A 115,343-nucleotide genomic window follows, 5' to 3' on the forward strand; every position below is an offset into this window, starting at 1 on the left:
GAGTCAAAAGTCACGTCTTTAAAATGCGCCGGCAATTCCTTCACAGCCAAATCTCTCCAAAACCACCTGTATTCCGTCCTTTATCTCTTCCCTTGAAAAGTCAGCATTTTCCAAGTCATCATCACTTAAATAATTGAGCTGTTCATAAAACAGCAGAGCCGCTTTCAGCTCCTCCATATTATTTTCATCTAAATTTTCATACAGAAAATTTTCTGCATCATTTATCTTATATTCCTTTGTCAATCCCATAAGCTTTTTATATAATTCATTGGCAGCTTCATTTTCCAACACTATCGTATCGTCAACGTTATCAATATGAAACATAAGCTTTAAAACCGTTTTCACCAGCTCATGTATCATCTTCATCACATAGTCTTCTTTAAACATGTTTGCCTCCTAATTTTCAAAATATAAAATTCTTGCTCATTATATCACACAATATTATTTTTTACTATAAATAATAAATATTGTAAGAAAGTGTCTTGCATAGCAAAGTCAAGACCACCGGCTTAGCCGGTGGCTTGCTCTGACCCTGTAAGGGTCTATTCCCTGCTTGCGCCCGGAGGCGCCTGATGGTTTTGCCAACCGCACTTCCTTCTCAGGCAGCCCTAAAGGGCCTTTTTTATTGCCTCCTTACTCCTGCAAGCTCCTTGAGCCTTTCATTATAGCTTTATTCCCTAGCTTCCCTTTCAGGGACTACTTCTTGCTTTTTTGTACTGGCTCACCCGTGAACGGGTCTATATATTCATTCAATGTCATTTGATCCGATTCATGATCTTCTTTCAATTGATTTGCAATATATTCTTGTATCTTCTTTGTATTTTTTCCTACCGTATCTACATAATATCCTCTACACCAAAAATGGCGATTTCCATACTTATATTTTAGATTAGCATGTCTTTCAAATATCATCAGTGAACTTTTTCCTTTTAGATATCCCATTATTTCAGACACACTATATTTGGGTGGTATTCTAACTAACATGTGAATATGATCCACACAACATTCTGCTTCCATTATCTCTATTCCTTTACGCTTACATAATGTACTTAATATTTGAGCAATATCTGCTTTAATTTTTCCATATACTATCTGTCTTCTGTATTTTGGTGCAAATACCAAATGATACTTGCATTCCCATTTAGTATGGGCTAAACTATTCATATCCATTTTGGATACCTCCTATGTCTTTTTTGTGGTTGGCTAAACCCGCAATTATTATAACATAGGAGGTTTTTTGCTTGAAGCTAAAGCAAAACCGTGGGACCACCGGCATAGCCGGAGGTTTATTTTTTCTGTTTATACAAAAATAGCCAAGTCCCTCTTTACTGAGGGACTTGGCCTTTTTATTAAATATTATTCAGCACTATCATAAAGCTTTACAAGTCTTGTCAAATGTTCAAACTTATTTGCTGCCTGTTTTTCAGCCTGATCGAACAATACCTGTGCTCTCTCCGGATTCTGCTTCATCAAAGAGCTGTAACGAACTTCGTTTGCCAAGAATTCCTGGTAGCTTGTCGTTGGAGCCTTGCTGTCAAGCATGAACGGATTCTTTCCTTCTGCCTTTAATCTTGGGTCAAAACGGAATAAGTTCCAATAGCCTGAAGTTACTGCCTTCTTCTCCTCAGTCTGTGCTGCTGTCATACCACCCTTGATACCGTGGTTGATACATGGAGCATAAGCGATGATAATGGATGGTCCATTGTAGCTTTCAGCCTCGTTCATTGCTTTGATACACTGGTTCATATCAGCGCCCTGTGAAATCTGTGCTACATATACATAGCCGTAGCTCATAGCAATCTGTGCAAGATCTTTCTTTCCAACAGCCTTTCCGCCTGCCGCAAACTGTGCGACTGCTCCAAGAGGAGTTGCTTTAGAAGACTGTCCGCCTGTATTGGAATATACCTCTGTATCAAATACCAAGATATTTACATCCTGTCCGCTTGCAATAACATGGTCTAAGCCGCCGAAGCCGATATCATAAGCCCAGCCGTCACCACCGAAGATCCACTGGGATTTCTTGGAGACGAAGTCTTTCTTGGATAAGATTTCCTTCGCTGCTTCGCTTCCTTCTTTTTCAAGTGCACTGATTAACTCAGCCGTTGCTACTGCATTTTCTGCACCTAACTCAAAGGTATCTACATATTTTTTAGCAGCTTCCGCTAACACAGCATCCTTGGTATCTGCTCCTAATGCTTCAATCTTGCTTCTCAAGCTCTTTCTCAATGCTATCTGAGCCAGCTTCATACCGTAACCAAACTCAGCGTTATCCTCAAATAATGAGTTTGACCAAGCCGGTCCACAGCCATCCTTATTTACTGTGTAAGGTGTTGACGGTGAAGAGTTACCCCAGATAGAAGAACAGCCTGTTGCATTTGAAATGTACATTCTGTCTCCGAATAACTGAGTTACCAGCTTCGCATAAGGTGTCTCACCACAGCCTGCACAAGCTCCTGAGAACTCAAGCAACGGCTGCTTGAACTGGCTTCCCTTTACAGTAGTAGGTTTGAATTTATCAATAACCTCCTGCTTCGTGCCAACTTCCAATGCATATTTTGCCATTTCCTGCTCATGAACCTGAGTTTCAAGCGGGTTCATAACAAGTGCCTTTTCACCCTTCTTGCCCGGACATACATTTGCACAAGAACCACAGCCTGTACAATCCAATGCGGATACGGTGATTGCAAATTTAAATGTATCCATTCCTGTCATCGGTAACATCTTCATATCCTTAGGAGCATTTGCTGCTTCTTCCTCTGTCATTGCTACCGGTCTGATAACAGCGTGAGGGCAAACATAGGAACAGAAGTTACACTGAATACAGTTTTCTGGCTTCCATGTAGGAACGTCAATTGCGATACCGCGTTTTTCGTATGCGGATGTTCCGGATGGTGTTGAACCGTCAACATAATCTACAAAAGCTGAAACAGGGAGAGAATTTCCGTCAACCTTATTTACTTTTGCCTGAATTGTCTTAACAAAATCAACTACTTCTTTTCTTCCTTCAACCTTTACATCATCAGAATCGTTATCCTTTGCATCAGCCCATGATGCCGGGATTTCAATCTTTACAACTTCCTCTGCACCGCGCTCGATTGCCTGATAGTTCATGTTAACAATCGCATCACCTTTTTTGCCGTAGGAATATTTTGCTGCTGCTTTCATATATCCAATCGCATCCTCAACCGGAATAATCTGAGCCAGTTTAAAGAATGCAGACTGAAGAATTGTATTGATACGTCCGCCAAGTCCGATTTCCTTACCTAACTTAATACCATCGATTGTGTAGAAATTAATATTATGCTGTGCAAGATATCTTTTTGCATGAGCAGGAATTTCCGTCTCAAGCTCTTCTGGAGTCCAGCTACAGTTCAAAAGGAATGTTCCACCGTCTTTCAAATCCTCTACCATGTTAAATTTATGAATATAAGAAGGATTATGACATGCTACAAAGTTAGCCTTATTTACTAAATAAGTAGAACGAATCGGCTCTGTTCCAAATCTTAAATGAGATACCGTAACACCGCCTGATTTCTTTGAATCATAGTCAAAATATGCCTGTGCATACTGATCTGTGTTATCACCGATAATCTTAATGGAGTTCTTATTTGCACCTACTGTACCGTCAGCGCCTAAGCCCCAGAACTTACAGCTCTTAATTTTATCGCTTGAGGAATCAAAGCTGTTATCCACTGTCAGGGACAGATTTGTCACATCATCCACGATACCGATTGTGAAGCTTTCTTTTTCATTGTTATCATAAACAGCTTTAATTTGAGCAGGAGTTGTGTCCTTTGAGCCCAAGCCGTATCTTCCCTTAAATACAGGAATATCTTTGAATTTTGTATTTCTTAACGCTGCCACAACATCTAAGTATAATGGCTCACCGATTGCACCCGGCTCTTTTGTTCTGTCTAATACGCTGATTTTCTTAACAGTATCAGGAATTGTAGCCAAGAAGTGCTCTGTGCTGAACGGTCTGTAAAGTCTTACTTTGATAACGCCGACTTTTTGTCCTGCTGCAACCAAAGTGTCAATTGTCTCTTCGATTGTCTCACAAACAGATCCCATCGCAATGATAACATGCTCTGCATCTTTCGGTCCGTAATAATTGAACAAACCATAGTCTGTACCAATTTTTGCATTTACTTTTGCCATATATTCTTCAACAACTGCAGGCAGTTTGTTGTAATATTCGTTAGCAGCTTCCTTTGCCTGGAAGAAAACATCAGGGTTCTGAGCAGAACCTCTATGGCAAGGATGATTCGGATTAAGTGCATGAGCTCTGAATGCATCGATTGCATCATAATCAACCATTTCAGCTAAATCCTTATAATCCCAGACTTCAATTTTTTGTAATTCATGGGAAGTTCTAAATCCATCGAAGAAATTTAAGAATGGCACTTTTCCCTTTAAAGCCGCACAATAAGCAACCGGACTTAAATCCATCGTTTCCTGAACACTTGAAGAAGCAAGCATTGCGAAACCGGTTTGTCTACATGCATATACGTCGGAATGGTCTCCGAAGATAGATAACGCATGAGTTGCAAGCGCTCTTGCAGATACGTTAATTACACATGGAAGTAATTCACCTGCAATCTTGTACATATTTGGAACCATTAATAATAATCCCTGTGAAGCAGTAAAGGTAGTCGTTAAAGCTCCTGCTGCCAATGAGCCGTGGATGGCTCCTGCTGCACCTGCTTCAGATTGCATTTCCTGTACCAGAACCTGCTCGCCGAAAATATTTTTCAGACCATCATTTGACCAACGATCGACTAATTCTGCCATCGTTGATGATGGAGTGATTGGATATATCGCTGCAACGTCAGAATATGCATATGACACATGAGCCGCGGCTGTATTTCCGTCCATTGTTTTCATTTTTCTGTTCATCATGAATCCTCCTTGTATTGGTCACTTCATATATAATTTTATACCCAAACCCAATTATTGTAAAGTAATTTTACTATAGTATTTACTAATAGCTACGATTTCAGACAGAATTTCAGATAAAATATTGTTTTTTTGTCAAAATTGTATTTATTTAAGTACAATTTGAACAATAAACTTATCAAAGCAATTTTCTGTGGTATAAACAAGAGACTGCCGGGGGAAGCTCGCTTACCCCGGCAGTCTCTTGTCTTGGAATATGTGCGAAACACCTTTTGAAGCCCGCAACACCCCTACATTCTATTTTGATATTACCTTTGTATAATTGAAAAATACATGTCCCTGAATACTCTCGTATTCATTTTCGTTGTATACGCTGAAGAAGTTCGTCGTATTCGCGTAAGATTTTGCCCAGAAATTTTTCCATTTAAAATCAGAACGCTTAAAACTTGATACGCTGTTTTGCTTCTTGCTCACATCATTTAAAATAATCTTTGCTGCATTTTTGCACTCTGTTGACACTAAATTAGGATTATTTAAATATTTCGTCAAAACACCCGTTCTTGCAGGTTCAAACTGATTATATTGATAAATCACTTCTTTGTATCCCAGATTACTTGTCAATCGATTTGCAATAACATAGCCTACCGCAAGCTGTCCCTTGTAAACCTTAACATTGGAACCATTGATGCTGCCAACGAGAGGATAGTCTTTTTCTCCTCCTGCCTCACAGTAAATGATTGCTGCCAAGAGCTGTTCCTCACTTACCTTCGGATCCGTTTTATATTGCGCATGCATTTTTACGCCGTTTACGTATAGATCACTTGCACAAACACCATTTTTATCAAAGGTATAAGATATGCCGCCAATTGTTTTTGTTGTGTTTTTAACCATTTTACCGTTTGAACCAAAATAATATTTCAAACCGTTGATGGTCTGCCAACCGGTCTTCATCACGCCGGTTGAATCAAAATAATATGTACTTTTACTGATGGTCTGGAAACCGGTCTTCATGACACCTTTACTATTAAAATAGTAAGTCTTTCCGCTTATCTTTTGGAAACCGGTCTGCATCGCGCCTTTTTTATTAAAATAATAGGTTTTTTTGCCTATTTTTTGGAAGCCGGTCTGCATCACGCCTGTGCTGTCAAAATAATAAGATTTTCCGCTTATCTTTTGGATGCCAGTCTGCATCACACCTTTTTTGCTGAAATAATAGGTTTTGCCGCTTACCTTCTTTAAGCCGGTCTGCATTACTCCCTTACTGCTAAAGTAATACGTCTTCTTACCTATTTTTTTCAAGCCCGTCTGCATCACTCCTGTGCTGTCAAAATAATATTTTTTGCTGTTAATCGTCTGCCAGCCGGTCTTCATTCGACCCTTGCTGTCAAAATAATGATATTTTCCGCTTACTTTTTTTAAGCCGGTCTGCATTACTCCCTTGCTGCTAAAGTAATATGTCTTCTTGCCTATTTTTTTCAAGCCGGTCTGCATCACTCCGGTACTGTCAAAATAATACTTTTTATCTTTAATTGTCTGCCAGCCGGTCTTCATAACACCCTTGCCGTCAAAATAATAATATTTTCCGCTTACCTTTTTTAAGCCGGTCTGCATAGCACCTTTGCCGTTAAAATAATACGTCTTTTTTCCTATTTTAACCAGCCCGGTCTGCATCACTCCGCTATTGTCGAAATAGTAGGTTTTGTCATCAATGGTCTGCCAGCCAATCTGCATGATACCCTTGCTGTTAAAATAATACGTCTTTTGTTCAACCACCTGCCAGCCTTTTTGCTTCACACCATTTATATAATAGTATGTTTTCCCGTTTTTCGTCGTAAATACCGTGGTTGGTGCTGTTTGCTCTGTCGTCTGTCCATCTGTCGTCTCACCCGTAGCTTGTACAGGCAGCGCGGTAAAAATCACCAGTGAACAAAGCAAAAGCAGAAGCGTCTTCAGTACTTTTTTCATCCTCAGCTCTCCTCTTTGTTTATTATTTTTCTTAAAAATGCCCTATGTTATAACTATAACATATCTGACCGAAAATTCAACCTTACGATTTCATTTGTCAGCCTTTTTTGTTCTAAAATAAATATTACAGTCTTTTTATGGAAATTATGTGTAAATCATATTATAATTATTTAGATGAATTACAAAATACAACGGGGAGGACACTATGAATAATCTATTTCACAAACCACTTTTTAAGAAACTAATCACCTTGTTATTACTACTCTGCCTTATCGGCGAAGCCGTCATGGTACCAAATCTGTCATCCGTACATGCAGCATCCCTTTCTGAGGCCTCTGATATTTCTGAAAATACGAATTCTTTTGATACCTTAGAGCCATCCGCAGATGATTCTGATTTAAGTTCTGTGCCGGGCACCGGCCTAAACGAGGATAGCCCTTCTCTTACAGAGGAAAATTCCTCCAGCATCACCACCGAAGAAGACAATGCTTCCCTTTCCGACAAAACCGATGCAAGCATTTCTGATACAGATGAAATCCCTGCCATCTCTGATGCCAACGATAGCTCTATCAAAGAAACAGAGGATCAGGCGCTTGAGATTGATGAGGAAACATTCCCAGATGCTATCTTTCGCACTTATGTAACAGAGCATTTTGATATTGACGATAATAACCGATTGTCCGCAAATGAAATTGCACAGGTGGAAAGTCTTGATGTTTCCTATCTCGGAATCAAAGACCTGACAGGGCTTGAATATTTTACCGGCATACTTTATTTATACTGTGCGGGAAATAAGCTCGAAACACTTTCTGTTGATACTTTGACAAGCCTGACAGTTCTTGACTGCTCCTACAATTATCTGACCACTTTAGATCTAAGCAAGTGTACTGCTCTTCTTTCCTTCGAATGCAAGAATAATGCTCTGGCTATTTCTGTTGATGAAGATAATTCTTTTGATTTATCAGCTTTGAAGGATTTTAACCTTGACCTAACTTCTGACTGGTCTGAAAACACAGCAATCGAAGGGAGTACTCTGACCGTTTCTGATACAGACTCCCCTGTCTTAATTACATATCGTTATGCGGTAAGTGCACCGCTCCTTGAGGATGCTTATGTTGATTTTACGCTTGTCTCCTCTGCTGAAATTTCTGACGGCATTGAGATTAATGCAACAAATTTTCCCGACTCTTCGTTTTTGGAATATGTCAGGGAAAGCTTTGACTCGGATGGAGATTCTGTTTTAACACCGGAAGAAGTAAACAGCATTACTTATCTTTACATGCCTCAAAAAAACATTTCGGACCTAAGCGGAATTACTTATTTTCAAAATTTAGTCTATTTAAATTTTGAGGATAATGCCGTTCACACTGCTGATTTAAACTCATTAGTGTTACTGAGAGGGATATATTCCAACAATAATGAATTAGAACAGCTTTCCTGTGAGCAGCTCACTAACCTCACAGAGCTTTATTGCAGCAACAATAAGCTCTATAGCTTGAATTTGAGCGGCTGTATCTCTCTTGCTGTGCTTGAGTGTTCTGACAATGTTTACGAAGTTGAAGCAAGCGGCAATGCCCTTGATTTATCCGCCCTCCCGCTTTTAGATTTATCCAAAACAAGCGACTGGTCTAACGGCACCCTTACCTTGGAAAACACGTTAACTCTGGAAGAAAACACAGAAGAAACCTCCATAACCTACAGCTATCTAAATGAGGCCCCCAATGAGGCTTTACAGGCGGTTACTTTTACCTTGGAAATCACTCCGTCTTCCGACGAAGCAGAAGTTACGCAAGATACCCAAACTCAGGGGAATACCGCTCCCGAAGTTGTTCCTGCCCAAACCTCCGCAAACATTCCTGTCACTTATACAATCTCCTTTAACAGTGACGGGGGAAGCAGTGTTTCCTCACAAACGGTTTCCTCAGGCATCGCTGCAACCTCTCCCAAAGCGCCTTCCAAGTCAGGTTACTTATTTGATAACTGGTATTACGGCAATACGCCATATAATTTTAACACTCCGGTCTCGTCTGATTTAACGCTGACAGCCCGCTGGACCAAGGTAGCTCCTGCAAAACCGACAATTAAGAGTTTAAAGAATTCATCTAAGTCAAAGATGAAAATCACTTTAAAATCCGTAAAAAATATTGCAGGTTACGAAGTGTCCTACAGTACCAACAAAAACGCAAAAACAAAAGCAATTGTTGTTGAAACGGCTAAGACCTCATTTACTGCCGGCAGTCTTGTCAAGGGCAAGACTTATTATGTAAGGGTGCGCAGCTATGCTTTTGATTCGACCGGAAATAAAGTATACAGCAATTATAGTAAAATAAAAAAACTGACAATTAAAAAGGGGCTGTCTGAAGCAAAGGCGACCAGTACATCCGCCACGATAAAAAGCGTCAAGATATCCGGCACAAGCAATGTAAAAATATCAGCGAAAACAAAAGACATAATTAAGAGTAAGGATAACTATTACTACCTGTTTTCCCTTCCTTCCTACACAAAAAAGGTTGCCAAAAATGCAACTCCCCTTGGAAAGGTCGTAAAAAGTACTTCCTTTAACTTTACGACTCCGCTCAATCTCAACGCATCAAACAGCTTGCTCCACTCTAAGTTTGTTATTGCGGTTAAGGTAAGCTCCGGCTATCAGATTATAAGCAAAGGAAAATATATTACAAATCCTCAAAATGTTGCCAATTTTACCTACTCTTTTCCGAAGGCATCCACCAAAAAGGGGCTGCAGATTAATGCCGATATGTTAAATGACGTAAAAGACTTAGGCGTTAAAAATTCAGCTTTTAATATACCGATTGATATGATTATTGCAGCACCGGGCGAAAACAATTATCGCTCCGGTATCGACTACGAATACAACGGAAAAACCTACTGGTTTCGAAAAGGTATGGTCGCTGCCTACGATTCCCTGTTTCGTCAATTGGAGAATCAAGATATTGTTGTGACCGCCATTGTTTTACTTGGCTGGCGAGATGATTTGACCTACCTGATTACCCCTTCGGGCAGAGAAAAGGGGCATAATTACTATGCCTTTAACACTTCATCCAAAGCGGCAAGGGAACAGTTGGAAGCAACCTTCGCATTTCTTGGCGAGCGTTATGCAACCGATGACGGAAACGGAAAAGTGGTAAACTGGATTATTGGAAATGAAGTAAACAGCTTTGATGCATGGAATTATGCAGGCACAAGCAACCTGTCAAAGTATACGCAGATATATGTTGATTCCTATCGCCTCGCTTACACCGCTATCAAAAGCAAGTACAGTAATGCCAGATTGTACGTTTCTTTGGACCAGTGCTGGAATATAAGCAATTCATCTACCTTTAGCGCAAAGGAATTTCTGGCAAAGTTTGATTCTCTTTTAAGCGAGTCCGGAGATATCAGCTGGAACCTTGCATACCACGCTTATCCTTCTCCTTTAACGGACCCTCGGTTCTGGAGAAATGCAAACGGCTTATCAAACAATAATGAGAATTCACCTGTGATTTCCATTTACAACATTTCCGTACTGTCCAAATATATCAAGAAGCATTACGGTAAAAATACAAGAATTATTTTATCGGAGCAGGGCTTTACCTCTGCCTCCCCATACGGTGAAAAGACACAGGCTGCCGCAATGGCATATGCATACTACCTTGCTGAATTCGACTCAATGATTGACGCTTTTATTCTCTCTCGCCACGTCGACAATGTCGTTGAAACCAGAGACGGTTTGAATCTTGGTCTATGGACCAACAGACCGGGCTGGGTTGAGGAGGCATATACAAAAAAATATGCATGGTCCGTATACAAATATATGGACACCCCAAGCTCTGCAAGCGTAACAAAATTTGCACTCAAAATAATCGGTAAAAGCAGTTGGAAAAAAATAATTCCAAATTATAAGGCAAGCAAATTCAAATCCATGCCTAGTGCAAATTAAGTTTTTCTAAAAGGCTGTAACCGTGCATATAAAACGAGCTGTCGCATTTTAACTGCGACAGCTCGTTTTTTACATACTAAGAAATTCCTATGATATTAAAAATATTATGGGCGCAGAGTGTGAACTTTGCTCACACTTTTTAATTTAGTACCAGCAGCCGGTCGACTACCCGAGGGAGTACATCCTCCACCGCTTCATGTATCACATAATCCGCCAGCTTATCCGTATAATGCTTTTCCTTGGTAATTAAAATCAGATTATCACCATTATAATACTGCAAAAACTTTTCTGCTAAAAGTACGTTGATATTACACCCAAGCACAAGCAAGGTGTCTGCATTGCCAATTGCGGTCGCTGCCTCCGTGATAGCCGAATTGGCTATCATTTCCCCAATCAAGGTAACACCGGGACGTATGGTCGCATTACAGCGCTCACAGAGAGGAACCTTTCTGCTGTTTTTGATAAACTCCACCGGATATTTTTTGTGGCATCTTGGACAGGTATTATCGGTAATCGTCCCCAGCATATTTACTACCTTCCTGCAGCCTACCTCCTCCAGTGCACCGTGTACGCTTCTTGTAACCGTACATTTCAGCTTTCCCATATCCTCCAGCTTTGCCAGAGCCTCAAAGCTTTTATTCGGTATGATATCCAACTGCAACATACTATCTTTGTAATATTTGTAAAACAGTTCTGTCCTTGTGTGAAAAAACGTAGAGCTAAATAACTCTTCCGGAGAATATCCATAGCTCATTTCTATTTCATAAGCTTCTTCATCTTCCCTAAAGTTTCTATACCCGTTTTCTTTATACATTCCCAGTCCACACATGCAGACAAGATTACTGCTGCTTCGAATCAAGTTTTCCAATACTTCATAAGACATAAAGCCCCTCCTATCTTTTGTATTACAAAGCAAATCATTATTTTAATACTATTTATTATAGCATATATTTCTTGGAACTTTTCTTTTCAAGAAAGTTTTAATTCTTTTATTATCATTTTTACTTTTATTTTTATTATTTGTGTCAACAAGTACAAACATGGCTACATATTATTAAGTGTAATCAAATTATTGGAGGAAATTAAATGAGTGATTTAGCTGCAACAAACTGCGGATGTAATGACAACAGCGGATGTGGTTCCATTATCTGGATTATCCTACTGCTTTGTCTCTGCGGCGGAAATGGTCTAGGAGGAGGCTTTGGTAATGATGGATGCGGCGGTAATGATAGCTGTCTCTTAATTATCATCTTACTTCTTTGCTGTTCCGGTAATGGCAACAGCGGCTGTGGACGTTCTTTCTGCTAAGTTCCATAATTTCTGATAAAAATGCATTCCGTTCTGGAATGCATTTTTATTGTCAGGACTTTCTCCCTCTATTTAAATTATTACCTCTTGCTCTGCTTTTTCTTTCTTCCATAACTATTCTTTGCCTTTCCATCTTTTTTATGCATTCCTCATCTACTTCATAGATGGTATTTTCTTCAATGACGATCTTATTACCCATCTTGCTTGCCTCCGTTATCATTTTGCTTACGATATAATATATGATTTATTTCTCATTCCTGTCATATTATCCTTTTTATTAGAATATGATTTTTTAGAACCTATTTTAAAAGGGGAGGACAACATATGGCAAATGAAAACACCGGAGCAAGAACAATATTTGACAGTGCGACCCAGTCTCACCAGTTAGAAATTATAAAGGCAGCTATCCCTTACATCAATAATTCTGGACAGCGTGCCATGTCTGTATTCGTAAAAGCTTCTGAGCTGGCGGAAACCGTGTCTCTATTTCAACGACCAGATGCCGGTATCGGCATCACTGCTCAAAGTGAAGGCAGTAAAAACCCAATGGATATGTTAAATGACATCAAAGCTGTCTGCACAGGTAAGGAACAGGAAACCGTTAATATGATTATTAATTATTTCAATGCATTCCAATTATACCGTACCTATCATCGGGATTTTGGCGGCGACAATGTATCACAGCCAAATTCAGGCAATGCATTCCAAAGTATGAAGGAGCTTTTGACACCAGATCAGCAGAAAATGTTTGAAACCTATTCACTTATGTTTAATTCAAAATAATTGGAGGAAAAAATGGACTCAAATCAATGGATGAACAATGATGCCTTTAAAAATATCGATGCACAGAAAATGATGATGCTGCAACAGCTCATGACGCAGGCAAACGGTAAAGGAATGAACGAAATGCTGCCATTTCTCATGGCAGCATCCAGACAATCAAATTCAAACGGTTTAAATTTCACAAAAGAAGAAACACAACTAATCATCGAAGTTCTGAAAAAAGATATGTCACAAGCCGAGCAAGAACGACTTGCAAAAATACTGCCGCTTCTTAACTTCTGATAAATCAGCCTCCAATCTGAACCCTTAAGCCTGTTTTTTCTGCCTCTTCTTTCAGAATCTGCATGCGCTCATTGGTTGGAGGCTCTATATTTTTCAACTCATAATTTCGATCCAAGCCCTCATATTTGTCACTGCCAAGTCTATGATAAGGAAGCAAATGCAGCTCCTCCACTCCCGGCAAAACCTTCGCGTACTCCGCTATTGCCCTTATCTCCTTCGCTGTATCATTAAACGTAGGCACCACCGGCACTCTTATAATCAAATGCTGATCGCTCATCGCAATTCTCATCGCATTTTCCAAAATATGCTTATTCGGCTGCGTGGTAAACTCTTTATGTTTCTCCGTATCCAAATGCTTGATATCCATCAAAAATAAATCAAGATACGGCAGTAATTTCTCAATTTCCTCAAATTCTACAATCGCTGTTGACTCTATGGCTGTATGAAGCCCCCTATCCTTTGCAGCTCGCAAAAGTGCCGCTGAAAATTCCGGCTGTAACAGGCATTCTCCACCTGACAGAGTAAGACCTCCGCCTGAACGGCTGTAGTAATGCGCATCTCGCATTACCTCCTCAAGCACCTCTTCCACCGTTACATCACGCCCAATCAGCTTATCCTGACCCTTCACCTTCATCGTCTCTGCCTCAAAGCTCTGCGACTCAGGATTGCAGCACCATTTACAGCGCAGGGCGCAGCCCTTTAGAAATACAATCGTTCTGATTCCGGGACCATCGTGAATGGAATATCGTTGGATATCAAATATTCTGCCCTTTATCTTTAAATAATCCTGTTGCATAGTTCCTCCAATTAAAAGCCCTGTGTGGTCCGGTTGATGATATCGTCCTGCAAGGACCTTGAAAGTGTCGTAAACAGCGCACTGTATCCCGCAACACGGACTACCAGATTTTTATAATTTTCAGGGTGTGCCTGCGCATCTAAGAGCGTTTCACGGCTCACCACATTAAACTGCATATGCATTCCCTTTTCATCGAAAAATGCTCTTATAAATGAAACAAAGTTTTGAAGTCCCTTTGTCCCGCTAAGTGCTGACGGATGGAACTTTTGATTGAACAATGTTCCGTTTGACGCGATAAAATGGTCAAGCTTTGCAACGGAATTAGCTGCCGCTGTCGGACCCTTTACATCTCTTCCCGCTGCCGGTCCTACACCGTCTGCGATTGGGGTATTTGCCAGTCGTCCATCCGGTGTCGCCCCCGTCTGCGCCCCAAGCGGAACGTTTGCGGATACCGGATATAAACCAGCCTGATACTGTCCACCGCGAGGGTTTTTATAATTCTCAAGCGGCTTTGTATAGGTGTATGCAACATCTCTTGCAAACAAATCCACTTCCTCCACGTCATTTCCATATTTCGGAAGCTCCTCAATCCATGCAAGAAGCGTATCATATTTTTTCTTCGCTTCCTCCGAAACATTGCCGGCAATTACCATCTTATAGATATCGGCAATCTGCTCCTCGTTCACGTTCTGTCCTGCCTTAATAAGTTCCTCTGCAACCTTCTCTGTAATAAATGCAGCCTTATCCTTTGGCATACCCTTTCCAAAGTTATCCTCAATCGCTTTCTTAAACTCTGTAAGCGTCAGTTTTTTCTCCTCAAATACCAGCTTCTTGATTGCCCATAGAGAATCCGTCATATTTGCAATTCCAAATCCCTGTGGTCCGGTGAAATTATAAATAGCTCCACCCTCCTGCAAAGACTTTCCTCTTCTGATACAATCCTCTACCATACTGGACTGAAACGGGAGCGGGCATCTCTGTGCATGGGCTAAATCAATCGCATTGTCTGCATTTACCATAAGCCCGATAAAATACTTCATCTGCTCCTTGTACGCCGTATAAAATTCTTCAAACGTCTTCATCTCTGCAACATCGCCTGTCTGCAGACCGATCTTTTCTCCGTTGTCATAGCCGTTGAAAAATACCATCTCCAGAGGTCTCAGCATATTAAAGAAAGCAGCGTCATGCCAGCCGTCTGTTTTACCTGCCTTCTGCGGCTCCACACAGCCGATAATATTGTACGTTCTCGCATCTTTCAGTGAAACACCACGATTTACGAGTGCGGGGATAATAACCTCATCATTGTAATAAGCCGGAAGTCCGATACCTGTACGGGTGAGCGTCGCTGCCTTTATCATAAATTCATCCGGTGTTCCATTCCACACACGCACAGACAAGGACGGTGCCGGAAGATTCACATGCATGGAAGCCTCAATGCACATAAAGGATAAATCATTGGTAACGTCATTACCTTCTTCGTCCTGACCGCCTGCAATCAGATTCTGGAAAAGGCTGTAGCCCGCAAAGCCCTCCGCAGAGCCTGCGTCACGCACTTTGTTTAAGTCATTTAACTTAACCCAGATGCAGTCCATCAGCTCCTGCGCGAACTCTCTCGTAATTTTGCCTTCCTCGATATCCTTCTTGTAAAAAGGATACATATATTGGTCAAAGCGTCCCGGCGAAATGGAATGTCCGCTTGATTCAACCTGAAGCAAAAGCTGAACAAACCAAAAAGACTGACATGCCTCATAAAAGCTTGTTGCCCCATATTCCGGTACGTTTGCACAGTTTTGTGCAATTGTAATCAGTTCTCTTTTTCTCGTTTTATCCGGGCACTCCTGTGCCATATCAATTGCAAGCTGTGCATATCGCTGCGCATATTTGATTGCAGCCTTGCAGCTCATGATGACAGCTTCCAAAAATCTCGCACGTTTTCCGTAATCGCCATCTCCTACATGAAGCTTGTTCAGTGCCTCCTGCGCCTCGGCTATGATTCCTCTGTAGCCAATTGCCAACACTTTTTCATACTGCACGGTCAGATGTCCGATTCCGTTGTAAAAATAGTTGCCCGTCGTAAATATATTGTGCTCTATCGCCATGAGCGTTTCTTTTTCCATATAGGAAGTTGCAAGCTCGCTTGTTGTCTTTCCCTTCCAGTAACGATATACCTCATGAAGGTCCTGCTTCGTCTCCTCTGAAATATAAAATGGGTCTGCACTTCTTGTCTCCACCGTATCAAATTCCTGTTCCAGCCACTCATAGGAATACTCTGGAAATACCTGACAGCCTCTTGCCGCTTTGCTGTTGCTTCCCACTATCAGCTCGTCCGGTCTTATTGTGATAGGAAGCTCCTCGCAAATAGCGAGAAAAGCCTTTGCGCGCCTTATTATAATCGGCTCACTCTCTGTCTCTTTATAAATCCTTGTAAGGATTATCGCTCTATCTGCCTCAATTTCCGGAAGCTTGGCATATAAATGCTCAATCAGCTTTGGGATTCTTGAACTTTTTTCAATTTCTGATTCATTATATTTTAGCATATCCACCGGCTCCTTTTTACTCTATTGCTTTTATTATATAAAATTCCATTCATAATGTCAACAAAACCACGTTAAAAAACAAAAAGAAACAACACTTTGAAATGTTGTTTCTTTTTGTTTTTGTAAAAAATATAACTTACTGAAATACCCCCATAAAACCGCATGCAATAACAATGGCACCGAGTATAATTCGATAAACTCCAAATGCGGTGAAATCGTGCTTCTTGATATATCCTACCAAAAATTTGATTGCCCAAACGGATACAACAAATGCCGTAACCATGCCAAGAAGCAACGCGACTGCCTCCGTTGCGGAAAAATCAAAACCAAATTTCAATATTTTGATAAAGCTTGCCCCAAACATAACCGGGATTGCTAAATAGAAGGTAAACTCCGTTGCTACCGCCCTTGAGGTTCCAAGCAAAAGTGCTCCGAGAATCGTAGCTCCTGATCTTGAAGTTCCCGGAATAAGTGCAAGCACCTGAAACACTCCGATAATCAATGCTGTCTGATAGGTAACCTCAGACAATCCGATTATTTTAGGTGTTCTCCCTTTGTTCCATTTCTCAATCACAATGAATAAAATACCATAGATAATCAGGGTCATGGAAACCGTCTGATAATTGTAAAACAGTTCATCCAGCTTGTCATCGAATAAAATTCCAATGACCGCTGCCGGTGCACAGGATACAACAATTTTAAACCACAGATTCATAATATCCCAATTAACCCGAACTTCCCCTTCCTCTTTTTTCAAAGGGAATAATTTATTCCAAAACAGGATGACTACCGCCATAATCGCCCCTAGCTGAATTACAACAAAAAACATTTCCTTAAACTCCGGTGTCATATTCATCTGTATAAATTCATCCACTAAAATCATATGTCCGGTACTGCTGATTGGAAGCCATTCTGTAATTCCTTCCACGATTCCAAGTATAATTACCTTGATAATTTCAATAAAATCCATTTTTTTGCTCCTTTTTAGTCAAATTGTGAATCATATAGCTGTCTGTAAAAGCCTCTTTTCTCCATCAAATCCACATGGTTTCCCTGTTCGATAATGTCGCCGTCCTTTACCACAAGAATCTGATCGGCGTTTCGAATGGTAGAGAGACGGTGGGCAATAATAAAACAGGTCTTGTTTTTCATCAGCTTCGCCATCGCATCCTGAATCATTATTTCGGTACGAGTGTCCACGTTGGAGGTTGCCTCATCCAAAATCAAAATATTTGCTTCCAAAAGCATCGCCCTTGCAATTGTAAGCATCTGCTTTTGCCCTTTGGATATATTCGTTCCCTCGTCTGTCAAAATTGTATCATACCCTTTTGGCAGTGACATAATATAATTATGTATATTGGCTGCCTTTGCCGCTTTGATTACTTCCTCTCTTGCCGCTTTTTCATTTCCATAACGAATATTATCATAAATCGTTCCGTGAAACAACCATGTATCCTGCAAAACCATCGCATAAGAACGTCTCAGACTGCTTCTTGTCACGTCATGAATATCTTTCCCGTCAATGGTAATTTCGCCGCCGTTCACATCATAAAACCGCATCAGCAGATTAATCAGTGTGGTCTTTCCTGCCCCTGTAGGGCCGACGATAGCAACTGTTTTGCCCTCTCCGGCACAAAGCGTTAAGTCATGAAAAATCATCTTGTCATCCGTGTAGCCAAATGAAACATTTCTAAGCTCCACTCTTCCCTCTATGCCGTCAATCGGCTTTGCGTCGCTTCTGTCCTCCGGCTCCGGTGCCTCGTCGATAATCTGAAATACCCGTTCTGCCGCTGCCAGTGAGGACTGAAATTCACTTATAATATTTGCCGCTTCATTAATCGGTCCGGAAAACTTTCTGGAATAAAGAATAAAGGAAGAGATACTTCCCAAATTCATACTGCCAAGCAGATAAAAAATCGCCCCAATCACACTGACCAATGTCATAGAGAGGTTGTTGATGCCGTTTACAAGTGGACCCACGATAGACGACTGATAATCAGCCTCATAGTAAGCGTCTACCGCCGCCTTATTTTTCTCGGCAAACTTGTCTGTCGTATTTTTTTCCTGATTATATGCCTTCAATGTCTTAAGCCCTGTCGTCATCTCTTCCGCAAAGCCGTTTAGCTCCCCCATTCTGGCGGAACGCTTCCGAAACAGCGGTCTCGTGACACCGGTGAGCTTCCTTGTTACAAGAATTGAAAGTGGAACGGTAAATAAAAATATAACAACCAGGCTAGGTGATATGACAATCATCATAAGAAAGGAGCCCACCACCATAATAACACTTGAGCAAATTGTCACCAAGTCAGAAGACAAAGATGTATTTACCGTGTCAATATCATAAGAAATCTTACTGATAATATCACCCGTCGGATGAACATCAAAGTAGGACACCGGCACACCCATCAGGCTGTCAAATACATCCTTTCGAAGCTGATAGGATACCTCCTTTCCGATTTGCAGCATAATAAGCGTCAGAAGGTAGGATAAAAGGGAGGAGGCGGTAAAGGTAATCACCATCATAATAACGTAATACAATACCTTTGAAAAATCAACCGCACCCTTTCCCGGCTCAATATAGTTAATCGCATAGCCCGACAGCATGGGAGAAAAAAGTGCCAGTATATTTCCTCCGATTCCCAGCAAAATTGCTAAGGTTAAAAGCCCTTTTGATTTCAGCAGGTATTGAAGCAGTCTCTTTAATGTATGTTTTCTTTTGCTATTCATTTTCATACCCTCCCATCTGTGAGGAATATATCTCTTTATAAATGGAGCAATCCCGTAATAGCTCCTCATGTACGCCATAGCCCGCCATCCTGCCGTCCTGCAGCACAAGGATATGGTCTGCAAAGCGAATAGAACTTATTCTCTGTGCAATGAGTATCGTTGTCGTATCTTTGAAATTCTCTCGAATTTCCTTTCTGAGTGCGGCATCCGTCTTGTAATCCAAGGCACTTGAGGAATCATCCAATATGAGAATTTCGGGCTTTCCTGCCAAAGCTCTTGCAATAAGTACTCTCTGCTTCTGCCCTCCGGAGAGATTTGCGCCCTTTATGCTAACCGACCCCTCAAAGCCGTCTTCCTTATCCTCAATAAATTCCTTGGCTCTGGCATATTCTGCCGCTCTAAGAAGGTCGGAGTTTTCAATTTCACGCCCAATTCGAATATTTTCGTAGATGGACTCATTAAACAGGATATCATTTTGAAATACAATACCAAACCTTTTTCTCAGTTCCTGCAATTCCATTGATTTAATGTTTTCTCCGTCAATGCATATTGTTCCCTGATTCACATCGTAAAACCGCATGAGAAGATTGATAATCGCCGTCTTTCCTGAGCCTGTGGCACCAATGATACCAAGCGTCTCTCCTCTTTTCAAAGAAAAACTGATATCTTCAAGCGTCCGCGTCATATTTTCATAAGCAAAAGATACCCTGTCAAATTCAACATGGTATTCACTGTTTTCCTTTGGCACCTCCTCCTTTACCAGCTCGTCTTCCATATTTAGAATTTCGGTGATACGATTGGCGGATGCCTCTGCCTTTGAGTAGGTAACAAATATCCTGGAAATAAACAGAATTGCATTTAAAATTAATGTAACATAGGTCATAAAAGCAATGATTTTACCCGGTGTGCTAAACCCTGTGTTGACCCGATATGCTCCTGCCAGCAAGACGAGAACCATACCGACATTCAAAAAAAGGTTCATGGATGGATTTAAAATTCCCATCGTCATGCCTGCCTGCTGTTCTTTTTTAACAACCTCTTCGTTTGCAACGCTAAATCTTGTCTTCTCGTATTCTGTCTTAGACAATGCCTTAATTACCCTGATACCGGCACTGTCCTCCCTTACAACCTGAACAAAACGATCAATTTTTCTCTGTAGCTCACGATACATCGGCATTGCCCTTTTATACACCTGTATAATAACCAAGACAATCAACGGCAATACACTCAGCATGACAAGCGTAAGGACAGGATCCAAAGTCAGCGTCAATGCCACACCACCCACAAACATAATTGGTGCTCTGATGCCAAGTCTTTGTCCCATCCCTATCAAACTGTGTACATTGTATGTATCGGTCGTAAGCCTTGCTATGATGGAGGGAAGTGTTACGGTATCAATCTGTGAATTTGATAAATACGCTACTTTTTTAAATAAATCGTTTCGTATCGTCTCCGTAACATCTCTCGCTACTTTCGATGCCCTCCTGTTTGCACTGATATTTAACGCTGCTGCCCCTATTGTACAGATAAGCATAATAACTCCGAACACAAGTATTTTAGATATACTCTTCTGCGGGATTACATAATCAATCATATAGGATAAAACCCACGGCAGTGCCAGCTCAAAGTTTGTTGCAGTTATCTTAATAATAAGCCCTATCAGCATAATTTTATAATACGGTCTGATATACTTTAGTAAGTTTTTCATAAATAATTCCTCTGTTTCCTATGTCCCTAATTTTGCGTCGAATTATTTTGCGTTGTACTGCCAGGGGCACTATTCTGAGTTGTACCATCCTGTGTTGTACCATTTTGTGTGTTACCGTCCTGCGTGGTTGTATCAGTCTGAGGTGTCGTCTCCGTATCGGAAGTCACAGTGTAATTTTCCGTTCCTGGCAGCTCGTATACATACACACCCACGCCTCGTGAAATACCTTCATATATTTTCTGCGCAACGGCAGGCGGCAAATTGATACAGCCATGAGAGCCGCTTCTTAGATAAATATCCTTACCAAAACTGCTGCGCCAAGGGGCATCATGCATTCCGATATTTCCGTTAAAAGGCATCCAGTAGGATACCGGTGTTTCATAGTCTTCGCCTACCAGCGTTGCATCCCTTTGTTTATATTGGATTGGGTAGGTTCCAACCGGAGTTCCATAATTCTTCATGAGGTTTCCGGATACGAAATCCGATTCTACAACGAGTGCCCCATCCTTGTAAAAAAATAAATGCTGTGCAGTCAGATTAATCTCCACATAGGTATCGCCGACATCATCTTTTCCATACTGGCTTGCGGTTTGGAAATAAACAGGCTCCTTAACGCCCTGCATCCCCTCCTTAATTGCCGCCGCAAGCTCTGTAACCTCGCTTGTACGGTCGAGCCACCAGCCGTAATCTCCACCGGATATCTCAATTGTTTTACCATAGGAGGTCTTTAAAGAGCGCACCTGACCAAAGGTGTTATAGGTTTTACCTATATAGTCTACAAATTCCTTCACCTTTGTTTCATCCAATGTAACGTTATAATTCTCGTCCACTGTAATCCATTCATGTATTCTGTCTGCATCTACCACTTCTTTATCCGAATCAAATTCGTATGTAATATTTGCTTTCAGCAGCTGATTCATTGCCTCAACTGTGCTGTTTAGCACCTCCGCATCAACCTCGGCAGCCTCTTTATAAGCTCCCTCCTTCTCAATGGAAACCTCCTCATCCAGAGACATTATTTTTTCTTTCAGTATCTCGTAAAACTCATCTTTTTTCACTACATTTCCCGGCACTGCTTCCGCTACATGATATCCGCCGTTCTCGTACTCCGAAATATGTGCTGCCTGTGGTTCTATTGTATTCTCTTCATTGAAGCACTCCAAATAATTATAAAAGCTTTCCAATAAATCTTCATCATATTGTAACATCGTTCCGATTTCATAGTCGTGATTTGTAAAAATTCCGATTGGCCATAGAAAACCGTTTTGTTTTTCCTTTAGTCTCTCAAGTCCGCCGTCAAAATAAATCTCGAGATTAATATCACTTCCCTTGATTTGTTCGGTCTTATCGTCTCGTTCTTTGATTGTCAGGGTATACTCTCTCACCTGAGTGGAAATTACATCTTTTGCCTTCTCCACCGCCATATTAGAGCAAAGTACTCCGTTAATGGTAGTTCCCGGATAAAATTTCCACGTATAAAAGAGAGAAAACGCCACATAAATCAGAACAACAGAAACACCCGTAACAATTCCTGCATTTCTCTGAAGTATCCTTGTCCTTTTTGCTGTTTTTCGTTTACGTCTTTTTTTGTCCATGCTATTTAACCTGCCTACTATAAATATATGTTATTTTTTATTATATGAATTGCTTGGCAATTCATGCTATATCCCATTTAGGGTTATAATGTCTACCGACATTATATGGAATTGCTCTGCAATTCATGCTGTATCCCATCCGGGGTTATAATGTCTACCGACATTATAACATATGTCAAAACCTAATTTAACCCCAATCAAAATATTATTCGTTGGTATATTGCTGTTATTTTTGGTATTTCTTTGCTATCACTGATGTTCTCTGCTGTTTCCTCAATTCTTAAAGATTTCTTAAGGCTGTTCGGATGTATATAATAAAGCTGAGAGAATGTGCGAAGCACATTCTCTCAATTCCTAACCTAAATTTCACTTATCTTAAACTTTCCAATCTCCTCATATAAATGTCTTGCTACTTCCTCTGATTTTTCTATTTCCTGCGTTACAACTGATGACTTATTCATTACATCGCCGGAACGTGCTGCAATATCTGTTGTTCCTGTCGCCACTTCCTGTGATGCAATTCCGATGTCCTCAATTGATTTTAGTACACCCTCGATGGAGGCAAGTAACTCCTCTGATGTGGCACTAAAATCCGTGACAAGCTCATCTACAAAGCTGGCATCCTTGCTATAGGAATCAGATACATAATCAAACATATCAAACGCTGTCGTTACGTCATTTGCCACAAAATCGAGCAGCTTAACTGAATCATTTGCCAGTCTGTCAACCGAGGCGGTAACTCCTGTCGTCACTTCCTGAATTCTGCCAACCGCACTTCTGGACTGCTCTGCCAAGGAACCAATCTCACCGGCAACAACCGCAAAGCCCTTGCCCGCTTCCCCTGCTCTTGCCGCCTCAATAGACGCATTTAACGCCAGCAAATTAGTTTGCTGAGTAATACTCATAATAGACTGTGAGAGCACCTCAATCTGCTCTACAACCTTGATTTCTTCCAATGCAGCCTCCAGGCTTCCTCTGATTTCACTTTCAATTCTTTGGGTTGTCTGTCGTTTTTCTACTGTATCATTTTTTGCTTTTTCTGCTCTTTTGAATATATCCACCACATGGGAGGCACCTTCACTGGATTTTTCTGCGATACTTCTTGTTGCCATATCAATTTCGTGTGACATAGCAGCAATCTGTTCTGTGGAAGCTGCCGTCGCTTCGGTGCTTGCTGCAAGCTCCTCGGTTGTTGCTGAAATTCCTTCAATCTCACCATTTAACTCGGACATGTTTACTTTTACATCCGATACCACATGATTTATCGTTCCGGCCTCACTTTTTACCTGCCCAATTAAGGTTCCGATTTGTTCCTTCATACGAAGCATCTCAACTGACAAAACACCAAACTCATCTCTTCTTGATAAAATCTTATCCGGCAGTCCCTCTGTAAAATCTCCGCCAGCCAAGACCTTTATGTAGTTTACTGATACCTTCAGCGCACCAAGAATACTTCTTGTAATTAAAATTGAGACCGCGACAAGTCCACCTAGACAAAGGGCACTTATTATCAGCGTAAGGGTAATCTTATTGTTCATCTCCTTCTGTACTACCAGAGATTCCTCCTGAACTGCTGTATTAATATAATCGGTATAATTTCCGGTTCCGATTACCCAGCCATATGGCTCGTATGCCTTACTATATGACCTTTTAGGGAACGGTTCTGTTCCTCCTGATTTAGGGAACATATAATCCGTATAGCCTCCTCCGTCTTGCCCTACCTTTATAATATTCTTAATCATCTCATAGCCGTTTGCATCCTTTGTTTCAAGACGGTTCGTTCCCTCTACATCGCCGCCCAGAAGCACCACGTTTGTTCCGTCATACTGATCAATCCAGAAATATCCTGCCTCACCATATGAAAGCCCGCGAATCAAATCTGCTGCAAGCTTCTTGGCTTCCTCCGTGGTGTATTCACCATTTTCTGCTTTTTGATTAATTGCATCAATCAAGGAAATCGCATTATCTACCTGATCCTTGATATTCTTGTCATAATCGGTCCTGATTGTTGTATCCAAATTGTTAAGTGCCTGATTTCCGATCGAATACATATTGTTAATACTTGATACAGATAAAAGTACAATAACGACTCCTGCCAATACACAAAGCAACAACATTTTTGTTCTCATCTTTAAATTATTCATCTTTTGTCCTCCTGCGCTTTCTAAAAGCTTCTCAATTTATCGCTTCCATCATCAACCGTTTTTTTGATTGATTTGATAACGACATAATATCCGTAGTCCTCGCTCACCTTAACGTAGACTCTGTCATTTACCTTGCGCCCCTGTATTGCTTTTCCAAGAGGAGAATCAATACTGATTAAGCCCGCCAGAGAGTTTCCCCTGACAGTGGTAATCAGCTTGTATGTCTCCACTTCGTCCTCCTCCTCAAAATATACTTCTATCGTATTATTAATTCCCACCTCGTCTTCCTTCGAATCATCCGATATGATTTTTGCCGTCTTAATCATCTTTTCCAAATATCTAATTCTGCTTTCGTTGCTGTTCTTGTCCTTTTTTGCCGCATGGTATTCAAAGTTTTCACTTAAATCACCGTGTGCTCTAGCCTCTTTTACTGCCTCCAGTGCCTCCTTTCGGACTACCAGCTTCCTGTGTTCAATCTCCTCCTGCATCCGTTTAATATCACCTTGGGTCAATTCGTCGTACATAGGTTTCCTTCTTTCATCTCTGCTTCTCAAAACCACTCTATTTTTAATTCTTTTGTTCTATCTTTATTATATTGATATATCGGTATTTTGTCAAAAAAAATGTACCCCAAAAGCTTACTTAACAGAAAGCCTCAGGGTACATTTTGTATCATAAGAAAATATTCAATTATTTTACTGTCTTAGAAGAATATTCTACATCGTTGATAATAACAGGGTCGTCACTCTCTACAATTGCAATATAGGTCTTTCCTGTATTTAACTCAACTTCATTGCCGTTATCATCATAGTATTTGGTAGGCTCATAATCAGAAGTTTTCTTCCAATTTACGTGAATCGCCTTGCCTTCTGTGATGAAATAACCGTCATACTGGTCATCAATACAGCCAAATGCAAGATATCCCTTTGCATCTCTTGTCTCATGATAAGTAAACTGTACAATTACATTCTCAAATTTAAGCTGCTCGCCTGTTGCACCATCTTTCTGTGCAGAACCGTACAGTGTCTTGTAATAAATTCCTTCTGTTGCATTGTATTCCAATGCAGACTGTGTATATGGGAACGCAGGTGTTAAGTCAACACTTGTTGCCTCTAACACGCCATTTGCGCCTTCCAATGTATTCGGCTCATCCTCTTTTGCAAAAGTAAAATGATCCTCTTCAAAATACTCATCTCTGTGCTCCACAGAGTATTCAAGTGAATTCACATACTCTAAAAGTTTTGCACCTGATGTGTATGCATTATGTGGCGCCTGCTTATCCGTTGTACGGTAAAACGCTCCCGCTCCCGGTGCTGCTGTCGTGTCGTTTACCGCACATCCTGTTATATTGTCAACATCTGATCTGGAAACAATATCTGCCAGATAATACGGTCCGCCAAAATGTACTAAAATAGAATCCCATTCCAGTGCCCAGTAAACATAATAGTCACGGCTGCTTCGAACATTTCCAAGCTGATTCATATTCTGCCAGTCTTCGATAATTGCCATCTGACGTGACATATTACCCTCTTCCATACATTCATATAAAATTCCTGCCTCACCGATACCATATTGCGGTTGAGCTGATTTGTCAGTTGGAAGCATAATGGCAATCGGACGAGAATTTGCAACTGCTTCGTCCACAATTTCGTTTGTTAATGCACTTCTCTTCTTCCCTTCCGGTAATACCTCTTCCTGTGGCTCTTCTACCACCGGCTCTGCTGGCTCTTCCTCAACTTCCTGTACCGGCGTTTCTACTGCTACCGGCTCTACTGGCTCTTCCGTTTTCTTTGAGCCGCATCCGGAAAACATTAAAGTTGCGGTCAGTGCTGCCAAAAAGACTATGTGTAGTTTCTTCATACTTTTCTCTCTTTCTCAATCGTATTCCAGTCTATATCTCGATAAACTGCTATGAAATTTTGAAAACAAGCATTGTTAAATACTGATTAACACCCTTATCTAAAAGATACTATGCCAATACTCATTTTATAAAATAATACCAAAACCATTTAGATATTTCAATATTTTTTATACATTTTCTATTTTCGTAAGATTTTCTTAAAATAAATTTATAACAATATTTACGATACGGCCCGGGACATAAATCTCCTTCACAATCGTACCTGTCAGCTTATCCGCAATCTCTTCCTTCGCCTTTGCAATTACGCTTTCCTTCGCCTCATCCTTGCTGATTGTGACTGTTCCCTTTGTCTTTCCGTTAATCTGAACTGCAATTTCTACCGTGTCTTCCACTGTCTTTGCCTCATCATATTCCGGCCAGGTTGCCTGATAAACTTTACCCGCAAAGCCAAGCATCTCCCACAACTCCTCCGTCATATGAGGTGCAACCGGATTTAGCAGCGCAATCAATGTCTTAAACTCATCCTTTGTCACCTGATTCTTCTTGTAAAAATCGTTAATCAGCGCCATCATCGCCGCAATAGCGGTATTGTATTTGAGACTCTCAAAATCAAGGCTTACCTTCTTAATTGTCTGATGCATTTTGGTTTCCATAACAGAGGAATAACCTTCTTCCTCCGTCACCATATCCTGAAGTTTCCACACTCTGTCAAGGAAACGACGACAGCCCTTTACTCCGTCTTCCGACCAGGAAGCGCTCAAATCAAACGCGCCGATAAACATTTCATAGGTACGCAGGGTGTCTGCACCGTATTCGTTAACGATATCATCCGGATTTACCACGTTTCCGCGGGATTTTGACATCTTTTCTCCGTTTTCTCCCAAAATCATACCGTGGGAAGTTCTCTTCTGGTATGGCTCTGAAGTCGGCACTACCTTGTTATCATACAGGAATTTATGCCAGAAACGAGAATATAATAAATGCAAGGTTGTATGCTCCATACCGCCATTGTACCAGTCAACAGGAAGCCAGTAATCCAGTGCCTCCTTGCTTGCCAGTGCTTCGTTGTTGTGAGGATCTGTATACCTTAAGAAGTACCAGGAGGAACCTGCCCACTGAGGCATTGTATCTGTCTCTCTCTGAGCCGTTCCGCCGCAGCATGGGCATGTTGTACTCACCCAGTCTGTCATTGCTGCAATCGGAGATTCTCCGTTATCTGTCGGCATATAGCTGTCAACCTCCGGAAGCTCTAAAGGAAGCTCACTCTCATCAAGAGGAACATAGCCGCATTTTTCACATTTCACAATTGGAATCGGCTCTCCCCAGTATCTTTGTCTGGAAAATACCCAGTCTCTCAGCTTGAAATTAACCTTTTTCTCGCCAATGCCTTTTTCACTTAGGAATTCAATCATTTTCTTCTTTGCATCGGCAACCTCCAAGCCATTTAAGAAATCGGAGTTTACCAAAATTCCTGTTGCAACATTTGTGAACGCTTCTTTTTGCACATCACCGCCGCTTACTACTTCAATAATCGGAAGGTCAAATTTCTTTGCAAATTCCCAGTCTCTCTCATCGTGAGCCGGAACTGCCATGATAGCTCCTGTTCCGTAGGTCATCAATACATAATCTGAAATCCAGATAGGAATCTCTTTTCCGTTGGCAGGATTAATTGCAGTCAAACCATCCAAAACAACACCGGTCTTTTCTTTTGCAAGCTCTGCACGCTCAAAATCAGACTTTTTGGATGCCATCTCTCTGTATTCTTCAATGGCAGCCCAGTTTTTCAAATCTGCCTTATACTTATCGATAATCGGATGTTCCGGTGATACTACCATATAGGTAGCACCGAATAAGGTGTCCGGTCTTGTCGTGTAGATTCTAAGCTTTTCCTCTTTGTCTTTTACAACAAAGTCAACCTCTGCACCCTCTGATTTTCCGATCCAGTTTTTCTGTGAAACCTTTACCTTTTCAACATAGTCAACGGAATCCAAGCCTTCAATCAACTTATCCGCATATTCTGTAATCTTCAGCATCCACTGACTTTTCACCTTGCGCACTACCTCGGAACCGCAGCGCTCGCACACGCCGTTTACCACCTCTTCGTTTGCAAGTCCCACTTTACAGGAGGTACACCAGTTAATCGGCATCTCTGTCTTATATGCCAAACCTGCCTTGAAAAGCTTTAAGAAAATCCACTGTGTCCATTTATAGTAATTCGGATCGGTTGTGTTAATCTCTCTGTCCCAGTCAAAAGAATATCCCAGTGAATGAAGCTGTTCCTTAAATCTCTGCACATTATTGCGTGTTACAATTTTCGGATGAATTTTATTCTGAATTGCATAATTTTCAGTCGGAAGACCAAACGCATCCCAACCCATCGGATACAGCACGTTATAGCCCTGCATTCTCCTCTTTCTTGCTACGATATCAAGTGCCGTGTATGGTCTTGGATGTCCTACATGAAGCCCCTGTCCTGACGGATACGGAAACTCCACCAATGCATAATATTTTGGCTTGGAATAGTCGTTTGCAACTGCAAATGCCTTTTCATCATCCCAAACCTTCTGCCATTTTTTCTCCACAATCTTGTGATTATAAACTTCTGACATGATAATTCTCCTCTCAAATTTCCTTTGATATAATAAAAGAATGTGCTTTACACATTCTTTGCGCCCGAGCGGGCTGCAAAGCAGCCACTTCCTCCTTGCGAGGTGCGCATAATGTTTTTATGATTAGAAAATTTCGAAAAGATTTCCTAATCATATAAAAAATCCCTCTCATCTCAATATAGAGACGAAAGGGAATATTCGCGGTACCACTCTAATTCATTTTGCCAATGCAAAATGCACTCTATTTCTATAACGGGAAATCCCGCCTCAATCTACTGATTTCAATCAAGGAACTCCGAGGCGAGTTGGGAGCTTTTAGGTACTATCTCACACCGGCCGATAGTTCTCTGTAACCTTATTTCTCTTAATACTCCTCATCACAGTCTGTATCCATACAATACTCATATTTTATCATATGGAAAAGATTTGTCAAGCCCATTTCTTGCTTCACTCATCACTGCTTTTTCTTTTTTAAATCTTCCATCATTTTTCGGATGCCGCCTCGTCTTTCTTCCGTCTCTTCATTGTTCACGATAAAAAAGCCGTTTTCCAGTATCAGACAGTCTCCATCTTTCGCTTCTATCGGAAGTTTGTATCTTGGGATATTAATGACCTTATCCTCCTGTATACAGACCGCAAACTTCCCTTCAAATCTATCAATTACTAATTTCATTTCTGCCTCCCTGCAAATAGACTACTCTTATAAGAATACACAATTTTTTGTCTTTTGTAAATTGAAAAAAAGTACCAGTTTCTACAGGGAATTGAAAAAAATGCGCTTTTTTTACAAACTTCGATACAACCAACCCTTCCTTTATTGCTCCTCCTCATTTGTCGCTTTCACAAATTCCATAAGCTTTTCATATGCCTTTTGGGATTCAATGATTTCTGCTGCCATCTCAACACCTTCTTTCAAGGTGATACCATCAATTCCAAGATAAAGGCACATACCTGCGTTCATCAGTACAACATCTCGCTTTGGACCGGTTTCCTTTCCAAGCAAAATATGTTCTGTTATCTTCGCATTTTCTTCCGGTGTACCGCCGATTAATTCAGATAATTCACAGGATTTCAGACCAAAGTCCTCCGGCTTAATCGTATAGTCGGTTATTTTTCCTTCTCTGATTTCATAAACCATTGTCTCACCCGTTAGAGTAATCTCGTCCAAACCATCCTTTCCGCATACTACCACACCTCTTGTCACGCCAAGATTGGACAGTACCTGCGCCAACGGCTCTGCCAGTTTCGGATCATACACACCTAATAGCTGCATCGTTGCCGCTGCCGGATTGGAGAGCGGTCCCAAAATATTAAATACAGTTCGAATTCCTACTTCCTTTCTCACAGGAGCCGCATATTTCATGGACGAATGATATACCGGTGCAAACATAAAACAGATGCCGATTTTATTCAAAATCTCCTCATTTTGTCCCGGCGTGAGCATCAAATTTACGCCCAGCTTTTCAAGCACATCCGCTGCACCGCTTTTGCTTGACACGCTCCGGTTTCCATGCTTTGCAACCGGAACCTTCCCCGCTGCAACAACAAACGCGCTCGTTGTCGAGATGTTAAACGTCCCTACCTCGTCTCCTCCGGTGCCCACAATATCGATTACCTCTCTCTGCGGCTGAATTTTAATCCCTTTCTCCCGCATCACGGTAGCAAATGCCGTAATCTCATCAATGGTTTCTCCCTGCATTCTAAGACTCGTCAGAAAGGACCCCATCTGCGCCTGTGTGGCGGTTCCGTCCATCATTTCTTCCATAACTTTTTTTGCTTCCTCATAGGTTAAGTCATTGCCGTTAATCAGTTTGTAAATCGCTTCTTTTATCATAGTTTGGCTCCTTTACTAAAAATTTTTGAGGAATAAGAAAGCATGAGTTTACTCACACTTTGCACCCGTGTGGGTTGCAAAGCAACTACTTCCTATCAGCATGGTGCGCATAATATTTTTATATGATTAAGAAATTTCGAAGAAAATTCCTATCATATAAAAAAAGCTCTCATCCCTATATATAAATATAGGGACAAAAGCTTAACTTCTGCGGTACCACCCAGTTTGATGTTAAAAACATCCACTCATTTATGCACTATCATGCATTCCTCGTTGTTAACGGATAAGGCTCCCGTCAGCGTCTACTCCCAAACGGTTTCAAGCTGCCCTCACAAGTCCATTCGCTATATTGCTAATACTGTCTCACACCAACCAACAGCTCTCTGAAAATAACATAATATAACTACTACTCTTGTTCTACGGTTTAAAACTTTACTTTGCTACAGTATATTCCTCTTCGGATATTTTGTCAATAGTTTTATTAGTCAAACAATGGAGTGGATAAATATCTCTCTCCTGTATCCGGAAGAATGGCAACAATGGTCTTTCCTTTGTTTTCCGGTTTCTTCGCCAACTGAACTGCTGCCCAGAGAGCTGCTCCGGAGGAGATTCCTACTAAGATACCTTCTTTAAATCCAATCTGTCTTGCAGTTGCGAATGCATCATCATTTTCAACTGTTATTATTTCGTCATATATACTTGTATTTAATACCTTTGGCACAAAACCTGCTCCAATTCCCTGAATCTTATGAGGTCCCGGTGTTCCTTTGCTTAAAACAGGTGAGCTTGCAGGCTCAACTGCCACTACCTTCACATTAGGATTCTGGCTCTTTAAATATTCCCCTGCGCCTGTAACCGTTCCGCCTGTACCGACACCTGATACCAATATATCTACTTTACCGTCTGTATCATTCCAGATTTCCGGTCCTGTTGTCTCTAAATGTGTCTTAGGATTTGCTTCGTTGATGAACTGTCCTAAAATAATTGCGTCTGGAATTTCTTTTGCAAGTTCATCTGCTTTTGCAATCGCGCCTGACATTCCCTTTGCACCTTCTGTCAACACAATTTCCGCACCATAGCCTTTTAAGAGCTTTCTTCTCTCAACGCTCATGGTCTCAGGCATTACAAAGATTGCTTTATAGCCTCTTGCTGCTGCAATGGAAGCAAGACCGATACCGGTATTTCCGCTTGTAGGCTCGATGATGGTGCTGCCTTCTTTAAGTAAGCCCTTTTCCTCTGCATCCTCAATCATTGCCTTTGCAATTCTGTCCTTTACGCTTCCTGCCGGATTAAAGTATTCAAGCTTTGCAACAATCTTCGCTTCTAAACCTTCTTCTGCTTCAATCTGATTTAATTCTACTAACGGTGTTCTTCCAACTAATTCTGTAATATTGCTATAAATATTTGCCATAATAAAATCCTCCTGTTATCCTCTTTTATGATTCGCTTTTATTTTCATACTTAATCAGTATGAATACTATGTTTTATTTATACATCATATTCCATAAGATGTCAATAGATATTTTAAAATTTTTATAAGTTTTCATTTTATTCACATTCTGCCCCATTTTGCATATATTAAAACAACATATTTCTTTAATAGAAGGTGATAGTTTGGCTATCCGTATCTTTATTGACCAAGGTCACAATCCAGTCGGCTACCATAATAGTGGCGCCGAGGGAAACGGTATTTATGAATCGGATATTAACTATATGGTGGGACGTTACCTTGCCGATTTACTGACGGCAGATCCCAGATTCGAAGTGCGTACCTCTAGAAACTCTCCGACAGAGGTACTCGGAACAGATAATTTAAGCAGCTTGACAGAAAGAGTCACTATGGCAAATGAGTGGCCGGCTAATTATTTTATCAGCATCCATACAAACGCAAGCGAGAATCCTAACCAAAATGGTTCAGAAGTATATGTCGCTTCCCAATACAGTGAAGCTTACTGGCTCGGCGACGCAGTTTTGCGTGAAATTGTAAGAAGACTTGGCATGCAGAATAATGGTGTTCTTCTAAATCCAAGTCTCTTTGTTTTGCGCCGGACAAATATGCCATCCATTTTGGTAGAGCTTGGATATATCACGAATTCATCCGATGCCTGGAAGCTTGCCAATCAGCAGTACGCGTTTGCGTACGCTATTTATAGCGGGCTGCTCAACTATTTTGGGCTGAGTCCTCTTTAAATCGTATATTAAAACGATTCAGACAGGAATTTCCTATGATACAAAACAAGGGACGTACCTCATATAGTACGTCCCTTTACTCACTTTTATTATTTATAACATGGAATAAGCAGCATTTCTTATTTTTCTTATCAATGCCGGATTCGTATAGCCGCCTCGCTGCAGCATCATAACAATCGTAAAATCCTCAGCCGGATTCACCGTCATATACGGTCCGCTCCAGCCATCCCAGCCAAATTCACCAACAGAGCCGAGACTCTCTGCCTCTTTTGCCTCCTGATACACTCGCATAAAATTACCGTAGCCATATCCAATTGAGGTATCAAAGCCCACATATTCAAGCTGCTCTTCGGTCAGGTGGTTCTTCTGAAACATCTCAGCTGACTTTCTTCCGAGTATTCTTTCATTTCCTAAAGTACCGTTATTCACAAGCATCTGAACAAACTGATTATAATCTGCAAGCGTCGAGACAATCCCCGCCCCTGCTGATTCAAAGCTCGGGCTCTCCAAGCACTTTGTGAGACAAAGATGTCTTTCCTCATCAATCACCAGCTTGCCGCCCTCATATTTGTAGAGCTGGGAAAAACGATCCTGCTTTCCTTTTTCCACAAAAAAGCCTGTATCTCTCATTCCCAATGGCTCAAAAATTTCCTCTTTATAAAACTCAGACAACTGCTTACCGGAGGTTTCCTCAATGACCGCTCCCATCACGTCAACACTAAGCCCATATCTCCATCGTTTTCCCGGTTGAAATGCCAGCGGCTGCTTCGCAATCATTTTACATAACTGCCTTGTTGAGATACGCTCACCCGAAACGAGCCTGCTTTCCACATCGTCAAACAGCTTCTGCATACAGATTCCAGCTTCATCTACATCCGGATATACAATGCCGGACGTCATACACAGCAAATCCTTAATTAAAATCTGGCGGTTTGCCTGCATCATATTTCCGTTTCGTATCACCGTCATATCCTTAAATTCCGGAAGGTATTCAGATACCGGTGCCAATATATCGATTAATCCTCTCTCCACCTGTATCATGGCAGCTACGGCTGCAATCGGCTTACTCATGGAATAAATTCGAAAAATGGTATCCTCCGACACCGGCTTTTCATTTTCTATATCTGCGTACCCAAGACAGGTGTGTATCACCTTTTCCCCTTTATGGATAACACTGATTCCGGCACCCGCAAGCTGCCCTTCTTTGATTTCTTTGTTTAAAATATTTTCAATGGATTGTCTAGCATACTGCGTTTTCCTGTCCATCGTTATGTCTCCTATTTCGTCAAATGCTGTCTATTATTTTAATACGATTGAATATGCCTCGTCTCCTAAAATTGACTTTAAGGAGAGCGTTGATACATTATTATTATATTCCTGCGGAATCTCGATCAGTAAAATAGCGTCCTGTGTAGAATTCGCTCCTATTTCGGTATACAGTACTGACAAATCGTTATTCAGCATAGAGTCATACACATCAACATATTCCGCTCCGTTTATGGAAACTCTCAGCCTTGGAGCAAGGGATGCTATGTCACACACCTGCGTCTCTTCTGTCATATTTGTAACCTTAAAATTTAAAATTAAAAACAAATCATCATTGTTTGCTTGAGCTGTGTTTCCCCTGTCAATGTTCATATACTTTTTGCCAAAGAGTGCTCCCTCATATGTAATCTGAAAGTCCTCCTGCTTAAACAACTCGGCAATACTCGCCGCCTCCTGCGTTATCTCGGGCTCCGAAAGCTCAGCTTCCCCAACTGCTTCTTCGCCTTCCGCTGTGGCTTCACCGTCGCTTACATTCTGCACGGCTGCTTCCCCCTGTTTATCCTGCGGCAAATTAACCTGCTCCTCTGCATCAGACATTACTTCCTCTGTTGCTTCTTCCGTCTCTTCTGTCGAAACAGCCACAAGTTTTCTGCTGTAATTTTTGTCGTACTGCAAGGTAACATGCGCCGCATAGGTTGCAATTGCCTGGCTCTCCTGCTCTGTCAAGTCTATTGGCTGCTCGCCGCATCCTGCTAAAACCAGAGCGGCCAGCACTAAAATACCGATTTTTTTCATAAACAATCCCCTTCTTTGTATCTTTTTTTGTTTTTTCTTTCGCAAACACTTTCAGTATATTTTATCACCTTTTACCATTTTGAACAACAATTTTTAAGTTAATTGTTCTTTCCTTGTTCTTTCGAAAGATTTGAATCAAGTTCAAACCAAAATTCAACACCGTTATCGTAGTTCAAAACACCGCATTTTTTGTTAAAGGAATCCATAATTGCTTTTACAATGGAAAGTCCGATTCCGCTGCCTCCATACTCTCTCGTTCTCGCCTTGTCAACTTTATAAAATTTAACCCATACATTGTCCAAATCTTTTTCCGGAATTCTTTCCCCGGTGTTAAATACAGAAATGCGTACGCTGCCCTCTTTCTTTGTTATTTTTACATCAATGATTTTTTCATTTGCAACATGATTCAATGCATTACTGAAATAGTTCGTAAATACTTCTTCCACCTTAAATTCATCCGCCCATACATAAACCGGCTCTTTTTCGGCAAAAATCACCTTTACTTCCTTTTGCTTAATTAAAATGTCGGAAGCCTGAATAATCCCCTGGATTAACGCAATGATATCAAATCGCTCCATCGTAATAACATCATTTCCAAATTCAAGCTGGTTCAGCGTCAAAAGCTTTTGAACCATTCGATTCATCTTATTTGCCTCATCCATGATAACATCACAGTAAAAGTCCCTGCTTTCCTCGTCATCATTGATACATTCCTTCAACCCTTCCGCATAGCCTTGTACAAGCGCAATCGGTGTCTTTAATTCATGGGATACGTTTGATAAAAATTCTTTTCGCATCTCATCAATCTGTTCTTTTTTCTCAATATCCGTCTTTAATTCATTGTTTGCCGTTTTCAACTCCGATATCGTTTTTTCAAGCGTCTCCGACAACTGGTTAATATGGTTACCGAGAATCGCAATCTCATCATTTCCGCCTCTCATATATTTCGCTTCAAAATCAAGCGTCGTCATCCTCTTTGATATATGCGCCAGTTCCAAAATCGGCTTGGATATCTGCTCCGACACCGTCCATATAATCAATGCACTAATCATAACTGCACATACACCAATATAGCTTAAGAATCGGTTTGCAATCTGAACACTCTCCCTGATACTCTCCAGAGCCGTCCTCATAATAAACCAGTTCCCGTTTTCGAGACTTCCCCATATTTCCAGATAATCGCTGTTCATCTTGCTGTCCTTCGTCTGCTGAATCACATAGCTATCTCCGTTTGCAAGTACCGTTGTCTTATCCGTGCTCTTTCCGTAAATATTGTTGAGAAGCTGTGTGCTTAATATTCCAATCTCATTCACCGATGACATTTTCACCGCACCGCTCGCGTCCATGACAAGTATGGATATATTTCCCGTGGAGGAAATTTTTTCAAGCTGAATCAAAAAATCCTCTGACAGAAGGCTGTCATCACTTGCTGCCTGATTAATCGCACGGTAGGCGTTCAACAGGACTGTTTCTTTATTCTCAACATAGTACCGCTCCAAAAATGTATTGTTGACAAACCAGCACAAAAAGAGCGTGCTCGTCATCAAAATAATAAATATAGAAGCGATTTCTTTTTTTAGCGACCATTTCATCATTCTACCTCAAACTTATAACCCATTCCCCATATGGTTTTGATATAGTTTCCTTTTTCACCAAGCTTATTTCTCAATTTTTTCACATGGGTATCAATTGTTCTTGCATCGCCGAAATAATCATAATTCCACACGCTGTTTAAAATCTTCTCTCTCGATAGTGCAATTCCCTGATTTTCAACAAAGTAGGTCAAAAGCTCAAATTCCTTAAAACTTAATTCCACCGGATTTTGATCAATGTATACCATATGAGCCACCTTGTTAATCTCAATTCCGCCTATCTTCATAATATCCTCTTTATTCAAGACATTCGCACGCCGAAGCAGCGCTTCCACCCTGGCAACCAAAATCTTAGGACTAAACGGTTTTGCGATATACTCATCCACTCCAAGCTCAAAGCCTTGCAGCTCGTCGCGCTCATCTCCTTTTGCCGTCAGCATGATGACAGGAACCTTCGAGCACTCTCTTACCTCTCTGCACACCTGCCAGCCGTCGATGTTTGGCATCATTACGTCCAGAATAATAAGAGCGATATCTTTCGTTGCATAAAAATGCTCTAACGCCTCTGCTCCATCTGCCGCCTCAATTACTTCATAATTCTGCTTTACCAAAAAATCTTTTACTAATTTTCTCATTCTGCTCTCATCGTCTACAACCAGAATTTTTAATTTCTCATGATTCATGATTTTCCCTCCAAATTTTATTTATCTTTCAGCTTATTATTAAACGAAAACCCTTCAGGATCAAAGCCATTTTTCTTCTTTGCCATAGCGCCTCTCCTAAATATCCTAAATTTTACTTCTGATAAATATCTTAACAGATTTTATAACAAATTTCTATTTATTCTTGTCTTACTATACTGTACTTTACTATAAAAACAAGCTATATATCAAGTCAGTTCACACATTATTTAAACATATATCATCAAATTTTTAAATTTGTGAAACTTACTATATTTAATGGTTAAAATTTTTTAAATCACAAACACTACTTAAGGAGGTGATATTATGATAAATAACGAAGAACTGCCAATTGGTTTTACGATGGAGCTTGCTTTGCACAGCGATGTGTTAAATCAATTTTCAAAGTTACCCAAAAGTAAACAAGATGAGCTGATTGAAGGTGCCAGAAACATCAAATCAAAGGAAGCCATGCAAAGCTATGTATCAAATATGACTTTCTCATAGCAAAAATATCTTATCGTTTACTTGTCTTAAAACAAAGCGGACAAGTCCGCATCAACTCCTTAATACCTCACTCATGAGGGACTTGGCTGCTTTGTCGCGCTGAATGAAGTCATATAGTGACATCTTCCACTTGCATTTGTGCGCATAAATAATTTTTGTATCATAGGAAATTGTAAAGTAATTTCCTATGATACAATAAAGCTGGCTCATCTGAGACAGTTTTATTTTTGCTCGAAAAGTTAGTTTTATTTATCTAAATTTATTTTTCTTGTTATTTTAATCTCTTGTTCAATAAAAAAACATAGTAGGTTTTAGAATAAATAATTTTAGGTAAACATAAACATAATTTATGTGGCTTGTTGAATTTTCTTAATTTTTATTTTTTCTTTATAATTATTTAATATTTTAGGATATCTTTAATTATTTTTGTATAATTATAAAATTTCTTTTGAATATTGAAATAATTATACATGTAATGTATACTATCAATAATAGATAGATTAAAATTTCACAAGGGTACACAACTACAAACCATAAAGGAGGAATATATGAAACTTAAAGAATTAGATTCATTAATAAATCACTCGAATAATATCGTGTGTATTGCCGGACGTGGTATGGCCTATGATTGTGGCTACCCCGAATATTTAGCGCAAGACTACTTTTATAATTTTGAAAACAAATATCGTAAATCAATGGAAGAGGTTTACAGCATCGGCTTTTATAAGACAAGAACCAAGCAATTTTTTGATATTTATAAGGAAGAAATCTTAAAAGAGAAGCATAAGCCCAGTCTTGCCCATTATAAACTTGCTCAGCTTGAAAAAGCCGGAAAGCTGAAATATATTATAACAAAAGATATTTTTAACCTCTCTCAGCGTGCAGGCTGCAAGAATGTGATTGATCTATACGGAAACTCCGCCGAGAACTATTGTCCAAAATGTGGACAGCGCTATTCCGTTGATTATATCATCCAGAGCAAGGGCTTGCCAAAATGCTTGGAATGTAATTCCACTATAAGGCCAGAAATCAAAATGTATGGAGAAATGATTGACAATAATAAACTGACAAAGGCAAAAAATGCTATTGCTGCTGCTGATATTCTCCTTATCCTAGACGCAGACTGGGCGGGTGAATTCAGCGACTATATCAAGGAATATCGAGGCAATAAAGCTGTTCTTGTCAAAGAACACAGCCACGAGAGCGACCAAAAAGCAAATTATGTAATTTACGATAAATCCAAGAATGTTCTTCCAAAGCTTAGAGATGAGGAAAAGATACATGTGATTTATGATAGCTTGGTTGTTGTGAATAAGTAGCGTATAAAAAAGAATGGGCCAAGGCACATTCTTTTTTATTCACCTAACATTTCTCTTTGAATCGTTTTTCTTTCCGGTTATAAAAACTGACGAATATCTTTAGCAAGTTTTTCTTCAATATTAATAAGCTGTTTTGCAATGTCTTTTGATTTTTCGTCAGCTGCTTTGTATTGATTTAAATATCTGCCAAGCGACTTTACTCCCATATTACACCCGTCTGTTATCAAGTCAGCAATTGTTTCATCTGATTCATCCATGACCAATTTCACATTTGTTTTCATCCAAGACATACTTTTTGCCATTAGATTAGGATCTTTGCCATCATCATGAAATTCATCCAACAATGTTTGTATTTCATCCTTTAATTTGGCATGCTCATTTTTGCAGTCATTCAAGTATTGCTTAAATGTATTGCTGCAAACATAATCTAAGACATCATCGATTGACGCAATTCCCATTTTTATGCCCGAATCACACTCCCGCAACAGTTTTATTGTATCCTGTTCTATCATAGCTCCATTCAACTCCTTATTTTATAATAATAAAATAGTATAACTGTTTTTATCGCATTTATCCTACTGTGATATAAATAAAAATAGGATAGTTGAGATATTACTATTCTCTTCTATCCTATTCTTTATTTTTTAAGCCTTAAAAACTAAGGCATCTCGTATGGAGCTGAGGGGAATCGAACCCCTGTCCGAAAGCTCTTCCATTACGGCATCTCCCATTACAGTCATTATTTTAACATTCCCTCTATCCAACGCCTAATGACAGGCTTTGGACTTCAGTAGCTTCATAAGTTCTTCTATTTCCTCAAAGCTTTGGAAACAAAGTGCCTCGCAAGTTCGAAGCCGAATTCTTAAGCAGCGAGTGGCTTAAGGTCGACTGCTGCCATTAGGCAGCGTACGCTAAATTTTCGTCTGCGTTTATATTTATTTTACGGATTATTGACGCGGTCCCGCACCGCGAATGGCTTCCTTAACTTCTAAACCCCCGTCGAAACCAGTACAACCCCGAGGTTGTTGGTATGCAAACGTAAGTTTATTATAATCGAATAGGATGTAGGTGTCAACTGGCAGTTATTAGAACAATAAAATTTAAGTCCCGTATCCCTATCTCCCAATTACCACAAATTCTTCACCTTGAATTCCTTCTCTGCTTCACGTCTCTGGTCCTTCTTGGCAATATCCTGCCGCTTATCATACAGTTTCTTACCTTTTGCAAGTCCAATTTCCACCTTAACCAGACTTCCCTTGAAATATACCTGAAGCGGAACAACCGTATAGCCCTTTTCTGCCAACTGCCCTGCTATCTTGTTAATCTCATACTGATGAAGCAAGAGCTTCTTTACCCGAAGAGGGTCTTTGTTAAAAATATTCCCTTTTTCATAAGGGGAAACATGCATGTTATAAATATACACCTCCCCGTTTTCAATACGGATAAATGCTTCCTTTACACTGCATTTTCCCATTCGAAGGGATTTTACCTCTGTTCCATGCAAGGCAATTCCTGCCTCATAAGTATCTTCGATAAAATAATCAAATCTTGCTTTTTTATTGTTAGCAATCAGCTTAAATCCCTCTTTTGCCATTGTCTATTCCTCCACATTTTCTGCTTCTTCGCTCTCCTCCAAAACAATTTTGAAATCAATTGTCCGCAGAATTTTATCTGTGGCCATCACCTCAACCTTGACTTTTTGCCCCAGTTTATAGTGATTGCCGTTCTTTTCTCCTATCATCTCATAGGTACTCTCATCATAAAAATAGTAGTCATCCTCAAGTGCCGTAACATGCACCAGACCTTCCACTGTGTTCGGAAGCTCCACATACATACCCCAACTCGTTATGCTTGAGATAACACCATCGAATATTTCGCCGATTCGTTTCTCCATGTATTCCACTTTTTTAAGCTTTTCCGTCTCACGCTCTGCCTCGTCCGCTCTTCTCTCCATCGCACTGGATTGTATCGCAACCTCCGGCAAAATCTTTTCGTAATGCTGGATTTTTTTCTCATTCATTCGCCCGCGCAGATTATCCTTTATAATGCGGTGTATCTGCAAATCAGGATAACGTCTGATTGGAGAGGTAAAATGACAGTAATATGGAGCGGCAAGTCCAAAATGCCCGTTGCTTACCGTTGCATATTTTGCCTGCTTCATAGAGCGCAGAGTCAGCCTGCTGATAAGCGCTTCCTCCGGCGTGCCGTCAATCTTTTGAAGCAGTTTTTGCAGCTCCTTCGGGTGTATCTCGTCCTTTGAGGTTTTCAGTCCATAACCGAAGTTCGTGATAAATAATGCCAGCTTTTGAATTTTTTCCGGGTCCGGATTATCATGGACACGATAAACAAACGGAAGTTCCTGCCAGAAATAATCCTGCGCTACCGTCTCGTTTGCCGCAAGCATAAAGTCTTCAATTATTTTCGTTGCCACATTTCTATCATAAGCCTTTATCTCTACCGGTTTTCCTTGTTCATCCAAAATAATCTTGGATTCTGGGAAATCAAAGTCGATGGAGCCTCTCTGTCTTCTTTTTTCACGCAGTATCTCTGCCAATTCCTGCATCAGCTCAAACATCGGAATGAGCTCCTTGTACTCATTCATCTCTGCCTCGTCCTTGTCCTCCAATATCTTTTTCACGCTTGTATAAGTCATTCGTCTGTCTACCTTAATAACAGTCTCTGCAATTCTGTGATCAACGACATTTCCTTTTGCATCGATTGTCATCATACAGCTCAATGCAAGTCTGTCGCAATCAGCGTTCAAAGAACAAATACCGTTAGACAGCTTGTGTGGGAGCATCGGTATTACCCTGTCTACCAGATATACACTCGTACCTCTCTTTAACGCCTCCACGTCCAGTGCACTTTTCTCTTGCACATAGTTTGTCACATCGGCAATGTGGACGCCCAGCTTGTAAAGAGCTCCCTCCTTTGTGATTGTGATGGCATCGTCTAAATCCTTTGCATCCTCTCCGTCTATCGTAACCGTCTGCCAATCGCGGATGTCCATGCGTCCCGCCATATCACTTCCCGATACCTCATTTGATACATTTTCAACCTGTGTCATGACTCTGTCAGGAAATTCAACCGGAAGATCATATCCCCTCACAATAGACATGATATCCGTTCCCGGATCATTGATATGACCGATAATCTCTTTTACCTTGCCCTCCGGCTTTTTAGAATTTGAGCCAAAGTCCGTAATCTGCACGACTACCTTATGCCCTGTGACCGCTCCTTTTGAGCGCTCCAACGGCACAAAAATATCTTTTCCAAAACGGGTGTTGTCTGCTATCACAAAGCCAAAATTCTTGCTCTTTTGGAAAGTTCCGACAACCTCTGTTGCTCCGCGGGACAGGATCTTTACCACTGCTCCCTCCTGCCTTTTTCCGCCTTTTTTATCTGTTAAGACGATTTGCACGGTATCCTTATGAAGTGCACCGTTCGTGGCATTTTCAGGGATAAAAATATCCTCCTCCATGCCTTCCACCGTCACAAAACCAAAGCCCTTATGATGTCCGGTATACACTCCGGATATAAACTGACCTTCTGCCTTAGAAAATTTCCCCTTTTTAGATATTTCAATTTTTCCTTCCGCCAAAAGCTCATCAAGCACTTCCTTTAAGTCAGCGCGGTCCTCCTTGGGAACCTGAAGCAGAATTGCAATCTCCTTTATCTTCATCGGGATATATAATTCATCGCAAATCAACTCATAGATTACTTTTTTACGTTCTTCCAATAATTCTTTTTCCATATATTTAAACTCCTTATCTTAATGAATATTCCTTTTCTCACACTTATCATATGTAAATTAGGATATTCTTAAACTCCTATTATACAAGAAAATGTAAGCCCTGCTCACACTTCGCGCCCAAGCGGATACAAAACTGCTGCTTTCCCTTCGCAAGGCACGCATTATATATTTTATATAATAGGAAACACAAAGATTTTCCTGTTATATAAAAAACACCCTTATACAAGAGTGTTTATATGACTGATATTTACTTTACTAATTAAAAATTAATATTCAATACTGCCGCTAATACTAAAAACAGGATTGCTAAAAATTTGGTAGACTTTACTATAGTACCTTCCATAGAACGTCCTTTATTCTTGCTCCAAAATGTCTCAGTAGCTCCGCCACTGATAGCACCAAGTCCTGCTGATTTTCCTTCTTGCATTAATACAATTACAGTTAAAGCGATACAATCTATAACAAATATAACTGTTAATATGATTCTTAAAATCTCCATCGTTACACCTCCTATAACCAACGTAAATATTCTACCATAGGCACATGATTTTTTCAATCTTTATTTTCCATTTTCTTTCACGTAAAAATGTAGTATACTTTATGTATTACTTTACCAAAAGGAGGAAACTATGAATACATTTTATGAATCTTTTCCCAAATCAGACATCACGACCTCTGAGCGGGTATTGCATACACCGAGTGTTTTCGCAAAATCCTCTCTTTTTTACATGCAGGAAGCCGGAACGCTAAAGAGCTTAAAGAGCCACCTCTGTCAAAGAGAAAACTTAAATTCGTTTCTCTTTATTATCGTGCTCGCCGGAAAAGGCGTTATTACCATAAAAAATAAGGTTTATGCTCTGAATACCCTCGACTGTGTTTTGATTGACTGCAAGCAGTCCTATTCCCACCAAAGCAGCGAGGAAGATCCTTGGGAGCTTATGTGGGTCCATTTTAACGGAGAAAATGTGCAGAGCTATTACAACCTGTTTGTTGAGCAAGCTCCAAGCTTTATCTTCCATACCGACAGCCCCACCGGCTTTACGAGTGCTATTCACGGAATTATCGAGGCGCACAATGAGAATAACACCCTGACAGAGCTTATAATTTCCAAGCGTATCACAGACATTCTCACCTTGTGCTTCTCCGAATCCAAAAAAGCAGAAGAAAACAATAACAGTATGGCGATAAAGCTCGGGGCAATCCGCAATTACATTGATGACAACTTTAAGGACAAGATCTCGCTGGACCAACTGGCAGAACAGTTCTATATCAGCAAATTTCATCTGTCAAGGGAGTTCAAAACGCAGTATGGTGTTACGATCGGAAATTACATTCAGCTCCAGCGGATTAATATGGCAAAAAAACTGCTCCGCTTTTCTGATAAAAGCATTGAGTCAATTGCCTGTGAATGTGGTATTCCCGATATGAGCTACTTCAATAAGGTTTTTAAAAAATCAGAAAACCTCTCCGCCTCCCGTTATCGGAAGGAATGGGTTAATCTAAAAAGGGTGTCCCAAAAGTCATAATATGACTTAGGACACCCTCATCTTTAGTTTATTTTATAATTTGCAAGCTTTTCAATCGTTGCCGTGATATCCTTCATAATCTGAGCAAAATTCCTTACCCCTTCTACATTTGTTTCGCTCGTACTGAACGCCTGCTCTGTGCTTGCTGATATTTCTTCACTTGTAGCGGACAGATTGCTGATTGCATCCACAATACTGTTGTTGGAATCAAACATCTCTCCCATTCTCTGATTTACTTCATTCACATTACTGCTCAATGCATAAATCTTTTCTTCAATATTGGAGAAGTTCTCTCTTGTCGCATCAATCAATTCCTTTTGCTCTTTGGTCGTATGAACCGTATATTTTACCTTGTCAGAAACCGCTGTCGTATTGACTGCAAGCTCATCCAATATACCAGAGATATCCTCTGTTGCCTGACGCGTCTGCTCTGCCAGTTTTCTTATTTCATCCGCAACAACCGCAAAGCCTTTTCCTGCCTCTCCTGCTCTTGCCGCCTCAATCGAAGCATTTAATGCAAGCAGATTGGTCTGTGATGATATATTTAAAATAATGCTGATAATATCCCTTACATCATCCGCTTTTTTCATCATCTCTTCCGCTGCTGTATTCATCTCATATCCTGACTGTATAGACTGGTCCGACTGGCTGATCAGCTTCTTCATAGCATTTACACCGCTCTCCACAAACTCGGAGGACACGGAAGCAATCTCAACAATTTCCTTTGTTTTCTTAAAGGTTTCATTGATTACATTCTGAATGGAATTCGTCATAACTGTCTGCTGTTCAATGTTATCCGCTGTCATATTAGCGCTGTCATTAATATCCCGCAATGAGTTGCTGATTGTATTTGTCGTACTTACAATCTCATCAAGCACCGCCGCCGAAGACTCTGCCTGAGTCAATACATGCTGTGCGGATACCACAACCTCTTCTGCCATCTTTTGGTTACGAACCGAAGCCAAATTAATCTTTTCCGCAGATTCCTTAAAGAAAAGAATCAACAAATTCGTTCCCATGATGCTCGCCATACCGATCAATACACTGATAATAAGTTCAATCATGACATACTCAACTACATCCTGCGGATTTGCCGCTGCTGTAACCACCATAATGATTTTCACTATATTAATCGCTATAAAATAAATTCCCGCCAATGTAGAAATTTTCTTATTCAAATATAACATCATAATAAGAATAATCGGAATCATGTACGGATAGACTAAATTGGTCGGACTTGATAATAAAATCAAGGTATATGCGACCGAAAACGTAATTGCTGCATATGGCAACAAAACACGGTGCAATTTTTTGCTTGCAAAGATGATGATATCTCCTATGTAAATAGCAAGTATAAGCACAAGCGGAACAACGCTTGTCATCGGAGGCAAGCCTGCCAGTGCCAACTGTGACAGTAAACCGATTGTCAAAAATACCGTTGTGAGTGATAATGCTATAAACAATAGCCTGTTAATGCGTAGAATCTGCTTTTCTTCCATTTTTTTCTCTCCACCTCATATTTTTTTGTATATTATAACACCTTTTTCTAAAATATTCTACAAAAAACAGGAAGATGTTGCAATCTTCGCACCATCTTCCTATTTTTATTGTGTATTATATAAAAAATTATTTTTTAATAAGAAGAGATTTGCCTGTCATTTCAGCCGGCTGTGTCATTCCCATCATTTCAATCATAGTCGGAGCAATGTCTGCAAGACAGCCATTCTCTCTCAACGTGTAAGCTTCATCATAGTTTACCAGAATAAACGGAACCGGATTGGTTGTATGTGCCGTGAAGCTTCCGCCGTTTTCATAATCAACAAGCTGCTCTGCATTTCCGTGGTCAGCACAGATAAACATCTGTCCGTCTACCTCTTTGATTGCATCATAAGCTCTTCCAACGCATGTATCCACCGCTTCAATCGCTTTTACCGCTGCATTCTCAATTCCGGTATGTCCTACCATATCAGGATTTGCAAAGTTGATAATAATCACATCATATTTATCGGATTTAATTGCATCGACCAATTTGTCGCAAACCTCGTAAGCACTCATCTCCGGCTGTAAATCGTAGGTAGCAACCTTAGGTGATTTTACTAATATTCTGTCTTCTCCTTTGTTTGGCTCTTCCACACCGCCATTGAAGAAAAATGTAACATGAGCATATTTTTCTGTCTCGGCAATTCTAGCCTGTGTCTTTCCGTTTACAGCTAAAAATTCTCCTAAGGTATTTGTGATTGCAACCTTATGGAAAGCAACGATTTTGTTCGGAATAGTCACATCATATTCTGTGAAGCACGCATAGGTAAGCTCCAGTCTCTTTCCTCTATCAAATCCCTCAAATTTATCATCACAGAAAGCTCTTGTAATCTCTCTTGCTCTGTCCGGTCTGAAGTTAAAGAAAATAACGGAATCCTTATCCTGAACTGTCGCTACCGGCTTGCCGTCTTTTTTCACAACAGTAGGAAGAACAAATTCATCATTTTTCCCTGCATCATAGGAAATCTGAACTGCCTCTGCTCCCGATTCTGCTGTCTCACCCTCACCGTTTACCATTGCGCGGTAAGCGAGCTCTACTCTATCCCATCTGTTATCACGATCCATTACATAGTAACGTCCCATTACACTTGCAATCTCACCGACACCGATTTCCTTCATCTTATCAGTAAGTGCCTCCACAAAGCCCTTTCCTGATGCCGGAGGTGTATCACGTCCGTCAAGGAAGCAGTGTACATATACTTTTTCCAATCCCTGCTGCTTAGCAAGCTTCAATAATCCATATAAGTGTGTGATATGACTGTGCACACCACCGTCAGACAAAAGACCGAACAAATGCAAGGCTGAGTTGTTTGCCTTTGCATTTTCTACTGCCGTCAGCAAGGTTTCATTCTTAAAGAAATCTCCGTCATTAATCTCTTTTGTAATTCTGGTCAGCTCCTGGTAAATAATACGGCCTGCGCCCATATTCAAATGTCCTACCTCGGAATTTCCCATCTGTCCGTCAGGAAGACCAACTGCCATACCGCTTGCATAGCCTTTCACATAAGGGTATTCTGCCATAAGCTTGTCAATTACAGGTTTATTTGCAATCGCAACCGCATTGCCGTCTTTTCTCTCATTTAAGCCAAATCCGTCAAGTATCATCAAAACTGTAGGTTTTTTACTCATAATATTTCTCCTTTATAAAAATGTTAATTATTTGTCTATTTCACTTTCAAATTCTACTCTATTTCCTACCATTTTTCAACTCTTTTCGCAAAAGCTGCCTCATTACTCTCGCTCAAAAAATTATTTTTGATATACCAGTAGGTTGTTTTTTCACCCGTTTGAGCAAGAAGACCCAATAACTTTTCCAGTTCATCACTGGTCTTTTTTGCCATCTGATAATGTCCCTTTCCCTTTAGGAAATATTCCAAGGGCTTTGTCTGGTCATAATTCTCTTTCTCATAGGTTTTTGAAGCAGCAACCCTGTCTACAAACATCTCTGCCACATATTTTCTAGGCATCGGCACCGCCACAATTCCCTTTCCATCTAAACTGTAATCCGTCCAATATTCATAATGATGCTTGTTTCTTCCTTTGTGGTGCATCCATGCTTCTGAATATTTTTTATCCTCGCGCTCTGCATTGTTTGGACTTCTTACCCCTTGATAGTATTTGCAGCCCACAATAAATTCCGTCGGAGAATATTTGGACAAATCATGCAGAAGTCCCTGCTTATACAGACCTAACTTAAAACAGCCTTGCATAACCAATATTTTATGATGTGTTATTGTTTTAAAATGTTCTATTGCTTTCATGCTATTCCTCAATCTTTTCTACTTTCCAATCAGTACAACGATGCTTCTTTCCTTTACCCTTATGTTTCTCTGTACCGGCTTTAATTGTCCCTCGCCGTCTGCCGCGGTATCTATTATAACCTTCCATTCCTTATTCTTGGGCAAACTCGGAAGGGCAAAATCAGCCTCAATCCAGTGCATATTATATGCGATATAGATAAAATCATCTTCTTTGCCCTTTTTATCCTTTGCATACTTTCCGCAGTACATGATTCCAATCTGCCTGTTATAGTTTTCAAACTCCGGATACCATGCCTTTTTTCCATGATAGGATAAGTCAGGATAGCCACAGGATAAATAATCCATAATCTTTAGTTCCTTCGGCGCATGGAGTATAGGATGCTCACGTCTCAGGGTGATAAGCTTCTTCGTAAAGTCAAGCAGTTCCTTTTGTTTTTTCTCACCCTGCCAGTTTATCCATGAGATTTCATTATCCTGACAGTAAGGATTATTATTACCCTTTTGTGAAAAACCTATTTCATCACCGCCAAAAAGCTTAGGAACGCCTTGCCCCAAAAGCAGCAAAAGCAGTGCGTTTTTCATCTGCCTCTTTCTAAGCTCCACAACAGATTTTCGCCTTGTAGGACCTTCCACTCCACAGTTCCAGCTATAATTATAGCTTGTACCGTCTCTGTTGTTTTCACCGTTTGCCTCATTGCGCTTAATGTCGTAGGATACCATATCCATCAGGTTAAAACCGTTGTGATTGGCGATATAGTTGATGACACCAAACTGATTAGGATTCCTTCGAAGGCGGTAAGCTATCGCATTTAACTGGTCCTCATCACCCTTTAAAAATCTGCGGATATCCACCAAAAAGCCGTCGCTGTATTCTGCCAGATTTTTAAAACAGGGTACCTTGTTATCCCGATATAATCTTCCTAGATTAAACCCCTCCGTCATGATCTTTATGCGGCTTAACTGCGGCGATGAAGCCAATATCTCAACCGGAACGACATCGCTGTTTAAATGTACCCCATCAATGTGATATTCCTCCACCCAATACTTTACGCAGTCCAAAATTAAATTCGGGTTGGTCCCTGCCGGAAAATAAAATTCCATCACAACCTCTATTCCATTTTTATGCAGCTCCTTGACCATATTCTTAAAAGAATAAATGCAATCTGTATTTTGGGAATAGGATGCCTTAGGCGCAAAATAATTTGCTTTTGAATAACCCCAATAATTAATCCGATATGGCTTATCTTCGCTAAATTGGATATATTCCATGTTATTTTCCTGCTGCGGCATAATTTCATCAAACTCATATGCCGGCATCAATTCAATTTGGTTGACTCCCAGCTCTTTTAAATATGGAATTTTCTCCACAACGCCCTCAAAATATCCTTTATTTTTTACCTTTGAAGAAGAATGCTTGGTAAATCCTCGCACATGAAGAGAATACATGATAACCTCATGATAAGGTATCGCAAGCGGCTTGTCATTTTCCCAATCAAACTCTGCAAAATCAAAAGCAGCTCGAAGCTTCGTTTTCTCTGTTAACTGTCCCCATACTTCCCTTCCCACAATGCGTTTCGCATAGGGGTCCAAGTAGACTTCATTATCCAAAAGATAGATATATTCATAGGAAGCCGGTTCTAATCTCTCAATAAAAACCGTATAGATATCTCCTGTTTTCTCCTCCTCTTTCAGAGGCAGGGTAAGTATTGGTTCGCCCTCACCACAAAGATATAACACCAGCGTGCAGGAAACTCCCTCCTCCACTGCAACTGCAAAATTGACCCCCTCCTTAGACATCGTAACTCCAAGCGCAATCGTATTCCCTGCTTTTATCTTTATTTTTGCCTTTCCCTTACTATCCGTCCTCATACCAAGTACCCCGTCATTCTATTTTATACTCTTTTCCGCTTCAATTTTCTCCGCCAGCTCGGTCAGATACATCCAGCGTTCCATCCTCTCTTCCAGCTTCGCTTCCAACTCAGTCTTTTCTTCCATCAGCTTATTTAGCCTCGGAAAGTCCGTTGCAGCTAACTCAATTTCCTTCTCTGTCTTTTCAAGCTTTTCTTCCAGCTTAGCAACCTCTTCCTCAATCGTCTCGTAATCTTTCTGCTCCTGATAAGAGAATTTGAGCTTCTGGGTCCTCACTCGTTCTGTCTTTGCCTTCTCCGTCTGTGTCGCCGCAGCACTTTCACTCTCCGTCGTTACAGACTGCTCGGCTGCATATTCACTGTAGGAGCCTTCAAACTGTCGTATATTTCCACCCTGTTCAAATGCAAAAAGCCGGCTTACTGCCCTGTCCAGAAAATATCTGTCGTGAGATACGGTAATTACAATCCCGTCAAAGCTGTCCAGATAGTCCTCCAGCACCGTCATTGTCTGGATATCCAAATCGTTTGTCGGCTCATCTAGTATAAGCACATTTGGTGCCTCCATCAAAATGCGAAGCAGATAAAGTCTTCTTTTTTCCCCGCCTGACAGCTTTTTAATCTGACTCCACTGAAGCGTTCCGTCAAATAAAAAGCGTTCCAACATCTGGGATGCCGTGATTTTGCCGTCTGCCGTCTCAATGTATTCTGCTCCTTCTCTTATATATTCAATGACCTTCAGATTCTCATCCATATATTCGTTTTCCTGAGAAAAGTACCCTATTTTTACCGTCGTACCCACCTCAACATAACCACTGTCCGGCTCTATCACGCCGGAAATAATTTTAAGCAGTGTACTTTTTCCGCAGCCGTTTTGTCCGATAATTCCAATCCGGTCGCCCTTTAAAAAAATATAGTCAAAATTGTGTATCAGCGTTCTGTCTCCATACCCCTTGTTCACCTCGTGCACCTCTACAGTTTTTCGTCCTAAACGGGAGGAAAGTGAACTCATCTCAACGCTTTCATCCCTCACCGGTGCTTTTATCTCAACCATTTCCTCATAACGTTCAATACGTGCCTTCTGCTTGGTAGAACGTGCTCTCGCTCCTCTGCTAATCCAAGCCAACTCATTTCGAAGAATGGACTGTCTTTTTCTCTCCGTGGCATTCTCCATATCCTCTCTTGATGCCTTGAGCGCCAGAAACTGGGAGTAACCACCTACATAGCTGTAAATTGCGCCCTTATCTATCTCAATAATGCGGTTTGACACCCTGTCCAAAAAATATCTGTCATGCGTTACCATGAGCAACGCACCTTTTCTTTTCTTTAAATAATCCTCCAGCCACTGGGACATTTCATTATCCAAGTGGTTTGTCGGCTCGTCCAAAATCAAAATATCCGCAGGTGCAATGATTGTCGCAGCAAGTGCGATTCTTTTCTTCTGTCCGCCGGACATATGCTGAATCAGCGCATCGTGCTTCGTAATACCAAGCTTATTCAAAATCGATTTTGCTTCACTTTCGATGGACCATTCGTTTTCCTTGGTGATATTACCTTCCAATACCGCCTGCAAAACAGTGGCATTGTCTTCAAAGACGGGATTTTGTGCCAAATATCTGATGTACACTTGGTTTCCCTTTGTCACCGTGCCCTCCTCGGGCACCTCCAAGCCTGCCGCAATTTTAAGCAAGGTCGACTTGCCGGTTCCGTTGACACCAATCACTCCGATTTTTTCGCCTTCGTTTATGCTAAAGCTCGCATTTTGAAAAAGTATTTTATCTGTATATGACTTCGTCATATTTTCAATTGTTAATAAATTCATGTGTTTTTCTCCAACTTTGTTTTGTCTACATTCGATTATAACAAGGTTTTTCCTAGAGTACAAGTAGGATTAAATGAACAGAGAATGTGCAAAGCACATCCTCTGTTTTTTTACTATTCCGCTTTATTCTTACTGTACAGGCGAATTCCGACTAACAAACATCCTTCTATAAAATCATAATTTTTTTCTTTCAGGTAGGCAAGCAGCTCATCACTCTCCGCACCCGGCTGAATCACAATCGACTTAAATTCTTTGTTACATTCCTGCATCAGCTTTAAACCCTTTGCCGGGTGAATACACAAATCGATAATGTCAATCGGCTCTGTCACATCGTTGATGGATGCCAGTTCTTTTCCGACCGCATACACCTTATAGCCCTCGTTGATTAATTCATTTTTAATTCGGTAAGCATACTTTTCTTCATTCAAAGTATCTCCCACCACCACATATACGTTCTGCTGCATAATTTCCTTTAAATCCATTTTCTGCTCCTTTCTGCGTTTATTTAGAAAGGCACCTGCCAAGCAATGCCTGACAGCCCTCATAAACGTCTCTGTATGTCTGCTCAAAATCTCCTGTATACCAAGGGTCCGCGATATCTCTTGGTGCCGAAGTAATATCCAAAAGTCTGAATACCTTATCGCTATAATCTTCCCCGATAATTCTTTTGATATTAGTAATGTTATGCGCGTCCATTCCGATGATATAGTCGTATTGCTCGGCATCCTTCTTGGTAAGCTGTATGGCATATTTTCCTTCTGTGGAAATTCCATGCTGACGCAGCTTATTTCTGGTACCGGAATGAACTGGATTTCCTATCTCCTCTCTGCTCGTAGCAGCGGAGGCGATATGGAAATCGTATGATAGGTCTTCCTTTTCAACCATGTCTTTTAGTACGAATTCTGCCATTGGGCTTCTGCATATGTTGCCGTGGCAGACGAATAGGATTTTTGTCATGTTTGATTTCTCCTTGAAATTACTGGGTATATAGCTATTTTGGTGGGTTTCCAGACTTTTTGGGGTAAGTTTGCGGCAAAGGGATTTTGGATATTTCGTGGCATAATTCGGTATAACTTGGTATGGTTTGGCAATCGTTTGGTCTAAAATATGGTCTAAATCCAAAAGTTGTAGACCACGCATATTTTATACACACACTTTCTCCATTTCATCATCTAAATCCTCAAACTGCAAATGAGTGTATGTATTAAGTGTCACACCTATATCAGAATGTCCCATGATATATTGTAATTTCTTTGGATTAACACCTGACTTAGCCATGTTACCTACAAAATGTGTGGCGTGCTACATGTGGGATTATTGTAGGAAGTTCCTTTTTGATGATATTAATGACAAATTTATAATTTGCTTATGTGTTATGCCATACTCCACGTTTCTGTGATACATATTTCTAAACTAAATCAAGAACTGTCATCTATCCGCCATCGAGTACAATATCATCATTTAAGCATTTCTGTATCTGTTTTTCTCTTAAAAATATATCGTTGCGTTTACTCTTCGGCACTGTATCTGCCTCTGTAAGCTTCCAACTATATACAGATTTACGATTTTTATTGTCTCGTCTAACTATATCAGGCAATGTCATTTGCTCCCTTCATAGCAAAGAGCCACGGTGTGCTACTTAATAATATACCATACACACGGCTCAGAATCTAGCAATATTCGTGTTAGGTATATTTTATACCTATTAAATTACATCTAATTTTTCATCAATATATTTTTCAAATAATACACGTTTAATTTGTGTCCTTGTACCATTCCAAAGTGCAAATGATTCCTCTTTATGCTCATCAACAAATTTGCTCAACTTTTTATATCCAATCCATAAAGTTATTATCCAATTCATTGAATATGCATTAGACCATTTAATGAAAGTGAATAAAAAACAAAAATATAATTACCTTAAATATATCTCTGTTTTACCTGTTATAATATTATTTAATTTTAAACAATATACTTTGCTTTCTCGATTATTGCTTGCATTTCACTTTGAGATACATTATTAACCGGATTCCCCACTGTATCCACAATAGTGTGTTTTGCTTGTTTGTCTAATTTTCTAGATATAACTACTAATTTACGGTTTTCTCCATAATAAATCCACAAACGGCAATTTTGCCAATCTAAATCAATATATCTTCTACCAAAATCTGTTATATATGTATTAAAAAGAATCATATTTATAAATGAATTCAAACTAAACCATGTAAACTGTATATCTTTTAAGAATTCAAATTGCATCTTTATTTCTTCAATTAATATTGTTGCTTTAGAATTTGATTTCCATTCTTTTATTAGGTAATCCAAATAATTTAATTCAAGTAATTCTGATTCTCTAAGTTGCATTTTAAATGTTCGATAGTTATTTGTAATTTTACGCATATATGCCACAAAATCTGCAAGAAGAGCCACTTGCGTCAATAAATTACTAACAGGATTTAACTTACTTTTAACAATCAAACTTGCTTCTATATATTTATTAGATTTAATAAAATTGTTTATTTCTACTCCTTCTTCCATAGTAAAAATAATACGAATAGAATCAGTAAATCCAGAGTAATGCACTTTTGTTTGATTACGCTTTTCCCATGTTTCTCCAGGAATTGAAAACTTCTTCTGAAAATAATAATCATAAACATCTTGCAAATCTTCTATCTCTTGTTTGACCTCTATCTTATCATCTTCTATTCCTAATAAACCTTCTGTTAAATAACAAATATTGTAAAAATATTGATTAGAAGTATTCCTTAATCTCATAAGCCAATCAAAATTATCGTCCGCATTTATTCCAGCAGATGTCCAATTAGAATAAACACTCCATAAGTCCAAATCCCATTCAGTTAAATTAATCTGTAACATTTTTTGAATATATGGAGAAAGTTCTTTACTTCGATAAATATAATCCATCACAATATCTTCTAGATATTTTCCAAAACTCTTTTCATTAATTCCTAAATTATCAAAAAATAATTCAGTAAATATACTTGCATCATCAACAGAAAAGTGATTACTGCTTACCATTCTGGTGGTTTGATAATCTTTCACATCTGAAAAAATACTTATTTCATTATTCAAGCAATTACAATCTACAAATCGCTTTTCTATTCTTGGAATATTATTATTAGCTAATAGAATTTGCCGTTTAATACTTTCTTCATTCTCTATATGTAATGAATCTTCAACCTTAACTCTGATGTGTATATATTTATCAAGCATATTATATACAGCATAATCATCTGTATTAATTGAATTATCTTCACCATTACAGCCATTTACACTATGACGTAACACCACATTTTCATCTTCATCTAATGATATAATACTAATTATTCCTCTAATATGTGCAAACTCTCCTAATAACTGTAGCACCTTTAGCTTTATATCACCTCTGTCAGCATCATCTATAATAAAAATAATATTTTTTCTTCCAGATATTAAAAGAAGTTTCTGTACACGTCTTGAAAACAATTGTCTTTCATTTTCTATATCGTAAAAGTAAGAGCTATTCTTTCCACTTAACGCATCTGCCATTGTAGTTGGTGCCCCTGCGTCCTGTAACATTGAAGCCAATGTTGAAAGAAATGCCACATTTGCTTTTCCTTCAAAACTAACAATCCCATATTTTTTAAATAAACAATAAAAATATTCTTTTACGTATTCAACTATATTACCTGTTCCATTAAAAGTTTGTGTATTAATTTTTAATAAGAAATACTTATTTTCCCCCTTCTGTCTATCTTGTAGCTCTTCTACTAATGTATCCGTTATACTAGTTTTTCCTTTACCCCATGCAGCTATTAATCCAATATTAAAACTCTCTTCAAATGTACGCCTATCAAGGACTTTAATCAACTGATATAAAGCCTTCTCTTGTGGTTGTGTTAGTTGTGTTCGTCCAACAACCGACTTTTCTGTATAATTTGATATTTTTTTTTGCGTATCTATTTCTTTATAAACAAATATTCTAGTTACCTCATACTCTAATATCAAAAATAAAAATAGTATCTCTACCATAAATGTAAGTTCTAAAGCATAGTTGTTCTTACATTTTACCCAAGTAATGATTCCAAATAGAAATAACCCCATTCTGATAGAATAAGCATAATTTTTCACTGTAATGTGTATACCAGATATTACGTCCTTTTTTACTGACCAAAGAAAAAAAATCGCTATCAATATTACATTAATAATTGCAACATGTCGCATTGATAAAATGGGAATCATATTTATATCAAATACTCTCAACATACCAAATGTATTTAATATATTAAATATAATATAGTTTAATAGCGCCCATAATAAAAATTTGAAAATATTTATTGCCCATACTTTAAAAACTGTTTTACCTATTTTCATTTATCTTCTCCAATTTATAAAAAGTACTAATATTTTGCTGCCCATATGTTGCTAAAAATTTTATCATATCAGAACATAATAAAAAAGTTGTAAATGCCGTCGGATTAATTTGCGGTTACCTAATCACCAAAGATTTTTTATAATTAACATACCATACCGTGCGAACAGAAGAGTATTTTTATCATTTAATTAACACCCTTGTTTTATCAGTCCCCGATTTTTCAATACTTATTACAACTTCTATATTTGCTTATATTAATCAGTATAAGTTTTAACTAAAAGTTATACTGTTAAGTCTGATGATTATATCACTCCACAAATATATACTCTCAACAATCACTTACACTGCTTCTTATTTTCTGATACAAGATGCATTTGCAAAATTTGTTCTTTATAAGTAATTTATCCCCACATCACTAAAAGTTAAGAAATTAATTATATAATAATTCTAGAAGCATTTATGATATAAGACATAGGCTTTTTATTAATATTATTAAGTCTTTGGGCATTATCAGAAAGACTCTTTAAAATAGTAATTCCAAATTTCGTTAATCCTAATGAAACATTTCTCATATCCATATCTTGATATGCATTAAATGTTGTCAATAAATCCAACCCATAAAGAACTAAATCAAATCTATTTATATGCTTCCAACCATATTTATGCATCTCCTCTTCAAGTTGTCTCTGTTGTTCTCTGGAATTAGCTAGAAACATTTCCATTTTACTTTCTTTCAATTCATCAATTGTTGATTCGTAATCTATTAAGAATCCTTCTACATAATTTCTAAAAGCATTTAGTGAAACACTATGCTTGTCCTTAAATCTCAATAAATCTATTGCTGAAATTTTTCCTAATGGTGCTGGTAATAAATTATTCAAAATCTTTTCTCTACTAATCCTTATTTTGTCTGATGTCCACAATTCATTTATTTTTACAGTATAATTATTTATTTCTATATCTCCACTGTTATTTAGATTTGAATATTTAAAACTCTGTGGAAGCTTCCTAAAATTATATCGAGAATTATTCTCTGTTGTTATTGGATCATAATTTGTTATGCTACCAATTAGAAATGATAAATATGTCATGAATTTAATTGCTACATATGGCTCTACCAATAACCATTCTTCTTGACCTTTAAATGCTAGTCCGCGCTTTATCAACTGATCGGATATTGAACCTAGTTTTTCAAAATGTATATTTAAATAATTATTGCGGTATCCCCTATAAACCCGTTTTTGAATTCTGCTAACTTGATCATCCGAATCTAAATACTCTAAAAAGTTATCTTCGAAATTCTTAATATCCCAGATAAAATATGCTGGTGAAAGAGGTATAACAAGTCCTTCTCTAATATATTCTTGCATATGTAAATTATAAAGATTTGGTTGTTCGAAATAAATGCTTGGTGACATACAACTTAATTCATCCCAATACAATAGCGATTGTGTTAACCAACTACCTTCCGGAATGTTGATAAACGGATAATATAATGCCTTACTCATAATCCCTCCTAATTTGAAGCAATATTTTTCTTCTCCTCTTTTTTCACTAATGTATAATATTTCTTTATTATAGGTCATATATGTTAAGAGTTCATCGTATTAGAGTATTATTCAAAAATAGTAAATTACACTCCTAATACCACTTTAATTATATACTGTTTTCATTTCTTCTTGCATCTTCAATTGGTTTTGCAACTAATATCGATGTTTTTTGAGGAACTCCATTATATAGACATTCTTGCGATAAAAATTTTTTCAATTTATCTAAAGAAATTTGAATTTTTTCTTCACGCTTATTGTAGATATCCAAAAAGCTAAATATCACCTCGCCTCTTCTACTTATCGAAACTTCAACATGTCCATGCATTAAAGCATTTCTCATTCGCTCAATAATATAATTCTGTAATTTGCTTTCCGTAATATTATTATCTGTACAATATTTATCAAAGAACTCTTCAACATAATTAAACATAGAAACATTAACATCAGCATACTTAATTTTAATATAATCATCATCTTCGGTCCTTAATGCAAAATTCATTGCCTTTAAATAAATAAATCCCAACTCAAATGCAAATTTACCATTCTCATCCTCTTTTAGCTCCAACATCATTTTTGTTAATTGTTTTTTATGGTATTCTACTTCAGTCGTCGTATAATTTCCACTATCACGAATTATACAATACTTATATAAGACTTCGTTAAGTTGTCCAATATGAGCTAAAAAATTCGAAAGTTCAGTTTCAAAATCAAGTAATGTTTTTAATCCATAAAAATATTCTTCTTTACAATTAAGTTTAAATCTCTTTACAAGTTTTTTATACTTTCGCTTGTCGATAATATTTTTAATATCTGTTTCTATTATATTAAGTTTTTCTTTATTCCTTGATAGAAAAGTAAGTACTTTCTCTGGATCATGGGATATATGAGCGAATTCGCGCATCAAATTAGTATTATATCCATTATACATTTCTATACTTTCATTTTTGCACGTTATCTCATAAAAATTAAATTTTCTAGTTTTTCGCTTTTTTTCAAGAGAATACTTTAAAAAAAAAGTGTTTTTAAATAATATCCCATAACTATAATTACTAAAAAACATTTGAATAAATTTATGTAAGACGGGTTCAAAAACAATACCCCAGTCCTTATGAATACCTTTATCTTTATTGTATAAGTCATAATAAATTATTAATCCGCTTTTTTGTGACATAAAGTGCCCATATTGCATATGTGCCATTGCATTTCTTATCGTCGCAACTTGATCCCAAGGTGTTTTTGTCTTTTTTTCTAAAGAATAGTAAAGATATTCACCAGAAATATCTGAAGTTATTCGTTCATTCTTAACAAATTTAATGTAATCCTTTAGTTCATCATCATTGCCAATTTCATCAAAAAATCCTTTAAAGCTATACTTGTTTTTATAATAGTGGTTAAGTTTTTCTTTATTCAGCAGTAATAAACAACTATCTATGAATACTCTAAATCTCCCATATTCAAACCCACTATTTACCACCAACTCCTCTGTCTTAAATTTGTTTAGTAGAGTATTAATATAAATTCCATTCTTATATAATTCTTCATATTCATTTATTAACATTAAGTTGTTATTTAAATAATTTAGCATTCTATTTTCTCCTATAAATTAGCCTTAATATGCTTTTATCCCCAAATTTATATATATTATCATATCGGAACTCCTTTTAAAAATTGTAAAACGGTTGTAAAAGCACACCTAAATTCTCAAGAATTCTTAAAATAAAGAGTTTTTTTAATGACATATTGTGATTTGGTAATAGTATTTTGGGCATCTTAATTTCTCCTTAATATTTACAGTAGAAACCGAATTTTACAATATTTTAATGGTAGATACCCAGCTAATGATTTGCTGTTACAAATTGCTATAAACCAATACACGTGCCTTATGTAAAAAGAGCCAAACTTTGATATCAATAACTATAATATATCATAATTTCGGCTCATTTTCTATTTAAACATGTTATTTTAAGCGTGCACTTAGATGTCCATTAATTATTCCTCCATATATTGTTCAAACCAGCCTGCTCTTTATCTATGACCAATTACTATTCTAGAGGATATTTCTTCTTTCACTAAGCAATTTTATCGGTTCTAATTTCAAATTCTGATTTATTTTATAAGTGCAAATTAGCATTCCCAACAGGATAATAAATATATCTGACGATATTACAACTCCTATTACAACGAATGTATTCTTATCCTCTACCTGCTCTTGCTCCTCCATTTTTACATCCGCAACACTGCTGTATGATGCATCGTAATAAATCTTATTTAAATTCTTCGAAGATATGTTATGCGATAATCCCCCACCGAAAACACATCCCAAAGTACTACCCACACTAAGTATCAGCAGCATTCCAAAGAGCAGGGAACTTAAGCATTTCTTCTTTTCTACACCTAAGCAACGTTCAATAGCAGTCCGCTCCTTTTGATTCGTAATAAATAAGTGACTATAAAATAACAAGAGAAAAAGGACCATAAGGAAACCAACAATTAAAAGAACAAATGACATACGTTTCATATTTTCCAGCCCAGATTTTATCTGTGAATATCCCATGTCATAGAATGTGATTTGTAATTCATTCGTGCCATACTGCTCCCATGCGGTTAAAAACTCTTCAACGCTTCCGTTCGGTATCTGAAAGGAAGTTGTATTTCCTTTCATCGGTCCATATTCCATAATATTATATGCATCACAATTTTTAATAGATTTCATAGGAACAATAACTTCATCCCCACCCATGCTATAATTGCTTTGACTTGCACCAGCCGAAATATCATAGATACCTACTATAGCATATTGGCTATCCTCAAAAACAGAAAGAGTTTCACCATTGGCATCAATCGGCATCCACTGTTCCATTCCGCCTCCGTCCAGATGATAAACTTGGCCAGCCGACTTTTTACTATTCGTATAATAAAGTTTTAAATGAAGCGTACTTCCAATCGTAAGCGAATTATTCTCTGCAAATTTTCTTGATACAAGGCACACCTTTTTGCCGCTTTCATATTCTTCCTCTGAAATATCTCTTCCCTCATTAATATAGGCGTCTCCATTATAAAACGGCATTAAAAGAACGGTAGCGTTGGTCCCTGTAACAGGTAGCGTGACCTTTAACATATTGTATCCTTGTACCAGATTCATCAGTATCTTTCCGATTTTTGAGGCATAAAAATCTTCTGTTATTTCATAATAAGGAGAAGGTTCTAACGTCTCTACTTCCAATACATTATTCATTGGAGTACCGTCGGACTCATATTGTATAGCTGAAAGCTGCATTGGAATATATTCAAAAGTTTGCTCTCCCTCACCTGCTATATCGGAATAATGTTTTCCATGCGTCCAATACTGTCGATTTAATACTACGGCGTAGCTTTTCTCTTTTTGAAGTGGCTTTGGATTTTGTGTATAATGATTACAAAACCAAAGCGTTGTTCCCTCAAGCCAGGAATCACCCAAGTAAATTTTATTAATTTTAACCTCAACTGATTCATCCGGAACACAGTCCTCAAGTGGAGTAATCTCAGCTATAATGATTGGCAAATCTGTATAATTTAACTCGTTTCTTAATATATATTCGGGCGCATATGAGCCATAAAGCGATCTCTTCTCTGGTTCCTTGATATAATTTGTTCCTTCAAAAGATAGTATAGAGACAGGAAGAATGTTTGAGTATACTGCTTTTTGCCGCAACTGATAATCTTTTTGTTCTGCATCCCATATTGCCGTTTGTTTGACAGAAAAAGCTTTTTGTTCTACTGTACCTATCGTAACAAAGATATCTTCATAGCTATGGATTAATGAGTGATTCGTAATCCACAAGACAGCTCCCAGCGTAAGAAACATACCCGATAAAGCAAGTAGTAATAAAAAAGAAATGCTCTTTATAGGCATCCGCAACATCTGCTTTATACTATTTATAATCATTTTCTTTTACCTCTATCAACATTCCATCTTGCATATGTAAAATCTTATCTGTTTCTAAGGATACCTTTAAATTATGTGTCACTATTATAACGGTATAGTTTTCTTGGTGCGCTAAGTCCTTTAATAGATTTACAATATGTGTCTCATTTTTTGTGTCCAGATTTCCCGTTGGTTCATCTGCTAAAATAATATTTCCTCCTGATGCCATTGCCCTGGCAATCGCCACTCTCTGCTGCTCTCCTCCACTCATCATCTGTGGAAATTGATTAAATATTTTATCTCCGAGTCCTACTTTATTTAGCAGCTGTTTTGCTTCTTCCTTTGCTTTTTTTGAAGAAATCCCTTTTAATTTCATTGGAAATACGACGTTTTCTAGTGCTGTTAAAAGTGGAAATAAATGAAATGATTGATAAACTACAGAAACTTGTTCCATCCTATATTTATCACGATTTATAGTATGTATGTCCTTTCCCTCAATATAAATCGAGCCAGAGGTTGGTAAATCCAATCCTGCAAGCAGGGATAAAAATGTACTTTTTCCACTTCCCGATTCACCCACAATAGAATATAATTTCCCTGCTTCAAAAGAACAAGTTATATTTTTTAATGCTTCTATTTTCTGAAATCTTGTTTTGTAAATATAGCCAACATTTTCTGCTTGAATCATTTCTATCCTCACCTTCTTCTTACTCATTACAAAAAAGTGCTTCCGTCACGCTGGTTTTTCCCATACGCCATAACGCAATAATGCAACCGCTAAGATAGCTCACCAAAAATATACTCCCTGCAAATGCAGCTACTAAAAGTTTATGAAACACTAGAATTACTATTACTCCACCCAATATTTCACCTAACAGTATCAAAAACAATTGTTCCAAAAGAAAGATTAGAAAACATTTTGTCTGGCTGGTTCCCAATGCTCTCATTAAAGCAAATTCTTTTTGTCTGCTATTGATTATTAAAAAGCTTACTATATAACCAATAAAAGCAACCGTTAAGAAAATAAAAGGAAAGAAGCCTTGCAATGTATCTATACTCTGTCGCAACTGGGTAGCTAATGCTCTAAATGTGCTATCTCGTACAGCAAGGGCATTTCCTTGATAGGAATAGTCAGCTGCAGGAGCTTTTTCTAATAAACCGATTTTTTTCATTTCCTTTTTGAATTCATTTAACTTTAAGGGATCTGCAACATAAAAAAAAGCAGAATCGGCAAAAAAATTAATTCCTTGCTGATGAAAGGTATCCTTAACCGTCTCAAAAGGAAGCAAAATATCCGGAGGTATTTGCTCCCTATAATCTGTAATTTCATTCATTATCCCTGTAATTTCAACAGTCAAAAGTTTTAACTTTGAGTAATGAAGTTTTTTTTGTTCATCATAATATTGATAAAACAAATTTAGTTCAATCGTATCTCCTATTTTTAATTGATATTTTTCTATAGTTGATTCACCTACAATACATATCGGTCTATTTGATGAAAAAAAATCTTCATTTTTTTCGTTCATATGAATACCTTCCACCGAAATTCCCGTTATAGCATTAACGGTATTCGTACCTACGACCACTAAGTTAAGTTTTTCTTTCCAATCGTCTAAAGGAAAGTCTCCCAAACCCGCCACCATGCGAACAGTAAATCCACAATCTTTTACATAAGGACTATTTTCTATATTCACCACCAAATCTTCTGAAATTTCTAGTCCCGTTTCTAATGAACCATTTAAATTTGTAACACGACAATAAATTGGTATAGTCTTAGACAAATCATTCAATTGAACTTTGCTACTATGTATATTGTTTATATATAAGCTTAATAGCAAAAGAACAACGCTGCAAATACTTATCGCAACAATACTTTTTACTTTATTTTTTTTAATATTGTTTAAAACTATATCTAGGTAAATCATTTATAACCACCCTTGCAAAATAATTAAATTACCTTTAATCGCCATCTCTTATTTAATATTGTTAACGTTTTTATTTATAGGTAAATTATATCAATTATATTATGCGTTTCAACTACATATCATCTGTCTTTTTCTACATTTTCCTACATTCTTCTACGCATTAAACATAAAAACATAAAATAGCTCGAGTACTTAATTTCTTTAAGTACTCGAGCCTTTCTTTCATAACATACCGTAGCTTACAGCTGCAAACAAAACATATTTGAGCAGTTTCACACAACGCCCAATCCCTTTTCCGCCAAATACGCCATTCCATACAGACCTGCCTGGTTACCCAACTGCGCCGGACTTATCTTAACGCCCCGGTAGCTTTCCATAATCCTTTCCCTTACTGCCTTTTGGATTCTGTCTGTAATGGCGGTCTGCTCCATGATGCCGCCGCCAAGTAGAAGCATCTGTGGGTCAAAAATATGGATCAGCGTGACAAGACCGAACGCTACCTCATTTATCCAAGCATTCAAAACTTCTTCCACCTCTGGCTCTCCCATACGTTTGCAGATGTCTCTGCCATTTTCAACCGGAAGCCCTGCTTCCTTCGCAAGTGCCACCAAGGCGGTCACAGATGCATACCGCTCATAACAGCCACTGAATATATCCTCCTTGTTCTGGTTTTCCGGGTGAACTATAATCCCACCAAACTCACCAGCCCCAAAATTTACACCGTGATAAACCTGTCCGCCGCGAATAATCGCTCCGCCTATTCCCGTTCCATAAGTAAGGCACAGGAAATCCGCACACTCTCTTCCTCCGCCAAAATGCGCCTCACCAAGTGCCGCCGCATTTACGTCATTTTCTACAAATACTGGAAGTCCAAATTCCTCCGATAGCCTCTTTTTGATTTCTAAGCCTTGATAATTGGGAATATTAGGTCCTGCAAACTTTACCATTCCCCTGTCCGTATCAATCTGTCCCGTCGTACAGATGCTAACGGCTTCCACCGTTTCATATCCTCTGATCACATCTGCCACAGTCTCTAAAACTGCCGGTCCGCCTCTCTGGGCATTTGTCGGACATTCCCTTTGCTCTGTTATTTTTCCATCTTTGAATATTCCTGATTTAATAACGGTTCCCCCGATATCAATTACTGCTGTTTTCATTTTCTCCTCCATTTCGCTGTCTGCTTCTTACCCCTAGATTATCATCCCCCAAAAAGAAAGAAACGGGCTACGATTGTTGTTTCCTAACGAGAAAGAATCTTGTTTCGATATTCATTGGCAGAAATCCCTTCCTGTTTCTTAAATACACGGGAAAAATGTGCCAAATCCTGAAAGCCTACGCTTATGGAGATATCTCCGATACGCAAAGCCGGATTTTCCAGGAGTTTTTTTGCCTCTTGAATTCTCACACAATTCAAAATCTCCGAAAAACTCTGTCCGGTGTGTCCGTTTAACAGCTTGCTTAAATGCCATTGACTGACATAGGTTTTTTCTGCCACTTCACTCAGTGTCAGCTTCTCTGTATAATTTTCATTGATATATTTTAAAGCATTTTTTACAATAAAGCTTCCGGATGCCTTTTCATGTGCCTGCGCCTTATCTGTCTTCTGGCTCACCCCAATATCCTTTTTAGCAAGGTTACCACACATCGTTTCAATAGCTTCCTCGATTTCCTCCATATTAGATGGCTTTAAAAGGAATCGGCTCACCCCAAGCCGAATAGCTCTCTGTGCATATTCAAAGTCACGAAACCCGGTAAGAATACTGACCTCCATATCCTCATACTGAGATTTGAGCGCAGCAATCATTTGCAAACCATCCATTTCCGGCATGCAGATATCCATAAAGACAATATTAGGCTTGTATTCTTCTATCCGTTCTTTTCCCTCGAGCCCATCATGTGCCGTAGCAATCACTTCACAGTTCCACTTTTCCCATGGCACACTTCTTGACAAGCCCTCCACAATAATCGGTTCATCATCGATAAGCATCACTTTATACATAGGCCCTCTCTCCTTTATACTATATACAAAATATTATTCCCACTACTACCCATTATAACATTTTGAAAACTTTCCGTAAAATCATAAAGTAATAAATTTCAATTAGTCAAAGCGGGGGACTTCCTTGATAAGGTTAAATAAGAAAAGCAGGTGCAACAAAACATTTGTTGCCGGCTACTCAGCGACTCCAATGTTCCATTGTACCTGCCACACTACCTACAGCGTTTTAAAGCAACCACTCTTTATCCCTTGATTGCACCCGCTGTCAAGCCTTTGACAATATTCTTCTGCAGCAGCATATATACGATCAGCACCGGCAAAATAATAATGGTTACGGATGCCGCCATCAATCCAAAATCTGTTCCGTACTGCGAACTTATCTCCTGTAATAAGGTAGAAATCGGATACTCTGTCTTATCTCTTATCATAATCTTTTGTACAAACAAGTCATTGTATGACCATAGGAAGCTAAAAATAGCGACAGTCGATAATGACGGCTTGCAAAGCGGCACGATGATTTTGTTGAATACCCGAAATACATTGGCTCCTTCCATGTAGGCGGCCTCTTCCATTTCGATTGGTATACTCTGCATAAAACCAAGCATAACAATCGTTGCAAAGCTTAAATTTCCCGCAATCTGCGGTAATATTACGGCAACATTATTGTTCAGCAGCCCCCATGAAACAATCATACGGAAGACTGGAATGATTGTGGAGAATACCGGAAACATCAGGCTGGCAATAATCAAGCTATGAAGCGTTTTCTTTCCTTTAAACTCATAGCGACTCAACCCAAAGGACATCAATGCCGCCAAAATCATAACACCTACCGTCACGCTGCCGGAAATAATCAAACTATTCTTATAGGCATTCAGCACATTCAGCCTACTGAATGCAGTCTGGTAATTCTGCATCGTAAAAACTTTTGGCAGGGAGAACGAGGAAGTCAATACTTCCGCCGATGGTTTAAAGGAGTTTAAAACAACCCAAACAAACGGAAAAATCGTCGTTACTGCCCATAATGTCAGAAGAACATATATAATAACCTGACTTACTTTTATTTTCTTTTTCGGATTCATGACATTACCTCCCTTCCTTTTTTTCCCGCGTAAATATTCCAACTACCTTTGATATGACAATTCCTAGCACAACAATCAGAATGGAAAGTGTAGAGCCATAGTCAAAATTACTCATTACAAAGGTCGACTGGTACATATAGGTTCCAAGGAAATGTGTAACTCCCTGCGGCGCTCCGTTTGGCACCATTACCCATGGTAGATCAAATACCTTCAGCGCTCCGGTCAGCGCAAGCGTCATGCAGGTGAAAAATACACTCTTCATCAAAGGAAGCGTAATATAGAATACCTGCTTAAAGCCACCGCAGCCGTCAATGGAGGCAGCCTCATATATATCATCTGAAATATCACTTAAACCGGTCAGTAAGATGACAAAATAAAATCCAATGTAGCTCCACAGGGTCGGAATGCAGACCATAATCAGTGCAAGGCTTGGGCTTAACCAGTTCACCGGCTCCTTTCCGAAGGATTCCAGTATCTGATTGAGCATACCGCCGTCGTAGTTGTAGAACAACTTAAACAGCAGACCGATTGCCGTTGCAGAAATTACTACAGGAAAGAAATAGACTGTACGGAAAACCTGCTGAAGCCGCTTTGTCCGCGAAACCATAACCGCCAGTATAAAAGCGATTCCCACTTCAAAGACAACCGTCAGCACCATCATAATCAATGAATTTTTTAATGCAGTTCTTACATCTGGGTCGGTGAACAATTTCTTGTAATTTTCGAACCCAATAAAATCCCATTTTGTTCCCGGCATTTGTATAATACCGGTCATATCATAAAAACTATTTTTAATATTCTCTATAAATGGAATGTAAAGAAAGATCAGCATGAACAGCAATCCCGGCACTAGGAAAAAAAACAATGGCCATTTTCTCTTATATAACATCTTTCTTCCACCTTTCTGGTAAACAAGATGAATCTGCAGGCAGCTTCACTTGTCATGAATTAAAAACAGAGGAGCCATGAAAGGTCATGCCCCTCTGTTTACTCATTTTATCTTATTTATTTCTCTGTGCGTATAAGGCTAATGATTCATTGAGTACATCTTCTGCGGAAGCTGCACCGGTTGAAATCTTCACGATATTGGAAATAATCACTGCATATGGTTCCTGACCAAGTCTGGAATCCGTCGGTGCGTTGATGCTGGTTGCTGCATTGGTATATTCCAGTGCGGACAATGCCAGATTCGTCATTCCATCAATCGGCTCTACTTCAACGGCTGCCTTGGAAATCGCTCCGCCTGCTTCCCAGTATCTTTGAACTGCACTCTTGCAAGTCTGTGCTTCTACAAACTTAACAGCTGCATCACGTTTGTCTGGATCGTCCCAAGCTTTCTTGGTGATGTAGAATCCGCTGGAAATACCGCCAACCATTGCGCCAGCTTCTGCTTTCTGTCCTTCGATGCCAGGGAATGCGATAACTACAGTGTTTTCTGTATCTACTATACCGCCTGCAAACCAAGAACCATCCAACTGCATAGCAGCCTTCTTATCTTTGAATAGCTGTCCTGTATAAGCATCATCAACAGTATCGGTGTCTTTTGGAAAAGCACCCATATCACGCAATGTAGCAAATGTTTCAAGTCCTTTTACCCATTCTGCTGGAGCTGTTTCCGGAACTGTACCATAGCTTTCGCCGCCGGCTGCATATAACATCAGGTACTCAACCCAGTAATGAGGCACATTGTTGAGCGAGCAAGCAATTGGAATGATACCTTTATCTTTAAATACTTCAATTGCTGCAACCAAAGAATCCCAATCAGTTGGCAGTGCTACGTCATATCGGTCAAATAAATCCTTGTTACAGTAGAGACCTTCCCAATAACCTGTGGTTGGTACTGCACGCTGCACTCCGTCTGGATTTGTTACTGCATCCAATGCAGAGTCCAAAGTATCTTTTGCATAATCCGGATACTCGGCGCGAATTTCTTCCAATGACACAAATTTATCGGTTGCCAAAACGGTGTTAGCTGTTGCATCGGTAAAGAACTGGATAACATCCGGCTCATTTCCTACCGCAAAGTCTGCTGCAACTGCTGCCTTCCAGTCTTCGTCTGAAGACTGTGAGTTGTCCTCAAGTGTAATGTAACCGTTTGCTTCCATAAATTCTTTGTTGATTGCTTCATAAACAACGGCGTTCGGATCAGTTCCTCCAAACATGGAGACCGTTTTCAGGGTTACCGGCTTCTGCTCTGCACTTGCATCATCAGACGGTGTAGCTGCCTGTTCCTCTGTTGTGTTTGTCGTGTTTGCAGTGTCCCCCGTGTTTGCTGCATCCTCAGTCTTGCTTGTGCATCCAGCAAGTAATGAAGCTGTCATTACTCCTGCAAGCAATAGTGATAAAACTTTCTTTCTCATATCATATCCTCCTTCATATAATAGTAGTAACAATGTAGCTTACTGTAACTATATTATACGTGCAATATCTCCAAAAAACATTAGACCTACTTGACATTATTTGTATATTCTTGCTATCAATTTGTATTTTGGCAAAATATGCTTTGTGTATATCCGCAAACCGCTATGAAAATGCCCTCTTGCAGCTTCACACCTGTCCCTTCCGGCTCTTCTGTATCTTTTTCAATTCATTCTCCACACGGATGCGCTCCTCCTCGGACTGGCTCTCCTCTCGCTTCTGGTAAGGAATAACAATCGTGGAGAACGTCATACCCTCCTCCCTTTGCTCAATGCTTAGTCCGTATTCCTCGCCGTATACCAGCTTGATTCGCAGATTTACATTTCGGATTCCAATCGAAGTGTGCTCATTTGGCTTTTGCGGTATCTCCGTATCTCCACCCAGCAGAGCCTGAATCTGTTCCATGTCCTTTCTCTTGATGAGCTTGCCGCTGTTTCTCACCTGTAAGTATACATTCTCACCCTCACGGTATATCTTCACGAGAATCGTTCCGCTCTTTACCCTTTCAATTCCGTGCACAATTGCATTTTCCACAATTGGCTGTAGGATAAGCGGGGGCACCATCAAATCAAGCAGATTGTCATCAATCTCCTTCTCAATCTGCAAGCGCTGCCCAAACCGCATCGACATAATATAGAAATAGGCATCCGTACATTGCAATTCCTCTGCCAGATGGATTTTCTTTACATTGGCACGGTTCATACGGTAATCAAGCACAGTTCCAAGTGCCTCAATCATCTTTGATATCACAACGTCCCCTGACATTCTTGCCTGCCAATTCATCATTTCCAGCGTATTATTCAGAAAGTGCGGGTTAATTTGCGCCTGTAATGCCTGTATCTGCGCATCTTTTCTCGCCAGCTTTTCATCATACACATAATCAAACAGATATTTCACCTGCGAAGACATGCTGTTGAAGCTCTCCATCAGGTAGGTAAACTCGGCATTGGGCATCGTTTCTCCTTGTATTTCAACACCGATTTTTCCGTCCTCCATTTCCTTTGATGCCCTAATCAGTCTGGAAATCGGTTTTTGAATCTGCCTTTTTAAGAAGAAAGCACCGTATGAAATCAAAGGAATAAAAATTGCCAGCATAAAAAGCACAATAAAATACAACTCATACAGACTGGAATACATGCTCGCCCTCGATATCTGGTAAACAATTCCGATGTGATAATTATCATACTTTTTCTGAAATAAGTAGCCGTTGTATTTTCCTTGGGAAAGCTTCGTTATCTGGCTCTGGCTTGTCCTGTCATAGCTTTCCAACAGCTTTTCTGTCAACGCTGCCCTTGCCTTGTCCAAGTCCTCATCATTTGTCGCAAAAGTCAGCAGACTCTCCTTGTCGTCCACGCAGACTGTAAGCTGATTTCGAATGCTCGTTGGCACATCTTGAAATACCTTGTGCTTATTCAATTCCACAACCAAAGTGCCGAATTTTTCATAATCATTGGTCGTATAAAGGTTACGGATAATAAAAATCCGGTTCTCCAATACCTTCACATAGGTGTAAGAGGAATTCATATCCTTGATTTCCTCTATCCCCGGTTGAATCGTTTCCACATATGTATTATAGGAAGCACCCGTTCGTGAGGCATAACAGCCAGGATTTGTTTCCCCGTTTATATAAAAAGCATAGAGATTAAAGCGTTCATCCAGATAGAATTTACCTTTCAGGCTGCTGTTAATTTCCATCAAAAAATCGGTTCTCCTGCCTTGGGTCCCTTCTGATATCGTCTTCTCATAAGCATTCCATGCATTTTCCCAAGTCTTTTCATAAGAAGGACGCTGACACAAGCTCACTGCCTCATCAATGCGAATGGAGGCAAACGACGACGCATTCGAGAGCTGGTCTGCCATCAGCCCCTCGGTTTTTTCAATAATTCCTTCTCGGTAAGAAACCGTAGTAAATGCAAAAAAAACTGTGACAGGCACTACCCAGCACAGAATCATAAAGAGCAGTAAGCGCTTGTTTAAAGACTTCGGTCCCCGCGCACCTTTTTTCTGTATCTTCATATCCTTTTCCCCCACCTTGTTTTCTATTTTTATTTCGATTATTGTTCCTTGCTTGTTGTGAATATTATAGCACATCGAGCAGGAGGTAGGTAATTAGTTTCCTTATCTGTCGCATTAAAAAACGGATAAATTCGAAGGAATTTTCTATGACATAAAAAAGGCAGGTAACTGTTTGGTTATCTGCCTTTTTGTAGTCACGTTTCTCCTCATCAAAGTGAAAGAAATTCCTCATAGATATCGCATATTCGTTTCGCCGATTCCATATCCGGCATTTCACAGAAAATACGCAGCAACGGTTCCGTACCGGAAAATCTGGCAATGACCCAGCCACCGTTTTTGAAATAAACCTTGCTTCCGTCCAGATAAGAAATCTTTTCAACCTCATCCGGCAATTCGGGGATTTTTTTATCCTGCATCAGAGTGGTAAAAATCTCTTGCTTCTTTTCCTCGGAGAACTTATAATCTCGCTCCTCCATAAAAATATAGCCGCATTCCTGATGAATAATCTCCATGATTTCCGACAGCTTTTTACCGGTAACTGCAATCATTTCCACCAATAAGACAGCTGCATAAATTCCGTCCTTGCCATTGATGTGTCCCCGCACCGTGAGTCCACCGGAGGACTCGCCGCCGATAATTGCTCCGGAGCTCTGCATCTTTGCCGAAATGTGTTTAAAGCCCACCGGAACCTCGTAGCACGTTTCACCAAACTGCTTTGCTACCTTGTCTAACATGTGCGTGGTGGCAATGTTTCGCACAACTGCACCATGCCAGCCTTTAAATTTCACCAGATAATAATACAACAGCACAAGAATGTCATTCGGATGTAAGAACTGTCCTTTGTCATCGATAACTCCTATGCGGTCGGCATCTCCATCCGTGGCGATACCGATATCAAATCTGCGGTCCAATACCGTGCGCTGCAAGGAATGTAACGTTGACGCCGACGGCGACGGCAGCTTTCCGCCAAACAGAGTGTCATGTCGCTCGTGAATTGTGAAAACCTCACAGCGGGCAGTCAGCAAAATAGTCCTAAGCGAAGTTTCACTGACACCATACATCGGATCCAATACCACCTTTAATTCTGCCTGCTTAATTGCTTCCATATCGGCAGCGGCAATAATATTATCCAAATATTCGTTGAGCGGGTAGATTTCTTCAATATATCCGCTTTCTCGTCCGGTTTCATAGGCAACTGCTGCTATCTGCTCCGGCTTGATATCTGCCGCATATTCCTCGATATCCTTTGTCTGCACTTCATCCGCATCACGCCCGCCTTCAGTAAATACTTTAATTCCGTTATAAACAGCCGGATTATGGCTGGCAGTAATCATCATTCCATAAGGAAAGCCATGCTCCATCACATAATACATGATGAGAGGTGTCGGCGAAGATTTATTAATCAGGAATGCTTTTATCTTTGCTGCCGCAAACACTTCTGCCGTCCACTGCATTGCTTCCTTGGAGAGAAATCGCCTGTCATAGCCAAGGACAATTCCCTTTTCGGCAACCCCCTCGTTCTTCATTTTATTAACAAGCGCCTGTGCCAGTAATTGTATATTTTCCTTCGTAAATTCATCTCCGATAACTGCCCGCCAACCGCCGGTTCCAAATTTAATCATTTTAGCCTCTTTTCCGCGCTGTTTTTGCGCTACTATTTATGCGCACCTTGCAGAGAGAAAGCAGTTGCTTCGCAGTCTGCAAGGGCGCGGAGTATGAGCAGAGCTCACACTTTTCTATCCCATAACCACACGTACCGTATGGACTGTGCCATCTTCCTGCACCGGAATACTCTCTACCCTCTTGCCGTCAAGGTATAGCTCTTTTACACCCTTCATCACAGCCTGTGGATTTTCCACACTGATATCAAAGGTCGTATTCCTCCATGTTCTGCTTACCGAGAACGATTTCCAGTGAGCCGGAATACATGGGTCGATAATAAGCTCGTCAAACTGTGGGCGGATACCCAACATATAATGCGTTGCAGAAAAATATGCCCAGCCGCCGGTTCCTGTCATAAAAGGATGGCGCGCCTTACCAAAACTTGTATGGTCTTTTCCCACAACAAACTGACAGTATGAATATGGCTCTGCCTCTCGGATTTCAATTTTGTCATTCTGGTAGAACGGGCAAAGTGCATCGTAAAACTTCATTGCCTTGTCGCCTCTTCCCAACACACATTCTGCCGCCCATGCCCAAGGATTCGGATGGGAAAAAATAGCTCCGTTTTCCTTAAGTCCCGGGTATACACGGGTAACAAATCCAATTTCATCGTCCGGTACGGTATAAGAAGGTGCATTGAGCATAATTCCATATGGAGTATATAAATAATCCTCTACGCTGTCCATTGCCTGACGCCCCTTTTCCCCGGAACTCGCTCCCGAGAGAACCGCCCAAGCATTGGATTCCAGATGTACCTTTCCTTCCTTATCCATCGAGGTGCCGATTTTTCTGCCGCTTTTAGTGATGCCGCGGATAAACCATTTGCCATCCCACAGCTCCTCCTCACAAACCGCCTTTACCTTCTCTGATACTGCCTGATAAGTTTCCACATCCTCTGTACGGTTCAAAAGCTTCGCCAGTTCAAGGAATGCCTGCATTGCCCAGTAGTGCAAAAAGGAAACCATGGCACTTTCTCCGCCGCCCAGATTCAGACAGTCGTTCCAGTCTGCACGTAATCCCTTGCATACACCGTGCTGTCCTACCTGCTCAGTTGAAAAGTCCAGAATACGCTTCATATGTTCATATACACTACCTTCTCCGCCATCTGCATAAGTCACCGTCATGTCTGCAAATCCCATGTCTCCGGTTTCTTTGATATATTCCACAATCGTATATACCAGCCAGAGTGCATCGTCGGAGCATGCATCATCAAGCCCGTGAACCATGTCCTTGCCGCTGAAGGTCGGAACCACTGTCGGTGATTTAAATGCTTTTTTCTCTTCGTTCGGATTGAACCACTCCGGCTGGAATAGGTGCAAACCATAACCATGAGTCGTAAGACCCCTTAAAAGTTCTACAATTCTCTGCCGGCATTTTTCTGGATTGGAATGCAGCACCGTCATCGCATCCTGTGCAGTATCACGATAGCCAAGTCCGGTTCTGCCTCCTACCTCGATAAACGATGCAAAGCGTGAGAACATAATGTTGATTTCTGCCTGGTAAAGATTCCATGTATTAAGCATTGTATTCATGCCTTCATTCGGGGTATTAATCTGCAGTTTGGAAAACTTTTCTTCCCAATATGTTCTTAAATCTTTGTATACTCGGTCAACCGCTGAAAAGTCTGCATATTTCTCCCTTGCTGCTCTTCCTGCCTCGCGTCTTCCTTCACCGAGCATGAAAATCAAACGGATTTCTTCACCCGGCTGTAAGACAATATCTTTTTGCAAACTACCGCAGTGATTACCGCCAAGCTCCTGTGAACCAAAACATCCCCCGTTTAATACGGCTGCCGGATTGTCCTCCGTATGGTAGTCTCCTAAAAAACGATCCCGCAGGCAATCATAACCGTCCGGTGCAAAATTGGCTGTAAAATACTGATAACCAAACTCCTCATAAAACAAGTCGTGCTCGATAATTCCATCTTCATAGGAGGAACCTGCCGCGTAGAGGCTCATCTGGAAATTCTGATTATCCATCAAAATATGATGAAAGGAAAACTCAAGGTAAGAAAATACCTGCAATTTCCGCTCCTTGTCACTGGTATTCTTAATCACAACATCCCACAGCTCAAGGTTTTCCCGAAGCGGTATTACCATCGTCTGTTTCGCCTCAATTCCCTTGTAGGCGCATTCATACGTCGTGTAGCTCATGCCATGGCGGCAGCTGTATTTTGCCTCCTCCAGCGATTTTCCGACCGGCTGCCAAGATATACTCCAGTAGTCACCGTCTTCCTTATCCCGTAGATATATATACTGCCCCGGGCGATCCATCGGCACTGCATTTGCCCGAAACCTTGTGACGCGGTGATATTCCGGCGTTTTATAAAATAGGTAACCACCCGCCGTATGATTCACGACTGCACATAAATCATTGACCCCTAGATAATTGGTCCAGGACGTCGGCAAGTCGACGCGTTCGATGACGTATTCCCGTTTTTGATTATCAAAATAACCATACCTCATTATTGTAAACCTCCTAAGTTTTTGATAGACACTATCTGAATTCTATCTTAATTATAAAAAGTTCCTCTGCTTTTCTGAATAGCCAGATATGTCATAATTTGTATATTATTGCCCCCTTTCTTTAGGTGGCATTTTCCTTGCTGTTTTATTGACTTAAATTTGTTACAGATAAATTTAAAAACAGGAAAAGCCATTGATAATATCCTTCAACAAAACACAGGAAATCTTGCGAACATTTTTATAATATTGTTCGCAAGTCCATTGACAGCACCATAAAAAGGTGCTACTCTATTTTTGCGACTATAATTATTATTTTGTTCGCAAGTTGAGAGAGAGGTGACTACTATGTCCCCGGTAAGAGTTTTTACTGTGGAAGAACGTGAAGCGCTCCGCATCAAAATGCTTGATGCCGGCTTTTCGCTGATTAAGCAGCATGGCATGACCCACACATCTGTCGAAAAGATTACACAAGCGGCAGATCTTGGTAAAAGTACTTTTTATAACTTCTTTGATTCCAAAGAGCACTTTGTATTGGAAATCATAGAATACCAGCGCGATCGAATGCGTCAGTACTTTGATACGTTGCTGGACGGAAGAGATAAGCTGCCCGTTGCAGAGGCAAAAGAATACTTAAAGCTCATCATTTTCCATCAAGACAGCATCTATCAGTACTTAACCGAAGCAGATGAGGAAAAACTGAGGGCTGTTATGCTAAAAGATGGCAAAAACAAACCAGAACCAGAAAACCACACCTTCCGGACACTGCTTTCCCATATGGAAGGTGTTCGCCCGGATGTAAATATGCGGGTTACCGTCAATTTAATCCGTATGATGGCTATCGCCCTTTACCACAAAACAGAGCTATACGAAGATGCTCTGGATGAAACGCTAAGCTGTATATATGATTTAATCTTTTCCCGTATTTTCAGCGAAAATACAGAGTAACAACGAAGTGTGTGCGTATATGACCATAAGAGGCTTTTGCGCACACGTTTTTCTCCTTTTGGGTTAGTCATTTCTAACTCAAAAGACCATATAAATTAAAAATGGAGGATACCATGAAACAAAAAGTAAAAGAACCTAAAACAAAGCAAGGTGTTGCCAGGCTGCTGGAGCTTGCCGGCGAGAAAAAGGGACGACTTATCGCTGCCTGCACTCTCTCCGTCCTGTCCTCTGCCGCCCGTATCATACCGTTTTTCACTATTTACGGTGTAATTGCTGCATTGCTGCGACATTACACAGACCTGTCTGCAATCAATAGCTCGTACATCCTGCGGCTTGCCGGCATCACTTTTGCTTCTGCACTGGTTTACGGTATTTGTGCCTTTTACTCCTCTGCGCTGGCACATACGGCAGCCTACGATATTATCTACGAGTTGCGTATCAAATTAATGAAAAAACTGGCACGCATTCCCTCTGGATACTTTACCGGAACTACTCAGGGTGCTATCAAAAAGATTGTATCAGATGATGCAGAACAGATTGAGGCGTTCATCGCACATCATATCTGTGACATTTCTGCTGCCATCGCTACACCTATATTTACTCTGCTGTTCCTGTTTCTCATGGACTGGCGGCTGGCACTTGTGACACTGGTTCCGATTTTCATCTCCCTATTCCTACTCTCTGCCTGCCTGAACAAACCAGATAAAACTGCACTCCAAATAGAAATGCATGATGCACAGGAAGCTATGCAGGGAACCATCGTGGAATATATCCACGGAATGCCAGTCATTAAGGTGTTTAACCGTACCCTCACTGCCTTCCGTCGTTATGAGCACGATCTGACCGCCTTTGTAGCTGCGGTTTCCAAAACCGCTCATTCAAACGCGAAGCCCATGGGTGCCTACTATGCCTTTTTCGGTGCCCAGCTTCTGTTTCTAATACCAGCTTCCCTGCCGCTTCTTTCCACTGCTGAAGGCTATCTGGATTTCCTGCCGGTCATCCTGCTGTTCTTTCTGGTGGGCGGTGGTCTAAAAGAGCCGCTGGAAAATATGATGCTGATGGTGATTCACTCTACTCGGATTATGGAAGGAATTAATCGGATTGACAACATCCTTAAACAGCCAGAAATTAATGAAACTGGTACCGGAAATCCTACCGACTATGATGTAACTTTTTCCGGTGTATCCTTTTCCTATACAGGAGACACACAGGCGGTGAAGAATGTTTCCTTCCGGCTTCCCCAGGGGAGCGTCACCGGTCTCGTCGGTCCCTCCGGCGGCGGTAAATCCACACTCGCCCAGTTGCTACTGCGATTCTATGAGCCGCAGCAAGGCAGTATTAAAATTGGCGGCGTTGACATTCAAGATATTCCGCCTTCCCGTTTAACCAATCTGGTTTCTTATGTATTTCAAGACAGTTTTCTCTTTCGGAATACCGTAGAAAACAATATCCGTATGGGTGATACACAGACAAGTTTTAATGCAGTTATGCAAGCTGCAAAAAATGCCGGTATCCATGATGTAATTATGTCATTGCCAGACGGCTATCAGACGATCATCGGCGAACAGGATGCCTATCTCTCCGGCGGAGAGAAACAGCGTATCGCTATCGCCCGCGTCTTTTTAAGAGATACACCCATTGTCATACTGGATGAAGCCACTGCTTATGCCGATGCTGAAAATGAAGCTAAGATACAGCAAGCTTTTGCTTCTCTAGCAAAAAGCAAAACCGTACTTATCATCGCCCATCGTTTAAAGACAGTAGAAAAAGCAAACCAGATTCTTGTCATGGAAAACGGTTCCCTGATTGATTCCGGCAGCCACAGGGAGCTTTTAGAAACCTGCTCTGCCTACCGAGATATGGTGACTGCAAATGAACGTCGAGAACGCTGGACTATCAAGAAAGGAGCCGCTGTACTATGAAGAACATAAAAAAATGGTTTCATACTATGACACTGGGACAGACCGGAAAATATTTAAAGATTCTTGCCTGGAATTTTTTTGACAGCTTTGTGGTGTCCATTCCCTATGCTGTTATGCTGACGGCAATCTATTTGCTTTTGATTCCGATGGCTTCACCAAATACTTCTCTGCCGATAAACAGGCTCTGGATACTGTGTGGCGTGCTGCTGGCACAGTTCATCGGATATAATTTTCTCCGGCGGAAAACATATATCGATTTTTGCGTTGGATTTGCAAGCACAACGAAAACCTCCCGTCTTACCATGGGGGAGCATCTTCGCCGTCTTGGCATGGGTTTTTTCAATCATCGAGATGCCGGCGACCTGTCCACCGTCCTTTTACGTGATTATGCCGAGATAGAAAATCTGTCCCAGCAGCTTCTTCCACAGGTTGCCACCATTACCATCCGCTTTGTATTGGCAGCCATCGTCCTGTCCGCTTTTGACTGGAGAATGATATTAGCAGTATTTATCGTAATTCCTCTGGCATTGCCCTTCGTTTTTATCAGCTATCGAAAAGCAAACCATATCGGTGCTCAGCTTCAGCAGGCACAGCAGGATGCCTCATCCGGAATCCTGGAGTACGTAGGGGGTATCTTGACACTAAAAGCCTTCCATATGGCAGGCGAACAATTTGAAACACTGAAAAGTTCCCTCGACCGCCAGCGAAGAGCTGCCATCGGTCTGGAAACAGGAGCTGCTGCACCGGTAAGCATGATTGGCAGATTTGTATTAAACTGCGGTATCGCTCTCGTCATGCTCCTTGGTGGAAGCTTTGTGGCAGATGGAAGCCTTTCCCCATTTTACTATATCGCTTTTCTGGTACTGACACTAACTATTTACGATCCTATATTAATACTGTTCACTTTCATAGCAGATTTTACACGGACTACCAGAAGCGGCAGACGAATTGAAGCCCTTTTTGCCGAAGAGCCTCTCCCTGAACCCTATGTAGAAAAAAAAGCGAAAAATATGGAAATTACCTTCGACCATGTTTCGTTCTCCTACGGCTCCAAAGAAGTTTTACATAATATTTCCTTGTGCTTTCCGAAAAAGAGCGTAACGGCTCTTGTCGGACCGTCCGGCTCAGGAAAATCCACTATTACCCGCTTGGCAGCACGTTTCTGGGATGCTACCGGCGGAGAAGTCCGGCTCGGCGGTATCCCGGTAAAGGACATGAAAACCGATGAACTTTTGAGTCATATCAGCATGGTATTTCAGGATGTATATCTATTTCATGACACGATTGAAGGAAATATCCGCATGGGCAAATCCGATGCCACCCATGATGAAATCATCGCTGCCGCGAAAGCCGCTGCTTGCCACGACTTCATCATGGCACTTCCTAACGGATATCAAACAGTTGTTGGAGAGGGCGGTTCCACCCTGTCTGGCGGAGAAAAGCAACGCATTTCAATTGCAAGGGCTCTTTTAAAAGATGCCCCCATCGTACTTCTGGATGAAGCCACAGCTTCCTTAGATCCGGAAAATGAGGTACTTATCCAACAGGCTCTTTCCGCACTGGTAGCAGAAAAGACAGTTATTGTCATTGCACACCGCCTGCAATCCATCTCCAACGCTGACCAGATTATCGTTCTGGAGGATGGATGTATCCGAGAAAGCGGTTCCCACGAACAACTTCTTGCTAAAGGCAGCCTATATGCCACCCTGTGGGAAGAACAGAATAAAGCCGGAAGCTGGCAAATTTACGCCTAAGTCTCCCATTGAGAAGGAGGAAATTTTCATAATCCACGAAAATTTCCTCCTTCTCAATTCTTTGCTTGTCTTGTATTCCTTAACCCTTCTCCATATCAACCAAAACAGCCCTACAAGGCGCACCATCCGAACCGCCCAAGTTTAATGGTGCCGCACTCAAAAAATACACGCCATCCGGCACCTCGCCCAGCCTAATTCCCTCCAGCAATACCACCTCTGCTCCAAGAAGCTTTAAATGTACTTCCTTCGGCGCATCCTCCGGCCCAACCGTCTGAGATTCGTTTCCAAGCAAAAGTATTCCTGCCTCCGCAAATACAGTCGCTGCCTCCAATGTAACAACAGCCTTTCCTTTGATTAAAATTCTCTTTGAGGACTGAGGATCTGCTTCTTTTGCTCTTACTATAATATCGATTGCGTCATCCTCAGATAGTTCTCCTGTATGAGAAGCCACATATGCCATTCCCACAACCGCTTCCAAATTCATCTGCTCAATTGTCTTGCCCTTCTCATAAAAATGATTGGGTGCATCCACATGAGTGCCGTTGTGGGCACACATGGAAAATGCAGTTAGATTGCAAATGCTGCCGTCTTCTATTTTCAATAACTTCTCTGCTGTTGGTACAGGGTCCCCCGGATATACCTTACATCCAAAAACCTCCTGTGAAATGTCATAAATTTTCATGTACGCTTCTCTCCTATCCTACAATTTATACTCCATTCTCAACAACCTATTTACCACTTAAGTTCTGCGCACCAGCATCTCGTGCATCATAACCATAATAAGTAAAATAGCAAACAAATATACCGGAAACAGTGTAACACTGATATTGTTCGCAATCAAGCCAAACAGCGGCGGCATCAGGCAGGTTCCCACATAAGCACTTGCCATCTGCACGCCTATGATTGCCTGCGATTTATCTGCACCGAAATGTGCCGGCGTGGAATGAATGATACACGGATACACCGGGGCACACCCAAGTCCAATCAATACCAAGCCCATCATTGCTGTTGTCTTGCCAAACGGAAGGAAAAGTGCCGCTACTCCAAGTAAAATAATTACCTCTCCCATACGAACCATCTGAGCATCGTTTAGTTTTAGGGTGAGAAACCCGCTTACGGCTCTGCCCGCTGTAATCCCTAAGAAAAACAATGCCGCAAAACTTGCTGCCGTTTCTGCCGACAGATTATTATGCAACACCAGATAACTGCTTGCCCACAAGCCAGCCGTTGCTTCCAAGGCACAATAACAAAAAAATGTAATCATAACAGACTTCGCACCCGGAATTGCAATAATTTCTTTGAGCGTAAGCGGCCTATCACTCTCCTTCGAGTCACTTTTCTCTGAACCAGGAAGCACAGGGCGCCGTTTCCACAGAGGAAGGCTGAACAATAAAATTGCAGTCAGCACAATCTGAAGCATTGCAATATACCGATATCCCATATTCCAGCCCTGACCTCCTGTCAGAGCATAACTCATAATATATGGTCCGAGAGATGCTCCTACTCCCCACATACAATGCAGCCAGCTCATATGACGGCTCGCATAGTGGAGCGCCACATAATTGTTCAGCGAAGCATCAACACTCCCCGCTCCAAGTCCATAGGGAATCGCCCACAAACAAAGCATAAAAAAAGAGTGGCTAAACGAAAAACCAAACAAAGCAGCCGCTGTCATCGCCACGCTGATTGCTGTCACCTTCCCCGTACCCAGTTTTTTCGTCAGCCTGTCACTTTGAAGGCTGGATATGATTGTTCCTCCGGCTATAATCATGGAGATTACGCCTGCATACGAAAGTGGAACGTCAAATTCCTTATACATAATCGGCCATGCGGAGCCTAAAAGAGAATCGGGCAGCCCCAGGCTTATAAATGACAAATAAATCACTGCTAATAGTAAATGTACCATCTTGTTTTCCTCCTTAAGTTATGATACGATTATATCATCAAAAACAATACATATATAGGATAAGATAGTCAAAATCATACGACAAAATCGCCAAAAGGAGAATGCAGATGGCGCTAGTACCATGCAATACAAAAATTAATACACAAGGTAGGGAACTTACCGCTCACGGCACAGCCTTTTTTCCTATCGGCTGTTATGAAGACAGTCTATCCTCTCAAAATGTGCCTTGGCACTGGCATGATGAATGGGAGGCTGCCATCGTAGCGAAGGGCTCTGTCACAATTAAGGCAGGAAGCGAAACCTATATTTTGCAAAAAGGAAATGGTATCTTCATCAATTCTGGCATCCTTCATTCCGCACAAAACACAACCACAGATGACTGCCAGCTTCGTTCTGTTGTTTTTCACCCTCGCCTTATCGGTGGAAGTATTGACAGCGTTTTCTGGCACAATTACGTACAACCCGTGCTTACTGACGTTTCATTAAAGAGTATTGCTTTTTATCAGGCAAACAGCCTTCATGCTGAGGCTTTGACTTCTATTGAACGTGCATGGGAATTTTGCAAGGAAGAAAAACGAGGTTATGAATTTCAGGTGCGTGAAGCACTATCCACGCTTATTTATTTTTTAGTAGAACATCATTCAACTGTTCAAAACCGCCCTTCTGAAAAATCGTTTCGTGATGCCAAACGCATAAAAGCTATGCTCCAATTTATTCAAACATATTATTATGAAGAAATTAGCGTAACAGATATCTCCCAGAGTTCAATGATTAGTGTGAGTGAATGCCTCCGCTGTTTTCGCAGTACAATTGGTGTTACCCCATTCCAGTATGTCAAACAGTTTCGCATACAAAAAGCCACTGAGCTTCTAATCTCCACCGATCAAAAAATCGTGGAAATCGGGGCACTGTGTGGCTTTCAAGAAATGAGTTATTTTGCAAAGACCTTCAAGGAAATGCATGGCTGTACACCGTCCGAGTATCGGAAAATGTATGCAAAATTATAGTATTTTCCATATATTCGCCTGTAAACGAAAGAAATGATTTTTCTTCGTCCCGGTATGAAGCGCTTCATCTTAGTTTATCGCCTTTTTTGAATAATACAGAGGCATCTTGACTTTACTTTTTATGCCAATGATAGAATTCTTTTAATTCCGTACGCCTTTGTTCTGAAAGCAAAGTCTTCTTCATACCCTGAATTGCCCCTTCTAATCCCAATAACTTATTCATACATGATGTTTCATCTATTTCTTGAATTTTTAGCCATGCTTGTTCGGCTCCAAGATTTTTTAGCTCATCATAGGTTGTAATTCCCACTGCATTTAATTGTTCTTCTACAACTTTTCCTATATTAGATAATTTACTTAATTCTCCCATCGCAATCCCTTCTTTAAATTCTGCTAAGAATTATAATTATGATAGATAGCAAAACCCGCTTCCATAGTATATTTCAACTAAAAGAAGCGGATTTACAACTACTATTATTTATAATTTACAATCTGACCAAAGTCTGGCTTCAAAGAAGCTCCGCCAACTAAGCCACCGTCGATGTCCGGCTGTGAGAATAACTCAGCTGCACTTGCAGCGGTTACACTTCCGCCGTACTGAATGCGGATTGCTTCTGCTGTTGCTTGATCATAAATCTCTGCGATACACACACGAACAGCTGCGCATACTTCCTGAGCCTGCTCTGTTGTTGCAACTTTACCTGTTCCGATTGCCCAGATTGGCTCATAAGCGATTACTGCGCTCTTTGCCTGATCTGCTGTCACATCAAGGAAAGCAATCTTAATCTGCTGACGGATAAAGTCAATTGTAACGCCTTGCTCTCTCTGCTCTAATGACTCTCCACAGCAAACGATTGGTGTAATGCCATGCTCAAAAGCTTTTTTAACTTTTTTGTTTACTGTGATATCTGTCTCTGCAAAATATTCTCTTCTCTCTGAATGTCCGAGAACTACATATTTTACACCTACATCAGTAAGCATGTTTGGAGCGATTTCGCCTGTGAAAGCTCCGCTCTCTTCAAAATACATATTTTCTGCGCCTATATGGATATTTGTTCCCTTTGCAGCTTCCATACATGGGATTATGCTGATTGCAGGTACGCAAAATACCACATCAACTTCCTCATTTGCTACTAAAGGTTTTAATTCATTAACAAGTGCAACTGCCTCACTTGGAGTTTTGTTCATTTTCCAGTTGCCTGCAATAATTTTTCTTCTTGACATTTTTGTATATCTCCTTTGGAGTTTTTATTTATTTTGGAATTTAATTTACTGAGTTCGCACTAAACTCTGCCGGCGCCTTTGGCTTGGCAATAATAGTTTGTTGGGTGCAAGCTTTACTTTGTTCACCTTACTAAGCTTATACTTCGGCTTTGCCTCGTATTCGCTAAGTGCGGTGAACTAAGTTCGCACTAAACTCTGCCGGCGCCTTGGGCTTGGCAATAATAGTTTGTTGGGTGCAAGCTTTACTTTGTTCACCTTACTAAGCTTATACTTCGGCTTTGCCTCGTATTCGCTAAGTGCGGTGAACTAAGTTCGCACTAAACTCTGCCGGCGCCTTGGGCTTGGCAATCGTTAAGTGCTTACTTATCGTTAGCAGCAGCTACGCCCGGTAATTCTTTTCCTTCTAGGAATTCTAGGGATGCTCCGCCACCGGTTGAGATGTGAGTCATTTTATCGCCGTATCCTAAGATATTTACTGCTGCTGCGGAATCTCCGCCGCCGATGATTGTGGTTGCATCGATTTCTGCTAATGCTTTTGCAACTGCTACTGTTCCGGCTGCAAAGTTGGACATTTCGAATACGCCCATTGGTCCGTTCCATACAACTGTTTTTGCATCTTTTAATGCTTCTGCATAAAGAACCTGTGTCTTAGGTCCGATATCAAGTCCCATTTCATCTGCTTCAAGACCGCCTTCTGCTACACGGAAAGAGGAGTCATTTGAAAACTCTTTTGCTGCTACGGTATCGATTGGAAGTAATAATTTAACTCCCTTTGCCTTTGCTTTTTCAATCATTTCTTTTGAGTACTCTAAGAAATCTTCTTCCACTAGGGATTTACCGATTTCTTCGCCCTGTGCTTTTGCAAATGTAAAGCTCATTCCACCGCCAATGATTAAGGTATCTACTTTGTCAAGTAAGTTATTGATAACTGAAATCTTAGAGGATACTTTGGAACCGCCAAGGATTGCTACGAAAGGTCTTGCTGGGTTGTTTACTGCATTTCCTAAGAAATCAATTTCTTTCTGCATTAAGTAACCAACTACTGCTGTATCTACAAACTGAGTTACACCAACATTGGAGCAATGTGCTCTATGAGCTGTACCGAATGCATCATTTACGAATACATCTGCCAAAGAAGCAAGTTCCTTGCTGAATGCTTCCCCGTTCTTTGTCTCTTCTGCTCTGTAACGTGTATTTTCAATTAAAACAACCTCACCGTCCTTCATTGCTTCCACTGCTGCTTTAGCATTTGGTCCAACAACTTCAGGATCTGCTGCAAATTTTACTTCCTGTCCTAAAAGCTCTGTCAATCTCTTTGCAACTGGTGCTAAAGATAACTCCGGCTTTGCCTCTCCCTTTGGTTTTCCAAGATGGGAGCAAAGAATTACCTTTCCGCCGTCTGCGATTAATTTTTTAATTGTAGGAAGAGCTGCAACGAGACGGTTTTCGTCTGTGATCTTTCCCTCCTGTAATGGCACATTAAAATCACATCTTACAAGAACTCTTTTTCCGCTTACATTAATATCATCTACTGATTTTTTATTTAACATAAATCTACCTGCTTTCATCGTTTTTATTTTTTAGAGCGAAGTGCGCATAAACATTTTTATATCATAGGAAATTCGAAGAAATTTCCTATGATATAAAAAACGGGTCCGGTCCCAAAAGACCGGACCCATGTTGAGTCTTTTTAATACTAATTATGCTAATTCAGCAAAGTATTTGATTGTTCTAACCATCTGGCTTGTGTATGAATTTTCATTGTCATACCATGCAACAACCTGAACCTGGCTTGTTCCATTGTCAAGGTTAGTAACCATAGTCTGAGTAGCATCGAATAAAGAACCTTCTGTGATACCGATGATATCAGATGATACTAATTCTTCTTCTGTATATCCGAAAGATTCGGTAGCTGCTTTCTTCATAGCTGCATTGATTTCGTCTTTTGTTACCTTTCCTTCAACAACTGCTACTAAGATTGTAGTAGATCCTGTTGGGGTAGGTACACGCTGTGCAGAACCGATTAATTTTCCGTTTAATTCAGGAATAACTAAACCGATAGCTTTTGCTGCTCCTGTTGAGTTAGGAACGATTGAGCAAGCTGCTGCTCTAGCTCTTCTTAAATCTCCCTTTGGATGAGGTCCGTCAAGAGTCATCTGATCTCCAGTGTAAGCATGAACTGTTGTCATGATACCGCTCTGGATTGGAGCAAGGTCATTAAGAGCTTTAGCCATAGGAGCTAAACAGTTTGTAGTACAAGAAGCTGCTGAGATAACAGTGTCTTCTTTTGTCAATTTGTCGTGGTTTACATTGAATACGATTGTAGGAAGGTCATTTCCAGCTGGAGCTGAAATAACAACTTTCTTAGCGCCTGCTGTGATATGAGCAGATGCCTTTGCTTTATCGCAGAAGAAACCTGTACATTCTAACACAACATCAACATCTAATTCGCCCCAAGGAAGGTCTTTAGGATCTCTCTGTGCGTAGATTTTGATTTCTTTTCCGTCTACTACGATAGCGCCTTCTTTTGCTTCTACTTTGTTAGCTAAAGCATATCTACCCTGTGCTGAATCATATTTTAATAAGTGAGCTAACATTTTTGAATCTGTTAAGTCGTTGATAGCAACAACTTCATATCCTTCTGCTCCAAACATCTGTCTAAATGCAAGACGTCCAATTCGTCCAAAACCATTAATTGCTACTTTTACTGCCATGTTTTAAATTCCTCCTAAATGTTAAAATATTTTATAATATACTGCATTTCTACAGCAATTAAACAATGAGTTGCTAAGATTGTTAATTAAAACACAACCTAAACATATAATACATAATTTGTACTAAAAATTCAAGTACTATTTTTCCCAATTTATCCAATCCATCTGGCTAAAATTTAATGAAAATAGACGATAACAATATTAGTGTTCCCTCTCACGCTTTACATCATACCATAAATTCTAAGCTCCGAGCATTATACCACACTTTTTACAATCGTTCCACCGCCAACTACATAATCCCCGTCATAAAATACAACTGCTTGTCCGGGTGTAATGGCGCGCTGTGGTTTTTCAAAGGTACATAAGACACTTCCATCTTCCAACTTTTCAAGGATACACGTATCCCCGCTGTGGCTGTAACGGATTTTTGCCGTCACCTCCATCTTTTGGTTTAGGTCCTCGATGGACATATAATTTATATTATTTGCGATTAATTTATTTGCAAATACATCTTCTGCGTTTCCAATCACAACTTCATTTGTGTCAGGGCGGATTTCCGTTACAAATACCGGATGTCCCATAGACAGATTGAGTCCCTTTCTCTGTCCGACTGTGTAATGGGTAATTCCCTTGTGTTTGCCGATTATATTACCATCCAAATCCACAAAGTTCCCTTCCGTAAGATTAGCGTCTGTATTTTCCTTAATGAACTTTGCATAATCATTGTCCGGCACAAAGCAGATTTCCTGACTGTCCGGCTTATTCGCAATGCGAAGGCTGATTTCCTTTGCAATTTCTCTTATCTCATCTTTTGTATATTCTCCCACAGGCATCAACGTATGCTCTAACTGGTGCTGCGTCAGGTTATAGAGCGCGTAGGTTTGATCTTTTGCGGATGTAACGGATTTTTTCAAAGTAAATCTTCCGTTTTCCAGTTTTACTACCTGTGCATAATGTCCGGTGGCAATATAGTCTGCACCGATTTCCAGACTTCTATTTAAAAGGGATTCCCATTTTACATAGCGGTTGCAGGCAATACAAGGATTCGGTGTCCTTCCCTGCAAATATTCCTCAATAAAATAGTCGATTACTTTCTCTTTAAATTCACTTTTAAAATTCATAACGTAATAAGGAATTTCTAAATGTTCCGCAACTCTTCTTGCATCATCCACGGCACTCAAGCCGCAACAGCCGCCTGTCTCCTCCTGTGCATCGATTGATTCGTCCTGCCAGATTTGCATCGTGGCTCCTATGACCTCATAACCCTGTTTTTTCAAAAGATAGGCTGCAACTGAAGAGTCGACTCCTCCCGACATTCCAATTACTACTTTTTTCTTTTCCATGTGTTCCTCCAATTACTTATAGGTTGTTTCTATAACTACTATAACAGTAATTCTTTAAAATGACTAGTGTTTCCCGCAAAATTCTTCGTACTCGCTGTTTTTTGCCCTAAGCTCCTTCACATGATACTTCAGCGTTTCCGCCACATAGTCAAGCTCTTCTACCGTATTTTGCTCACTCAGCGTCATTCGAAGCGTTCCGTACGCAATCTCATCCGGCAAGCCGATTGCGTTTAGGACATGAGATGGGGAGCTTGTGCTGGAGGAACATGCAGAGGCAACCGATGCACAAATACCTGCCATATCAAGCAATACAAGCAGATTATCACCTTCTACAAACTGAAAACTGACGTTGATATTGTTTGCCAGTCTCTTTTGGGCACTTCCGTTTAATCTCGTATACGGAATTTCCGTCAAAATACGCTTTATCAGATAATCTCGAAGCTTTACCTCTCTTATATGCCTTTGTTCCATCCTCTCCAATGCTATTTTGGTAGCTTCTCCCATTCCAACTATTCCGGGCACATTCTCTGTTCCGGCACGTTTTCCCCTCTCCTGACCTCCTCCAAAAATCATTGATGCCACATCGATTCCTTCTCTCACATAGAGAAAGCCAACGCCCTTCGGACCGTTAAATTTGTGTGCGCTGGCGCTCATCATATCAATGTTAAGCTCCTCCACATCAATCGGTAAATGTCCAAACGCCTGCACAGCGTCGGTATGGAAAATAATTTTATTCTCTCTGGCAATTTTTCCGATTTCCCGGATCGGCTCAATTGTGCCGATTTCATTGTTTGCATACATGATAGATATCAACTTTGTATATGGGGTAATGCTGCTTTTTAACTGCTCTAGATTTATCATGCCGCTTTCATCTACATTTAGATAGGTGACACCTACATTTTGTTTCTCCAGATTTTTGCATGTATTGAGTATTGCATGATGTTCAATTTTGGTTGTAATCATATGCCTCTTCCCAAATTTATTTTTATTGACCGCAATTTGCAGTGCCCAGTTATCCGCCTCACTTCCTCCGGAGGTAAAATAGATTTCCTCCTTCTTTGCATGAATTGCATCCGCAATAATCTCCCTGCTCTTTGCCACTGACTTTTTATTCTTTTCTCCAAAATCGTAAATGGATGACGGATTTCCATAGCTTCTTGCATAATAAGGAAGCATGGCTTTTATGACTCTATCGGAAGTCTGCGTCGTTGCAGCGTTGTCTAAATAAATGAATTTTCCCATTCCATTCCCCTCCAACCTGTTCTTATATGATGGCTGATTGAATAAACTATTAAAAATATGAACGCTCTAGGTACGTTTATGAAAAAACAGCATACTATAATAAAAGGAACTTTATATTTAACAATAGCCGGTTTTATCAGCCGGATTATTGGCTTTTTTTATAGAATATTCCTCTCCCATACAATCGGTGCAGAAGGTATGGGAATTTATCAACTTATTTTTCCGGTGTATGTCCTCTGCTTCTCTCTCACAGTCTCCGGAATCCATACAGGAATTTCCCGCTTTACCTCCGCAAAGATGGCTTCAAATGACACAAGAGGAGCCTTGAAGGTACTCTACGCAGGTCTTATCTTAGCTGTGCTTCCCTCTATCGTCCTTGCCGCGCTTTTGTATGGAAATGCCGAATATATCGCGCTTCACTTTGTCAAGGAGGCACGGTGTACCGATTTATTGAAAATTATTTCCTTCTCGGTTCCCTTCGGAGCCATCCACACCTGTATCAACGGCTATTATTACGGCATCAAAAAAGCTGGCGTACCTGCCTTCTCTCAATTAGTGGAACAGCTTGTGCGGGTAATCAGCGTCTATCTCATTTATACGATTGTAACGGATAAGGGGATTTCCGTCACTCCATCCATTGCTGCTGTCGGAATTGTGACCGGAGAAATCGCTTCCGTTTTGTTTACAATTACTGCGATACTCATCCAGACAAATGTATCCCAAGCCTCCCACAGCCTTAGCGCTATTCCGGCTTCCTACTTTAAAAATATTTTCACACTGTCTCTTCCGCTTACAGCAAACCGTGTTGTCATCACCCTATTACAGAGCGTCGAGGCTGTTTTGATTCCGTTTGAACTTCGCAGACACGGGCTTTCTTCCAGTGAGGCTCTGAGTATTTACGGCGTTTTAACGGGTATGTCACTGCCCCTTATTTTGTTTCCCTCCACCTTCACAAACTCGCTGTCTGTCATGCTTCTGCCCGATGTCGCACAGGCTCAGGCAGCTTCCAATACAAATCGGATTCGCAGCACCGCCAAAATCACGATACAATACTGCCTTTTACTCGGCATCCTTTGCACCGGTATTTTCCTAAGCTTTGGTCATGCCATGGGAACCAGTATTTTTAACAGTTCTTTGTGCGGTGATTTCGTTGTGACGCTGGCATGGATTTGTCCCTTCCTCTATCTGTCCACTACTCTGACGAGTATTTTGCATGGGCTTGGCAAAACGACCGTCACCTTCCTGCATAGCCTGATTTCCATCGTTATCCGGCTTGCTTTTATCATATTTTTAGTTCCGTATTTCGGTATACAAGGCTATCTGTGGGGACTCTTAGCAGGACAGCTTGTGATGACACTTTTCAATTATATTGTTTTAAACTGGCATGTTCCGGTTTCCATCTCGCTTTATACATGGGTCGTAAAACCGGTCGGCGCCCTTTGTGTCTCCATCTGCTGCGGCGTTTACACAAGTATCCTGCTGCGGCATTTACATTGGTCAAATGAATTGCTTATAGCATTCGTGGCTTGTAGCTGTATCGGCGGTGTCTACTTTTTAATTTTGTACTGCCTAAAGCTTTTTCCGCAGCGTCCGTAATTTTCAATAAAGGAAATGCAGATTTTTACTAAAGTTTGACTAAGTACACAATCGACAATACTCCAAAAATGTATTATAATAAGGAAAATCAAAAATACGAGTAAAGATGAGGAGAAAAGCGATGAGTTTCAATTTTATTAAAAAGTTACCGGTTCCTGAGGAAATAAGAGAGCAGTATCCTCTTCCGAAAGACTTGGCAGAGCTAAAAGCAAAACGTGATGCTGAAATCCGTGATGTCATTACCGGAGCCTCCAATAAATTTTTAGTGATTATCGGACCTTGTTCCGCAGACAATGAAGAAGCTGTATGCGACTATGTGACCAGACTTTCCAAAGTTCAGGAGCAGGTGAAGGATAAATTAATTTTAATCCCAAGAATTTATACAAATAAGCCTAGAACGACTGGCGAGGGCTACAAAGGCATGATTCACCAGCCGGACCCTGAAAAGGATCCCGATTTGGTTGCGGGTGTTATCGCCATAAGAAAAATGCATATCCGTGCGATTAAAGAAAGCGGACTCACGGCTGCCGATGAAATGCTCTACCCTGACAACTGGAGATATTTATCCGATGTTTTGTCCTATGTGGCAATCGGTGCACGTTCTGTTGAAAACCAGCAGCATCGCCTCACTGTGAGCGGTATGGAAATTCCTGCCGGAATGAAAAACCCGACAAGCGGTGATTTCTCCGTTATGTTAAATTCTGTTGTCGCTGCACAGTTGGAACATAGCTTTATTTACAGAGGCTGGGAGGTTCAGACGGACGGAAACGATCTGACTCACTGTATTTTAAGAGGTTACACAAATAAGCACGGGCAAAACCTTCCGAACTACCATTACGAGGATTTGAATCTGCTCTTAGATCTCTATAATGAGCGTGATTTGAAAAATCCTGCTGTAATCGTGGATGCGAACCACGCAAACTCGAACAAGCAGTACACAGAACAGGTTCGTATTGTAAAAGAGGTAATGCACAGCAGAATCCTATCTCCTGACATTAACAATCTGGTAAAAGGTGTTATGATTGAAAGCTACATCGAGCCTGGCTGTCAGAAAATCAGCGATCATGTATACGGCAAATCTATCACAGACCCTTGCCTTGACTGGGAAGCTTCTGAGAAGTTGTTGTACGAGCTTGCAGAACTAAATCGATAATAAGATTTTCTATGATATAAAAAACCTTTCGAATATGCAAATATGATATGCGCTATTCGAAAGGTTTTTTATGTATACGTTTATCTAAATTATTTTAGCCTCTTGGATGAGCCTTTTTATATACTTCTCTTATCCTGTTATGGCTCATACTTGCATAAATCTGTGTTGTTGATATATCGGAATGCCCCAGCATTTCCTGAACAGATTTCAAATCTGCACCATTCTCGACTAAATGCGCCGCAAACGAATGGCGAAGAGTATGTGGTGTAATATCAGAATTAATTCCTGCCTTCTTTGCATAATGTTTAATCAGCTTCCAAAAGCCCTGCCTGCTCATCGCATTCCCGGAACAGTTCGTAAATAAAAGTGCGTTATTTTCGTCCTCCACAAGAAAACTTCTTGCATTTTTCAAGTAATTTTCCAGTGCTGTTTTTGCGCTCTTTCCAAACGGTATAATTCTTTCTTTATTTTTGTCATGGCAGATGATATAATCCATCTCCAAATTAATATCCGAACACTTTAACGAAATCAGTTCCGTCACACGGATACCGGTAGCATAAATCAATTCCAGCATAGCCTTATCCCGCATTTCTTTCGGCGTCGTATTCTTTGCCTGGTTCAGCAGTAGATTTACTTCATTTACAGTCAGCACATCCGGCACCTTTTTTTCTATCTTAGGGGCTTTCAGCAACTCTGAAATATCGCTGCGAACCTTGCCTTCTTTAAACAAGAAGTTAAAAAACGCCTTGATTGATGCAATATTTCTGGATATGGTAGCGATAGCAAATCCCTTGCGCTCCAAATACAAAATATACGAATTCAAATTAGTAAAGGTCACCTTACTAATGTCCTCAATATTCTGTTGCTTAAAATAAGCCTCCATTTTCCTCAAATCCCTTTGATAGGAAAGCTCTGTATTCCCCGTCGTTTTCTTAACATCATGTAAATACCCAATAAATGCTGCAATGTCTTGTTCCATGTTTGCCTCCTAATGAAGTAATCAGACATGACTGCATGTCCATTTGCTTCGAAAACTCAATGTAGAAAGATTTCCTTCCACATTTTTCCCTCATAATTTTTTACCGAAATATTACAAATATATTATATAATTGTATTATAATAAGAAAATGGCGTAAAATCAAACATAATTTTACGCCTAAATGAGGGATTTCATCAAAATCCACAACATATCGTAAGCTTTCTTTTTTTCCTACTATATGTTGTAATATTTTTCTAAAATTTTTATTAAATTTATCCGTTCAAGTTCAACAAACTGAGTACCCATTTTAACAAAAGCGGATTTATATAGCCTTCCAAAGCAGAACCAAATCCAATAGACAGGATACCAATCAGGAGAAACAAAACATATTGCAGCCAATTTTGTTTTTTCCATAACTTGTTATCCGTCATCTTCCTATTCACCAGCTTATCTGCATAAATAATAATGACGGGTATGTAGATCAAAAATTGTGGAAGTATCGCACCAAGTGATACCGCAATCCCCTTTATACCAAATTTCATGATTGCGACCGATAAAAAAACACCTCCGGAAAAGCCAAGCCAGACAAACAGAGCCATGATAACCGGGATCCCGATATTCGTAATTCCTAAAATGCCTATAATAAAAAACCATTTCAGGCGCTCTTCCAAAACATAAGTAAAAAGCTTGCTGTAATTAATCTGCGTATATCGGAAATGGAGCAGAAAATACTCTCCGAGCAGACCGACTCCCAATATATATGCTTTTCCAAAAATATTCGCAAATAAAATACCTGCCAGAAAACCAATCATAAATAAAATAAAAAAGAATTTTTTATGGATTATTTTAATTTTTAGAATGACGCTCACCTAACTGAACATGCTGTTTATTCATTATATGTCACAGCTATTCTTTAAATACCTTTGTCTTAGCAATATTTTATCTTATATGCCAATAGTGCTGATATTGTCTTCGCATCCTGAATTTCACCTGCAAATATCTTTTCACATAATGCTTCTATATCATAAGCCTCCACATCGATAAATTCGTCCTCATCCAGATTTTGACTTGTCTTCACTAAATTTTTCGCCACAAATACATCAATTCTTTCATTGCAAAATGCTACTGTCGTTCTCAGCGAAATCAAAATTTCAAGATCTGCTGACTTGTGCCCCGTCTCCTCCTCAAGCTCCCTTCTCGCGCAATCTATCATAGGCTCCTCCACTGTGTCTAAGCCGCCTGCCGGAATTTCTATCGTAAATCTGTCAATCGCATTTCTATACTGCTTTACCATCAAAATCTTTCCGTCCTCTGTCACCGGAACAACTGCCGCTGCACCCTTATGCCCGATAAAATCCCATTCTGCGACTGTTCCGTTTGGAATTTCCACATAGTCCTTGTAAAGATCTATAATCTTTCCGCTGTGTACCAATTCCCGTTTAATTCTTGTATATTTTTCTGCCATATTGTTTCTCCCATCTTCTATGATATAACAAAGTGCGAGCTCTTCTCACACTTCGCGCCCGCGCGGATTGCGAAACAACTACTTCCGCTCCGTGAGGCACGCATAAATAGTTTTTTATGATATAAAAAAACCTTATAAACGCAACGTTTATAAGGTTTTTCTACCATTCATTTCAAATCCATGCAAAGTACTTACTTTGCGTAATCAATTACTCGTGATTCACGAATTACATTGACTTTAATCTGACCAGGATACTCCAATTCAGTTTCAATCTGTTTTGAAATATCTCTTGCCATAAGTACCATATCTGCATCGGTTACTTGTTCTGGAACTACCATAATACGAATCTCTCTTCCAGCCTGAATTGCAAAAGACTTATCAACGCCTTTGTATGCATTGGAAATATCTTCCAGTTGTTTCAATCTGTTTGTATACGTTTCCAGTGTTTCCCTTCTTGCACCCGGTCTCGCAGCAGAAATTGTATCTGCAGCTTGTACAATACATGCAATCAGTGATTCTGGCTCAACGTCACCATGATGTGATTCTACTGCATTAATAACAGTCGGTGATTCTTTGTATTTTCTACATAAGTCAACACCCAATTGAATATGTGATCCTTCCATTTCATGATCCACAGCTTTACCGATATCATGCAGTAAACCTGCTCTCTTTGCCAATCTGATATCAACACCAATTTCGGCTGCCAATAATCCTGACAAGTGTGCTACTTCGATGGAATGCTTCAATGCATTCTGTCCATAGCTTGTTCTAAATCTCATCTTACCAAGTAACTTGATAAGCTCCGGATGGATTCCATGAACTCCAACCTCCAGCGTTGCCGCCTCTCCCTCTTCACGCATCATCACTTCCACTTCTTTTTGAGCTTTATCAACCATCTCTTCAATTCTTGCCGGATGAATACGTCCGTCAACAATAAGTTTTTCAAGTGCGATTCTCGCAACTTCTCTCCTAATCGGATCAAAGCCTGATAAAATAACTGCTTCAGGAGTATCGTCAATAATTAAATCAACCCCTGTCATAGTCTCTAAAGTACGGATATTTCTACCTTCTCTACCTATAATTCTACCCTTCATTTCATCATTCGGGAGTTGAACTACAGATATTGTAGTTTCAGCTACATGATCAGCAGCACATTTCTGAATTGCTGTTACTACATACTCTTTTGCTTTTTTGTTTGCTTCTTCTTTCGCTCTGCTCTCTAATTCTTTAATTAGTTTCGCAGTGTCATGTTTCACTTCATCTTCAACTGTTTTCAAAAGATATTCTTTTGCTTGTTCGGAGGTAAGTCCAGAGATTCTTTCTAGTTCCTGTACCCTTTTTTCATGAAGTTCTTCAACTTCCTGCTTTTGCTTACTCAGTGATTCTTCTTTTGCTGTAAATCCACTTTCTCTTTTCTCAATGGCTTCCGCCTTTTTATCTAAAGCTTCTTCCTTAGATAAAACTCGTCTTTCGTAACGCTGTAATTCAGCTCGTCTCTCTTTCGATTCTCGTTCAAACTCATTTTTTGCTTTGAGTGATTCTTCTTTCGCTTCGAGTAAAGCTTCACGTTTCTTTGTTTCAGCGGTCTTAATTGCTTCATCTATTATTTCTCTCGATTTTTCTTCCGCATCTCCTAACTTCTTTTCAACAACTTTTTTGCGATAGGAAACTGCAGCAAACCAAGTAATAGGGACAGCCACAACAAGTGTGAGCACGAGGGTCACAGCTATTGCAATAATAGCAAATATTGACACAGGAGCACCTCCTTATTTAATTTTCATTGTACAAAATACAATACTTAAATTTTATACTGTTTTAGACATTATGTCAAGTATACACTACTTTTTTTATCATTTTTCATCTGTATTTTTGTGAATAATTATGCATTACTTTTTATATTATCTCTATTCTTCTTTTTTTAGCGCTTCTATTGCTTCGTCTATTTCATCGTATTTAAAACCTTTTCTACATAAATACATATATAATTTTCTTATTTGATTTTGATCTGCTTCGTTTATATTTGTAATTTTTTTCTTGATTAATTTTATGATTACCTCTACTTCGCTCTCATCCCTGTCTTCATAAACCTGTTTGATTAATTCCTTTGAAATTCCCTTTTGGCGAAGCTCAGATGTAATTTCCATTTTACTTTTGTACTTGCTCTTATAGCCGATATACCGCTCTGCATACCGTTCATCATTGATATAGTGATACCCTTTTACATACGCAATCGCCTGCTCTATAATGTCTTCCGGGTAAAATCCTTCTTTTAACTTGTTACGAAGCTCCTGCTCTGTTTTATCCATTTTTTTGAGTAAATATAAGGTTCTTCGCTTCGCACGCTTTAATATAACTTCATTTTTGATACTGAAATAGTCCTCTTCGGCAAGCTCTGTATTCAATTCAATTTTAAAAGAATGCAGCTCGCCTTTGTATAACACAAAAGCGAACTGCTCATCCAAATATATTTTGTATCTGCCCTTTGTATATTCTTCAATTGCAGTAACTAACATTATTCTTCCTCTTGTCCCGGTGCTGCCTCTTCTGCCTTTTCAGCCTTACATGCCTTCGCAGTCTTCTCTGCTTTGCCGCCCTTTTTATCTTTCTCTTCCGGGCCTCCGCCGATGCCATACTGCTCTCTTACCTTCCGTTCCACTTCCTCCATAATCTCCTTGTGTTCTTTCAGGAAATTCTTGGAGTTCTCACGGCCCTGACCAATCTTTTCGCCTTCATATGCATACCAAGCACCGCTCTTATTCACAACTCCGATATTAGCTGCCAAATCCAGTATATCTCCTTCTCTTGAGATACCCTCACCGAACATAATATCAAACTCTGCTTCCTTAAACGGAGGTGCCACCTTATTCTTTACTACCTTCACTCTTGTATGGTTACCGATAACCTCTCCTCCCTGCTTCAGTGTCTCTGTTCTTCTTACATCCAGTCGGATGGAGGAATAAAATTTCAACGCACGGCCTCCTGTCGTCGTCTCCGGATTTCCAAACATAACACCAATTTTTTCTCTCAACTGATTAATGAAAATAACCGTACAATTTGATTTGCTAATGATACTGGTCAGCTTTCGGAGAGCCTGAGACATCAGTCTCGCCTGTAAACCAACATGGGAATCTCCCATATCACCATCGATTTCAGCCTTCGGTACCAATGCCGCAACGGAGTCTACAATTACAATGTCAATTGCTCCGGAGCGAACCATCGTCTCGGTTATCTCCAAAGCCTGCTCTCCGTTATCCGGCTGTGATATGTACAGATTATCTATATCAACTCCGATATTCTTCGCATACGCTGGGTCTAACGCGTGTTCTGCATCTATAAAACCGGCAATACCACCTCTTTTCTGAACCTCTGCAACCATATGGAGTGCAACGGTTGTCTTACCGCTGGATTCCGGACCATAAACCTCAATCACTCTTCCCTTGGGAATTCCGCCCACACCAAGTGCTATATCTAAGCTTAATGAGCCGGTAGGTACAGCTTCTACATTCATCGTGGCTCCTGCATCGCCAAGCTTCATGACCGCCCCCTTGCCATAACTCTTCTCAATATTTGCTAATGCCGCATCTAATGCTTTCATTTTTTCTTCTTTTACCATGATGTTCTCCTTTATGCGAACCTATGTTCGTTTTATTACTATAATATTATTATAATATTGTCCGCTTGTCAATCCTTTTTGACATTTAAAATTAATTCAGGGATTTTTGAATGTAAATCGAAAGATATGATAGGAAATAAGAATATAAATTTGATACAAAAGATGATTGCGGCTAACGCCCAGAATATACCGCGGACCGTTAACCGCCTCATAAAGAATGTTAGACGGAAGGAACAGCGGTTTTTTCAAATATAAGCTCCATACTAATACCCTCCCCTTTGCTTTCTGCGACGCAGAAAACAGAAATATAATATTTCCAGTAGCTTAAATAGATTGAAAATTTGAAGCCCCACATTATTTGAAATATCCTCCTCTTTAGTACTCCCCCTACTCAATCAGATAAATATTCCATATGGACACTCCCCTGCACCAACTTTGGTGATTTTAAAAAGCTTTACATACTTCAACAACTATGCCGGTATCATTGGTGCTTTTTGATAAGTATAAAACCTACTAGATTTATTAATACCTAATTAGAATTCAAACGACAAACTTTTAACTCCTCTATCGGGGGATTTTTAAAGATTACCGTATCACATAATTGTCGGATTAGAAAACAAAAAACTCTTTATGTAAGCTGATTTGTTTTGCAAATTAGATTTCATACGACACCTTTTTGCAAACATATCTTAATTATAGTACCATAACACTAATATAATTGCAACTATTTTTTTATAATTTTTTGTTTTTTTTTATTTTTTCTCACTTTTCTAACCCTTAAGTCTAATTGACTCGTTTTTTGTCGTAATTCACACATTATATCTCTTTTGTAGATATAATTCATATAATATCAATCAATAGTCCTTCCCCCTCTCAAATAAAATAACAGTTTTCTCCACGCAAAATAAAAACCATCTCCTCTATTCTGTTGTTAAAGTTTGAAAATTCGGCTGAAACGCCATTTGAAAAAGACAGGTAAACAGATATTTACCTTTGCTGTATTTTTATACTATCACAGGTTTTAAAAATATGCAACGATATGTTATAATTTATGTTATCAAAAGTAAAACCTGCTTCTGATAATGACATGACTGAAGTGTTACTATTTACATAAAGAAAGGACTATAACCATGAAACTGCTCACTTATTCTCTTATCCTATATTTTGCTATTTTAAATATTTCAGGTTTCCTGTCAATGGCAATTGACAAATATAAGGCAAAAAAACAGCTTTGGAGGATTCCGGAAAAGACTTTATTTTTACTCGCCATACTTGGCGGCAGCATTGGCTCCTACTGCGGCATGTATGTGTTTCACCATAAAACCAAGCATAAATCCTTTTTGATCGGAATCCCCTTTATTTTGACTGTACAGCTCATACTTGCTATCTGGGTGTACAGCAAGTTGTAAAAGCAATTTTTCTATTCTTAAACCCGAAGCAGACCGCGAAATCCTCTTGATCCATAGTAGCTTTCGGCTCCGTTATGATAGACAAAAACAGTATCATAACGATAATCACAGAAAATGGCACCGCCGAGCTTTCTGATATTGGCGGGTGTCTGTACCCAGCTTGATGTTTTCTTATCAAAACCTTCAAGCTTCTGTAAGTTTCGGTACTGCTCCTCCGTCAAAAGCTCAATTCCCATCTCTTTTGCCATATCGACAGCGTTGTTACCCGGCTTATGCTCTTTTCTTGACTCTAAGGCTTCCCTGTCATAGCAGATGCTTCTTCGTCCCTTAGGACTTTCGGCTGAGCAATCATAAAAGATATATTCCCCTGTCTCAGAATCATAGGCAGCCACATCCGGTTCCCCTCCTGTTTCTTCCATCTCATTCAGGGAATACAGCTTTTGACTATCTGACTGCAATCTTTCCTGTACTTTGTCCCATTCCATTCCTTCATGGCGATTCATGTTTTTCTCAAAGCGGTTTTTTAGTGTTTCCAACAGCTTTTCACTTTGTTTGGGCAGTAACTTTTTTTCCTTCTCCATTTGCAAAACCTCCTTGTGATATAAGAAAGTGTGAGCTTTGCTCACACTTCGCGCCCGAGCGGGTTGCAAAGCAACTACTTCTACTCCGCGAGGTGCGCATAAATATTTTTTATATGATAGGAAATTCGAAGGAATTTCCTATCATATGAAATACGAGCAGACTTTTTCAAGTCTGCTCTAAGTCTGTTCCAAGCTGTAATTTTTTATTCTTCTTTATTCTTTAACGCTAAAGCAATCTCTAACTCATCAAGCTGCTTTGCATCTACAACATCCGGTGCATTGGTCATCAGGCAAGAAGCATCCTTCACCTTCGGGAATGCAATTACATCGCGGATGCTATCCTCTTTCGCCATAAGCATAATCAGACGGTCCAATCCGTAAGCCAGTCCCGCATGAGGAGGCACGCCGTATTTGAAAGCATTTAACAGGAATCCAAATCTGTCATAGGCTTCTTCCTTTGTAAAGCCGAGAAGTTCAAACATTTTCTCCTGAACATTGTCCTGATAAATTCTGACACTTCCGCCGCCAAGCTCTGTACCGTTTAACACAATATCATATGCCTTTGCCCGAACCTTCGCAGGCTCTGTGTCAAGAAGCTCCAAATCCTCCTCCATCGGCATTGTAAATGGATGGTGCATCGCTACCAGTCTGTTCTGCTCCTCCGACCACTCAAAGAGAGGAAATTCTGTTACCCAGAGGAAATTATACTGGTTTTTATCTAACAGCTCTAAGCCTCTTGCAATCTCAAGTCTTAAATTACCAAGCACATCATAAACCACTTTATTTACATCTGCCGCAAAGAGAAGTAAATCTCCGTTCTCACCGTCCATAGCTGCAACAAGAGCTTTTAATTCCTCTTCTGTCATAAATTTGGAGAAGGAAGATTTATAGCTTCCGTCATCCCCGATGGAAAGATAAGCAAGTCCCTTTGCTCCGAAATCCTTTGCGTAGGCTACCAGCGCATCAATCTTTTTACGAGGCATTGCTCCCTGTCCCTTGGCATTGATACCTCGCACGGAACCACCATTTTCCAATGCTCCTGTAAATACGCTAAAACCGCAGTCTTTTACAACAGCTGAAACATCGGTAAGCTCCATACCAAAACGTGTATCCGGCTTATCTGAGCCGTAACGGTCCATAGCGTCCTGCCATGTCATGCGCTGTATCGGAAGAGACACATCAATACCGATTGTCTCTTTAAAAAGCTTTTGCAGCAATCTTTCATTTACGTCAATGACATCATCGATATCCACAAAGGATAACTCCATATCAATCTGTGTAAATTCCGGCTGTCTGTCCGCTCTTAAGTCCTCATCGCGGAAGCACTTTGCAACCTGAAAATAACGGTCGTAGCCGGAGCACATAAGAAGCTGCTTAAAGAGCTGAGGTGACTGTGGCAGTGCATAAAAATTACCCGGGTGCACACGGCTTGGCACTAAGTAATCTCTTGCGCCCTCCGGTGTACTTTTCTGTAAAATCGGAGTTTCAATCTCCAAAAATCCTTCTTCTGCAAGGAAAGCACGCACGATTGTGGTTGCCTTACTTCTCAGAATAAGGTTTTCCTGTAAATCCGGTCTTCTTAAATCCAAATATCTATATTTTAATCTGAGTTCTTCCTTTGTTCTGGAATCCTCTTCAATCGGAAATGGAGGTGTCTGTGATTCAGATAAAATTCTAATCTCGGTGGCTCTGATTTCGATGTCACCTGTCGCAAGATTCTCATTAACTGCACCGGAACGGGACACTACCTTGCCCACTACCGCGATAACAAATTCGCTTCTCAGCTTTTCTGCCTTTGCAAAGCCCTCTTCCTTCACATCTGATTCTTCAAATATAATCTGTAAAATACCGGAACGGTCTCTAAGGTCCACAAAAATAATGCCGCCCTTGTTTCTGCTTTTCTGAACCCAGCCCATAACGGTTACTTCCTGTCCGATATTTGCACTTGTCACTTCCGTACATCTATGGGATCTGTGTAATCCCTTCATTGATTCTGCCATAATTTCCTCCATTGCCTTTTATTTGCTTCCAATAATATACGCCGCAATCTCATTTAACGCAAGCTCTGTCTGCTCTCCGGTCTCCATATCTTTCACCCTAGCCTTGTTTTCCTCAAGCTCCTGTGTGCCGATGATGACCGTGTACCTTGCTCCAAGCTTGTTTGCATACTTCATCTGGGCTTTTACGCTTCTATCCATATAGTCGGTCTCAACAACAAGATTGCTGCCTCTCACCTCATTTACCAGCTTATATGCTTTTGCCCTTGCTTCCTTGCCTAGAATGCCGACATAGAGCTGAACCGGCTTCTTTGGCTCAAGTTCCACGCCTTCTTTTTCCAGAAAATAGAGAATTCTTTCAATTCCCATACCAAAGCCTACGGAAGGGATGTCCTGTTTTTCATCAATTTCATGTATCAAGCCGTCATATCTTCCGCCGCCGCAAAGAGTAAAGCCTTCTGAATTAACAAATTCAAATACCGTCTTTGTATAGTAATCAAGCCCGCGAACAATTCCGGTATCAATCTCATAAGGAATATTTAATTCATTTAATAAATATTGCAGCTCGCCCCAGTGCTCTTTGCATTCCTCGTCCAAATACTGAATGGTGCGCGGTGCATCCTTCACAATCTCCTTGCACGTCTCAACCTTACAGTCCAGCACGCGAAGAGGATTTTTCTGCATTCTCTCCCGGCAGGTCGGACAGAGACGTTCTTCGTGCTGTTTCAGATAAGCAAGCAAGGCTTCGTTATAAGTCTTCCTGCAATTCGGACAGCCTATACTGTTGATATGAAGCTTAGCGTCCTTTAGTCCTAATTTCTCAATAAGTGTTGTAATCAGCGTAATTATCTCCACCTCCGCAAGAGGAGATTTTGAACCGACAAATTCAACACCGAACTGGTGATGCTGTCTCAATCTTCCGCTCTGCGGCTTCTCATAACGAAATGCCGGTGTCACATAATATAGTTTTGTAGGTGCAGGCTCTGCATACATATTGTGCTCCAAATAGGCACGCATAACAGATGCGGTTCCCTCCGGCTTTAATGTAATGCTTCTGTCACCTTTGTCCGTGAACGTATACATTTCCTTTTGCACAACATCCGTCGTCTCTCCAACCCCGCGCTGGAATAAAACCGTATGCTCAAAAATAGGGGTTATTATCTCGCTTATATTATAGGTGGCTGCAAGCTCTCTTGCCATTTTTTCAACGACACTTCGCTTGTGCATATCATCGCCATACCAATCCTGTACTCCTCTTGGTGCCTGTGTAATCATCCAAAGTCCTCCATTCTACTTGTCAAATATCATATATTTTTGTGCTGTCATCGCGATTAATCACTCGCATAAATGTGAGAAACACCTTCATATCAAAGTTTTTCACTTCGTCTATCATCAGCTCCACCGCCGTTTCCACGTCAAATGCGCTGCGGTACGGTCTGTCGGAAATCAGGGCTGCAAACACGTCGCATACCCGCAAAATTCTGGCTCCCAGCGGAATATCATTTCCCTTTAAATTCTCAGGATACCCTGAACCGTCAAAGTTCTCATGGTGATACAAAACCGATTCCAGAATAAAATCAGAATATTGATTTTCCTTTAGTATATCATAACTGAGCTTGGAATGCATTCTCATGTACTTCATTTCTTCCACTCCGAGAGTTTTCTCATTCCTCCCGTATAAATAGCCGGAAAGTCTGAGCTTTCCTATATCATGAAGTACACCTGCCTCAGCCATCTCATAGCACTGCCCCTCGTCAAACCCCAGCTCACGGGCAATCTCATATGCCAGGTTGCTCACACACATGCCATGCATCAAATTATAATACATATCACTGTTTATGATTTCTTCCCGCCGTTTCAGTGCCGCTTCTCTCATATCAGACCTCTCCTTATTACATCTCTACCGGAAATTTGCTTCCAGAAAGCTTCTCTTACGTTCTATCATCTCATCGATTCTCGTAATATAATGAGCCACATCTTTTACATTCTCAATCCGCTCTATCCGATATCCGTCAGGAAAAACAATCTTCGTGGAGGCTCCTGCTCCCAAGGCAACAATCGTCTGCTTTTCTTCCATAATCAAAATATTATAGATGCCTTCCTTGCCTTGCTTTGCATAGCCCACATTTTCCAGATTTCCCGCCATATTCTGCTGTCTGTATAAATAATATGGTTCCGCTCCTATTTTTTTTGCGTATTCTCTTGTTAATTCTATGATTTCACGATTGTTTGTAATCGCGTAGTTCTCATACTGCTCCTTGAACATGTTAAGTCTTGCCGCGCGCTTAATCGCCAGTGAATGGACGGTCACGCTGTCCGGATTTAATTTGACAATCTCTTCCATCGTGTAACGGATCGCTTCCTTGTCCTCATCCGGCAAGCCGACAATCAAATCCATATTGATATTGTCAAGTCCGGCTTCCCTTGCAAGCTTGTATGCCTCGTGCACCTGCAAAATCGTATGCTTCCGCCCGATAATATCCAATGTCTTTTGGTTCATCGTCTGCGGATTGATGGAAATTCTGCTGACATGATGTTCTTTCAAGACCTTGAACTTGTCTGCCGTCACGCTGTCAGGACGGCCCGCCTCAACTGTCAGCTCACAGAGATGACTGTAATCAAAGGAATCCGCAAGCTTTTTCAAAAGCCGCGCTAACTGCTCTGCTGAGAGGGTAGTCGGCGTCCCTCCGCCAATGTATATTGTATTTAATATTTTTCCGCTAAAAGCCTTTGCAGTAAAATCAATTTCCTTAAACAGTGCCTCCAGATATTCCTCCACACGCTTTTCCCATGCCGCAATCGGGTAGGAGGTAAAGGAACAGTAAAGGCAGGTGGTCGGACAAAACGGAATGCCGATGTAAACACTGTATCCGTCCTTATAATCAATCTTTTCAAGAAGCTTAAGCTCACGCTTTGCGATTGCAAGACTTAATTCTATCTTTTCCTCCGTCGCAAGATACGTTTCCTTCATATATGCTCTTATTTCGTCATCGCTCTGCCCTTTTTCCAAGAGAGCAACCGGAATTTTGGTGGGGCGGATACCCGTTAAGGTTCCCCACGGCAATACCTGCTTTGTATAGTCACTCAGCAGCTTATATAAGAGGTTTTTCAGTATATTTTTTGTATTTCCTCTATCTTCAGCCGGAAGGCTTGCACTGCCCTCTACGGCATTGCTTCCGTCACTGTGGCAGATTGTTATAAAAACCTTATCATCCTGATAGGAAATATCAACAATGCTCTCCACTTCTGTCTCCGGGGTCTTTCCGACACCGTCCACAAAGGTTGCCGCCTCTTCCCTCGGATAAAAAGCCTTCACAAGGGAATAGATATCATATTCAAAATCTCGTTTGTTTTGCTGTATCTTAATCATTACTTTACTTTCATTTAGCCTATCTGATAAACGGGTTAAACTTCCTTTCATTGCCGATGGTTGTCTCTGACTCATGTCCCGGATATACCGCCATATCGTCCGCCAATACCATAAGCTTGTCTTTGATGCTTCGCACCAGCGTCGACATGCTTCCTGTCGGAAAATCGGTTCTTCCCACCGAGCCCGCAAACAGCGTGTCGCCGCTAAAAAGCATATTTTCCTCTTCAAATAAATAGCATGCTCCGCCCGCCGTATGTCCCGGTGTGTGCAAAACCTTTATCTTTGTTCCGAGAAGCTCCAACTGCTCCCCATCCTTTAAAAACCGATCCGCCTTTACGATATACGCATTCCCTCCCATTGTACCCGAGAGGTTTTTGGAAGCATCCTCCAATATCTGTTTTTCCTCCTCATGCACCAGTATCGGCACCTGATAAGTATTTTTGAGGAATTCTACCGCCATAATATGATCAAAATGTCCGTGCGTCAGCAAAATAGCCTGTATGTTCAAATTCTGTTTCTCCAACATATTTTTGATATACATTCCATTATCTGCGGGGTCTACCACAACTGCCTCTTTTGTATCATCATTATATACAATGTAGCAATTTGTCCTCACGGGTCCTAATTGATATTGTTCCACTAAAATAGCCATAGTCTACCTTCTTTCTTATCAGCCTGTCGTTCTCTCAATATCCAGAATAGATTCCACACGTCTTAGCTTATCGATAATACGATTTAACTCATCTCTTCCGTGAATCTCAAATGCAATCGAAATACTTGCCGTTCCCTGCTTGCTCGTTCGGCTGTTCATGGAAGTGATATCCGTCTTTGTCTCCGTAAATATTTTCGAAATATCAACGAGAATTCCGGTCCGGTTATTGGCAAAAATCATAATCTCAGCCGTGTATTTTTCATTGCCGGAAGAATTTTCATTCTGCTGCCATTCTGCATCAATCAATCGCACCCGCTCTGAATCGGTCAGATTAATAATATTTACGCAGTCGGTTCTATGGATGGATACGCCGCGTCCTCTCGTGACAAAGCCTACAATCTCATCACCCGGAACCGGACTGCAGCACTTTGAGAAGCGAACCGCAACATCATGGATTCCTTTTACGATAATTCCGCTCTTTGATTTTACAACGTGAATCTTTTCTTTATTTTCTGTGACGCTTTCCAATACATCTGTATCGGAAATTACCTTCTTGTTCTTTTTCTCATATTCCTCTAAAAGCTTGTTAATGACCTGACCTTCCTTCAAGCCGCCATGCCCGATTGCAGCGTTGACAGAATCCCAGTCCTTGAAACCATATTTTCTCATGATAACCGACATATATTCCGGCTTCATAATATCGCTTATGGAAATGCTCTTTGTCTTACAGTACTGAATCAGCATTTCCTTGCCCTTAACGATATTGTCATCCTTTAATTCATTCTTAAACCACTGGTTAATCTTGCTTTTTGCCTGTGTGCTTTTTACAACACTCAGCCAGTCGCGGCTTGGTCCCTTTGAATTTTGCGAAGTCATAATCTCGACTCTGTCGCCGTTTTGCAGCACATAGTCAATTGTGACAAGCTTTCCGTTTACCCTTGCACCGACCATCTTATTGCCGACCGCACTGTGTATACTGTACGCAAAATCAATCGGTGTCGAACCGCTTGGAAGATTTTTTACATCGCCGGTTGGAGTAAAGCAATAAACATTTTCGGAGAAAATGTCAAAATCGCTCTTAATCAGACTCATAAATTCCTTGTTATCTGACATATCCTTCTGCCATTCCAGAATTTGTCTGAGCCAGCTTAATTTTGCCGCTTCCTGCTCCTCCACATGCTTGCCGTCGGACGCCTCCTTATATTTCCAGTGGGCTGCGATTCCGAACTCGGCTGTCCGGTGCATCTCAAAGGTACGAATCTGAATCTCAAACGGATTTCCGTTCGGTCCAATCAAAGTCGTGTGAAGTGACTGGTACATATTTGGCTTCGGCATCGCGATATAGTCCTTGAATCTGCCTGGTATCGGCTTATAAAGCTCATGAATGATACCAAGTGCCGCATAACAGTCCTTTATCGTCTCGACAACAATACGAACCGCAAAAAGGTCATAAATCTGCTCGATGGTCTTATCCTGATTCACCATCTTTTTATAAATACTGAAAAAATGTTTGATTCTGCCGTCTATTTTCGCGTCGATACCCGCAGATTCGATGTGAAACTTCACCTCATCTACGATATCCTGAACAAACTGCTCTCTCTCACTCTTTCTCAAGTTGATTTTCTCAACCAAATCATAATAAACTTCCGGCTCCAAATATTTTAAAGACAAATCATCCAGCTCCGTCTTAATTTTGGAAATACCAAGCCTCTGTGCAATCGGAGCATAGATATCCATCGTTTCTCTTGCTATTTCTTTCTGCTTCTCCGGGCGGTGATATTTTAAGGTTCTCATATTATGTAACCTATCCGCGAGTTTAATCAGAATAACACGAATGTCCTTCGCCATCGCAAGGAACATTTTTCGAAGATTTTCTGCCTGAACCTCCACCTTATCCATGGAATAAGATAGCTGTCCCAGCTTCGTAACACCGTCGACCAGCAATGCAACCTCTGCGCTGAACTCTTCTGTAATCTCCTCGGAGGTCATAATCGTGTCCTCCACCACATCATGAAGCAGCCCTGAAACAATTGACTCCTTATCGAGCTCCAATTCCGCCAATATGATTGCAACACAAAGTGGGTGAATGATATATGGTTCACCCGATTTTCTAGTCTGCCCTTCATGTGCAGTCTTAGCTATGTTATAAGCCTTTTCAATTAAAGAAATATCTGTTGAAGGATGATACTTTCTGATACTTTCAATCAACTCTTGATACAATGTATCAGGGCTTGTAAAATCTGCCGGTGCCGTAAACGGTTTATCATCCATATTCAAATCCTGCAATTTATCCATTCTCTGCTTCCCTTGTTCATTCGACATACTTTCACCATCTTAGTACTTTACGTTTGCTTCCTATTATAATTTTTTTTGTCTTTATGTGCAATAGTAAATTCAAAAAAAATGCCGTATGCAAAAAGGTGACCATTGAATTCACCTCAATAATCACCTAATTTCTGTCTATTTCATCCTTTTGCTCAAAAAGACTTTATTTTCCCGGATAGTGTATCACAGATTCCACGTTGTATCCTTTTAACTTGTCTCTTCCTTTCAGCCCGTCAAGCTCCATAAGAAAGACAACTTTCACCACTTCTCCGCCTAATTCTTCTATTAAAGAAACAATTGCTTCTATCGTTCCGCCTGTTGCCATCAAGTCATCAATGATAACAACCTTCTGTCCCGGCTTAATCGAATCTCTGTGCATTTCGATAACGGCTGTGCCATATTCCAATGAATATTCCTTCTCAATTGTCTCACAAGGAAGTTTTCCTTTTTTTCTAACCGGTATAAATGCTTTTCTCAAATTATATGCAATCGGCACTCCGAATATAAATCCTCTGGATTCAGGCCCTACAATCACATCACATTCTACATCGGAAAGCATCGCCTGCATGGAGTCAATCGCCAACTGCAGTCCTTCTGCATCCTCTAAAACAGATGTAACATCTCTGAATACAATTCCTTCCTCCGGAAAATCCGGTATACTTCTCACATACTCTTCAATTTTTTTCATTTGATAATCTCCACTTTCTCTAATCTTACTCTTCCTCTGGAATTTCTTCTTCGCCAATATCTTCCTTTGGCTCCTCTAAGCCTTCAATCACAATATTGTGCTTCTTTGCATAATCCCAAAGTGCTGCATGAATTGCCTCCTCCGCTAAAAGAGAGCAGTGCACCTTCACCGGCGGCAAGCCGTCCAGCGCTTCCATTACTGCTTTGTTTGTGACCTGCATTGCTTCCTGAATGGTCTTTCCCTTTACAAGCTCGGTTGCCATACTGCTTGTCGCAACAGCGGCACCACAGCCAAAGGTTTTAAACTTTACGTCCTCAATTACGTCCCCTTCAATTTTCAAGAAAACGCGCATGATATCTCCGCACTTTGCATTTCCCACAGTGCCAACACCGCTGGCATCGTCGATTTCTCCCATATTTCTTGGATTCTTAAAATGATCCATTACCTTTTCCGTATACATAAAATCGCCTCTTTCTCTACTTTTGACCTTTTACAAAATCTTCATATAACGGTGACATATTTCTAAGTCGTGTGACAATATCTTTTAACTGTGCTACCACAAAATCCAACTCTTTTTTTGTTGTCGTATGACTTAATGTCAGTCTCAAAGAGCCGTGTGCAATTTCATGCGGAAGTCCGATTGCAAGCAATACATGGGATGGATCTAAGGACCCTGATGTACAGGCCGAACCGCTCGATGCACAAATCCCTTCCATATCGAGGGAAATAAGCAAAGATTCTCCTTCAATAAAACGGAAGCAGAAATTTACATTGTTTGGAAGACGTTTTGTTCTGTGCCCGTTTAAGCGGATGTAATCTACGTTTTTCTCCACCTGCTCAATCAGATAATCTCTAAGCTCTGTAAGCTGTTTGCTTCTCTCTGCCATCTGCTCATTGGCAGCTTTTGCCGCTGCGCCAAGTCCCACAATGCCCGGAACATTTTCAGTTCCCGCTCTTCTCTGTCTCTCCTGAGCCCCGCCGTGTATAAAGGCTTTCAGCTTCACATTCTTTTTGACATACAAAAAGCCGACACCCTTCGGGCCGTTTACCTTATGACCGCTGGCACTCAGCAAATCGATATTCATCTCCTCCACGTTAATCGGAACATGCCCAAATGCCTGTACAGCGTCCGTATGGAACAAAACATGGTGCTTTCTTGCAATCTCGCCAATTTCCTTAACCGGCTCAATCGTGCCGATTTCGTTGTTGGCAAACATGATGGAAATCAATATGGTATCTTCGCGGATACTCTTCTCCAATTCCTCTAAGCTGATAAGGCCGTCCTCATCTACATCTAAATACGTTACATCATAGCCTTGCTTTTCCAGATATTCACAAGTGTGTAAAACCGCATGATGTTCAATCTTTGATGTGATGATATGCTTTCCCTTTTCGGAATACGACTCTGCAATTCCTTTGATTGCCCAGTTATCACTTTCCGTTCCGCCGTTGGTAAAATAAATTTCCCTCTCCTGCGCACCGATTGTCTGTGCAATTCTCTCTCTTGCTATATGAATGGCTTTTTTACTCTCAGAAGCAATGCTGTATACGCTGGAAGGATTCCCGTAAAACTCTGTAAAATATGGTTTCATCTCCTCAAAAACAGCCGCATCGAGCTGAGTTGTCGCCGCATTATCTAAATATATAATTTCACTCATATATGTTACCTCCTACATTTCCCGCTATGCATTTCCTAGTATTTTACTAGGATTAGTTATATTTGAATATACCACTTGCTTTTCCAGTTGTCAATTAAATATTTTGCTTGACATTCACCGTTTCTTCCTGTATATTCAATTCATAGTTATCCGATATGATTTATAACTCTTTGGCGGGTTATATTCATTGCGGATTGTTTGCATTCTCACTATTTTCAATTGGAAATAAGAGAGTCGTTCACCATATTATTTTACCACGAACCCGTCATTCGTCAAGAATATATTGCGGGTAAGTATAAAAAAGTTACCAATTAACACGAAAATCAGAATATTAGGTAGGTGATAACATGAAAATTTCAACAAAAGGGCGTTATGCCTTGAGACTTATGCTTGATTTGGCTGTCTACGAAAACGAAGGATATGTCAAAATAAAGGATATTGCAAAGCGTCAGGAGCTTTCGGACAAATATTTAGAGCAAATCATAACAATATTAAGCCGTGCCGGCTATGTGAGAAGTGTTCGTGGTGCCTCCGGCGGCTATAAGCTTTCCAAGCTTCCGGCTGAGTATACCGTAGGTATGATTTTAAGGCTGACCGAAGGAAGTCTTGCTCCTGTCTCTTGTTTGGACGAGGACGCGGCAGATTGTTCCCGCTACGACAACTGTGCTACCTTGGAGGTATGGAAGCGTTTAAACGATGCCATCAACAACGTGGTGGACAATATTACATTAGCTGACTTATTGGAAATCCAGAACGAAAAGAACCAGTTAAACTTTGTTATTTAACCTTATCAAGGAAGTCCCCCACTTCTTCAAACGGGGGAACTTCCTTGTTTCAGTAGGTGTTCAAATACCTACTGAAATACCACGAAGTGGTAATAAGGTTATGAGTAAGCAGGGTAGCGGATTACGAATATCCGCTTTGACAGCAAACCATAATCTCATCTTCTTATCGCCAGTTGTTATTGCCAACTGGCGATAAATTATTTATAATGGAACAAAGAAAAAAAGGCATAAAGGATAATCATATGGAAGTAAACAAAAAAGAAACCCTGCGCTATCTCGGCTACAGGGGTCAGGAAATGGATGCCAATCTGGAAGCCCTGATTGACGAAACCTCACAGGAACTGCTAAATTCAATCGCTCCTAAAAGTGTCCATCAGGAATTTTCCTGCTCGACAGAAGGCGATGACGTTGTTCATCTGGGTCCTCTTGTGATTAAGAGCAAGCACCTTGCCAAAAATTTAAAAGGCTGTGAATATGCCGTTATTTTTGCGGCAACAATCGGCTCCTCTGCCGATACTTTAATCAAGCGCTACTCTCTCACCAATCTTGCAAAAGCGTCTGTGGTTCAGGCGGCAGGAGCGGCATTGATTGAAACCTTCTGCGATTCCTTGGAGGATACGATACGTGAGAACGCTGCCGCGAGGGAACTGTATCTGCGCCCTCGATTTAGTCCCGGCTACGGCGATTTACCGCTTGAACTTCAGCGTGATATTTTTCGCATCTTGGAATGCAGTAAGCGAATCGGACTTTCCCTAACAGACACCTGCCTTATGTTTCCTTCCAAAAGTGTGACCGCTATCATCGGGCTTTCTCCGCTTCAAAATAACTGTCACAGAGAAAAATGTACCGACTGCAATAATACAGAATGTGATTACCGGACAAACTAGGCGTAAAGCGCCTGACAATACTTTACTAAACCCGATACCAAGGAGGATTTTATGACAAAATTTATTGATAAGCTGGGAACGAAAATGCTGTTTTTTGACGGGGCGATGGGCACCATTTTGCAAAGCAAAGGGCTCTTGCCCGGTGAAATACCTGAATTATGGAACATGACCTCCTCCGATGTTATCCTTGATATCCACAAGAGCTATCTGGACGCCGGCTGTGATATCGTAAAGGCAAACACCTTCGGTGCTAATTCCTTTAAAATGAAGGACACAGGCTATAGCTGTGAAGAGGTTGTCACACAGGGAATCAAACTTGCAAAGGAGGCTGTCTCAGCGGCAGGCAGGGAGGCATATGTTGCCCTTGACATCGGTTCACTCGGCAAGCTTTTAAAACCCCTCGGTGATTTGGAATTTGAGGCTGCCTATGAGGCATTCAAAGAAATTTGCATCGCAGGCGAGAAGGCAGGCGCTGATTTATGTCTAATCGAGACTGTGAGTGACACTTACGAGATAAAGGCGGCTGTTTTGGCTGCAAAAGAAAATACAAATCTTCCGGTTGTTGTAACGATGATTTTTGATGAGGGCGGTAAGCTCCTTACCGGTGCTGATGTCTCTGCCGCTGTTGCTCTCCTCGAAGGACTTCGCGTAGATGCAATCGGATTTAACTGCGGACTTGGTCCGGTTCAAATGCAAAAGCTTTTACCTGAGCTTCATCGTGTATGCTCTCTTCCTATTGTTATGAATCCAAATGCGGGGCTTCCTGTCGTTGTGGACGGGCAGACCATGTTTAATGTGGGACCTGATGAATTTGCCGGCGTGATGAAGGAAATTGCCGAGAGCGGTGCCTCCGTCCTTGGCGGATGCTGCGGAACGACACCGGAGCATATCAAGGCTGTCATTTCCATGTGCAAGGACATCAAACCGCTTAAGGCGGAGGACAAGGGCCTTTCCGTTATCTCCTCCTACAGCCACGCGGTGGAACTGAACAATCGCCCTAAAATTATCGGAGAGCGCATTAATCCGACCGGAAAATCCCGCTTTAAGCAGGCACTTAGAGATAATGATTTGGAATATATTTTAAAGGAAGCACTGACACAGCAAGATAACGGTGCCCACATTCTGGATGTCAATGTCGGACTTCCTGAGATTGACGAGCCTTCCATGATGGAGCGCACTGTTGCCGGAATTCAGACGGTCGTGGACCTTCCGCTTCAAATTGACACCTCGGATATCGAGGCAATGGAGAGAGCAATGCGCATTTACAACGGCAAGCCGCTTATCAATTCCGTAAACGGCAAGCAAGAATCAATGGACGCCGTCTTTCCTCTTGTAGCAAAATATGGCGGTATGGTTGTATGCCTTGCCCTCGATGAAGACGGTATCCCAGAGACAGCCGAGGGCAGAATTCAAGTTGCCAAAAAAATCATTGCGGAAGCTGAGAAATACGGCATTTCCAAAAAAGACTTAGTGATTGACACCTTGGCGATGACCATCAGCACCGGGCAGGAAAATTCCGCAATCACGCTTGATTCTTTGGATTATATCCGCAATGAAATGGGAGTTCACACCGTGTTAGGTGTGTCTAACATCTCCTTCGGCCTTCCGCAGCGTGAAATCATCACGACCGCCTTCTTTACTATCGCATTGTCACGAGGTTTAAGCGCCGCTATCATCAATCCTGCAAGCACCTCTATGATGAATGCCTACTACTCCTACTGCGCCATAAACGGAAGTGATGAGCAGTGCTTTGACTATATCAACCAATATTCCGGTGCCGCGCAGCAGCCTTCCTCTTCTGCCAAGCAGTCCGAGGAAACCTCATTATTTGATGCTGTTGTGAGAGGACTCAGCGAAAGCGCTTACACAGCCGCAAAAGAGCTTTTAAAGGCAAAAGAACCACTCGCACTGATTGATGAGGATTTAATCCCCGCACTTGACAAGGTCGGACAAGGCTTTGAGAATAAGACGATATTCCTGCCTCAGCTTCTTATGAGCGCCGAGGCTGCAAAATCCGGTTTTGATGCCATCAAAGAGGTCCTTGCTAAGAAAGGAACCGCTTCTTCCTCGAAGGGAACCGTTGTCATTGCTACGGTAAAAGGCGATATTCATGACATTGGAAAAAATATTGTAAAGGTTCTTCTTGAAAATTACAGCTTTGACGTGATTGATTTGGGAAAGGATGTTGCGCCTGAACTGATTGTCCAGACAGCTCTTGATAACCATGTAAAATTAATCGGACTGAGCGCCCTGATGACGACCACTGTTGCCAACATGGAAATTACCATCAAGCAGTTAAAGGCTGCTATACCAGATTGCAAGGTTATGGTGGGCGGTGCCGTACTCAACCAGACTTACGCGGATATGATTGGGGCAGATTTTTACTCCAAAGATGCAATGGGCTCTATTCGATATGCGAACGAGTTGTTTGAGAAATAAATAAAAACATAGCTTCCCGTCAAACGAGTTGTTTGCCCGCCCCTATAAGAGCCAGTTACCAGCCAGCGTCTAAAAGCGCTGGCTTTCACTTTGTTCAAGCCTTATTACCCTTGACTCGTAATTGTGATGAAGTTCTAAATATTTATCAAATCTCAACGAACGTAATGTGCGGCTATTGTTGCATGTCCACACAGCGGC

Annotated in this window: 94 protein-coding genes, 1 other RNA gene and 2 other annotated features (1 of these 97 cut by a window edge); of the genes, 18 read left to right on the top strand and 77 right to left on the bottom strand. The window is 40.4% G+C overall.

The window, feature by feature from the left end; genetic code table 11:
- Positions 1-18: 18 nt before the first annotated feature.
- The 4 genes from CTY48_RS10355 to CTY48_RS10370 all read right to left on the bottom strand — a co-directional run bounded on the left by CTY48_RS10355 (position 19) and on the right by CTY48_RS10370 (position 6,861).
- The gene (locus tag CTY48_RS10355) at positions 19-387 is read right to left on the bottom strand and encodes a DUF6483 family protein (protein WP_099468420.1); all 369 of its coding nucleotides are present in this window, start codon (positions 385-387) and stop codon (positions 19-21) included.
- 309 nt (positions 388-696) lie between these two features.
- On the bottom strand, positions 697-1,170 hold the full coding sequence (tnpA, locus tag CTY48_RS10360; RefSeq protein WP_099466475.1) for an IS200/IS605 family transposase: 474 nt from the start codon (positions 1,168-1,170) through the stop codon (positions 697-699).
- A 186-nt stretch (positions 1,171-1,356) separates the two neighbouring features.
- Complete coding sequence (gene nifJ / locus CTY48_RS10365; RefSeq protein ID WP_099468421.1) at positions 1,357-4,896, bottom strand: pyruvate:ferredoxin (flavodoxin) oxidoreductase; 3,540 nt, start codon at positions 4,894-4,896, stop codon at positions 1,357-1,359.
- A gap of 297 nt (positions 4,897-5,193) precedes the next feature.
- Positions 5,194-6,861 (bottom strand): cell wall hydrolase, encoded by a 1,668-nt coding sequence (locus tag CTY48_RS10370; RefSeq protein ID WP_099468422.1) that lies wholly within the window; start codon positions 6,859-6,861, stop codon positions 5,194-5,196.
- 205 nt (positions 6,862-7,066) lie between these two features.
- Here CTY48_RS10370 and CTY48_RS10375 point away from each other — a divergent pair, with 205 nt between their 5' ends.
- Positions 7,067-10,798 (top strand): DUF5722 domain-containing protein, encoded by a 3,732-nt coding sequence (locus tag CTY48_RS10375; RefSeq protein WP_099468423.1) that lies wholly within the window; start codon positions 7,067-7,069, stop codon positions 10,796-10,798.
- A gap of 139 nt (positions 10,799-10,937) precedes the next feature.
- Here the strand turns inward: CTY48_RS10375 and CTY48_RS10380 are convergent, their stop codons facing one another.
- Positions 10,938-11,681 (bottom strand): Sir2 family NAD-dependent protein deacetylase, encoded by a 744-nt coding sequence (locus CTY48_RS10380; RefSeq protein WP_099468424.1) that lies wholly within the window; start codon positions 11,679-11,681, stop codon positions 10,938-10,940.
- A 203-nt stretch (positions 11,682-11,884) separates the two neighbouring features.
- On the opposite strand from CTY48_RS10380, the gene CTY48_RS10385 reads away from it, so the two are divergent.
- The gene (locus tag CTY48_RS10385; RefSeq protein WP_099468425.1) at positions 11,885-12,106 is read left to right on the top strand and encodes a chorion class high-cysteine HCB protein 13; all 222 of its coding nucleotides are present in this window, start codon (positions 11,885-11,887) and stop codon (positions 12,104-12,106) included.
- 52 nt (positions 12,107-12,158) lie between these two features.
- Here the strand turns inward: CTY48_RS10385 and CTY48_RS19700 are convergent, their stop codons facing one another.
- Positions 12,159-12,305 (bottom strand): hypothetical protein, encoded by a 147-nt coding sequence (locus tag CTY48_RS19700; protein ID WP_180272704.1) that lies wholly within the window; start codon positions 12,303-12,305, stop codon positions 12,159-12,161.
- Between the two features lie 125 nt (positions 12,306-12,430).
- Here CTY48_RS19700 and CTY48_RS10390 point away from each other — a divergent pair, with 125 nt between their 5' ends.
- Positions 12,431-12,889 carry a hypothetical protein gene (locus CTY48_RS10390; protein WP_099468426.1) on the top strand — a complete coding sequence of 153 codons (459 nt, stop codon included), beginning with the start codon at positions 12,431-12,433 and terminating at the stop codon, positions 12,887-12,889.
- A gap of 12 nt (positions 12,890-12,901) precedes the next feature.
- Positions 12,902-13,171 (top strand): hypothetical protein, encoded by a 270-nt coding sequence (locus CTY48_RS10395; RefSeq protein WP_099468427.1) that lies wholly within the window; start codon positions 12,902-12,904, stop codon positions 13,169-13,171.
- Positions 13,172-13,175: 4 nt separating this feature from the next.
- Here the strand turns inward: CTY48_RS10395 and CTY48_RS10400 are convergent, their stop codons facing one another.
- The 13 genes from CTY48_RS10400 to cysK form a co-directional block, all read right to left on the bottom strand.
- Positions 13,176-13,967: a glycyl-radical enzyme activating protein gene (locus CTY48_RS10400; protein WP_099468428.1), complete on the bottom strand. Its 792-nt coding sequence runs from the start codon at positions 13,965-13,967 to the stop codon at positions 13,176-13,178.
- An 11-nt stretch (positions 13,968-13,978) separates the two neighbouring features.
- Entirely contained in the window at positions 13,979-16,504 is a 2,526-nt protein-coding gene (locus CTY48_RS10405; protein ID WP_331463163.1) for a glycyl radical protein, read from the bottom strand.
- Between the two features lie 136 nt (positions 16,505-16,640).
- Complete coding sequence (locus CTY48_RS10410; protein WP_099468430.1) at positions 16,641-17,474, bottom strand: undecaprenyl-diphosphate phosphatase; 834 nt, start codon at positions 17,472-17,474, stop codon at positions 16,641-16,643.
- 14 nt (positions 17,475-17,488) lie between these two features.
- Positions 17,489-19,231 carry an ABC transporter ATP-binding protein gene (locus CTY48_RS10415; RefSeq protein ID WP_236354881.1) on the bottom strand — a complete coding sequence of 581 codons (1,743 nt, stop codon included), beginning with the start codon at positions 19,229-19,231 and terminating at the stop codon, positions 17,489-17,491.
- The gene (locus CTY48_RS10420) at positions 19,224-20,939 is read right to left on the bottom strand and encodes an ABC transporter ATP-binding protein (RefSeq protein ID WP_099468432.1); all 1,716 of its coding nucleotides are present in this window, start codon (positions 20,937-20,939) and stop codon (positions 19,224-19,226) included. The genes CTY48_RS10415 and CTY48_RS10420 overlap by 8 nt, the downstream gene beginning before the upstream one ends.
- Before the next feature lie 26 nt (positions 20,940-20,965).
- Entirely contained in the window at positions 20,966-22,534 is a 1,569-nt protein-coding gene (locus CTY48_RS10425; RefSeq protein ID WP_099468433.1) for a L,D-transpeptidase family protein, read from the bottom strand.
- Between the two features lie 359 nt (positions 22,535-22,893).
- The gene (locus tag CTY48_RS10430; protein ID WP_099468434.1) at positions 22,894-24,678 is read right to left on the bottom strand and encodes a methyl-accepting chemotaxis protein; all 1,785 of its coding nucleotides are present in this window, start codon (positions 24,676-24,678) and stop codon (positions 22,894-22,896) included.
- Between the two features lie 20 nt (positions 24,679-24,698).
- Positions 24,699-25,202 (bottom strand): GreA/GreB family elongation factor, encoded by a 504-nt coding sequence (locus CTY48_RS10435; protein WP_099468435.1) that lies wholly within the window; start codon positions 25,200-25,202, stop codon positions 24,699-24,701.
- 166 nt (positions 25,203-25,368) lie between these two features.
- Entirely contained in the window at positions 25,369-26,538 is a 1,170-nt protein-coding gene (locus CTY48_RS10440; RefSeq protein ID WP_099468436.1) for a DUF3048 domain-containing protein, read from the bottom strand.
- A gap of 198 nt (positions 26,539-26,736) precedes the next feature.
- Positions 26,737-29,148, bottom strand: coding sequence for a leucine--tRNA ligase (leuS, locus tag CTY48_RS10445; RefSeq protein ID WP_099468437.1), 2,412 nt, complete (start codon positions 29,146-29,148; stop codon positions 26,737-26,739).
- Positions 29,149-29,325: 177 nt separating this feature from the next.
- Positions 29,326-29,538, bottom strand: a binding site (T-box leader).
- Positions 29,539-29,602: 64 nt separating this feature from the next.
- On the bottom strand, positions 29,603-29,821 hold the full coding sequence (locus tag CTY48_RS10450) for a DUF3006 domain-containing protein (protein WP_099468438.1): 219 nt from the start codon (positions 29,819-29,821) through the stop codon (positions 29,603-29,605).
- 141 nt (positions 29,822-29,962) lie between these two features.
- Complete coding sequence (gene trpD / locus CTY48_RS10455; RefSeq protein ID WP_099468439.1) at positions 29,963-30,982, bottom strand: anthranilate phosphoribosyltransferase; 1,020 nt, start codon at positions 30,980-30,982, stop codon at positions 29,963-29,965.
- Between the two features lie 186 nt (positions 30,983-31,168).
- Positions 31,169-31,411: a binding site (T-box leader), on the bottom strand.
- 52 nt (positions 31,412-31,463) lie between these two features.
- The gene (gene cysK, locus CTY48_RS10460; protein WP_099468440.1) at positions 31,464-32,393 is read right to left on the bottom strand and encodes a cysteine synthase A; all 930 of its coding nucleotides are present in this window, start codon (positions 32,391-32,393) and stop codon (positions 31,464-31,466) included.
- Between the two features lie 203 nt (positions 32,394-32,596).
- Here cysK and CTY48_RS10465 point away from each other — a divergent pair, with 203 nt between their 5' ends.
- Complete coding sequence (locus CTY48_RS10465; protein ID WP_099468441.1) at positions 32,597-33,172, top strand: N-acetylmuramoyl-L-alanine amidase family protein; 576 nt, start codon at positions 32,597-32,599, stop codon at positions 33,170-33,172.
- Positions 33,173-33,265: 93 nt separating this feature from the next.
- Here CTY48_RS10465 and CTY48_RS10470 read toward each other — a convergent pair whose 3' ends face one another.
- The 4 genes from CTY48_RS10470 to CTY48_RS10485 all read right to left on the bottom strand — a co-directional run bounded on the left by CTY48_RS10470 (position 33,266) and on the right by CTY48_RS10485 (position 37,508).
- Entirely contained in the window at positions 33,266-34,438 is a 1,173-nt protein-coding gene (locus CTY48_RS10470) for a serine hydrolase domain-containing protein (protein WP_099468442.1), read from the bottom strand.
- A gap of 33 nt (positions 34,439-34,471) precedes the next feature.
- Positions 34,472-35,233, bottom strand: a complete 762-nt coding sequence (locus CTY48_RS10475) for a hypothetical protein (RefSeq protein WP_099468443.1) — start codon at positions 35,231-35,233, stop codon at positions 34,472-34,474.
- A 98-nt stretch (positions 35,234-35,331) separates the two neighbouring features.
- Positions 35,332-36,825, bottom strand: a complete 1,494-nt coding sequence (locus tag CTY48_RS10480) for a sensor histidine kinase (protein WP_099468444.1) — start codon at positions 36,823-36,825, stop codon at positions 35,332-35,334.
- Positions 36,825-37,508: a response regulator transcription factor gene (locus CTY48_RS10485; RefSeq protein ID WP_099468445.1), complete on the bottom strand. Its 684-nt coding sequence runs from the start codon at positions 37,506-37,508 to the stop codon at positions 36,825-36,827. Before CTY48_RS10485 ends, CTY48_RS10480 begins: the two co-directional genes overlap by 1 nt.
- Positions 37,509-37,832: 324 nt before the next feature.
- Here CTY48_RS10485 and CTY48_RS10490 point away from each other — a divergent pair, with 324 nt between their 5' ends.
- Together CTY48_RS10490 and CTY48_RS10495 are read left to right on the top strand one after the other, a co-directional pair.
- Positions 37,833-38,012 carry a hypothetical protein gene (locus CTY48_RS10490; protein ID WP_099468446.1) on the top strand — a complete coding sequence of 60 codons (180 nt, stop codon included), beginning with the start codon at positions 37,833-37,835 and terminating at the stop codon, positions 38,010-38,012.
- A 548-nt stretch (positions 38,013-38,560) separates the two neighbouring features.
- The gene (locus CTY48_RS10495; RefSeq protein WP_099468447.1) at positions 38,561-39,331 is read left to right on the top strand and encodes a Sir2 family NAD-dependent protein deacetylase; all 771 of its coding nucleotides are present in this window, start codon (positions 38,561-38,563) and stop codon (positions 39,329-39,331) included.
- A 77-nt stretch (positions 39,332-39,408) separates the two neighbouring features.
- On the opposite strand, the gene CTY48_RS10500 is transcribed toward CTY48_RS10495, so the two are convergent.
- The 5 genes from CTY48_RS10500 to secG form a co-directional block, all read right to left on the bottom strand.
- On the bottom strand, positions 39,409-39,843 hold the full coding sequence (locus CTY48_RS10500) for a hypothetical protein (RefSeq protein WP_099468448.1): 435 nt from the start codon (positions 39,841-39,843) through the stop codon (positions 39,409-39,411).
- Between the two features lie 158 nt (positions 39,844-40,001).
- Positions 40,002-40,349: a transfer-messenger RNA gene (gene ssrA, locus CTY48_RS10505) on the bottom strand.
- 108 nt (positions 40,350-40,457) lie between these two features.
- Entirely contained in the window at positions 40,458-40,925 is a 468-nt protein-coding gene (gene smpB, locus CTY48_RS10510) for an SsrA-binding protein SmpB (RefSeq protein WP_099468449.1), read from the bottom strand.
- 3 nt (positions 40,926-40,928) lie between these two features.
- Entirely contained in the window at positions 40,929-43,085 is a 2,157-nt protein-coding gene (rnr, locus tag CTY48_RS10515; RefSeq protein ID WP_099468450.1) for a ribonuclease R, read from the bottom strand.
- 259 nt (positions 43,086-43,344) lie between these two features.
- On the bottom strand, positions 43,345-43,584 hold the full coding sequence (secG, locus tag CTY48_RS10520; RefSeq protein WP_099468451.1) for a preprotein translocase subunit SecG: 240 nt from the start codon (positions 43,582-43,584) through the stop codon (positions 43,345-43,347).
- A gap of 130 nt (positions 43,585-43,714) precedes the next feature.
- On the opposite strand from secG, the gene CTY48_RS10525 reads away from it, so the two are divergent.
- A complete protein-coding gene (locus CTY48_RS10525; RefSeq protein WP_099468452.1) occupies positions 43,715-44,611 on the top strand; it encodes an AraC family transcriptional regulator in 897 nt (298 codons plus the stop codon).
- Between the two features lie 23 nt (positions 44,612-44,634).
- Here CTY48_RS10525 and CTY48_RS10530 read toward each other — a convergent pair whose 3' ends face one another.
- The 24 genes from CTY48_RS10530 to CTY48_RS10640 all read right to left on the bottom strand — a co-directional run bounded on the left by CTY48_RS10530 (position 44,635) and on the right by CTY48_RS10640 (position 75,491).
- Entirely contained in the window at positions 44,635-46,110 is a 1,476-nt protein-coding gene (locus CTY48_RS10530; RefSeq protein WP_099468453.1) for a methyl-accepting chemotaxis protein, read from the bottom strand.
- A gap of 127 nt (positions 46,111-46,237) precedes the next feature.
- Entirely contained in the window at positions 46,238-47,779 is a 1,542-nt protein-coding gene (gpmI, locus tag CTY48_RS10535; protein ID WP_099468454.1) for a 2,3-bisphosphoglycerate-independent phosphoglycerate mutase, read from the bottom strand.
- A 65-nt stretch (positions 47,780-47,844) separates the two neighbouring features.
- A complete protein-coding gene (locus CTY48_RS10540) occupies positions 47,845-48,411 on the bottom strand; it encodes a DUF5662 family protein (protein ID WP_099468455.1) in 567 nt (188 codons plus the stop codon).
- 18 nt (positions 48,412-48,429) lie between these two features.
- The gene (locus tag CTY48_RS10545; RefSeq protein ID WP_099468456.1) at positions 48,430-50,280 is read right to left on the bottom strand and encodes an alpha-amylase family glycosyl hydrolase; all 1,851 of its coding nucleotides are present in this window, start codon (positions 50,278-50,280) and stop codon (positions 48,430-48,432) included.
- Positions 50,281-50,298: 18 nt separating this feature from the next.
- Positions 50,299-52,098: an ABC-F family ATP-binding cassette domain-containing protein gene (locus tag CTY48_RS10550; protein WP_099468457.1), complete on the bottom strand. Its 1,800-nt coding sequence runs from the start codon at positions 52,096-52,098 to the stop codon at positions 50,299-50,301.
- Positions 52,099-52,211: 113 nt separating this feature from the next.
- On the bottom strand, positions 52,212-52,580 hold the full coding sequence (locus CTY48_RS10555; protein ID WP_099468458.1) for a CoA-binding protein: 369 nt from the start codon (positions 52,578-52,580) through the stop codon (positions 52,212-52,214).
- A 19-nt stretch (positions 52,581-52,599) separates the two neighbouring features.
- Complete coding sequence (locus tag CTY48_RS10560; RefSeq protein WP_099468459.1) at positions 52,600-53,055, bottom strand: low molecular weight protein-tyrosine-phosphatase; 456 nt, start codon at positions 53,053-53,055, stop codon at positions 52,600-52,602.
- 186 nt (positions 53,056-53,241) lie between these two features.
- On the bottom strand, positions 53,242-53,376 hold the full coding sequence (locus tag CTY48_RS10565; RefSeq protein ID WP_099468460.1) for a tyrosine-type recombinase/integrase: 135 nt from the start codon (positions 53,374-53,376) through the stop codon (positions 53,242-53,244).
- Positions 53,377-53,530: 154 nt separating this feature from the next.
- The gene (locus tag CTY48_RS19705; protein ID WP_180272705.1) at positions 53,531-53,695 is read right to left on the bottom strand and encodes an integrase DNA-binding domain-containing protein; all 165 of its coding nucleotides are present in this window, start codon (positions 53,693-53,695) and stop codon (positions 53,531-53,533) included.
- Positions 53,696-53,803: 108 nt separating this feature from the next.
- Positions 53,804-53,962 carry an excisionase gene (locus tag CTY48_RS20060; RefSeq protein ID WP_099468461.1) on the bottom strand — a complete coding sequence of 53 codons (159 nt, stop codon included), beginning with the start codon at positions 53,960-53,962 and terminating at the stop codon, positions 53,804-53,806.
- A 98-nt stretch (positions 53,963-54,060) separates the two neighbouring features.
- Entirely contained in the window at positions 54,061-56,472 is a 2,412-nt protein-coding gene (locus CTY48_RS10575; RefSeq protein WP_099468462.1) for a P-loop NTPase fold protein, read from the bottom strand.
- 435 nt (positions 56,473-56,907) lie between these two features.
- Positions 56,908-57,981: a hypothetical protein gene (locus tag CTY48_RS10580; RefSeq protein WP_099468463.1), complete on the bottom strand. Its 1,074-nt coding sequence runs from the start codon at positions 57,979-57,981 to the stop codon at positions 56,908-56,910.
- 148 nt (positions 57,982-58,129) lie between these two features.
- Positions 58,130-59,608, bottom strand: a complete 1,479-nt coding sequence (locus tag CTY48_RS10585) for a hypothetical protein (RefSeq protein ID WP_099468464.1) — start codon at positions 59,606-59,608, stop codon at positions 58,130-58,132.
- A gap of 462 nt (positions 59,609-60,070) precedes the next feature.
- On the bottom strand, positions 60,071-61,948 hold the full coding sequence (locus CTY48_RS10590; RefSeq protein WP_099468465.1) for an FtsX-like permease family protein: 1,878 nt from the start codon (positions 61,946-61,948) through the stop codon (positions 60,071-60,073).
- A complete protein-coding gene (locus tag CTY48_RS10595) occupies positions 61,935-62,615 on the bottom strand; it encodes an ABC transporter ATP-binding protein (protein WP_236354883.1) in 681 nt (226 codons plus the stop codon). The genes CTY48_RS10590 and CTY48_RS10595 overlap by 14 nt, the downstream gene beginning before the upstream one ends.
- Positions 62,616-62,634: 19 nt before the next feature.
- Entirely contained in the window at positions 62,635-63,852 is a 1,218-nt protein-coding gene (locus tag CTY48_RS10600) for an ABC transporter permease (protein WP_099468466.1), read from the bottom strand.
- A gap of 272 nt (positions 63,853-64,124) precedes the next feature.
- Positions 64,125-65,009, bottom strand: coding sequence for an ROK family protein (locus CTY48_RS10605; protein WP_099468467.1), 885 nt, complete (start codon positions 65,007-65,009; stop codon positions 64,125-64,127).
- An 83-nt stretch (positions 65,010-65,092) separates the two neighbouring features.
- The gene (locus CTY48_RS10610; protein ID WP_099468468.1) at positions 65,093-65,851 is read right to left on the bottom strand and encodes a response regulator transcription factor; all 759 of its coding nucleotides are present in this window, start codon (positions 65,849-65,851) and stop codon (positions 65,093-65,095) included.
- Between the two features lie 242 nt (positions 65,852-66,093).
- A complete protein-coding gene (locus tag CTY48_RS10615; RefSeq protein WP_099468469.1) occupies positions 66,094-66,930 on the bottom strand; it encodes a carbohydrate ABC transporter permease in 837 nt (278 codons plus the stop codon).
- A 4-nt stretch (positions 66,931-66,934) separates the two neighbouring features.
- Positions 66,935-67,819, bottom strand: coding sequence for a carbohydrate ABC transporter permease (locus CTY48_RS10620; protein ID WP_099468470.1), 885 nt, complete (start codon positions 67,817-67,819; stop codon positions 66,935-66,937).
- Between the two features lie 112 nt (positions 67,820-67,931).
- On the bottom strand, positions 67,932-69,290 hold the full coding sequence (locus CTY48_RS10625) for an ABC transporter substrate-binding protein (RefSeq protein ID WP_099468471.1): 1,359 nt from the start codon (positions 69,288-69,290) through the stop codon (positions 67,932-67,934).
- A 187-nt stretch (positions 69,291-69,477) separates the two neighbouring features.
- Positions 69,478-71,364, bottom strand: coding sequence for a sensor histidine kinase (locus tag CTY48_RS10630; RefSeq protein WP_180272706.1), 1,887 nt, complete (start codon positions 71,362-71,364; stop codon positions 69,478-69,480).
- Positions 71,365-71,573: 209 nt separating this feature from the next.
- On the bottom strand, positions 71,574-72,986 hold the full coding sequence (locus CTY48_RS10635) for a phosphoglucomutase/phosphomannomutase family protein (protein ID WP_099468473.1): 1,413 nt from the start codon (positions 72,984-72,986) through the stop codon (positions 71,574-71,576).
- A gap of 114 nt (positions 72,987-73,100) precedes the next feature.
- Positions 73,101-75,491 (bottom strand): GH36-type glycosyl hydrolase domain-containing protein, encoded by a 2,391-nt coding sequence (locus tag CTY48_RS10640; RefSeq protein WP_099468474.1) that lies wholly within the window; start codon positions 75,489-75,491, stop codon positions 73,101-73,103.
- 345 nt (positions 75,492-75,836) lie between these two features.
- On the opposite strand from CTY48_RS10640, the gene CTY48_RS10645 reads away from it, so the two are divergent.
- The 3 genes from CTY48_RS10645 (at position 75,837) to CTY48_RS10655 (ending at position 80,112) form a co-directional block, all read left to right on the top strand.
- Positions 75,837-76,436 (top strand): TetR/AcrR family transcriptional regulator, encoded by a 600-nt coding sequence (locus tag CTY48_RS10645; protein ID WP_099468475.1) that lies wholly within the window; start codon positions 75,837-75,839, stop codon positions 76,434-76,436.
- 113 nt (positions 76,437-76,549) lie between these two features.
- Positions 76,550-78,358, top strand: coding sequence for an ABC transporter ATP-binding protein (locus tag CTY48_RS10650; RefSeq protein WP_099468476.1), 1,809 nt, complete (start codon positions 76,550-76,552; stop codon positions 78,356-78,358).
- Positions 78,355-80,112: an ABC transporter ATP-binding protein gene (locus CTY48_RS10655; RefSeq protein WP_180272707.1), complete on the top strand. Its 1,758-nt coding sequence runs from the start codon at positions 78,355-78,357 to the stop codon at positions 80,110-80,112. The genes CTY48_RS10650 and CTY48_RS10655 overlap by 4 nt, the downstream gene beginning before the upstream one ends.
- Before the next feature lie 79 nt (positions 80,113-80,191).
- On the opposite strand, the gene CTY48_RS10660 is transcribed toward CTY48_RS10655, so the two are convergent.
- The gene (locus CTY48_RS10660; RefSeq protein WP_099468477.1) at positions 80,192-80,794 is read right to left on the bottom strand and encodes a cyclase family protein; all 603 of its coding nucleotides are present in this window, start codon (positions 80,792-80,794) and stop codon (positions 80,192-80,194) included.
- Positions 80,795-80,851: 57 nt separating this feature from the next.
- A complete protein-coding gene (locus tag CTY48_RS10665) occupies positions 80,852-82,018 on the bottom strand; it encodes an MFS transporter (RefSeq protein ID WP_099468478.1) in 1,167 nt (388 codons plus the stop codon).
- Positions 82,019-82,125: 107 nt separating this feature from the next.
- Here CTY48_RS10665 and CTY48_RS10670 point away from each other — a divergent pair, with 107 nt between their 5' ends.
- Complete coding sequence (locus CTY48_RS10670; protein ID WP_099468479.1) at positions 82,126-83,025, top strand: helix-turn-helix domain-containing protein; 900 nt, start codon at positions 82,126-82,128, stop codon at positions 83,023-83,025.
- Between the two features lie 112 nt (positions 83,026-83,137).
- Here CTY48_RS10670 and CTY48_RS10675 read toward each other — a convergent pair whose 3' ends face one another.
- The 6 genes from CTY48_RS10675 to nifS (CTY48_RS10700) all read right to left on the bottom strand — a co-directional run bounded on the left by CTY48_RS10675 (position 83,138) and on the right by nifS (CTY48_RS10700) (position 89,548).
- Entirely contained in the window at positions 83,138-83,395 is a 258-nt protein-coding gene (locus CTY48_RS10675; protein ID WP_099468480.1) for a TfoX/Sxy family protein, read from the bottom strand.
- Between the two features lie 104 nt (positions 83,396-83,499).
- Complete coding sequence (gene tpiA, locus CTY48_RS10680) at positions 83,500-84,249, bottom strand: triose-phosphate isomerase (protein WP_099468481.1); 750 nt, start codon at positions 84,247-84,249, stop codon at positions 83,500-83,502.
- 359 nt (positions 84,250-84,608) lie between these two features.
- Positions 84,609-85,799, bottom strand: coding sequence for a phosphoglycerate kinase (locus tag CTY48_RS10685; protein ID WP_099468482.1), 1,191 nt, complete (start codon positions 85,797-85,799; stop codon positions 84,609-84,611).
- Positions 85,800-85,949: 150 nt separating this feature from the next.
- Positions 85,950-86,963, bottom strand: coding sequence for a type I glyceraldehyde-3-phosphate dehydrogenase (gap, locus tag CTY48_RS10690; RefSeq protein ID WP_099468483.1), 1,014 nt, complete (start codon positions 86,961-86,963; stop codon positions 85,950-85,952).
- 254 nt (positions 86,964-87,217) lie between these two features.
- Complete coding sequence (gene mnmA / locus CTY48_RS10695; protein WP_099468484.1) at positions 87,218-88,306, bottom strand: tRNA 2-thiouridine(34) synthase MnmA; 1,089 nt, start codon at positions 88,304-88,306, stop codon at positions 87,218-87,220.
- Between the two features lie 63 nt (positions 88,307-88,369).
- Entirely contained in the window at positions 88,370-89,548 is a 1,179-nt protein-coding gene (gene nifS, locus CTY48_RS10700) for a cysteine desulfurase NifS (RefSeq protein ID WP_099468485.1), read from the bottom strand.
- A 78-nt stretch (positions 89,549-89,626) separates the two neighbouring features.
- On the opposite strand from nifS (CTY48_RS10700), the gene CTY48_RS10705 reads away from it, so the two are divergent.
- Both CTY48_RS10705 and CTY48_RS10710 read left to right on the top strand, forming a co-directional pair.
- The gene (locus tag CTY48_RS10705) at positions 89,627-91,144 is read left to right on the top strand and encodes a putative polysaccharide biosynthesis protein (RefSeq protein WP_099468486.1); all 1,518 of its coding nucleotides are present in this window, start codon (positions 89,627-89,629) and stop codon (positions 91,142-91,144) included.
- A gap of 121 nt (positions 91,145-91,265) precedes the next feature.
- Entirely contained in the window at positions 91,266-92,297 is a 1,032-nt protein-coding gene (locus CTY48_RS10710; protein ID WP_099468487.1) for a 3-deoxy-7-phosphoheptulonate synthase, read from the top strand.
- A 94-nt stretch (positions 92,298-92,391) separates the two neighbouring features.
- Here the strand turns inward: CTY48_RS10710 and xerD are convergent, their stop codons facing one another.
- The 6 genes from xerD to recA form a co-directional block, all read right to left on the bottom strand.
- Positions 92,392-93,276 (bottom strand): site-specific tyrosine recombinase XerD, encoded by an 885-nt coding sequence (gene xerD / locus CTY48_RS10715; RefSeq protein ID WP_099468488.1) that lies wholly within the window; start codon positions 93,274-93,276, stop codon positions 92,392-92,394.
- 272 nt (positions 93,277-93,548) lie between these two features.
- A complete protein-coding gene (locus CTY48_RS10720) occupies positions 93,549-94,145 on the bottom strand; it encodes a stage II sporulation protein M (protein ID WP_099468489.1) in 597 nt (198 codons plus the stop codon).
- Positions 94,146-94,204: 59 nt separating this feature from the next.
- Positions 94,205-94,741 (bottom strand): NUDIX hydrolase, encoded by a 537-nt coding sequence (locus CTY48_RS10725; protein ID WP_099468490.1) that lies wholly within the window; start codon positions 94,739-94,741, stop codon positions 94,205-94,207.
- Between the two features lie 191 nt (positions 94,742-94,932).
- On the bottom strand, positions 94,933-96,480 hold the full coding sequence (gene rny / locus CTY48_RS10730; RefSeq protein ID WP_099470131.1) for a ribonuclease Y: 1,548 nt from the start codon (positions 96,478-96,480) through the stop codon (positions 94,933-94,935).
- Between the two features lie 165 nt (positions 96,481-96,645).
- Entirely contained in the window at positions 96,646-97,254 is a 609-nt protein-coding gene (locus CTY48_RS10735) for a regulatory protein RecX (protein ID WP_099468491.1), read from the bottom strand.
- Complete coding sequence (gene recA / locus CTY48_RS10740; protein ID WP_099468492.1) at positions 97,254-98,354, bottom strand: recombinase RecA; 1,101 nt, start codon at positions 98,352-98,354, stop codon at positions 97,254-97,256. The genes CTY48_RS10735 and recA overlap by 1 nt, the downstream gene beginning before the upstream one ends.
- A gap of 1,130 nt (positions 98,355-99,484) precedes the next feature.
- Between recA and CTY48_RS10745 the strand changes: the two genes are divergently transcribed.
- On the top strand, positions 99,485-99,763 hold the full coding sequence (locus CTY48_RS10745; RefSeq protein WP_099468493.1) for a DUF1294 domain-containing protein: 279 nt from the start codon (positions 99,485-99,487) through the stop codon (positions 99,761-99,763).
- 17 nt (positions 99,764-99,780) lie between these two features.
- Here CTY48_RS10745 and CTY48_RS10750 read toward each other — a convergent pair whose 3' ends face one another.
- The 10 genes from CTY48_RS10750 to nifS (CTY48_RS10795) form a co-directional block, all read right to left on the bottom strand.
- Complete coding sequence (locus tag CTY48_RS10750; protein ID WP_099468494.1) at positions 99,781-100,344, bottom strand: DUF4256 domain-containing protein; 564 nt, start codon at positions 100,342-100,344, stop codon at positions 99,781-99,783.
- Between the two features lie 203 nt (positions 100,345-100,547).
- Positions 100,548-102,344 carry an aspartate--tRNA ligase gene (aspS, locus tag CTY48_RS10755; RefSeq protein WP_099468495.1) on the bottom strand — a complete coding sequence of 599 codons (1,797 nt, stop codon included), beginning with the start codon at positions 102,342-102,344 and terminating at the stop codon, positions 100,548-100,550.
- 18 nt (positions 102,345-102,362) lie between these two features.
- Positions 102,363-103,616 (bottom strand): histidine--tRNA ligase, encoded by a 1,254-nt coding sequence (gene hisS, locus CTY48_RS10760; protein ID WP_099468496.1) that lies wholly within the window; start codon positions 103,614-103,616, stop codon positions 102,363-102,365.
- 22 nt (positions 103,617-103,638) lie between these two features.
- Entirely contained in the window at positions 103,639-104,217 is a 579-nt protein-coding gene (locus CTY48_RS10765; protein WP_143452721.1) for an HD-GYP domain-containing protein, read from the bottom strand.
- Between the two features lie 24 nt (positions 104,218-104,241).
- Positions 104,242-105,786 carry a coproporphyrinogen dehydrogenase HemZ gene (gene hemZ, locus CTY48_RS10770; RefSeq protein WP_328587800.1) on the bottom strand — a complete coding sequence of 515 codons (1,545 nt, stop codon included), beginning with the start codon at positions 105,784-105,786 and terminating at the stop codon, positions 104,242-104,244.
- The gene (locus CTY48_RS10775; RefSeq protein WP_180272709.1) at positions 105,731-106,363 is read right to left on the bottom strand and encodes an MBL fold metallo-hydrolase; all 633 of its coding nucleotides are present in this window, start codon (positions 106,361-106,363) and stop codon (positions 105,731-105,733) included. The genes hemZ and CTY48_RS10775 overlap by 56 nt, the downstream gene beginning before the upstream one ends.
- 18 nt (positions 106,364-106,381) lie before the next feature.
- A complete protein-coding gene (locus tag CTY48_RS10780; RefSeq protein ID WP_099468498.1) occupies positions 106,382-108,658 on the bottom strand; it encodes a RelA/SpoT family protein in 2,277 nt (758 codons plus the stop codon).
- Between the two features lie 193 nt (positions 108,659-108,851).
- Positions 108,852-109,376: an adenine phosphoribosyltransferase gene (locus CTY48_RS10785; RefSeq protein WP_099468499.1), complete on the bottom strand. Its 525-nt coding sequence runs from the start codon at positions 109,374-109,376 to the stop codon at positions 108,852-108,854.
- A gap of 25 nt (positions 109,377-109,401) precedes the next feature.
- On the bottom strand, positions 109,402-109,836 hold the full coding sequence (gene nifU, locus CTY48_RS10790; protein WP_099468500.1) for a Fe-S cluster assembly scaffold protein NifU: 435 nt from the start codon (positions 109,834-109,836) through the stop codon (positions 109,402-109,404).
- A 16-nt stretch (positions 109,837-109,852) separates the two neighbouring features.
- Positions 109,853-111,034, bottom strand: coding sequence for a cysteine desulfurase NifS (gene nifS, locus CTY48_RS10795; RefSeq protein WP_099468501.1), 1,182 nt, complete (start codon positions 111,032-111,034; stop codon positions 109,853-109,855).
- Between the two features lie 347 nt (positions 111,035-111,381).
- On the opposite strand from nifS (CTY48_RS10795), the gene CTY48_RS10800 reads away from it, so the two are divergent.
- The 3 genes from CTY48_RS10800 (at position 111,382) to CTY48_RS10810 (ending at position 115,145) form a co-directional block, all read left to right on the top strand.
- Positions 111,382-111,819: an RrF2 family transcriptional regulator gene (locus CTY48_RS10800; RefSeq protein WP_099468502.1), complete on the top strand. Its 438-nt coding sequence runs from the start codon at positions 111,382-111,384 to the stop codon at positions 111,817-111,819.
- A gap of 242 nt (positions 111,820-112,061) precedes the next feature.
- Positions 112,062-112,706: a vitamin B12 dependent-methionine synthase activation domain-containing protein gene (locus tag CTY48_RS10805; protein WP_180272710.1), complete on the top strand. Its 645-nt coding sequence runs from the start codon at positions 112,062-112,064 to the stop codon at positions 112,704-112,706.
- Between the two features lie 51 nt (positions 112,707-112,757).
- On the top strand, positions 112,758-115,145 hold the full coding sequence (locus CTY48_RS10810) for a homocysteine S-methyltransferase family protein (protein WP_099468504.1): 2,388 nt from the start codon (positions 112,758-112,760) through the stop codon (positions 115,143-115,145).
- A gap of 152 nt (positions 115,146-115,297) precedes the next feature.
- Here CTY48_RS10810 and CTY48_RS10820 read toward each other — a convergent pair whose 3' ends face one another.
- Positions 115,298-115,343: the final stretch of a PhzF family phenazine biosynthesis isomerase gene (locus tag CTY48_RS10820; protein ID WP_331463166.1), read on the bottom strand. Its footprint extends 215 nt past the window's final position; the window shows 46 of its 261 coding nt (coding positions 216-261); its start codon lies beyond the right edge, outside the window — the gene reads right to left on this strand; the stop codon is at positions 115,298-115,300.

Source organism: Konateibacter massiliensis, assembly GCF_900184995.1.
Classification (GTDB): Bacteria; Bacillota; Clostridia; order Lachnospirales; family Lachnospiraceae; genus Lachnotalea; species Lachnotalea massiliensis.

Coding starts and splice junctions, on each gene's coding strand:
- CTY48_RS10470 (WP_099468442.1), bottom strand. CDS start 34,438: ATGGACAGGAAAACGCAGTATGCTAGACAATCCATTGAAAATATTTTA.
- tpiA (WP_099468481.1), bottom strand. CDS start 84,249: ATGTCAAGAAGAAAAATTATTGCAGGCAACTGGAAAATGAACAAAACT.
- gap (WP_099468483.1), bottom strand. CDS start 86,963: ATGGCAGTAAAAGTAGCAATTAATGGTTTTGGACGAATTGGACGTCTT.
- nifS (WP_099468501.1), bottom strand. CDS start 111,034: ATGAGTGAAATTATATATTTAGATAATGCGGCGACAACTCAGCTCGAT.
- CTY48_RS10575 (WP_099468462.1), bottom strand. CDS start 56,472: ATGAAAATAGGTAAAACAGTTTTTAAAGTATGGGCAATAAATATTTTC.
- CTY48_RS10385 (WP_099468425.1), top strand. CDS start 11,885: ATGAGTGATTTAGCTGCAACAAACTGCGGATGTAATGACAACAGCGGA.
- CTY48_RS10475 (WP_099468443.1), bottom strand. CDS start 35,233: ATGAAAAAAATCGGTATTTTAGTGCTGGCCGCTCTGGTTTTAGCAGGA.
- CTY48_RS10635 (WP_099468473.1), bottom strand. CDS start 72,986: ATGATTAAATTTGGAACCGGCGGTTGGCGGGCAGTTATCGGAGATGAA.
- CTY48_RS10415 (WP_236354881.1), bottom strand. CDS start 19,231: ATGAATAGCAAAAGAAAACATACATTAAAGAGACTGCTTCAATACCTG.
- CTY48_RS10440 (WP_099468436.1), bottom strand. CDS start 26,538: ATGAAGAAACTACACATAGTCTTTTTGGCAGCACTGACCGCAACTTTA.
- CTY48_RS10370 (WP_099468422.1), bottom strand. CDS start 6,861: ATGAAAAAAGTACTGAAGACGCTTCTGCTTTTGCTTTGTTCACTGGTG.
- CTY48_RS10400 (WP_099468428.1), bottom strand. CDS start 13,967: ATGCAACAGGATTATTTAAAGATAAAGGGCAGAATATTTGATATCCAA.
- CTY48_RS10485 (WP_099468445.1), bottom strand. CDS start 37,508: ATGAATCATGAGAAATTAAAAATTCTGGTTGTAGACGATGAGAGCAGA.
- CTY48_RS10665 (WP_099468478.1), bottom strand. CDS start 82,018: ATGGTACATTTACTATTAGCAGTGATTTATTTGTCATTTATAAGCCTG.
- CTY48_RS10765 (WP_143452721.1), bottom strand. CDS start 104,217: ATGAGAGAAGCGGCACTGAAACGGCGGGAAGAAATCATAAACAGTGAT.
- CTY48_RS10500 (WP_099468448.1), bottom strand. CDS start 39,843: ATGATAGAACAGGATACAATAAAACTGTTGCGGGAGTGTGATTCGGGC.
- nifU (WP_099468500.1), bottom strand. CDS start 109,836: ATGTATACGGAAAAGGTAATGGATCATTTTAAGAATCCAAGAAATATG.
- mnmA (WP_099468484.1), bottom strand. CDS start 88,306: ATGGAAAAGAAAAAAGTAGTAATTGGAATGTCGGGAGGAGTCGACTCT.
- CTY48_RS10735 (WP_099468491.1), bottom strand. CDS start 97,254: ATGTTAGTTACTGCAATTGAAGAATATACAAAGGGCAGATACAAAATA.
- CTY48_RS10595 (WP_236354883.1), bottom strand. CDS start 62,615: ATGATTCAAGCAGAAAATGTTGGCTATATTTACAAAACAAGATTTCAG.
- hisS (WP_099468496.1), bottom strand. CDS start 103,616: ATGATTACACAGGCACCAAGAGGAGTACAGGATTGGTATGGCGATGAT.
- CTY48_RS10800 (WP_099468502.1), top strand. CDS start 111,382: ATGAAAATTTCAACAAAAGGGCGTTATGCCTTGAGACTTATGCTTGAT.
- aspS (WP_099468495.1), bottom strand. CDS start 102,344: ATGGCAGAATCAATGAAGGGATTACACAGATCCCATAGATGTACGGAA.
- CTY48_RS19700 (WP_180272704.1), bottom strand. CDS start 12,305: ATGGGTAATAAGATCGTCATTGAAGAAAATACCATCTATGAAGTAGAT.
- CTY48_RS10450 (WP_099468438.1), bottom strand. CDS start 29,821: ATGAAATTAGTAATTGATAGATTTGAAGGGAAGTTTGCGGTCTGTATA.
- CTY48_RS10495 (WP_099468447.1), top strand. CDS start 38,561: ATGAAACTTAAAGAATTAGATTCATTAATAAATCACTCGAATAATATC.
- CTY48_RS10530 (WP_099468453.1), bottom strand. CDS start 46,110: ATGGAAGAAAAGCAGATTCTACGCATTAACAGGCTATTGTTTATAGCA.
- CTY48_RS20060 (WP_099468461.1), bottom strand. CDS start 53,962: ATGAATTGGATAATAACTTTATGGATTGGATATAAAAAGTTGAGCAAA.
- CTY48_RS10540 (WP_099468455.1), bottom strand. CDS start 48,411: ATGAAAGCAATAGAACATTTTAAAACAATAACACATCATAAAATATTG.
- rnr (WP_099468450.1), bottom strand. CDS start 43,085: ATGGAAAAAGAATTATTGGAAGAACGTAAAAAAGTAATCTATGAGTTG.
- CTY48_RS10670 (WP_099468479.1), top strand. CDS start 82,126: ATGGCGCTAGTACCATGCAATACAAAAATTAATACACAAGGTAGGGAA.
- recA (WP_099468492.1), bottom strand. CDS start 98,354: ATGGTAAAAGAAGAAAAAATGAAAGCATTAGATGCGGCATTAGCAAAT.
- CTY48_RS10405 (WP_331463163.1), bottom strand. CDS start 16,504: ATGCTAAAATATAATGAATCAGAAATTGAAAAAAGTTCAAGAATCCCA.
- smpB (WP_099468449.1), bottom strand. CDS start 40,925: ATGGCAAAAGAGGGATTTAAGCTGATTGCTAACAATAAAAAAGCAAGA.
- CTY48_RS10685 (WP_099468482.1), bottom strand. CDS start 85,799: ATGTTAAATAAAAAATCAGTAGATGATATTAATGTAAGCGGAAAAAGA.
- CTY48_RS10785 (WP_099468499.1), bottom strand. CDS start 109,376: ATGAAAAAAATTGAAGAGTATGTGAGAAGTATACCGGATTTTCCGGAG.
- CTY48_RS10725 (WP_099468490.1), bottom strand. CDS start 94,741: ATGGCAGAAAAATATACAAGAATTAAACGGGAATTGGTACACAGCGGA.
- CTY48_RS10640 (WP_099468474.1), bottom strand. CDS start 75,491: ATGAGGTATGGTTATTTTGATAATCAAAAACGGGAATACGTCATCGAA.
- CTY48_RS10705 (WP_099468486.1), top strand. CDS start 89,627: ATGAAAAAACAGCATACTATAATAAAAGGAACTTTATATTTAACAATA.
- trpD (WP_099468439.1), bottom strand. CDS start 30,982: ATGATAAAAGAAGCGATTTACAAACTGATTAACGGCAATGACTTAACC.
- xerD (WP_099468488.1), bottom strand. CDS start 93,276: ATGGAACAAGACATTGCAGCATTTATTGGGTATTTACATGATGTTAAG.
- CTY48_RS10645 (WP_099468475.1), top strand. CDS start 75,837: ATGTCCCCGGTAAGAGTTTTTACTGTGGAAGAACGTGAAGCGCTCCGC.
- hemZ (WP_328587800.1), bottom strand. CDS start 105,786: ATGAGTCAGAGACAACCATCGGCAATGAAAGGAAGTTTAACCCGTTTA.
- CTY48_RS10745 (WP_099468493.1), top strand. CDS start 99,485: ATGAAACTGCTCACTTATTCTCTTATCCTATATTTTGCTATTTTAAAT.
- CTY48_RS10425 (WP_099468433.1), bottom strand. CDS start 22,534: ATGGACAAAAAAAGACGTAAACGAAAAACAGCAAAAAGGACAAGGATA.
- CTY48_RS10490 (WP_099468446.1), top strand. CDS start 37,833: ATGATAAATAACGAAGAACTGCCAATTGGTTTTACGATGGAGCTTGCT.
- CTY48_RS10710 (WP_099468487.1), top strand. CDS start 91,266: ATGAGTTTCAATTTTATTAAAAAGTTACCGGTTCCTGAGGAAATAAGA.
- CTY48_RS10660 (WP_099468477.1), bottom strand. CDS start 80,794: ATGAAAATTTATGACATTTCACAGGAGGTTTTTGGATGTAAGGTATAT.
- CTY48_RS10380 (WP_099468424.1), bottom strand. CDS start 11,681: ATGTCTTATGAAGTATTGGAAAACTTGATTCGAAGCAGCAGTAATCTT.
- CTY48_RS10805 (WP_180272710.1), top strand. CDS start 112,062: ATGGAAGTAAACAAAAAAGAAACCCTGCGCTATCTCGGCTACAGGGGT.
- nifS (WP_099468485.1), bottom strand. CDS start 89,548: ATGGGAAAATTCATTTATTTAGACAACGCTGCAACGACGCAGACTTCC.
- nifJ (WP_099468421.1), bottom strand. CDS start 4,896: ATGAACAGAAAAATGAAAACAATGGACGGAAATACAGCCGCGGCTCAT.
- CTY48_RS10615 (WP_099468469.1), bottom strand. CDS start 66,930: ATGAATCCGAAAAAGAAAATAAAAGTAAGTCAGGTTATTATATATGTT.
- CTY48_RS10585 (WP_099468464.1), bottom strand. CDS start 59,608: ATGCTAAATTATTTAAATAACAACTTAATGTTAATAAATGAATATGAA.
- CTY48_RS10810 (WP_099468504.1), top strand. CDS start 112,758: ATGACAAAATTTATTGATAAGCTGGGAACGAAAATGCTGTTTTTTGAC.
- CTY48_RS10580 (WP_099468463.1), bottom strand. CDS start 57,981: ATGAGTAAGGCATTATATTATCCGTTTATCAACATTCCGGAAGGTAGT.
- CTY48_RS10590 (WP_099468465.1), bottom strand. CDS start 61,948: ATGATTATAAATAGTATAAAGCAGATGTTGCGGATGCCTATAAAGAGC.
- CTY48_RS10430 (WP_099468434.1), bottom strand. CDS start 24,678: ATGAATAATTTAAAGATGAGAACAAAAATGTTGTTGCTTTGTGTATTG.
- CTY48_RS10555 (WP_099468458.1), bottom strand. CDS start 52,580: ATGGATTTAAAGGAAATTATGCAGCAGAACGTATATGTGGTGGTGGGA.
- CTY48_RS10565 (WP_099468460.1), bottom strand. CDS start 53,376: ATGGCTAAGTCAGGTGTTAATCCAAAGAAATTACAATATATCATGGGA.
- CTY48_RS10625 (WP_099468471.1), bottom strand. CDS start 69,290: ATGAGAAAGAAAGTTTTATCACTATTGCTTGCAGGAGTAATGACAGCT.
- CTY48_RS10780 (WP_099468498.1), bottom strand. CDS start 108,658: ATGGATAAATTGCAGGATTTGAATATGGATGATAAACCGTTTACGGCA.
- CTY48_RS10550 (WP_099468457.1), bottom strand. CDS start 52,098: ATGAATTTATTAACAATTGAAAATATGACGAAGTCATATACAGATAAA.
- CTY48_RS10420 (WP_099468432.1), bottom strand. CDS start 20,939: ATGAAAAACTTACTAAAGTATATCAGACCGTATTATAAAATTATGCTG.
- CTY48_RS10560 (WP_099468459.1), bottom strand. CDS start 53,055: ATGACAAAAATCCTATTCGTCTGCCACGGCAACATATGCAGAAGCCCA.
- CTY48_RS10675 (WP_099468480.1), bottom strand. CDS start 83,395: ATGGGAGAATTAAGTAAATTATCTAATATAGGAAAAGTTGTAGAAGAA.
- CTY48_RS10605 (WP_099468467.1), bottom strand. CDS start 65,009: ATGAAAACAGCAGTAATTGATATCGGGGGAACCGTTATTAAATCAGGA.
- CTY48_RS10435 (WP_099468435.1), bottom strand. CDS start 25,202: ATGTACGACGAATTGACCCAAGGTGATATTAAACGGATGCAGGAGGAG.
- CTY48_RS10750 (WP_099468494.1), bottom strand. CDS start 100,344: ATGGAGAAGGAAAAAAAGTTACTGCCCAAACAAAGTGAAAAGCTGTTG.
- CTY48_RS10600 (WP_099468466.1), bottom strand. CDS start 63,852: ATGATTTACCTAGATATAGTTTTAAACAATATTAAAAAAAATAAAGTA.
- CTY48_RS10355 (WP_099468420.1), bottom strand. CDS start 387: ATGTTTAAAGAAGACTATGTGATGAAGATGATACATGAGCTGGTGAAA.
- CTY48_RS10525 (WP_099468452.1), top strand. CDS start 43,715: ATGAATACATTTTATGAATCTTTTCCCAAATCAGACATCACGACCTCT.
- CTY48_RS10395 (WP_099468427.1), top strand. CDS start 12,902: ATGGACTCAAATCAATGGATGAACAATGATGCCTTTAAAAATATCGAT.
- CTY48_RS10650 (WP_099468476.1), top strand. CDS start 76,550: ATGAAACAAAAAGTAAAAGAACCTAAAACAAAGCAAGGTGTTGCCAGG.
- tnpA (WP_099466475.1), bottom strand. CDS start 1,170: ATGGATATGAATAGTTTAGCCCATACTAAATGGGAATGCAAGTATCAT.
- CTY48_RS10630 (WP_180272706.1), bottom strand. CDS start 71,364: ATGAAGATACAGAAAAAAGGTGCGCGGGGACCGAAGTCTTTAAACAAG.
- gpmI (WP_099468454.1), bottom strand. CDS start 47,779: ATGAGTAAAAAACCTACAGTTTTGATGATACTTGACGGATTTGGCTTA.
- leuS (WP_099468437.1), bottom strand. CDS start 29,148: ATGTCAGAAGTTTATAATCACAAGATTGTGGAGAAAAAATGGCAGAAG.
- CTY48_RS10375 (WP_099468423.1), top strand. CDS start 7,067: ATGAATAATCTATTTCACAAACCACTTTTTAAGAAACTAATCACCTTG.
- CTY48_RS10480 (WP_099468444.1), bottom strand. CDS start 36,825: ATGAAATGGTCGCTAAAAAAAGAAATCGCTTCTATATTTATTATTTTG.
- cysK (WP_099468440.1), bottom strand. CDS start 32,393: ATGGCAAATATTTATAGCAATATTACAGAATTAGTTGGAAGAACACCG.
- CTY48_RS10410 (WP_099468430.1), bottom strand. CDS start 17,474: ATGGATTTTATTGAAATTATCAAGGTAATTATACTTGGAATCGTGGAA.
- CTY48_RS10620 (WP_099468470.1), bottom strand. CDS start 67,819: ATGTTATATAAGAGAAAATGGCCATTGTTTTTTTTCCTAGTGCCGGGA.
- CTY48_RS10655 (WP_180272707.1), top strand. CDS start 78,355: ATGAAGAACATAAAAAAATGGTTTCATACTATGACACTGGGACAGACC.
- CTY48_RS10610 (WP_099468468.1), bottom strand. CDS start 65,851: ATGTATAAAGTGATGCTTATCGATGATGAACCGATTATTGTGGAGGGC.
- CTY48_RS10545 (WP_099468456.1), bottom strand. CDS start 50,280: ATGAGGACGGATAGTAAGGGAAAGGCAAAAATAAAGATAAAAGCAGGG.
- CTY48_RS10775 (WP_180272709.1), bottom strand. CDS start 106,363: ATGGCTATTTTAGTGGAACAATATCAATTAGGACCCGTGAGGACAAAT.
- secG (WP_099468451.1), bottom strand. CDS start 43,584: ATGGAGATTTTAAGAATCATATTAACAGTTATATTTGTTATAGATTGT.
- CTY48_RS10390 (WP_099468426.1), top strand. CDS start 12,431: ATGGCAAATGAAAACACCGGAGCAAGAACAATATTTGACAGTGCGACC.